Origin of the sequence: Streptomyces sp. CAU 1734 (assembly GCF_039888735.1) — a bacterium.
Taxonomy (GTDB): domain Bacteria; phylum Actinomycetota; class Actinomycetes; order Streptomycetales; family Streptomycetaceae; genus Streptomyces.
Window position 1 is genome coordinate 57672 of sequence record NZ_JBDQQP010000011.1, and the last position, 115343, is coordinate 173014.

The window sequence follows — 115343 nt, forward strand, 5'->3', positions numbered from 1 at the left end:
AGCGCGCCGACCGAGACGGGGACCACGAAGGACAGCCCCATCGAAGAGGCCCAGATCCTTCCGGACGCCTGCGGGGTGAGCCGCTCCTGGGGCCCGCCCTCGTCCTCCCCGCCGTCGCTCCCGGCACCGACATCGGCGAGCTGGGCCGCGTTCCGCGCGATCCGGGTCGCGGTGTCGCTGCTCTCCGGGCGCGGTCCGAGCATGCCCACGAGATAACGGTCCCGCGGCCCCGCCGACCGCGGCGGCAGGGTCTCCGTCCGCCCGTCCCACGGGCCGAGCAGATCACGTTGGATGTACGTCACCAGTTTGTCGCGCACGCCGTGGGAGCCGCCGGGGAGGAAGGTCTGGGGCACCTCCTTGAAGGGGTGCGGGACGACGGATGGCGAGGCGGGCTGGGACGGCATGGCGATCGGGGCCCTTTCGTGCGGCGGGAGCCGGTGGAGGGAGGCTACCGGGGGTGTGAGGTGAGACCGCTTCTCGGCCGGCGGGCCGTTCGCCGGCCGGGTTCACGAGGTGCGGGTGGGGTTGGCGGCGGAGGCAGGCGGGGCGGGGCATTGCCGGGAGGGTGCGGCGGTCGGCTCCCGGAGGAGGCGACGGGCACCTCTCAGAAGAGGGCGCCGGGTGGAACGAAGAGCCCGTCATCGAAGAGCGGTTCCTGTTCCGGCTCCGGTTCGGCTGATCGCCCTCGAACCGGACCCGGGGGCCGCGGCTCCGGATCGAGGACGATCAGCCGCGCGAGGATGTTCGGGTCCCCGTCCGTCATCGCGTTCAGCCCGGCCAGTGCCTTGGCCCGCATCGCCGTGCGCAGTTGGGGCGGCAGTACCACGCTGACCATCCGCAGCATCCGGTACGCCCCGCTCGCGTCCCGTACCAGGAACCCGAGCTGCGCGCGCCCGGTGCGCGCCAGTACCAGCAGTTCGCAGAGCTGGTGGGCGTCGTCCTCGTCGTACCTGAACCGCATGATCAGGTTGTTCGCGTCCGGATCCTCCGGCGGGAACCCGACCAGCAGGTCGTGCGGGTCCTCCAGGGTCCGGTGTCCGATCCGCACTCGTCCGTCCTGCTTGAACCGCATCGCCGCGGCGGACTCCAGTCCGGCCTCGGCGGTGTAGAGCCACCACGGCTGCGACCCCACCGTCACGGTCCAGCCGAGCTGCCCGGACCCGGAACGGGCCTCCGCGATCCTGCCCATCCACTCCGGGACGATCGCACGCGGCCGCTCGGCGGGCTTGAGCGGCGCGAAATCCTCCTCGGTGAAGACGGCCGTCGACAACGCGGGGTGGCCCGGCGCGCACCAGATGTCAGTGAATGCCCGCAGAAATGACTCGCAGCGGGCGTCCTCGGCCGAACCGAGATCCAGATGGGCCCTCTCCAGCGGAGTGAGTCCCGGAATGAACTCCTCCGCGAGGTGCCGCCCGTACTCCCGTCCGAGGTGGAGAATCGCCTCCGCCGCCGTGCGCAGATCGGGCGGGAAGTCGCCCCGGCCATTCGCCAGGTTGCCCTCCATCACCGTGGCCAGTGACTCGGCCAGCACCCGCTCCCGGTGGACGAGAAGGAGATGCGGCACGGCGCCGAGTTCGGCGGCGCACTCGTCGGCGTACGCTTCGATCTCCTCGTCGAGCCCGTCCCAGTTGGCCAGCATGGTCCGCGCGAAGTCGGCCTCCCGCCCGTCGGTGCGCGCCTCCAGGAAGGCGAGGAACCCCTCGAAAGCGTCGTGGTCCGGTGTGGCGGGGGCCATCAGCCCGCGCCGCCAGATGTCGTCGCTGTCCAGCGACCACCGCTCCCGCAGCTCCCGATGGATCCGTGACCACCCCGCCTCCTCGGCTCGGGTCCAAGCCCAGTGCGCCAGCAGCCCTTCCCCGGCCGGCTCCCGCCACCAGGCGTTCAACAGAGGGAGGGTCGGCTCCCGCAGGGCGAGCCAGAGTGCTTCCACCTCACTGACCCGCTCGGGCGCGTGATGGCCATGCGCTCCGGCCAGCCGGACGAGGTCCCCGGCGACATCGGCGATCTCCTGCCGCTCCATGTCGGCCTGTGCCACCCGGGCGATCACCGTGGCGGCGACGAGATCGCGCGGCCCGAGGTCGTCCGGAATGGCCGAGTCGATCTCCGGTGCGAGCTCACGGAGCAGCCGCGCGAGGTCGCGGGCTACGCCGGCGAACCAGGCGCGGCGCTCCGTGTGGAAATCGCTGGTGTTCCCCCAGTTGGTCATGAGGCAACTCTATGTGCGTGAACTAAGTTCACACAAGTGTTGGTGGTGTGTGGGTACTCGCCTGTGTCACGGCTCGCGCCATGGTCTCCGGCCCGGTGTCCGCCATGGCGTGCGGGATCGCACCGTCGACCTCCGCCCAGACCGTCTTGGTGTGACGGTCACGGGTCTCGTACCCCCAGCGGCTGGCGAACGCGTTCACCAATACCAGTCCGCGCCCGCCCGTGGCGTCGCCACCCGGCAGCCCGCCCCCGGGATCCGGCGGCAGCCGGTCGGGCCGCGTGTCCGTGATCTCCACCCGGGTCCGGTCCGCGAAGTGGGTCAGCCGGAGCGCGAAATCCCGCCCGGGGCTTCGGCCGTGAGTGATGGCGTTCGCGGCGAGCTCGGCGGTGATCCCGACCAGTGCGACGGTGACGTGATGGGTGCGCGGCACGCCCCACGCCCCGAGCTGCTGCGCGACGAGACGGCGGGCGAGGTGGGCGCCGTGGAGGGTGGAACCGAGCTGCACGCGGAAGTGCCGTGCCGGGGCGGTGGGGGAGTGGGGGAGCGCCAAGGGCGCGAGGATGCCAAGAGGGGAGGGAATGTCCGACTTCATTCGGCAAAGGTCGTGTCTCGTAAGCCTGTTGACCAGGTCGCGCGGACGTACGGGAGCGGCTTGTACGAGTTGGGGTCGCGTTTGTACGGGTCGCCTCCCGTGACCGCGACGCGGGCCCCGCGTTCACCTGTCACCACGGAAACCGTACATGGGCACGAGGAGATGTGGACACATGAGCGAGGAACAACAGGCGGATGCCCGCCCGGACGCGACGGCACCCCAGCCCAGGAAGCGCCCGCCGCAGGAGGACTACCCGGTGATCTGGGTCGCGTACGGCCGCCTGCTCCGGCTCTTCCGCCGCAAACGCGGACTGACGCAGCAGGCGCTGGCGGAAGCGATCGAGTACTCGTCCGAGCAGGTGGCGTCGATCGAGCAGGGGAGGCGGCCCGCGAAGGTCTCCTTCACGGAGGCGGCCGAGCGGGTCCTGGAGGCGGGGAGTGTGCTGGTGGAGCTCCAGGAGGAGGTGGACCGGGCGAAACTGCCCAAGTTCTTCCAGGATTTCGCGCTGATCGAGACGGAGGCGGTCAGCAGGTTCTCGTACGACCCGCTGTTGGTGCCGGGTCTGTTGCAGACCGAGGCGTACACCAGGGCACTCTTCTCCTCACACTGCCCTCAGCTGGACGAGGAGACGATCGACATGCTCGCGGAGGCGAGGATCAATCGCCAGAAGCTGCTGACGCGTACGCCGATTGTGCAGTTCTCCTTCATCATCAACGAAGCGGTGCTCCTCAACTCCATCGGAGGTGCCGAGGTGATGCGAGAACAGCTCACGCACCTGCTCGACATCGCCCGGCTGCGCAATGTCGAGCTCCAGGTGATGCCCGCCGCTTCGGGCTACCACCCCGGGCTCAATGGGGGCTTCGTCCTCCTCGAAACTCTGGAACACCAGCACATCGGCTACATCGAATCCCAGGAGAACGGCATAGTGATCAGCGACCCCGCCAAGGTCAGCGCCCTCGGTCTTCGGTATGGCAAGCTGCGATCGCAGGCCCTCAACGTCGAAGAGTCTGCGCGTCTCATCGAGCGCCTTCTGGGAGCAGCATGAACACGGAGCAGGCCACGGAACTCGACGCAACACTGAAGTGGTTCAAGAGCAGCTACAGCGGTTCGGGCGGTGGTGACTGCGTTGAGGTGGCCGCCAACGCCGGGACGATTCACATACGGGACTCGAAGGCCCGGGACGGCGGCATGGTGACCCTCTCGTCCCGGTCGTGGGCGGCCTTCCTGACCCACGCCGGGATGCACCGGACCGGCTGACCGCCGCCCCGCTCAGGCCGGCCGCACCAGCCGGGGCGGCAGCTCGCGCGGCGGATTCGCATACGCCGCGTGAGCCCGCTCCTGCTCCCGAACCCAGATCGCCCTGAGCTCGTCGCCGGACTCCGGAACGGCGAGACCCACTCCCGAGAGCACATCCCTGAAGCACGCGACCGGTCCGCCGTCGGAGCCGGTCACCAGCGCGGACAGCAGCGGCACATCGGCGCCGGCGTTGTCATCCACGGAGATGAGCAGTCGGAGCAGGGCAGCCTCCGGTCTCGTCGGCCCGCCCTCAAGGTCCAGATGAGAGATTGTGGTCCCCCGTGCCGCGACCTGTATCAACTCGCGCGTGACCCGGTCCCACGGCGTACTGAACGCGGGGATCTGCGTGCTCGGGGTCTTCCGATGTCGTACTGGCTTCAGCACCTCCGGCCTTGCGGAGGCTTGTTCAGGTGACCTTCGGCCCACTTCCTTCCGCTGCTCCTCAAATCGGGACAGGATTTCAATGGAGGCGATTTCCGTATGGGCCGCCGACAAAGCCTCCTTGAGGGAGCTGATCTGGTCACGCCGCACTTTTTCCTTGCCCTGATCGGCCTCCTTGTGCGCGCTCAGGCCGGCGAGCCATGCCTCAGCGGCCACCGCTGCTTTGTTGGCGCGTTTGCGTATGGACCCCTTGAGGCCGCGAGGAAGCGCCCGAATCTCTCCGATGAGGGCTTCCACTTCCGGGTCCTGTTTCCTCTTGAAGCCGTTGGTTACCCGGCGGACGGTTGCCGGCTGAACAACCGGCCTGACGTTCGCGCGCGGGGGCGCGACCCGCTTCGGCGGCGGGGCGAATTGTTTGGGCAGTTCGAGCCGGGGCGGCATGGCGCGAGCCGGAGTGGCGTAAGCGGCGAAGGCGCGCTCCGTCTCCGCTTCGGCCCATTCCCCGATCATGGTCGATGTCGCGGCGTAGGGAACACCGAGCTGTCGGAGGATTTCCTGGAGGTAGGGGAGCGGATGACCGCTTCCTTGTGCCCGGACCAATGCCGAGAGCACAGGCGTGTATGGGGAGAGCGGCCGGTCCACGGCCAGCAGGAGCGTGATCCGGTCCTCACGTGTGAGCAGCGCCTGATCCCAGCGGATCTTCCGTGCCAGTGCCGCCCATGTCGTGGTGGATCGCGATCGGGCGGAGGCGGCAAGGGCATCGCGCAGGTCGGCCACCAGGTCGGCCTTGGTCCGGGGGCGCGGCGGAGGTGTGTACGCCGCAGGGCTGGACGCGGTGACCGGTGCGACGGTCACCGGCTGGGGAGTCTCCTGCCGAGGAGGTTCCACGGGCTGGCGGGGTACGAGCACGGGTGTAGGGGCGGGAGCCTCAACCGGCTTCATGGGCGGGGGAGTCCACAGCCCGGTGCGCTGTGCCTCGTGGACATTGAGCCTGACATAGCGGCCGGCCTCGATGGCCCATCGTCTGCCGTCGTGCGTGACCAGCATGCGCGCGGAGTCGGGAACACGGTAGACATGGTCGGCGGGCGGTGGATCGGTGTCCCCGGGAAGGGATATCAGAGCCCGGACGATTGGGCTGTCCACCGGCTTCACCTCGGCCACCAGGAGATGACGGCCCTCGGCGGCGAAGGGTGAGCCGGCCGGAGTTCCGGCCTCGGGGACGGGTGCGAAAGCCAGCCCGCCCTGAAGCGGGAAGGAAGGCAGGTTGGGCCGGTGCTGCGAGACGCGGATTGTCTCGACATGCGGGGTCGTCAGGCCATCCGGGGTCAGCTCGCACTCTTCGAGCGGCGTCCACGAGATTGTCCGGTCGTGCGCCTCGGCACCGATGTGAACCCGCCGCTCACCGCCGACCGTCTCGCACCGTACGCGGAGACAGAAGCCGTGACGCCCCACGAGTTCACGGGTGACAGGGGTCTCGGGCCCGAAGACCCAGTCCAGGTCATCCACGTCCTCGGTCATCAGCTCGTCCGCCGCGCGCTTCCAGGAGCGGTAGTCGAGCCCGCCCAGCTGGAAACGAAGCCGTCGGCGGGCACCCGGCAGATGCACATCCACGGCGTCCCCGGGCCCGGTACCGAGATTCCGGGTCTTGACCTTGCCGCGCACCTTCTGTTTCCCGAGCAGGTTCAGTACCCCGCGTTTGATGAACAGGTGGTCCGCACTGGACTCACCGGTGGCGGTCCGGTAGCAGGTGGGTGCGTTCGGGTGGTGGGCGAAGTGGCAGACCTTGTTGGTGTACCGACGATCACTCAGCTCACCGCCGCAGCCGCCGAGTTCGATGCCGCACCAGTAGGAATAGTTCGGGTGCTTCTTGCGCCACCGGTCCAGCTCGACGGCGTCCATGGGAAGGATGACCGGGTGGTCGGAATTCTTGTGGCCGATGACACCGGTCTGCACAAGCCGGTGATCGAATCCGAACGACGACAATGCAACCTCACGGTGAGGGTACGGCGGCGCGGGGCACGCCTGGTTCTGTCGATTGCGTTTCTCTCCGGGCCGATGGTGCGGATCCCCATCGGCCCGGTTCACAGCTGTTGTGCCGAGTGGGCACAGGTCGATTCAGAAGAGGCTGTCTTCGGGGCGGGTCCCGTCGTCCTCGAAGTCGACCACGGCTGACTTCCTTGCCTGCGCGGCCTGCTCGGCCTTCTTGCGCTTGGCATTGGCGGAGGGCGCCGGCATGTCCGGGTGCTTCTGCGGCTTCTTGTGCAGCCCCAGGAACACCTCATCGGCATACGCCTGGTGATTGAGCTGCCGAAGCCGGTCGATGATCTCAGTGCGGGCGAGGAGCCCGATCGTGTACCGCGTTCCTTGGTCTGTCTCGTGGAACCCGTGGTCCAGCGGGAAGGTCTCATGAGTGGGATCGGCGGGCGGCGTCGCCCCGGTCTCGTCCAGGAGATCGCGCCAGCCGTACGCCTCGATGGTGGCCTTGTCGATCTCCACGTGGATTTTGCGGAGTTCGATGATGTCGGGGTCTTGGCAGGCGGGGTCGTGGACGAGGTTGTAGGTGGCGGTGAGGCCGATGTTCCGGCGGATCATGAGCTCTCGGCGGAACTCATGGAGCTGATTGCCGGAGTTGCGGAGGCGATCGCTGAGTGAGGGGCGAACCAGAGTGTCAAAGACGTCGCTGGGGGTATAGCGAAGGTCGCCCTTCATAGTGGAAGCACGGTTAATGGACCACCAATAGTGAGAGGCGCTGCTCAACAATGAGAGAAGTGCCAGGTCGTCTGAGGCGAAGATGACTGTTGCTTCGCTGAAGACTTGATCTGTCGAGACCATGACGGGCATGACGACTTTGCTCACGCGTGTTAGGATGATGCACTTTTGAAGTGATTTAAGTGCTCCAATCATCGCGGGGCGCTTTTCGGCATACTGCCACCAGTAGTCGCGGTATACCTTGCGGTTATTTGCATCCCTTTCGGGCTTTACTTCGAGGAGGAGCTTCTCGTAAGCCTTCTTGTATCTCTTGGCTTCCGACTCCTCCCAGTTGAAGAAATTAATCACCCATCGATCGGTTCCGTGTTTCGGATGATTGTTGATGTCTTGGCCGTTCAGGTACGGGAAGAGGACGTTCTTGTAAGTGGAATTTTCGGCGATCCAGGAGTGTGCCTCGTTAGCGGAGAGTGTAAATCCAAGGCCGAGGACATAGGAGCCGACGTAAGAAAGGCGGGAGTTACCTTCCAGGGGTGCCCCCCAAGAGGTCTCCCGGGTGGCCGGATTAAGTGATGTTGAGATTCCATTGGGGGCTCTGGAGCCGTCCAGGGTTCTGATAGCTTCATGGCTTATGCGCTTTTTGCTGGTCCATGCCGCGCAGTACTCCAGAACCGCCGACCGCGACGGCCAAGGCGCACTCTTGATCGCCCTCCGAATCGTTACCCCCGCTGCCTCCAGCTGATCCAGCCCCACCTCGCGCGTATCCCCCTGCGCCAGCGTGTTCGTCGCGATCAGCCCCGTCTGTCCACCCCCGTTCAGCAGCCCATGCGCCCGCAGCTCGAAGTACGCCACCAAGTCCGCACTGCCCCGCTTCCCGCCCGCGAGGTAATCCACCATGTACTCGCGATACGCCTCGCCCATCGCCCCGGTCAGTTTCTGTCCACCCAGGAACGGCGGATTCCCAATCACCGCATCAAACCCGCCCCGCCCCGCGAACACCTCCGGAAACTCCAGCGGCCAGTGCACTGGCACCCGCCGCATCCCGCCCCCCGGCAGCTCACTCGCCAGCCACTCACGCGCCTGAACCCGCGCCCCCTCCACCACATCCACCCCGGAGTCGGCCACCACCCCCCGCGCAACCTTCGCCGCCACCGGGAACAGGTCGCGCACCCGCTCCCCGCCCTCCTCCTCGTACCAGGGCACCCGCCCCGACGCGCACGTCGCCAGCGCCGCGCCCGCCACAAGATCCCCCACCAGACGCAGCTTCGCCGTCTTCTCCCGCACCTCGCGCAGCAGCTCGCGCTTCCGGGCCAGCTCCTCCGACCCGTCGCCGTGGATGTCGGTAATCCGGCGCCGCAGCGCCACCACCTCACCCACCAGCGAATCCGTGTCCGCCTCCGCGCCCAGCAGGTCGCCCTTGCCCACGTCCAGGTGGACCGCCTGCAACTGTTCCATCGAGGTGACGCCCAGCAGCGAGTCACCCGCCACCAGACGGTCGTCCAGAAACGTGAACGGCCGGTGCGGGTCCATCGAGACCAGCCACAGTGACAGCTTGGCCATCTCCACGGCCATGGGGTTGATGTCCACCCCGTACAGACAGTGCTCGATGATCTGCCGGCGGGCCTCTATCACCAGCGGGTCCGACTCCGCGTCCACCGCCGTCACCGAGTCCGCCGAGCGGCCCGCGCGGAACGCCACCGCGTCCTCGCGTTCCTCTCTCACCCATGCCTCGATCAGACGGTCCGCCAGATAGCGGCAGGCCGCGACGAGGAAGGCCGCCGAGCCCATCGCGATGTCCGCGACCTTCAGGTCCAGGATCTCCGCCCCTGCCTTCGGCTCCCAGGCTGACTCGTCGGCGGTCTGGAGCGGGCCCACCCGGTAGACCAGCGGCTGGAGGGCGTGCAGGACGACCTCCTCCGCCAGTGAGCGCGGTGTGTAGTGGGTGCCGGTGTTCTTCCGCAGCGAGGACTCGGTGACGTACAGGGCTCCGGACGCGATCACCACCGGCAGATCGCGCAGATCCCGCCGCAGCAACCCGAAGAACGGCACCAGGCGTTCGGTCAGCTCCGGGTTGCGGCATGCGGCCTGGAGGAGCCTTCGCGCCTCCGTGGCCTCCTCCGCCTTCGGCGGGGCGAGCAGCTTCTCCAGCCGGGCCGCGCTCGCGGGCGGCTTCGGCTCCTTCCAGGTCTCGAAGATCTTCTTCGCCAGGGTCTTGACGTTCCCGGACGAGGCGGCGGCGAGCGATTCCAGCTCGCGCAGCGGAACCTCGTGCTCCATGCCGGCCGGGCCGATCAGACCCACCATGGGCTCGGTGGCGCGCTCGCCGTCGTACGAGAGCAGGCCCTCGTACACGTAACCGATCTGCTCGACGTCCAGGGCGCGGAAGCTGAGCGTGCGGATCTCGCGCTGCTTCCCGGTGCCGACGCGTACCTCCTGCACCGACTGGAGCATGTGCAGCACGGTGCGGTCGTCGATCGGCAGCAGCGGGGCCGTCGACTCCAGCCAGGGGTAGGTGTCCGGGTCGAAGATCGAGCCGTCGTAGGCGGGCAGCTCGAAGTCGGGGTGCTTCACACCGCCGTGCACCGCGTGGAAGAGCGCGATCAGCCGGTGCCAGGAGGCCGTGGTGTGCTCCAGGGCCGATTCGCCCTCGGCGTCCGCGCGGGACTTGAGCTCGGCGCGCAGGAAGCGGGCCGAGTACGAGGTGGCGTACACCTCGTTGTCGGCCGGGAGCAGGCCGCGTTCCTCGGCGAAGAGGAGGAAGACGACACGCATCATCACCGCGACCGCGCCCCGGTACACCTCGCCCGCCCCGACGCCGTCGGCGCGCAGGCCCGGGGCGCCGTTCTCCATGGTGCGGGCGTCGGCCCGGCCGATCGCGTCCACCAGGAGTTCGACGGCCTGCCGGACCTGGACACCGAGGGCGTCGGTGACCTCGTCGCCCGCGTCCAGGCTCTTCCGCAGCAGGCCGACGAGAGTCTCCGCCTCCGGGTACTCGAAGAAACGGCGGCGGCGCAGCAGGGAGACGAAGGCCCGGACCACGGTGCGCTCGGCCGCCTCGTTCCAGCCGATGGTGTCGAGGACGGCCGTGGTGGTGACCCCGCCGACGGGTGCCCAGACCAGGCACCACCAGCGGCCGTCGGTGAGCAGGCCGAGGGGGATGTGGTGGTGGCGCAGCAGCCGGGCGAGCCGGTCGGCGGGGCTCGCCGACCAGTCGTCGCCGTGCTGGGGGCGGGCGGTGGGCACGGTGCCGCTGGGCAGGGTCATCCCGAGGACGCGCACCCGCTTGGCGGCCGAGGCGGTGTCCGGTTCCGTCGCGAGGTCCGCGCCGGGCTCGGTGAGGGCGAAGTCGGCGTGCAGCCGGGCGCCGTGCTCGGGGACATCCAGGGTGAAGCGGTCCAGGACCGGATCCGGTACGTCAGCGTCGTCACCGGCCCGCAGGGCGAGCGCGTCGCCCCACTCCAGGAGCGAGCGCAGCACATACGCCACCCACTCGTCCCGGCCGGCCGTCGTGTCGATCCGCCAGTCCGCGTGCCGGGCGCGCAGCCGGGCCCGCTCGTCCCGGTCGAGGGCGTCGAGCTGGGGCCAGGTGTCCAGCAGGACCGGCAGGGTGAGGAACGGGCCGGAGACCTCCGTGAGGTCCAGCCATTCCTGGTGCCGGGAGCGGCCGTCGAGTGCCTGGGCCCGTGCGGCGGCGAGGCCGCGCGAGGCGGCGGGGCGAGGGCTCATCGGCGGGCTTCCTTTGCGGGGATCACGAAGACGACTGCGACGGGGAAGAGGTGGGAACGCGGCTCACGGTAGCGGGCGGCGATGGCGGCGAGCTCCCGCTCGCGCTCGTCCGCGAGGGAGGTGAGCCGGGTCTTCCAGCGCTCGCGGTCCTCCTCGTACTGCCGCTGCTCGGTGGTGGTCACCTCGCGGGTGCCGAAGAGCGCGATCTGCTCATTGGCCTCCTCGCCCTCCCGCTTGAGCTTGGCGCGCAGGCCGGCCTCGAAGCGGTCCAGAGTGGCCCGGATACGGTCCTCCTCCTCGGCGCGCCGGTTGTCGAGGGCCGTCTCCAGCGAGGCGCGGCGCTCCCGGGCACGGGCGGTGAGGGAGTCGTACAGCGGTCCGTTCAGCCGGGGCCAGGCGGCGGTGAGCTCCTGCCGCAGCACGGGTGCCGCCTCGATGCCGTCGGTGAGGGCGCTGCCGAGGGCGGCGCCCTGGGCTCGCACGGACTCCCAGCGGCGGAAGCGGCCGGTGTCGCCGAACCAGCCGCCCGCGTACAGGATCTCCTCGTGCAGCCGGGTGCCGTCGGCCCCGACCAGGACGTACCGCGCGTAGGCGGAGACGAGGGTGGTCGTCAGCGCCGGATCGTCGCTGACGACGGCGGCGACCCGGTGCAGGCCGACGCTGTCGGAGTTCCACACCGCCGCCGTCAGCAGGCGGGTGGAGAGGGCGACCAGCGGGTGCTTCAGATGGGCCAGGACGACATCGTCCCGGCCCCGGGCGGCGATCTGCGCGTCGAAGGTGACCGGGCGCTGCTCGGTGGGGCGCAGCCGGTGGGCGAGCCCCCGGGTGGCCCGCTCCCAGGTGCCGGAGAGCGGCGGGACCGTGTACAGGCCGCCGTCGAAGTCCTCGCTGTGGTGACGGGTGAGCGGCTGCTGGTGGTCTAGGGCGAGCGCGGTGTCGACCACACGCTTGATGTTGGCGGGTGTCAGACCGAGGGTGTCGACGGTGTCCTGGTACTGGTCGGCGAGGCGCTTGGCCTGGGCGGTGACGTTCTGCTCGGCGGCGATCTCACCGCTGCCGGCCGGGCGGCCCGGAACGGGCCGCGGCTTGGCCGTGTCGATGTCGACGGGGGTGAGGTCGCCGGTCATCCGGCGCTGCACCGCTTCGGCGATGACGGCGTTGACCGAGCCGAGGTCCGCCTCCATCCGGGCCACTTTTTGGGCGACCCGGGAGAGGAATTCCAGGTCGGCCTCGTAGGAACCAGCCTTCGCCTGCTGCCAGCCCGAGCCGATGAAGTGGGTGATCTCCGGGTCGTGGCGCTGGCCCCAGCGGTCCACCCGGCCGATGCGCTGCTCCAGCTTGTTGGGGTTGAAGGGGATGTCGTAGTTGATCAGCTGGTGGCAGTGGTTCTGGAGGTCGATGCCCTCGCTGGCCGCGTCGGTGGCGAGCAGGATCCGCACCGTGCCCTCGGCGGACGCCGGGTCGGCCTGGAAGCCGAGGCGGATCTCCTCGCGATCCTCGGCGCTCAGTCCGCCGTGCAGTACCCGCACCCGGCCGTCGTCGGTGAGCCCGTGCTGCTGGAGCAGGGTGTGCAGCCACTTCTGGGTGTCGCGGTACTCGGTGAAGATCACCACCCGCTCGTTGGACCAGTGCCGGTCGGCACGGCAGATCGCGATCACCTTCGTGATCAGGGCCTCGGCCTTGGAGTCGGCGGCGGCCTCGTGGGTGAGGGCCCAGCGTTCCATCCGGCGCAGCAGATCCAGCTCCTCGCCGTCCTCCTGCGGGGTGAGGCTGGTGGACCGGGTGAGGGCGGTGTCCTCGGCCTCGGTCATGCCCTCGTCGTCGAGCTCGGCGACCAGGTCGGGGAAGTCCTCCATCCACTCCGGCACATCGTCGGCCGCCGAGCGGGGGCGGTTCCCGGTGTCGTCCAGATGGGAGAGATAGACCTGCACCGTGTGGAGGAAGGCCGCCGGGGACGAGAACAGCCGCTTCTTCAGCAGCAGGGTCACCAGGTCGGCCGCCCGCCGCCCGCCGCGTGCCTTCGGGGCCATTCGCCGCTTGCGCAGATCGGCGAAGGAGCCGAGCAGGCCGTGCACCTCCCGCTCGGCGTCCGTGTACTCGACGGAGAGCTGGAGGGTCCTGCGGGTGCGGAAGCGCGGGGTGCCGTCCGGGTTGGTGACGTTGACCTTCAGCCGGCGCACCACCGTCTCGTCCCGGGACTGCTTGTCGGGTTCGACCCCGCGGGCGAACCGCTGGTTGTCGATGAGTTCGAGCAGGGCGGTGTACGACTCCGGGTAGCCGTTGTGCGGGGTGGCGGAGAGGAAGAGCCGGTGCTCGAAGTGCGGCACGAGGCGCCGGATCAGTTTGGTCTGCTGGGAGTCGACCGCGTAGACCTGCTTGGGGGCGGCGGGTGCCACATGGTGCGCTTCGTCCAGGACGAGCAGATCGAAGAAGCGGCGCGCGCCCCCGCCGTCCTCCCGGGTCTCGGCACCGGCCGGAACGACCTCGTCCAGCAGGCGCTGGGCCTTGGGCCCGCGCAGCCACGGCAGGGACACGATGGTGAGCGGGTGGACCCGGAAGGGATTGGCCGCGGTGCCGTGGGTGCGGCGCAGGCGGGCGCAGTGCTCGGAGTCGACGATGGTGAAGTCGAGGCCGAACTTGTCGTGGAGCTCGTCGCGCCACTTCAGGGTCAGACCGGCCGGACAGACCACCATGACCCGGTGTGCCCGGCCCCGGAGCAGCAGCTCCTGGACGACCAGGCCGGCCTCGATGGTCTTTCCCAGGCCGACGTCGTCGGCGAGCAGCAGATTGACGCGGGGGGCGCCGACGGCGCGGGACACCGGTTCGAGCTGGTAGGGCTCGACGGCGACCCCGGAGCGGAAGGGCGCCTGGAGGTTCTTCACATCGGCGGAGGCGACCGCCGACCAGCGGATCGCGTCGAGGAAGGCGGCGAGGCGGGAGGGGGCGTCGAAGTGGCCGGTGGAGGCATCGGGCAGGGAACCCCGGTCCAGGACCCTGCGCCCCGGCTCGACCTCCCAGATCACCGAGAGGGTGTCCCCGAAGCGTCCGTCAGCCACGGACTGGAGGTGGACGAGTGTCGCGGCGCGCACCCCCGGCGCGGCCGGCGCGGGGTCGACACCGGCGACCACCCAGCTCTGTCCGCGCACCTCGACCAGCTCACCCTCCCCGGGAAGCCGGTCCGCCCTGTCCGTCCCACTGACCTGCTGGGCCGCCTGCGTCATTCTGTCGCCTCTCTCCATGACCGGGCCATGCCCTCGCATACGGTCCCGACCCTACGCAATCCGGGACGCGAAACGAGGAGCCGCCATGGATGAGAGGGTAACAAGGAAATCTTGCTGTGAACATAGTTCACGGAGTACTGATTGGGGTGTCGGGGTGCGGGCTGTGGCTGCCCGCCGGTCGGCCTACGCGGAGCGGAGCAGGCCCTCCAGCCGCGTCAGCAGCCGCCCGGCCCGCAGGTGCCGTTCATCCGTGGCGGGCAGCACCCGCTCCTGATCGGAACGGAGGGAGACCAGCTGGTCGTGGGCGGTGCGTGCGTGACCGCCGCGCGCGGTGAGCACGGCGATCTCGTACCGGGTGTCGAAGACCGCGCCGTCGGCGGGCCCGAGGACATGACTCTGCACCCGGAGCAGTCCCTCGAACTCGTGGAGTGCCTCCTTGGTGCGGCCCAGTCCGGACAGACATCGGGCCGCCCCCGCGCGGCAGACCAGGACATCCCGGTCGGTCGCCGGACGGCGCCTGCGCAGAGCGCCGCCGAGCTCGAACCAGCCGTCGTACGCGACGGTGAGATTCTCGGCGGCAAAGAGCAGCTCGCACCGGGCGAGCCGCAAGGGCAGCAGGTTGGGGTCGTCGAGCGGACGGCGGTCTCCGCGCAGCGGCTCCTCCAGGAGCGCGAGGGCGCCCGAGGGATCCCCGGCATCGGCCAGCCGCCGGGCCTCCAGCACCAGTTCCACGGCGCGCCGGCCGGCGTCGTTCTCCGCCGGACCCGCCGCGGGCCGGCCGGTTCGGGAGGCCCCGGGCGGCGCGGTCCGCGAACCGGCCCCGCCCGTGGACGGAACGGCCGGAGCCGCCGGCGGCCCGATCCATTCTCCGGCCGCCTCCTGCACCTCTCGTGCGGTGGGGCGGTCGGCGGGCTCCTTGGCGAGCATCCGCGTGATCAGATCGGTGAGGCCGGGCGGAAGGCCGGCGCGGTGCTTCGAGACCGGTTCGGGCACTTCCTGCATGTGCCGGTAGACCAGGTGGAAAGGGATGGCGCCCGGCTGTGCCTCGAAGGGCGCCCTCCCGGTCAGGATCTCGTACAGCACACAGCCGAAGGCGTACATGTCACTCAGGGCGGTCACGGCCCTGCCCGCGGCCTGCTCGGGCGAGATGAACCCCGGGGTGCCGGGCATCTCTCCCGTCCGGGTGAGCGGCGGCTCGTCCGGGTCCGGTTCCAGCGCGGTGGCGATGCCGAAGTCGAGCACCTTCACCAGCCCGTTGGGGGTGAGCATCAGATTCGACGGTTTGAGGTCGCGGTGGACGACGCCGATCCGGTGCGCATGCGCCAGTACATCGGCCGTCTGCGCCGCCACCGTGGCGGCCAGCGGGACGGGGAAGGGGCCGGACCGCTTCAGCCGGTCGGCCAGGGTCAGACCGTGGATCCGCTCCATGGCGATGAACAGGGTGTCACCGTCGTGCCGCCCGGTCTCGTGAACCGCCGGTACACCCGGGTGTCCTATACGGGCGGTCAGTACGGCCTCCCGTTCGAAGCGCTGCTCCAGACGCCGAGTGCTCCGGCCCGCCGAACGCAGCAGTTTCACCGCGACCTCGCGGTTGAGCTGGAGGTCCGTCGCGGACCAGACCTCGGCCATGCCGCCCCTGCCGAGGAGGCCGGTCAGCTCGTACCGCTGCTGGATTACCTGTCCCACGCTCTCCCCCGACGATCCGATCGGTCAGCTCTGCCCCTGTGCGCCGAGGCGCCGCCCACCTCTCCACCCATGAGCGGTGAGACGATCACACGGTGAACTCTCATGCCCAGCAGGGGCCCTGGGGGAGTACGAAAGGCCGTCGCGGGTCCTCGGCACCGAAGGCGCGAGGCCCGCTGGACCCGGCCGCGGAACCGGGCAGCCACGGCCGGAGGGCGTCGTACACCTCTGCCGCCGACCCCGGCCGGGCCCCGGGGGCCTTGGCCAGCAGGGCGGACAGCAGCGCCTGGAGCTCGGCGGGCACCTCGATCCCCAGCTCGGCGAGGGGTGGTGGTGCACCGTCCAGATGGCCCCTGATCACGGCCAGTGGCTGATCCGCACGGAGCGGCGGGAACGGCGGCACACCGGAGAGCAGATGGTGCAGAAGGCAGCCCACGCTGTAGAGATCGCTCCGCCCGTCCGGGGCCGGATGTCCGGTGATCAGCTCCGGTGAGGCGTACAGCAGATTCCCCACCTGCCCACCGGTCGACGTCAGCCGGGGACCGTCGTCCGACATCAGCTTCACCAGGCCGAAGTCGAGAATCTTCACCACCCCGTCCCGCCGGATCATGATGTTCTCCGGCTTGAGGTCGCGATGGATCAGCCCTGCCGCGTGCGCCGCCGCGAGCCCCGAACTGATCTGCGCGGCCACGGCGACCGCCGAGGCGGTGTCGAGGCGTTCCCGTTCGGCCAGCACGGTGCCGAGGGTCGCGCCCTCGACCAGCTGCATCACGAGCCAGTGGAGCTCACCGGTGATGTCCGCGTCATGGACCGTGGCCACATTCGCGCTGTCCAGCGCGGCGGCGGCGCGCGCCTCGCGCTCGAAACGCCGCTGGAATCGCTCCCGGCCCTCCGCGTCGGCCGCGCTGTCCAGTGCGATGGTCTTGACCGCCACGGGGCGCCGCAGATGAAGATCGAGACCCTGCCAGACGCGCCCCATGCTGCCCCGGCCGAGCGCGTGGTCGAGCCGGTAGCGGTCCTTCAGGACCGTGCCTTCACGGACGGCGTGCATGGCCACTCCTCCCGGTCCCGGCGGGCCCCATACGTGTGGGGTGATGGTACGCGGACACCCGGGCGGGGCACGCGGCAGAGGGCTGTGAACAAAGTCAACATGCGTTAGCCTGGCCCCGGAAATGGGAAGGTGCGAGGGGGCGCCGGCTCGCCCGCTTCCGCAAGCCGACACCCTGGTTCCGCCCAGCCGACGTCTCTGGAGAGCTGATGACCTCGCCCCCCGCCGTACCGGTGACCCTGGCCGAGATCGCCCGGCTCGCGGGAGTCGGGCGGGCCGCAGTGAGCAACTGGCGCCGCCGTCACGACACTTTCCCCTCGCGGATCAGCGGCACCGACAACAACCCTCACTTCTCCCTCGCGGACATCGAGCGGTGGCTCAGGGAGAACAGGAAGCTGGGGAAGGCCACCGGCCGCGAATGGCTCTGGCCCCGCTTCGAGGCCCTGGGCGACCGTGACGAGACCGGCCTGGCCATCGCCGCAGTGGGACGGCTGCTCGCCGGGGAGCCGGGCGATTCCGGTGGGCCCGCCGACCCGGAGCCGGAGCCGGGTCCGGTGCGGGACGCCGTGGAACTGGGGCGGCGCGAGGGAGCGTCCGAGGTCCTCACCTTCCTGCTCCGGCGCTGGCTGGACACCCACGTACGCCAGATCAGCACCACCCCCGAGCCGCTCGCCGACCTCATGGCCCAACTCGCCCTCGGAGTGCGCGACGCCTCCGCCGCCGAGTACCGCGGCGAACCCGTCACGGTGCTCGATCCCGCATGCGGCGCGGGTCATCTGCTGGCCGCCGCCGCCACGGCCGTCCCTGCCGCGCTGAGCCGTCCCGCCGCCCTCCTCGGCTGTGACCGTGATCCGGTGCTCACCGCGCTCACCGACGCCCGGCTCGGGCTGCTTCCGGGCTCCGGACCGCAGGCGCCCGCGCCCGTGATCGCGCCGGGCGACTCCCTCCGAGCGGATCCCCTCATCGGTACCCAGGCCGACATGGTGCTCTGCAATCCGCCCTCCAACGAACGCGACTGGGGATACGAGGACCTCGCCACGGACGCCCGCTGGGCGTACGGCATGCCGGCCCGCACCGAACCCGAGCTCGCCTGGGCGCAGCACTGCCTCGCCCGGCTCCGCCCCGGCGGCGCCGCCGTCCTGCTGCTGCCGCCGACTGTGGCCGCCCGCAAGGCCGGCCGGAGAATCCGCGGATCGCTGCTGCGCACGGGTGCCCTGCGGGCCGTGGTGGCGCTCCCGCCCGGATCCGCCGCGCCGCACAGTGTCTCCCTGCACCTGTGGGTACTGCGGCGGCCCGCCCCGGGCGAGAACGGCCAAGGGCCCGGAGAGCTTCTGCTCGTTGACGCCGCCGCGCGATTTCCCCGGTCCGCAGCCCGGGAGACCGGGCCCGAATGGGGCGAACTCGCCTCCTTCGTGCGCTCCGTCGTCGACGGCGCGGCCGGTGGGGGAACAGCGGCGGAGGAGGCCGCCGGCGCCGAGTGGTCCGCGGTCGTCCCGGTCATCGATCTCCTCGACGACGAGGTCGATCTCACCCCCGGCCGTCACACCACTCCTGCTCCGGGACACGCCGGATCCCGGCTGACGGATTCCTGGAACGAGGTCGGTGACCTCCTCGACGGCCTGCGGGCCGAGAGCGCCGGGCTGGCCTCGCTCGAGCTCACCGGCGACACGGCGGACCTGCCGACCGCCACCGTCGGCGAACTCGCCCGGGCCGGGGCGCTCACCCTCCGCTCCGGCCGGCACTCGGCCGAGGAGCTCCCACCGGAGCCCCGGCACCCGGGGATCCCGCTGCTGACCCTCTCCGATCTGCTGATGGACGGATCCCCCGGCGGGTGGGCGCACCCACACGACGCCGTCGTCGTGGAATCCGGGGACGTGGTGGTTGTCGGTGTTTCCAGGGAGTTCTCGGCGTGGGTCCACGACGGCCCGCCGATGGCGGTGGGCCCGCAGATCCACGCCCTCCGGGTCGACCCGGACGTACTCGACCCCTGGTTCCTCGCGGGGTCGCTCAAGGCGCCGGCCAACGCCCGCCACGCCGGTACGCATGCATCGAGTTCCTCCCGGATCGACGTGCGCCGGCTCCATGTGCGCCGCCTCGCGCTGCCGGAGCAGCAGCGGTACAGCGAGGCGTTCCGGCGCCTGGCCGAGTTCGAACGCCTGGCCACGCGACTGGGCACCCTCGCCCGGGAACTGGAACAGGGCCTCGGCGACGAACTCGCGGCGGGCCGCCTGGTGTAGCGCGTACGCCCGAACGTTCCGAGGGGCTTCTCCCGCTGGGACATTCGGTCCGCTGTGGGGCCTCACACCTGCCCGGGCGTTGCCCCGGAATCCGGTCCGCCGAGCAGCTCGGAGACACGGTCGGCCGCCTCGCGGAGCTCCGTCTCCACCTGCGTGGCGTACGGCTCGGGCAGCGCCGCGGCCGTGTAACCGGCCTCGGTGATCGCGTTGATGGCCGCCCCGGTGTCGCCGCCGGCCTCCAGCCGGCACCGCGCGGCACGCAGCCGGAACACTGCCCGGTCGGCCCGCTCCGGGGGATCGTCCCCGCGCACGAGCTTGTCCGCGATGTCGTCGTAGCGCCGCGCGGCGGCGTCGAAGTCGCCCGAGAGCCAGAGGCCGCCGGCGGTGAGCTCCCAGACCTGCCGCACCAGCCGCTTGCTCCCCCACTCCTCCCGAACACGGTGCACGAGGCCGGCGAGTTCGCTCACGGCGTCCCCGGGCTCGCCCTCCTCCAGCTCCCGCTGGGCCGCCGAGCAGAGCAGCTGGACCGCGTCCGGGTCCAGCCAGCCGGCGTCCTCGTCGTCCCCGGTCTCCCCGGCCGGTTTTTGCTGGGGATTGGGGTCCGGGGCCGTGTACTCCGCAGGCAGCCGGAAGGGGCGGGTGGGGTCGTGGGGGAGCCACGGCCGGGGCTCGGGGTCGCCGGGCCGGGGAGTGAACCCGCCCAGGACCTCGAGGATCTCCCGCATGGTCGGGCGCCGCCCGGGCTTCTTGGCGAGTCCCCGGAGCACCAGCTCGTCCAGGGCATCGGGAATCCCCGCTGCGAGGTCGCTCGGCCGCAGCGGCATCGTGCGCAGATGCTGGCGCTCCACCTTGCCGTCCCGGTCATTGGTGATGAACGGGGGCTTTCCGGTGAGGAGCTCGTAGAACACGCAGGAGAAGGAGTAGACATCCGTGGCCGCCGCGACATCCTCCCCCCGGATCTGTTCCGGTGCCTGATACCCCGGTGTGCCGAGGGTGGAGCCCGGCTGAGTGAGAGTGGACTCGATGCCGAGCTGCTTGGCGATGCCGAAGTCGATGAGGAACACCACGCCGGCCTCGGAGATCATCAGATTCTCCGGCTTCAGATCCCGGTGTACCACCTTCTGTTCATGCGCGTGGACGAAGGCGGCGGCGATCTGCGCGGCGGCCGACACGGCGACGGAGGGCGTGAGCGGTGTGTGCCTCTTGAGGAAGGTGCGCAGGTTGGTCCCCACCACGTGGTGCATCACCAGGTAGGGAACTCCGCCATGTGTTCCGAAGGCGTACTGCTCGGGAATGTTGGGGTGTCGCAGGAAGGCGAGGAGCCCCGCCTCACGAATGAACCTGAGGTGTCGGTGCCGCAGTTCCTCCTCCTGCTCCCGGGTGTCGAGCTGGCGCAGGTCCTCGGTGTCCAGACGCAGAAATTTCACCGCGACCTGACGGCCCGTCTTCCGGTCGTGGGCCCGCCAGACCTGGGCCATTCCTCCCTTGCCGATCAGATCGACGAGTTCGTGGCGGCCGTCGATCAACTCCCCCGCCCGAACGTCCTCCCAGCCCGCTTCCACCCTCTGCGCCCCTCCGTCGTCTGCCCAAGTGCTCTGCCGGGGGCAGCGTAGCGTGTATCGGATACGAGCGAGATCAAGTGGCGACTCAGTTCACAGTCTGTGTCATGCTGTTTGGGTGCTTCGGCGGCCCGTGCTCTTCGGCCCGCCCTGTCCGTGCCGCCCTGATCAGGGGGAATCATGGAGAATCCACTCGAAACCGCCGGCTTGAGCTGGCTGTTCAAGGTCAGTTCCACCCGCGCCCGGCCCGACCCCGACGCCTGCCCGACCCGACTGCGCGCCCTCGTTCAGCCGCCGATCGGCCCGCCTCGCGCGCATGTCTCCGGCGCTCCGGGCACCCAGCACCCCGTCCCGCTGGAGGACTTCGGCTTCGGGCCTCTCTTTGCCGCGCTGGATCTATGGGAGCACAAGCGCTGGCACCCCGGCCGCGTAGTCGAGGAATTGCGCCAGACCCGTGGCGCGTTTCGTGGGCGCCGTGCGCCCGCGCACCCCTCTCTCATGGCGTGGACCGTTCAGGCATTCGAGCGGTACGTCGCCGCCCGCGCCCGCGAGCAGCGCACGGCCCTCGCCGCCGGTCTGCCCCTCACCGCCGCCGTCGAGCTCGACTGGACTGTGCGCACCGCGCGGTGGGAGCAGCCGGACAGCCGGGGCGCGCGGCAGTACGAGCACCGAACCTGGGGACGGCAGTACGCCTCCGCCGACGGCACGGTAAGAGATCTGTGGATCCCGTCCTTCGGCCGTGCGAAGACCGACCGCCCGGCGGCGGAGAAGGCAGCGATTGCCCAGGTCGTCGCGGAAGGCATGCCCGCTCCTCGGCGCCGCCGCCGCATGCCCCCGCCCGCGACCCCCCTGCGGAACCCCACACCGCCGGAGCTGGTGCGGGTCTTCGACTTCGGCTGTGCGGACGGCAGCGTCACCCCCCTGCTCGACTGGGGACCGGACGCCGTGCGCGCACTGTTCAGCAGGGACGCCGCACCCGCCTTCATCGCCGCCGCCACCGGCACGGGCGTACGTCCCGGGGCCGACTGCGTCGGCTGCGAGACCATCGCCCACTGCGCGGCACCGCCGCGCACCCCGCAGTTGTGGGGGCCGCCCCGTGCCGCTCCGCCGCCCCGCCCCCGGCGCCGCTCCGTCTCCGCCTGGGATCTGCGCTTGCACGGCGAGTGCCCCGCCCAGTACCACCTCGTGCGGCATCTGCGGCTCAACGACCTGACCCCCGAGAGCGAAGGCGCACGTCGTGGGCGCGTGGTGGACGCCGTGCTGAACGCGCGGCACACCCGGCCTCTCCCGGGCAGCTGCCGGGAACTCCCTCCCGCATACGCGAGTGTGCTGCCCCCCGCGCAGCCGCTGGAACAGGGCCCGGCCCGAAGCGCCCTGCGAATGCTGGACGAACACCGGGCGCTCTGCCCGCTGGACGGGCTCGAACCGTCCGAGCGGGTGCTGACACAGCACCGGGTCACCGCTTACATCCCCGAGCTGGACGTGGTTGTCCTCGCCGTGCCGGACCTGCTGCACACTCGTCGCGGACGGTGGATCTGGCGGGAGACCAAGACCGCCGCCGCGCCCCTGTGGGAAGGCCGTCCGCTGCTGCGGCAGTTCCCCCAGCTCGCCCTCGCCGTCCTGCTCTTCGACAAGCGAGCCGTCGGTGACGGGCCCCGGCGCGGCCGGATCGAGCTGGAACATCTGCGGGAGGGCGCGGGGGAGAGCCGCCTCGAAGCCGTCGACCCCGGCCGCCCCGCCACGGTGGCCGAGGCCCGTGAGGTGATCGCGGATCTGGCCGAACCCCTGCTCCGGGACACCGCGTACGAACCGCGCACCGGCCGCCACTGCCACAGCTGCCAGGTGCGCACCTGGTGCGGGCCCGGCACCGCGCACATCAGGGACACCACAGACACCGCGCCCGCCGCCGACCCGCCGCCGGACCCGGTTCGCGATCCGGCACCGGTGCGGAAGGACGTCGCGTGAACGGCCACACCGGAACGGCCCCGGACTGGTCGGCCAACCCCGATGTGGTCCTGCTCCGCGACGTCGCCACGGCCGTCGTACGGCTGGACGAAGTCGCCGAACTGGACTCCTTCGCTCTGCCCTATCCCCCCGCGGCACAGCGCGCCCTGGACCGGCTGGTCCTCGCCTGCCTGCGCGGCGGAGCACGACCCCCCGCAGGGGTGCCGGAGATGCTCCACTGGTGCCGCACCCGCCCCCTGAGACGCTGGCCCCTCGACGATCTGCCGCTGGACCTCTTCGACCGGAACAACCGTCTCATCGACCCGGACTCCGGGAAACCGACGCAGCTCTGCGGCGAGCTGGAGGTCAAGGGAGCCGGGACCAGCACCGGCCGCCAGTATGTCGAGCGGGTGATCGGCGAGGCCATGAACGCCTGCCGCGCGGCGAGCTCGCCCCAGTCGTACACGGCCTTCCGCCGGCTGCTGGTCACCCGCCCTGTCCTGACCGAGGCGGAGTGGCCCGACATCAGCACCGACCTCTACCTCGACCCGGTCCAGTTCCTCGTCGACGAGATCTACGCACCCGTCCCGGGCGGCCACGGACAGGACGGCGTGAGCGTCGCCTGCGCACGGTGTCTCACCCTCCTCACCCCCCTCGTCGGGGGCGGCTGGTGGTGTGAACGCGACCGCTGCCGGCACCTGGGTCCCCCGCCCCCCGGACGGCGGCTGCCCGTCGACGAGGTGGGGGAAATCCGGCAGCTCCGTCGCCCGCTGCGGCAGTTCGTCACCGGCCCCGGCCACGCCGAGGTGGAGCTGGAGGGGAAACTGCGCGCCCTCGGCCTCGCCGTCGAGATGTGGCCCGGCTTCGACGCGTACGACCTGAGGGTCACCTTTCCCGACGGCCACATCTGGGCGATCGACGTGAAGGACTGGACCCACCCCGGTTTCCTGGGCCGGGCCGCCACCGTCGTACGGGCCGAGCCGCCCTACGACGAGGCGTGCTGGGCCGTACCGCACTTCCGGATCCGTGAGCGCGCCGACTACTTGTTGACCTTCGCCCGGGAACGTCCCGCGCACGCCGCCGGGCTCCGCCTGCTCAGCGATGAACAGGTGGCCGGGGCCGCCCGGAAGCGCCTGCGCGGCGAGCGCGGCCCCGGTGCGCGTATCGCACCGGAGAACCCCAATGGGAAGGGAGCCGACCGTGCGTGACCGCAGCGACTGGTACCAGCGGCTGGCCAAGGACCTGAAGCCCTGGCCCCAGGAATTCCGTTCCGTCAAGCCCGCCCTGCTCTGCCAGGTCGAACTGGGCCTGCGGCTGCTGGAGACCCTGGGCCCCGGCCGGGCGGCGGACGGGGTCTGGGTGCTCCTCGGGGGCTACCCCTTCGCCTCCACCGCCGGACTGGTGAACACCCCCGGCGACCAGCTCGCCCTGATGGCGGCCCGCCACCTCCTGTGGCCCATGCGGCGACGGCGCCTGTGGCAGCAGAGCCTGGAGAGCTACCGCCGGCTTCCCGAGGAGCTTCGCGGCTACCGCGTACCGGACGGCGGCGGACCAGCTCGCCGGGTCGCCCCGCCGGTGGCCGCGCACCGCTTCGGTGTCTACGACACCGCGCTCGGCCGGATCCCGGACTTCGCGAAGAAGCCGCTTCCCCAGGCCGGGGAGGGCAGCCACCGCTTCAAGGAGCAGCGCCGGTACTCCGCTGTCACCGTCCCTGCGGAGTTCGTGCTTCCGCCCGCGCGGGGGCACGATCTCGCCGCTCCGCGCCCCGGCGGCCCCCTTGAGGTCCCCCTCGCCGAACTGGACGAGGCCGCGGCGTGGATGGACGCGGAGGAACAACGCCTCGGCAGGCGTCCCGGCCAGTGGCGGGAGCGGCTGGCCCGGCTCGAACTCGACGTCCGCACGGCCGACGGAACGGAGTTCGAGCGGGCCGAGGCCCTCCCACTGGACGGACTGACGCACCTGGTGGGCATGGTCGGAGCCGGGAAGTCCACCCTCATGACCGTGCTCGCGGTCTGGGCACAGCGGCGGAAACTGCGCATCACCCTGGTGGTCGGTGATGTCGCCGAACAGCTCAGCCTTACCCAGCTCCTCCAGGGGCTGGGGCTGCCGGCGGCGATCGTCCAGGGCGGCACCACCCGGCCCAAGCACACCCAGCGCCTGCACCGGCGGCTCGCCGCGCGTGGGGAGCGCTCCCTGCTCGACCACACCGACGGGGCCTTCGCCCACCTGAGCACCGCCTGTCCCCTCGACGGGCTGCGCGCCCTGGAGACCGCCGAGCCGCTCCGCTTCACCGACGCGCCCTGCGGTTCGCTGCATCCGGTGGACCGGCCCGCCGACGACCCCGATCAGCGCGAGGACGGGCGGGCACACACCGCCCGGGTCATCGAGGAGCTGCGGCGCGCGCGAGGGGCCCGCCCGGACGGCGGGCCCGCCGGTTCCACCGGCCCCGAGCCGGGCGAGACCGGAGACACGGAGCCCACGGGGAACCCGCACGCCTGCCCGCTGTGGAGCGCCTGCCCCCGGCACTCCTCCTCCCGCGAGCTCGTGGAGGCCCTCATCTGGGTCGCCAACCCGTCCAGCCTGGTCCAGACAGCCGTACCGCGTCAGCTCAACGCCGAGCGCCTGCGGTATCTGGAACTCGCCTGCCTGCGCAGCGACATCGTCGTCGTGGACGAGGCGGATCGCGTCCAGATGCAGCTGGACCAGATGTTCGCGCCCACGGCGACACTGGTCACCACGGGTTTCTCGGAATCCTGGCTCGACCGGCTCCAGACCCACGAGATCGCCGAACTCTCCCGGCAGGGCCGGCTGCAACTCTCCGATCAGGATGTCGAACGCTGGTCCGCCGCCCTTGATGTCGTGGGCTCCGCCGCCGATCGCCTCTACGCCATGCTCATCGGCGTTGACGGCCCTGCCCTGCGCGCCTGGGCACAGATCGACTACTTCAGCCCCTGGACCCTTCAGGAACGACTGCTCAACGCCTGGTATCCGCTCCGGGACCGGACCGCCGAGGAGGACGAGACGGCGGACGAGACCGATGTCTACGACGACGAGGAGGCCCTGCACGAATCCTCCGAGACGCCCTCCGCCCCGTCGGACACCCCCTGGGCCGTCCACCGGGACCGGCTCACCGAGGTCTTCGACACCTTCCGCGACGACCCCCTCGGCGATCGCGGGCCGTACGGCAACCTCGCCGACGATCTGGCGAGGCTGGCCCACGACGTTCTGCACACACTTGACGAGAAGCGGACTCGCGGGCGGGTGCGCGCCCTGCTCGACACCCTGCTCGACGGCGCACCGAAGCCCGGCGAACGTCCCCCGCTTCGCGGCGCTGCGCCCTGCAAGGACACCGAATTCGGCGAGGAGTGGCTCGACCGCAATGCGGAACGGCTGGAGTTCACCCTGATCCTCGCCGCCCTGCATCAGCGGCTCGACCGGGTGACCTTCCTGTGGCCTCAGGTGGAGGCCGCCCTGCGGCTCGATCCCGGAGAACACGAGCTGACCAGACGACCGCCCCTGGACTACGCGCCCTTGCTGCCCGAGTCCCCCATGGGCAATGTCCTCGGCTTCCAATTCCTCCTCGACGAGCGCGACGGCCCGGAGGGACGGCGCACGGGCACCCTCCGCTTCTTCCGGTGCGCGGGGGTGGGCCGTGAACTCCTGCTCTCCCTGCCCCGGCTGGGCGCCGACCCCGATCGCGGGACAGGCGGCCCGAACGTTCTGCTCATGTCCGGCACGAGCTGGGCGGGAACCTCCACCCGGGCCCATGTGGTCGCGCCCGTCCGGGCTGTGCTCAAGCCACAGCCGGACGCACTGCGCTCGATCGGTGAGACCGTCTTCCGTACCGAGTTCATGTACGACCCGGCAGGACAACCCATCCGGATCTCCGGGCAGAAGGCGGAGAACCGCGACAGTGCACTGCGCATGCTCGTGGAAAAGCTGGCGCGGCCCCACCGGGACCGCACCCTCAGCCCGCTCCAGTACGAACTGGCCCAGATCCCCGACCCGCGCCGCAGGCGAGCCCTGCTGCTCGTCGGCAGCTACCGCGAGGCGGCGGTGGTGGCCGAGGTGCTGTCGGAGATGTCCGCCTGGCGGGACCGGGTCCGCGTGCTCGCCGCCGACGACGCCGCACTGGAGGCATCCCTCGCCTCGGAGGCGCCTGCCGGGGGCTCCACGACGGCGCCCGCGGTGCGCCGCGGCGACCTCGCCGCCTTCGCCGACGACCACCGTGCCCAGATCCTGATCGCGCCCCTGCTCGCGGTCGAACGCGGGCACAACATCCTCACCGTTCCCCAGCTGCCCGGAGAGGAACGGGTGGCCGCTTTCGGCACGGTGCTCTTCCTCGTCCGCCCCCACCCCCGCCCGGACGACCTCTTCCTCTCCGTCTTCGCGGTCAACGACTGGGCGACGCGCTTCACCCGGAACCACCCCGGCCTGGCCGAGGGCACCTTCGCCGAACTCGTCGGCGACGGAACCGATCTCGACGGAGCGGGCAGCGCCTTCCGCACGGCCGCGCGCGGGGTGTGGCGCCGTCTGCTCTCCCGCCCCTATGTCTACTCCAGGCTCTCCGAACCGGAGCAGGAGTCCTTCGCGTGGGACCAGCTGGTCACCCTCTGGCAGGTCATCGGCCGTCTGGTCCGCGGTGGGGTTCCGGCCCGGGTCGTCTTCGTCGACGCCGCCTTCGCCCCCCGGCTCGCGGCGGCGGGGGCCGACGCGTCCGCCGTCCGCCGCCCGCGCCGGCCGAGCGATCCCGGGCTGCTGGTCCGCCTGCGTGACGTCCTGGCCCCCTACTTCACCGAGGACCCCGGAGTCTGTGCCGATCCCGCCGATCCGTCCTTGGTCAGGCTGCTCTACCGGCCGCTGTACGACGCCCTCTGCGGGATCGGGTCCGCACCGGACAGCGGGCCCTGATCCGCACCGCCGGTCCGCCGGAACCCGCCCCCGGCGGCCCCGACGCGCCGCCGTCCGGACCGTGGCGCGCGGCCATCCGCCCACCACCGCACAGACCATCAGGAGTTATGCCGTGTACCGAGAGATCCGCAGATCCGCCTACCACCTCGCCGACCCCGCGGCCCCCTGGACGGAGGACTACCGGGCCCTCCGCTTCCCGGAACACTGGCAGGGCGCGCTCTTGGCGCTCCACAACCACGGCCGCCCGGAGGACGAGTGGCGGCGGACCCTGCCCACCCGGAACCTCGACACGGCGCTGCAGACACTCGCGCCCGAGGTGATCGTGCGCCCGCGCGCCCGCCCGCCCGTCGGTGAGGGCCCGATGCCGCCCGAGGACTTCTGGATGTACCTGCCCGCGGACGCGCCCGACCCCTTGCCCGGCCGGGCGGGCACCCAGGTGCTCAACGCCTGGCTCCGCACCCTCGTGCCCCGGCGGTCCGAGCACGATCCACAGCTGCGTGCGCTCCTGCTGGAGTGCGGTGACGAGCTGGCGGGAACCCCACTGAGCTGGGAGGACGTACCGGGTGTGGACCTCCTCGGCACGCCTTGCACCGACGGTGGGACGGCCGCGCCGGAACCCCGTCAGTTCCAGCTCGCCACCGACGCGCTCGCCCGCCGCATCCGATGCCTCGATCCCTATCCCTTCGAAGGGGGCGAACTGCGCTTCCGGGCCTTGCCCCGCGGCCCCCGAGACCAAGGGGCGGAGCTCATGTCGCAACCCCTGAGCCGCCCCATCAAGCGCAAGGAGTGGTGGTTCTCGATCACCCTCAACATTTCGCTGCACACCACCCCCTTCGACCTGCGGCCCCGGCTGCACCTGCACTGGGGCGTACGCCGCTGGGCCACCCACACCAGGTCGGACACCGGGCGGCTGCCACTGCCGTACGGCCAGTCCACCACGGTCCATCTCCGACCCAAGATCCCCTGGCTGACCGGGGTGCCGGCGACCGAACGCGGCGCCCTGGCACGGCTGCGCCGCGACCGTGCCTCAGGCGGTTTCACCTGGGCAGAGAACGATCCCGCCGGCATTCTGAGCCGGCTCAGTGTGGCCGGACGGTTCCCGGACCCCGACCGGCTCCTCACCGCCCCGGCCGACTGGATCGGCGACGGCCCCGGTGTCCGGGCCGCCGTCGTCCACAGCAACGAGATGGGCGGGCACGAGGTCGGCCCCGGACTCATGCCCCATCAGCGATCCCAGCTCACCGCCTGGGCGGAGGCGGCGCTCCCCGAGAGTGTGATCCGTCTGCCCGACCTGGTGCGCGGCCGGGGCAAGGGCATCGGAGCCCCGGCCAATCGGCGCCCTAAGCCAGTGGGCGAACCGGCGAAGAAGGCTGAGGAAGCACGCGCCGCACTGGCCCGCCGCTGCGCGCTCGCGATCCTCGCCGACCGCACCGGCCTCACCTCGGAACCGGATGCCGAGCGGGCGCGTGTGACCGTCCGGCTGCTCTGGCGCACGGCGGAACTGCGCCGTCACGCGATCCGGGAGTTCGCCAGGACACTGGGTCTCGACGGCGACGGCGGGGCGCACGCCCTGCCGGACCAGATCTTCGACGACGCCCGTCCGGGCCGCCCTGCGGTCCTCGAATGGCACACCCCCGAGCTGGTGGTGCGGCTGCGGTGCCTCCCGCTCACCGACGGGCTCGGGGACCGGCTCGCCCTCGACCCCACCGTCAACCGCAAGGGGGAGCGAGTGGCCCGCGCCCTGACCGTACGCCGCCGGGACCTGAGCGGCTGGCTCCGCACGGACGGTGCCGACCCGGACCGTCCCGGCCTCGCCTTGGTCGAGATCGCTCACCGCAGCACCTTCCGGGAGGCCGACACCGACCCCAAGTTCGCCAATCGCCTGGGATGCGCCGACGCGGGAGTGCTGACCCAGTTCGTCGTCACGCCGTCCACGGAACGGCGGATCGCCAATGCTGACACCGTCGAGCACCGGGCCCACCAGGCATGGCTGGACGGCTTCCGCCAGCTCGGTCTCCGTGTCCTGCCCGAACACACTCTCGGCGGTGATCTCCCCGACGGTCTTCGGTACGCGGCTCTCTGGATGGTCAAGCGGCGCAAGGACGGTCCCACCCGGCTGGCCAGGCACCTGCCGGTCGCGGTGCTCGTCACTCCGCTCCCCGAAGGCGGCGGACTCTGCGCCGTCCGCGGATGGGACGACGACACCCGCACCTGGATCCCCTACCCGCATTTCCTGCTGGGGCTGGTGAAGAAGGCGGAGATCGACCCGTCCGCCCCGGACGGGCCCGTTCCCGACGCGCCCGGCTCCGGCGGGACAGCCGACGAGGCGCCGCGCATCACCGCGCAGGCGCGACGGACCAATCTCTCCGAGCAGCGCAAGGACACCGCGCGCTTCCTCCAGCGCATGCTGCACTCCCTCCGCCACCACCCGACCGTACTTCTCACCCATGCGCAGAACAGCAGGTCACACTGGCCCTGGCTGCAGGACGGGCAGGTCGAGCGGGACACCATCAGAGTGGGTCACGCCCCGCCGGGCGGCATTGACGACGAGCTCCGCCTGGTCCGGGTGCGCGGGCGGGGCAGCCGTGAGACGGCTCAGTGGTGGGGTCTGGCCGAGCCCGGCAAGCCGCACGGCCAGCCGGCTGGCTTCTGGGCGGTTCCCTCGCCTGCAGGTGAACGCCGCGACCCCGATGAGCGGGTGTTCCACAGCACCACGGAGCGCCCCGGGACCTTCGCGATCTCGCCGGCACTCGACCGGCTCGCCGCACGGGTCAACGCCGCGGGAAACCTCACCTCCCAGGCGGGCACCGGAGCCTGGAATCCGACGCTGGTCGAGATCGCGGTGCTCGGCTGCCACGTGGAGCGGGATGCCGAGTTGTCGTCACCTTCCGTGCTCGACGAGCCCGAGGCCATCGCCCTCGCGACGCACCAGCTGCGCATGGCCCCCGACTACCCGGTCGCCCTCTCTCTCCCGCTTCCCCTGCACCTCGCCGAACTTGCTCAGGCGTATGTCCTTCCCACCGTCACGGCGGGGGAGCCGGAGACGGCGGATGCGGAGACCGCGCCGGAGCCTCTGGACGAGAGGGCCGAAAGCCCTGTGGACGACCCGGACCCGGATATTGCAGGCATCCCCGGCCCGGCCGTATCCGGGTCCGGGGCGCACGACCGGCCGGCACTGCTCTGATTCAGGTCGATGCGGTCCAGCGCCACCCGCGGCCTGCCGGGGCGGGCCGGGAACTCTCCCGACCCGCCCCGACCAAGGCCACTCACGCCCCGCCCCCGCCCGGTTCGGCCTCACCGTTCCGGACGAAGACGGCCCGCCCTACTCGAATTCGGAGAACAGGGCCGACTCACGGGCGAGTTCGGCCGCCGGCCGGACCGGCTTCCAGACCCGGCCGTGCCATGAGGTCGAAGCCGCGCCGGGGATCCGGCGGGCATCGTGCCGCCGGGAGGAGACCGTTCCCCGGGCGCAGCGCCTCGGTGCCGCCCGGCCGGCCCGGTGTTCGATGTGAGTTCGATTCATTTACTTTCCCCTTGTCTTGAGTTTCCGCTGCTCAATCACCGGTGAGCCTTTCTCCTGTATTCGACATCAGCCGAAATGTTCGAACGACTCGACCGGTGAATCCCTGTTCCGCCGTCGTGGCCGGGGTGGAGTGATCGAAGAGTGGCAGACCGAGTCCGGCGCGGCCAAGTTTCCTGCGTTAGTCGAACGTTAACAACCCGTCATCGGGCCATGTCATGCTTTCCGTCTCAGCGTTTGCGGGTCCGCTGCAGACGGAGAAGAGAGTGAGGAAACATGGAGTTTCGGTTACTGGGTCCGGTGACGGTCCTCCGGAACGGCCGGGCCGTGAGCATGAGATCGCGCAAGGTCTCCGAACTGCTCGCTGTACTCTTGGTTTCCGCGGGGCATCGCGCTTCTCACGCCGAGATCATGCGATATCTGTGGCCGGGTGAACCTTCGAACCAGAATCGAATTCGGCAGAACTTTCATCAGCTTCGGCTGTCCGTGCCGGAGATTTGCCGCGAGAGCAATGAGCGAGGGTTCTGCCGGATTCACATCCTGCCGCGCAGCCTCGATCACCTGCGCTTCCGTGAATTGCTGCGAGCCGCGGACGAGACACGTGACTCCTCGGTACGGCTGGGGTATCTCCGTGACGCGCTCGGCGAGTGGCTGGGGCGTCCGTTCGAAGGAATGCCGGGAGCCGCGTTCGAGCGGAAGCGACATGACCTCACGGAAGAGCTGCAAGAGGCCACCATCGCCTGTGTCCTGGCGGAACTGGAGTGCGCTCAGCCACGGGCGGCGCTCGACCGGGCCGACTCCGGACTGAACCGCTGGCCGACAAACGCGGAGTTGCTCGAACTCAAGGTGCGCGCACTCCGTGCACTCGGCAGACAGGACGAGATCCCGCCGCTCCTGACCGACTGGGAGCGGGAATGCGGGCGCCCCACCGCTCATCTACTGCTCGCGGACACCGTGTGGGAGTGCGCCGAGGGGAGTTCCGCCCCCCTCCGGGTGGCGGCCCCTCCGAGGCCACGCCAGCTTCCCCTCGGGCCGGTCGGACTGGTGGGACGCCGGGGCCAGCGAGCCCGGATGACGGAGGTCCTTCTGGGGCGTGTCCGCGGACGGTCCCGGCTGGCCGCGATCTCAGGAATGCCCGGCATCGGGAAAACCGCGCTCGCCGTCGAGGTCGCGGTGGCGCTCGATCAGTACTTCGCCGACGGCATCCTCCACGTCGACCTCGGCGGGGTCGCCCCCGCAGGTCTGCTGCGCCACGAGCACGTGCTCGCCCGGCTGCTGAACGACCTCGGCGTGCGCCCCGCGACGCCGACCCTGGACGGGATGGTGGCCGCGTACCGCACCGCGCTCGCGGACCGCGCGGTCCTGCTGATCCTGGACAACGCGCTGGACGAGGAGCACGTCCGTCCACTGCTCCCCCCGGCCGGACCCAGCGCGGCCGTTGTCACCGGCCGTCGTCATCTGGACGGCCTGGAGATTCGGTGGAGCGGCGAGCTCATTGCTCTCGAACCACTGGACCGGGCCGACGCCACCGAACTCCTGCGCATGCGGCTCGGTGACGACCGCATGCGCACGGCCGCTCCCTTCCTCGCCGACATCGTGGAGCACTGTTCGGGACTCCCGCTGGCCCTCGGCATCATGGCCGCGAGGATCACGCGACGTTCCGCGAGGGCGATGTCGGACATGGTCCGTGAGCTCCGGACGGAGAGCACCCGGCTGCGCTCACTCGACCTGGGTTCCGAGGATCTGAGCGTCCGCCTCTCGCTCGACGCGTCCCATCGGCAGCTCTCCGCACCGGCGTCGCGACTGCTCCGCAGGCTGGCGATCCATCCGGGCCCGACGATCAGCTACCCGGCGCTGCGGGCCATCGATCCCGAGGACGAGACCCATGCGAGTGAAGCCACCGACGAGCTGCGGCGGATGAGCCTGCTGGCCGAGCCCGTACAGGAGCGCTACGCCCTGCACGATTTGGTCCGGGTCCATGCCGAGGCGCTGGCCGACGAGTGGACAGCGGCCGAGCGGATCCGTGTGGTGAAACGCGTACTGCACTTCCTGCTCCAGCACGCCCGGGCCTGCGATCGCCGGCTGGAGCCGGGGCGCCGGCTGCCGATCGAGGGGCCCGGCGCCCTCAGGGTCACGGTCCCGGCCGACGCGGCGGGGGCGATGAAGTGGTTCGAGACGGAGTACTCGACCCTGACCGCCGCCGTCGGACTGGCCCAGCGCCACGGCCTCGACCGCTACACCTGGTTGCTGTCGATGACCCTTGTGACCTTCCAGTGGCGGTCCGACCGCCATCCGGACGCCCTCGCCGGCCTTGCCCGTGCCCTTCCGGCGGCGAAGCGGGAGTCAGGCCCGGCCGATGTCGCCATGGTGCACCGGATGCTCGCGGGCACGCACCGGGCCGCCGGACATGTCCAGGACGCTGTGCGGGAGTTGAACAGCGCGGTACGGATCAGCGACGACGACGGCGACATCCTGGGAGCGGCTCTGGGGCGCCACGCCCTCGGGGTGCTGCTCAGGGAGAGCGGTGCTCCCGGAGACGCGCTGAAGCACTTCGACGCCGCCCTGTCGGCGTTCGAGGAACTCGACGACGTCCTCGGCCAAGGGGCCGTTCTGAACGGCATGGGCAGCGCGCGGTACGACCTTGGACACCATGACGAGGCGGCGGAGCACTGCCTGCGGTCTCTGACCCTGCTGGAGGGCACGGGTGACGTCAACGGGCAGGCCCATGCGCGCTTCAGCCTGGGCCGCATCCGGATGGCACGGGCGGATCCGGAGAGCGCGGTCGCCGAGTTGGTGCGTGCCCGCGTGCTGTACCGGTCACTGACCTATGGGAGCAGGGAGGCCAGGACACTCGTCTGGCTCGCGAAGGCGCTCCGCGCCGCTGGACGGGTCACCGAGTCGGCTGAGGCGATGGGGCAGGCCCGATCCGTACTGAGGCGGGTGGGCGAGACGGACATCGACGTTGCTCTGGACCGGCTCGCCCACCTTCCCTGACCGGCTCCGGTCCCCGACGGACGCACGATCCGGTCGGCTCCCGTCTCTTCCCCCCCGGTCGTCCGATCGAAATGCCCGGGTGCCAGGACTTCTTGCCGGCACCGCACGGAGGCAACCTCGTGATCAGTTCCGCTGATCGCGGGGTCTGCCCCCTGCCGTGAAGCTCCCAGACAGGGACTCCAACTCGCACACACGGCTCCCTCCGGAACACGTTCCCGCGCCACGATTCACTCGAAGCGGACATCTCCACTCGCGGCGGACATCCGGCTTCGATCGGTGAGCTGTGTTGTCTGTCGCCCGGGTTATCCCAGCAGATGGGCGTTCACCGAGCTCGCCTGCTCCGCCAGAGCCGGGAGTTCGACCACGGCGACACCCTGGGCCACGAGAATCTCCACACCGATGCAGTCGGCCACGAGCAGGTTCGGCTCGCGCCACGCGATGACCACGCGGGGGACCGACGAGAGGAGGATCAGCTGGGTGCAGGTCAGCGGGCGGGACTTGCGCTCGGAGCAGGGCTCCAGGGTGCTGTAGAGCGTGGCGTCGGCCAGGCGGGGGTCGTCCACCGGGAGCTTGGCCAGGGCCGATTCCTCCGCGTGGACGTGGGCGTCGGTCTCGCGGGAATAGCCGCGGGCCAGTTCCTCGCCGTCGGCTCCCACGATGATGGCGCCGACCGAGAATGCGCCCTCGGCCGGCGGACACGCGCGGGAGAGCGCGATGGCCCGCTCCATCCAGGTCACGTCATCGGCGTGCGTCACCCGGATCCCTCCTGCTTGGGCAGGTAGCGGAGAAGAACCACATCGCCGATCGTGGTGGATTCGGCGAGGCGCATTCGGCGGGTGGCTCCGCCGGGGTAGGCGGCCGGGTTGAGGAAACGAGGGGCGCCCGGGTCGCCGACGATCAGAGGGGCGATGGCGAGGTGGATCTCGTCGGCCAAGCCCTGGGAGAGGAAAGCGGTGTGGATCTGTCCGCCGCCCTCCACCATCAGCCGCTCTATGCCGCGGGCTCCGAGGTCGTCCAGCAGAGCACCGAAGTCGATGGCCGGGCCCGTGGAGACGACGTCCGCGAGACCGGCCAGCCGCTCGCGGAGCTTCCGCTCACCGGCATCAGTCGTGTAGGCGAGCTTCTCCCCCCCGTGGTGCCAGAACTTCAGGCCGGCGTCCAGGTCACCGCTTGCCGAGACGGTGACCTTCAGCGGGTAGGCGGGCTTTCCGGCCGCCACTCGCGCCGCGCGCCGCTCGTCTCTGTTCACCAGCAGCCGCGGGTTGTCCGATCGCATCGTGCCGGCGCCGATCAGGATGGCGTCGGACTCGGCACGCACTTGGTCGACCCGGTCGAAGTCCTCGCTGTTGCTGAGCAGAAGCCGGGTGGTGCTGGTGTCATCGATGTAGCTGTCCACGGAGGTGGCCACGCTGAGCAGGACGTGCGGGCGGGGCATTAGGGGTCTCCTTCAGTTGCTGGTTGGGAGGGAGCCTTCTCAGGTCTGGCGCAGGACAGCTTCGGTAAGAGCATTCCTGAAGTCGGTCACGCCAGGGACCGCCGGCCACCGGCCGAGTGCGCCATCGAGCCGGGCCAGCTCCCGTGAGATGCGGTCGGATCCGGTCTCCTTCGCGACAGCCAGGGCCTGAAGCCCCACGGAGGCCGCCTGCTCGGCCTCGCCCGCGAGGGCGAGGGAAACAGCTTCCCGCCCCAAGTAGACCCCGCGGTCGCGGTGGTAGCCGGCGGGCAGTCGGCTGATGGCGTCCCGGAAGCCCTCTGCCGCTCCGTGGTGGTCCCCGAGCGCGGCGAGGCTGTGCGCCCGCTGGACATCTATGTACGCGCTGTCGAGCCAGACACCCCACGGCGAGCCGGGATCCGGGTCCAATCCGGCGAGCAACTCCCGTGCGTGCTCGTACGCCCGCTGGGCCATGAACCGGTCATTCCGCAGGGCGTGACCGTGGGCCCCGTACGTGGCGGCCACCGCGGCCAGACGGCTCCTCGGCGCGGCTCGGTCCTCCGCCGCCTCGGCCACGTCCACCGCCTCGATTGGATCGTTCATGTCGCCGGCGAGCTGGCTGCGGCGAGCCAGGATGTATGTGGTCAGTTCGTCGTCGCCTGCCATGTGAGAAGCCTCCAGAGCCTCCCGCATCCAGTGCTGTGCGGCCCGAAAGTCCCCGAGGTCCTGATAGAGCCAGCCGCATAGTTCCGAATACTGGGTCTGCAATTGCAGCAGCTTTCGGCGGTCGGTTCCGCGGCGATCCGCGCGCAGTTCCTTGATGGCCGCGATCTGCTGCTGAACCGTCGGTATCACCCGCTGGGGGCCGAACAGGTTGTCATTGTCGATCAGCACTCGTCGGGTTGCCCGGAGAAGTTCGATGGGGTCGGCTCCGGAGGCGATGAGATCGGATCGTGTGGCAGGGCTCGCGGCTGCCGAGAGGTCGGAGGTCGCGGCGACGGCGGCACCGGCACCAAGCGCACCGATCAGAGCCCTTCGGGACAGGGACACGAAGACGATCCTTCCGTCATCGGAACGTACGGGGATGGACATCCCCTCCTCCGACGGTGCCTGAATGTCCGCTTCCTCTGCCAGGGCCGCAGGGTCGTTGGCCACATGGGGGCCTCGTTTGGCCACATCGGTGGGGAGGGCCTCCGGGCCCACCCCTTCGAGGATCGATGCGTGGAGCCGTACGAGCGCGCCGCTCGCGCCGAGCGAGTCGTCGTACGCCCGGACCAAGTCGGCCGATGCGGCCTGACCGCCGCGCTCGACGCGGGCCATGTAGCTGGTGTTGAAGAGGATCGATCGGCTGAGCTTGCCCAGCGATAAGCCTTGCTGTGTGCGCCGCGCCCGCATTTCGGCGCCGAGGTAGTGCTGAGGGCTTGCATGCGGTGTCAGATCGTTCGGTCGCTGCCCCACACGTCCCCCTCGCACGGCCCGCCCGGCCGTCTTCCGGCGGCTGCTCGGCGGATCTGTCGGTCACCGACGGCCCGGCCGCAAGGGATGCGGAGGGACTCGGGACAGCCTAGCGACGCGGGTCGGGGCCCTCCATTCGATTCGAACGGCAGAGCTCCGGCGGACGTGAGCCATGGGCCGCACTATCCTGCCGATCATGCGACAAGCAGCGGGACGATTAGGGCTGTTGGCGTTCCTGATGGTCACAGCCGGGTGCGGCGGTCGGCAGACGACGACCACGACGGGGGACGTGACCACGACGGTGGTCCAGGACAGTCAGTGGGTCACGGCTGCCATCTCCGCCGGAGCTGTTCTCATCGGTTCGGCCGCGGCGGCCTGGATCACTCACTACTTCACTGGACGGACCGAGACGACGAGGCAGCAGCACGCCGACATGCAAGAGGCGGCGATGCGCGAGCACGAGGTCAAGCTGACGCACGAGCAGCGCATTCGAGAGCAGGTGATCGCCACTTCCACGACGATCTCGAAGATGCTCCAGGACTTCCGGGTGAAGATCGGTGAGGCCACGGAGGCCGAGGACACGTTGTCCGCCACGCTCCGTTACGACGAGTGCTCCGCCGTCGTCCGCCGCCATCATGACGACGCCCTGCCCGTCATCGAGGTCATGCCGGATCCGGAGCTCCGGCAGCGAGCCAACGCGGTCTTCGAGGCATACGGGGAGTGGGCGGAAGGTACTGCCGAGGCGTTGTCGAATCTCACGAGGCGCCCTGATGCCAGTGGGCTTGATGGGACTCGTGAGCAGTACTACGAGAGGGCGCGACAGGTGATCAGGGACGTTTCCGTCTGATTGTGGCCCACGCCCTGTCACGCGGGATCGGTGGGTGACAACGATGAAGACCCGAACCCACATGAAACTGGGTTCGGGTCTTCATTTCCGGCACTTCAGCAGATCGGTGCCTCAATTGCACTGACCGGGCTGGAGTGCCCCCGGCAGGATTCGAACCTGCGCACACGGCTCCGGAGGCCGTTGCTCTATCCCCTGAGCTACGGGGGCGAACTGTCTCCGCCGGACTGTTCCCCTGCGCGGTGACGGGTAGAACACTACCAGCTCCGCAAGGGTGCCCGTGAACGCCTTTCGGCGCCCCCGGCCGGCCGCTTCGATCAAGGTCCGGTCAGGGTTCGATCAAGGGCAGCGGCAGGTCAGAGCCCCGGGGGAGCGAGGGCCGGAGTCCGGCCCGGTGTTCGGGAGGGCAACCCGTTCGGGGGGTTGTGCCGCCCGCACGGGGTGGAAGTGGGCAAAACCCGGACGCAGCCCCGCCCAACGACCTACTCTCGAGTTGTGTCAGGCGCGTCCGGCCGTGTGCTCGTTGTCGATGACAACCGAGTCATCCGGCAATTGATCAGGGTCAACCTTGAGCTGGAGGGCTACGAGGTCGTGACCGCGGCTGATGGTGCCGAGTGCCTGGAGGTGGTCCAGCACGTCCGGCCCGATCTGGTCACCCTCGATGTGGTCATGCCCAGGCTCGACGGGCTCCGCACCGCCGCGCGGCTCCGGGATGATCCGGCCACCAGTCATCTGCCGATAGCGATCATCAGCGCATGCACGCAGTACGAGCTCGACAGCGGCATCGCCGCCGGGGTCGACGCCTTTCTCGCCAAGCCCTTCGAGCCCAGTGAGCTGGTCCGGCTCGTGCATCAGCTGATGCACCGGGAGGGGCCGCCGTCCCTGGACGGCAGGCACGGGGCCGGGCGCGCCGGCAGCACGCGGAGTTGACCGCATGGCGAAACCGGTTCGCGGAAGGCCCCCCTCTCTCCCCTAGGCTTGTCCCGTGACCCCCGCCGAGCTCTCCCGTACCGTGCTGCACGCCGTGTGCCGCGCGGTCGAGGACGGCGTTCTCGACGTGGCCGTGCCGGAGAGTGCCGCGGTGGAGCGGACCAGGCCCGGAGGGGCCGGTGATTACGCCAGCAATATCGCCCTCCGCCTCGCCGGGCCCGCGGGGCAGCCCGCGCGGGCGGTGGCCGAGCGGCTCAGGGAGCGCATCGGCTCCGACCCCGCCATCGCCTCCGTCGAGATCACCGGGCCCGGGTTCCTCAATTTCACCCTCGACAGCGGGGCGCGGCAGGAGCTGGTGCTGCGGGTGCTGGCGCGGGGGCAGCGGTACGGATACCGCGAGCCCGCGGTGCCCGAGTCGCGCGCGCGGGTCTGGGGGGACGCCGTCGCCCGGCTCCGGATGAGCCAGGGGGAGAGCGCGGCACCCCGCCCCGGCGACCCCCGGCCCGTCGAGCCGGCGGAGCGGCCGGAGGAGTACGGGCGGCTCGGCGCCGACGCCGTCCGTTGGGCCTTTCTCTCCGCCGCCGCGCACGACCGGCCCCGCCCGGGGGAGCTGCTGCTCCGCCAGCACGAGAGCAATCCTCTCTTCACCGTCCGGTACGCCCACGCCCGCACCCGGGCACTCACCCGGGACGCCGCCCGGCTCGGCTTCACCGGGCAGGCCGGGTCCGCCGCCGGGACCGGGCTCACCGGCCTGCTCGCGGAGTACCCGGAGACCCTCGCCTCCGCCGCCCGGCTCGGCGCGCCCGACCGGGTCGCGCGCCGGCTGGAGGCCATCGCCGAAGCGCTGCTCGCCGGCCGCCACACCGTGCTGCCCGCCGGGGACGAGAAACCCTCGGCCGCCCACCGTTCCCGGCTCGCGACCGCCGAAGCCGCCGGGGCGGTGCTCGCCGGCGGCCTGTCCCTGCTCGGCATCAGCGCACCCGAACATCTGTGAATCCGTGAGAGAGACACCATGAGCCGTTCCGCACACCCCGCCGGGCCCCGTTACGCCGATGTCCTGCCCGAGGGGCACTACTCCGGCCCGCCCACCGACCTCAACACCCTCGACCCCAAGGTCTGGGCCCGCACCGTCGGACGGAACACCGACGGCGTCGCCACCGTCGGCGGCCTCGAAGTCACCCGGCTGGCCGAGGAGTTCGGGACCCCCGCGTACATTCTGGACGAGGACGACTTCCGGGCCCGCTGCCGCGCCTGGGCCGAGGCGTTCGGGGCGGACGCCGATGTGTTCTACGCCGGGAAGGCGTTTCTGAGCCGGGCCGTGGTGCGCTGGCTCCACGAGGAGGGGCTCAATCTCGACGTCTGCTCCGGCGGCGAGCTGGCCACCGCGCTCGACGCCGGGATGCCCGCGGACCGGATCGCCTTCCACGGCAACAACAAGTCGCCCGAGGAGATCGAGCGCGCCATCCGGGCCGGCGTCGGGCGGATCGTGCTCGACTCCTTCCAGGAGATCGTCCGCGTCGCCCACACCGCCCGTGAGCTGGGCGTACGCCAGCGGGTGCAGATCCGGGTGACGGTCGGCGTCGAAGCCCACACCCATGAATTCATCGCCACCGCCCACGAGGACCAGAAGTTCGGCATCCCGCTGGCCGGCGGGCAGGCCGCCGAGGCCGTGCGGCGGGCGCTGGCGCTCGACTCGCTGGAGCTGATCGGGATCCACTCCCACATCGGCTCGCAGATCTTCGACACCTCCGGCTTCGAGGTCGCCGCCCACCGGGTGATCGGGCTGCTGAGGCAGATCCGCGACGAGCACGGCGTGGAGCTCCCCGAGATCGACCTCGGCGGCGGCCTCGGCATCGCCTACACCCCCGCCGACGACCCCCGCGAGCCGCACCACATCGCCAAGGCGCTGCACGAGATCGTCACCCGCGAGTGCGAGAGCGCCGGCCTGCGCACCCCCCGGATCTCCGTCGAACCGGGCCGCGCCATCGTCGGGCCGACCGCCTTCACGCTGTACGAGGTCGGCACCATCAAGCCGCTCGACGGACTGCGCACCTATGTCAGCGTGGACGGCGGCATGTCCGACAACATCCGCACCGCGCTCTACGACGCCGAGTACAGCGTCGCCCTGGTCTCCCGCACCTCCGACGCCGAGCCGATGCTCTCCCGGGTGGTCGGCAAGCACTGCGAGAGCGGCGACATCGTCGTGCGCGACGCCTTCCTCCCCGCCGACCTCGCACCCGGTGACCTGATCGCCGTACCCGCGACCGGCGCGTACTGCCGGTCCATGGCCAGCAACTACAACCACGCGCTCCGGCCCCCGGTCGTCGCCGTGGCCGACGGGGCCGCCCGGGTGATCGTCCGAAGGGAGACGGAGGAAGATCTCCTGCGCCTCGATGTCGGCTGATTGAGATAGATGTCTCGTATCGCGGACGGGGGATAGAAACTCTCGTCCGGTAGGTGAGACTGGTCCCACCGTAGATGTGATGAAGGAGCGAGGTCGGATGATGCGTACGCGTCCGCTGAAGGTGGCGCTGCTGGGCTGTGGAGTGGTCGGCTCAGAGGTGGCGCGCATCATGACGACGCACGCCGACGACCTCGCCGCCCGGATCGGCGCCCCCGTGGAGCTCGCGGGGGTCGCCGTCCGGCGCCCCTCCAAGGTGCGTGAGGGCATCGACCCCGCACTGGTCACCACCGACGCCACCTCGCTCGTCACACGCGGCGACATCGACGTCGTCATCGAGGTCATCGGCGGCATCGAGCCCGCCCGCACCCTCATCACCACCGCCTTCGAGCACGGCGCCTCCGTGGTCTCCGCCAACAAGGCGCTGCTCGCCGAGGACGGCACCACCCTCTACGCCGCCGCCGAGCGGCACGGCCGCGACCTCTACTTCGAGGCCGCCGTCGCCGGCGCCATCCCCCTGATCAGGCCGCTGCGCGAGTCCCTCGCCGGCGACAAGGTCAACCGGGTCCTCGGCATCGTCAACGGCACCACCAACTTCATCCTCGACAAGATGGACAGCTCCGGCGCCGGATACTCCGAGGCGCTGGACGAGGCCACCGCGCTCGGTTACGCCGAGGCCGACCCGACCGCCGATGTCGAGGGCTTCGACGCCGCCGCCAAGGCCGCCATCCTCGCCGGGATCGCCTTCCACACCCGGGTCCGCCTGGACGATGTCCACCGCGAGGGCCTCACCGAGGTCACCGCCGCCGACATCGCCTCCGCCAAACGCATGGGCTGTACCGTCAAGCTCCTCGCCATCTGCGAGCGCGCCCTCGACGGCAAGTCCGTCACCGCGCGGGTGCACCCCGCGATGATCCCGCTCAGCCACCCGCTCGCCTCCGTCCGCGAGGCGTACAACGCCGTCTTCGTCGAGGCCGAGGCCGCCGGGCAGCTGATGTTCTACGGCCCCGGCGCCGGCGGCGCGCCCACCGCCTCCGCGGTCCTCGGCGACCTCGTCGCGGTCTGCCGCAACAAGCTCGCCCAGTCCACCGGGCCGGGGGAGTCCGCCTACACCCAGCTGCCCGTGAGCCCCATGGGCGACGTGGTGACGCGGTACCACATCAGCCTCGACGTGGCCGACAAGCCGGGCGTCCTCGCCCAGGTCGCGACGGTCTTCGCCGAGCACGGGGTGTCGATCGACACCGTCCGCCAGCAGGGTAAGGACGGCGAGGCATCGCTCGTCGTCGTCACCCACCGCGCGCCCGACGCCGCCCTCTCCGGGACCGTCGAGGCGCTGCGCAAGCTCGACACCGTGCGCGGTGTCGCCAGCATCATGCGTGTCGAAGGAGAGTAAGGGAGCCATGACGACCAACGGCCTCCAGCAGGGGACCCATCAGTGGCGGGGCATCATCGAGGAGTACCGGGACCGGCTCCCGGTGACGGACACGACGCCGGTCGTCACCCTCGGTGAGGGCGGTACGCCGCTCGTGAAGGCGCAGGTTCTCTCCGAGCGCACCGGCTGCGAGGTGTACCTCAAGGTCGAGGGCGCCAATCCCACCGGTTCCTTCAAGGACCGCGGCATGACCATGGCGATCACCCGCGCCAAGGAGGAGGGCGCCCAGGCGGTGATCTGCGCCTCCACCGGCAACACCTCCGCCTCCGCCGCCGCCTACGCGGTGCGGGCCGGCATGGTCTGCGCCGTCCTGGTGCCGCAGGGCAAGATCGCGCTGGGCAAGATGGGCCAGGCGCTGGTCTACGGCTCGAAGATCCTCCAGGTCGACGGCAATTTCGACGACTGCCTCAACCTGGCCCGGAGCCTCTCCGAGAACTACCCGGTCGCCCTGGTCAACTCGGTGAACCCGTACCGGATCGAGGGGCAGAAGACCGCCTCCTTCGAGATCGTGGACGCGCTCGGCGACGCCCCCGACATCCATGTGCTCCCGGTCGGCAACGCCGGGAACATCACGGCGTACTGGAAGGGTTACCGCGAGTACTCCGCGGACGGCCTCTCCACCCGCAACCCCCGGATGTGGGGCTTCCAGGCGTCCGGCTCCGCGCCGATCGTCCGCGGCGAGGTCGTCAAGGACCCGTCCACCATCGCCACCGCCATCCGGATCGGCAACCCGGCCTCCTGGCAGCAGGCGCTGGCCGCCCGCGACGACTCCGGCGGCCTCATCGACGAGGTGACGGACCGTGAGATCCTGCGCGCCTACCGGCTGTTGGCCTCGCAGGAGGGCGTCTTCGTCGAGCCCGCCTCCGCCGCTTCCGTCGCCGGTCTGCTGAAGTCCGCCGAGGCCGGAAAGGTCGACCCGGGCCAGCGCATCGTCTGCACGGTGACCGGAAACGGCCTCAAGGATCCGGACTGGGCCGTCGCGGGCGCGCCGCAGCCCGTCACCGTACCCGTCGACGCGGCCTCGGCCGCCGAGCGGCTGGGTCTCGCGTAGCACCCGGCGCCCCCGCCGCGCCCCGGCATCCCCGGGCGCGGCAGGGGCGATCCGCGCACCGCGGGTCCGTGCCCGTACCGCCGCGCCGCCCTACCCCGGCGAAAACCGCGGCAAGCAGGGCGACCGCGCATGTAGAGGCACAGGAGGCTTGCGACACGCATCGTGCGCCTCCCGTGCGCCCTATGTCGCCGCAGAACCTTCCTTCGATAGGCTGTACTGAAATCCGCCACGCCGCATTTGCGAGCGGTACAGCCGCTTTCACGGCCTCGGTGTTCATTCCGCTCGAATTCCGCCGCCGGCACCACCACCCCCCGCAGCCAGAACAAGGAGAGTCATCGAGCGATGGCCGGTCCAGCCTTCCGCGCCGCCGCCGTCCGAGTGCGCGTGCCCGCCACCAGTGCCAACCTCGGCCCGGGTTTCGACGCCCTCGGGCTGTCCCTGGGGCTCTACGACGATGTCGTGGTCCGGGTCGCGGACTCCGGTCTGCACATCGACATCGCCGGAGAGGGCGCCGACAACCTCCCCCGCGATGAGAACCACCTGCTCGTACGCTCCCTGCGCACCGCGTTCGACCTGCTCGGCGGACAGCCGCGCGGCCTTGAGGTCGTCTGTGCCAACCGCATTCCGCACGGGCGCGGCCTCGGCTCGTCGTCCGCCGCCATCTGCGCGGGCATCCTCGCCGCCCGCGCGGTGACGATAGGAGGGGACGCCCGGCTCGACGAGACCGCGCTGCTGGAGCTCGCCACCGAGATCGAGGGCCACCCCGACAATGTCGCGGCCTGTCTCCTCGGCGGCTTCACCCTCGCCTGGAGTGACGGAGGAGCGGCGCGCGCCATCAGGATGGAGCCGTCCGCCGCCGTCGTCCCGGTGGTGTTCGTACCCGAGAAACCGGTGCTCACCGAGACGGCCCGCGGACTCCTCCCGCGTACCGTCCCGCATGTGGACGCCGCCGCGAACGCCGGTCGCTCAGCCCTGCTGGTAGAGGCTCTGACCAGGCGTCCCGAGCTGTTGCTGCCCGCCACGGAGGACCGGCTCCACCAGGAGTACCGCGCCCCGGCGATGCCGCAGAGCGTCGACCTTGTCAACCGATTGCGCGCGGACGGCGTCCCTGCTGTTGTCTCCGGTGCGGGCCCGACGGTGCTCGCCCTGACCGACGAGAGCGCGGCCGACAAGGTCGCGCGCCTGGCCGGTGAGGGATGGGCCGCCAACCGCCTCACCATCGACACGGCGGGAGCCAGTGTGCTGCCGCTCGCCCCGGCCGGAGCCGGGTCCGGCGGCGCCGGCGAGCCGGCCGTCCGCTGACGGCGGCACCCGGAGAGCGCGGGCCCGGGGGCGGCGCCGGCGCGGTGCCGGAAGGCGCGGCGGAGTACGGGGAGAGCACCGCACGGCCCGGTCCGCCGGGGCGTGCGGGGATGTCGCGGAAGCGCGGGGGTGCTGCCGCGGCGGCGCGTGGACGCACAGATGTGCGGAAACGCGCGGCGAACGCGCCGGGGTACGCCGATTCCCCGGCCGGCCGTGGCCATCAGACAGACGCGGAGGTCGCCGATGCGCACCGGGACGAAACACCTGGTCGGGGGCGCGTTCCCGGAGGGTCCCAACCCTTCCGGACCGTGGAAAGCTGCTGGTCAGCGCCTTTCGGGGGTACGGTGAAGGTAGGGCCCGCCGGCGCGCGGCGCACGGCGCGGAACCACCGGCGCGCACGGATGGACGCGTTGCACGGATGGACGAGTACCACGGATACGAGGGTGGGCGGCCGGTACGGTCACGGCCGGGCGGCGCGGGTGTGGCCACGGCCGCCGGTACGCGCTGAACAGGGCACACAGGCGATTCAGGGGAATCAGGGGATGCCGTGATACGCAGGAATGTGTGGGTGATACCCGGTGCCGCGGGTGTGGCGCGGGGCGATTCACCACGGTTCACCGTCATTCGCCGGGACACGAGATTGCCGGTGGCGGAGAGGGGGAATGTTTGTTGGAGCCGGTAGTGTTAACCTCAAGTCTGCAACCGATGCCTTTGTGGCTCGGAGCTTCGTGTCCCCATTCGGGACCGCTAATTCTTCCGGGAGCCTCCCCAACTGCCTGAGCAGCCTGCCTGAGCAGTTTCGAGCACGCTCCGGAACCGGCACGACACCTCCCGCTCCCGCACACGAGTGGGCCGAGCAGGGGGACCTCGGGCCGGACTTGCATGTATCTCTGACTCTCCGCCGTACCACTCCCGGCGGGGACCACCGCCCCGGCACGGTCCACACAGAGGGACCGCCGTCGGACAGCACAACCGGTCGCCGAGCCAGAAGGCCGACGTCCGCTCCAGGGAAGGACCCTTCGTGAGCGACACCACCGATCTGATGGGCGTGAGCGCCGACAACACTGTCGACACCTCCGCGCCCGCCGCAGGTGCTGCCTCCGGCACCACCCCACGGCGCCGCCGTTCCGGCACCGGCCTTGAGGGCATGGTCCTGGCCGAGCTGCAGCAGGTCGCGTCCGGCCTCGGCATCAGGGGCACCGCGCGTATGCGCAAGAGCCAGCTGATCGAGGTCATCAAGGAGGCGCAGGCCGGCAGCGGTGCCACCGCCAAGGCCGCGGACTCCGCGCCCAAGGCGTCGGAGGCCGAGACCAAGCCGAAGCGCCGCGCCGCCAAGGCGCGCACGGGTGCCGCGGCCGCCGCCGAGACCGCGCCCGCCGCGGCCGAGAAGGCCGCGACCCAGCAGCAGATCGACATTCCCGGCCAGCCGGCCAGCGACGACCAGCCGGCCGTCGAGCGCCGCCGCCGCCGGGCCACCGCGCAGGCCGGCAGCCCCGAGGTCCAGGCCGAGGCCAGGACCGAGACGGCCGTCGAGGCCAAGGCCGAGTCGCACTCCGACGCCAAGGCCGAGGCCGCCACCGCCGTGTCCGCGCAGGACGGCGAGGGCCGCCGTGAGCGCGGCCAGCGTTCCGAGCGCGGCGACCGTGCCGAGCGCGGTGACCGCGGTGACCGCCGGGACCGTCAGCGCGACCGCCGCGGCGGCAAGAGCGACGACCAGCAGCAGGGCGGCCAGAGCAGCCGTCAGCAGGGCGGCGGCGGTGGCCAGCAGCAGCGCGGCCAGAGCGTCAGCGCCCAGCAGCAGCAGGACGACGACGACTTCGAGGGCGGCCGGCGCGGCCGGCGCGGCCGTTACCGCGACCGCCGCGGGCGCCGCGGCCGTGACGAGTTCACGCCCGAGCCGCAGGTTTCCGACGACGATGTGCTGATCCCCGTCGCGGGCATCCTCGACATCCTCGACAACTACGCCTTCATCCGCACCTCGGGCTACCTCCCGGGCCCCAACGACGTCTATGTCTCCCTCGCCCAGGTCCGCAAGAACGGCCTGCGCAAGGGCGACCACGTCACCGGCGCGGTCCGCCAGCCCAAGGAGGGCGAGCGCCGCGAGAAGTTCAACGCCCTGGTGCGGCTGGACTCGGCGAACGGCATGGCGGCCGAATCGGGCCGCGGTCGCCCGGAGTTCAACAAGCTCACCCCGCTCTACCCGCAGGACCGGCTCCGCCTGGAGACCGACCCGGGCGTGCTGACCACCCGGATCATCGACCTGGTGTCGCCGATCGGCAAGGGCCAGCGCGGTCTGATCGTGGCCCCGCCGAAGACCGGCAAGACCATGATCCTCCAGGCCATCGCCAACGCGATCACGGTCAACAGCCCCGAGTGCCATCTGATGGTCGTCCTCGTCGACGAGCGTCCGGAAGAGGTCACCGACATGCAGCGGTCGGTGAAGGGCGAGGTCATCTCCTCCACCTTCGACCGCCCGGCCGAGGACCACACCACCGTCGCCGAACTCGCCATCGAGCGCGCCAAGCGCCTGGTGGAGCTGGGTCACGACGTGGTCGTCCTGCTGGACTCCATCACCCGTCTGGGCCGTGCGTACAACCTCGCGGCCCCCGCCTCCGGACGCATCCTGTCCGGTGGTGTCGACTCGACCGCGCTCTACCCGCCGAAGCGGTTCTTCGGCGCGGCGCGCAACATCGAGGACGGCGGCTCGCTGACCATCCTGGCCACCGCGCTGGTCGACACCGGCTCGCGCATGGACGAGGTGATCTTCGAGGAGTTCAAGGGCACCGGCAACATGGAGCTCAAGCTCGACCGGAAGCTCTCCGACAAGCGCATCTTCCCGGCGGTGGACGTGGACGCGTCCAGCACCCGCAAGGAGGAGATCCTGCTCGGCGCCGATGAGCTCGCCATCGTCTGGAAGCTGCGCCGGGTGCTGCACGCGCTCGACCAGCAGCAGGCGATCGAGCTCCTGCTGGACAAGATGAAGCAGACGAAGTCGAACGCCGAGTTCCTGCTCCAGATCCAGAAGACCACCCCGTCGTCCGGCGGCAACCACGACTGACGGTCGGTCAGTATCACCGAGTGGTAGGCCGTACCCGTACGGCTGAAGCAGGTCAGGAGACCGCCCCGGCACCCCAGAGGTGACGGGGCGGTCTCTTTTTGTACGAATTCTGTACGGGGCACGTATCCGGCTGGTCAACCGGGACAAGGGGCACATACGATCGGCGGATCCGGGTGGGGTTGCCAGGGGGGATTCCTGGGGGGATTCACGCGGCGCCCAAGGAGAGGCGGCTCGTACGCCTCGGTCCACGGCCCCGCGCTCATGTTCTTCGCGCCCCGCCAGTTCATCCCGGCGGGGCGTCAGCGTGCCGCCGGTTTCACACCGAGGTGGTTTACCGAGTGCACCAAGGCACCCGTGGTGGTCGGCCCATGAGCCGCATGCGACGCGAGATACCCGCCGTCGCCACCGTGCTGGCCCTCGCCGGCACGGCCCTGCTGACCGGCGGCGCACACGCCGCGGACGGCAACGGCGCCGGCGGCGCGGGCAACTCCCCGCAGCCCACCGTGCAGCAGGAGCTGAGCAAGCGCCTGTTCGACCTTCTCAAGTCCCAGAAGCAGACCGGCAAGGACTCCGCTCCGGCGCAGTCCGCGCCGGGGAACAAGCCCGGGTCCCCGAGCGCCCGCATCATCGGCGGCAAGACGGTCCCGATCACCTCCGCGCCGTGGATGGCCCAGCTCTACTACGAGGACAGCTTCGGCGACGTCTACTCGTGCGGCGGCGCCGTGGTCTCGCCCACGAAGATCGCCACCGCCGCCCACTGCGTCAAGGGCTACGAGTGGGTGACGACCGGCGTGGTCGTCACCGGAGCCGCCCGCGTCCCGACCTTCACCGGCCGGTACGACGAGCAGGGCTACCCGATCCTGAACTACTACGGCGGCCAGCCCACCTCCGTCGACCGTACGTGGATCCACCCCAAGTACGACTCGAAGATCTACAACAACGACGTCTCCGTGCTCACCCTGACCACACCGGTCAAGGCCAAGCCGCTGCCGGTGCTGAAATCCACCGACACCGGTCTCTACAAGACCGGCACCAGCGGCAAGACCTACGGCTGGGGCCGCACCAGCACCGCTCACTGGAACGGCTCCGTCCTGCTGAAGGTCGCGAGCGCGAACGCCGTCTCCGACACCAACTGCCGCAACGCGTACGGATCGTCGTACTTCAAGGCCGGCACCATGTACTGCGCCGGCGCCGCGCCCACCGGCAAGGACAGCACCTCCGAGACCACCTGCCACGGTGACTCCGGCGGCCCGCTGGTGGCCGGCGGCAAGCTGGTCGGCATCGTCTCCTGGGGCGACCCGAACTGTGTCCGCAAGGGCAAGTACGGCGTCTTCACCAAGGTCAGCGCCTTCCAGTCGGCGATCCGCGCCCAGATCCACGACGCCAACCGGAACACCGACCGCTACGCCGACCTGATGGGCGTCAGCGGCGGGGTGCTCCACGGCTGGATCTCCAACGGCAAGAAGATCACCCGTCACTACGACGACGGCGCCTTCCCCGAGGCCAATCTGCTCATCCAGACCGACCTCAACCGGGACGACCGCAGCGACCTGGTCTACCGCACCCCCGCCGGAGAGGTGTACTGGAAGTACTCCGCCACGGCCGCGCCCAGGCTCCTCTTCTCCGGCTGGCGCGCCCAGGCCCAGATCCTCGCCCCCGGTGACCTCACCGGCGACGAGCTCCCGGACCTGATGAACGTCGACCACCGCGGCTACGCCTATGTCCACGCGGGCAAGGGCAACGGCACCTTCGCGACCGGCGTCTACATCGGCAAGGGCTGGAACGCCTTCACCATGATCCGCGGCCGCGGTGACTTCACCGGCGACGGCAAGCCCGATGTGCTGGCCCGCAAGGCCGACGGCAAGGTGACCCTCTACAAGGGCACCGGCGACGCCAAGAAGCCCCTGGCCACCGGCCCGCTGGCGGCCACCGTCACCAGCGCGGACGCCATGGTCACCTCCGGTGACGTGACGGGTGACGGATTCCCGGACGTCTTCGTCCGCGACACCGCCGGCAAGCTCTGGCTCCACCCGGGCACCGGCAGCGCGACCAAGCCCCTCGGCACCCGGATCGCGTACGGCTCCGGCTTCCAGACCTACAGCCTCCTGGGCTGACGGACACGGCGAAGCCGCAGACGTCCTGTGCCCCACCGCGCCCCGCGCGGTGGGGCACAGCCCTTTCCCCGCCGGTGTGCTCCCCGGCACCCTCGGGTATTTTTCTCAGGTTGCTCTCAGTCGCCCGTGCAACCCTTTCCGGCACCGAGCGGTCTTCCCACTGGCGGAGCAACAATTGACAGAGCGGACCCACCGCGTCCGGAAGCTCCGCCGGGGGGTGGCGGAACAGCGGACGGCGAAACCGAGGAGACCATGGGCGAGCAGGGCAGTACCGGAGGCCGCCGGCGCGGCGGTGGCGGCGGACGGCGGCGCAAGGCCCCGTCCACGGGCCGCAAGGCGGGTACCGTCGCCGTCTGGTCCCTGGCCGGTGTGCTCCTGGTGGGCGGCTCCGGGCTCGGATACGTCTATCTCAAGCTCAACGGCAACCTCGACGGCGTCGACATCAACGCCCAGCTCGGCACCGACCGGCCCAAGGACGTCGACAACGGCTCCGTGGACATCCTCGTACTCGGATCCGACTCCCGCTCCGGCGCCAATGCCCGCTACGGCGGTGACGAGGGCGGCGCCCGTGCGGACACCGCGATGATCGTCCACCTCTACGAGGGCCGGAAGAAGGCGTCCGTGGTCTCCATACCCCGGGACACCCTCATAGACCGCCCGCAGTGCGCCGACCGCGACGGCAGGACCGTCCAGGGCCAGTCCCGCGCCATGTTCAACACGGCGTACGAGGTCGGCGGCCCGGCCTGCGCCGTCAAGACGGTGGAACGGATGTCCGGCATCCGGATGGACCACTACATCGAGGTCGACTTCACCGGCTTCAAGAAGGTCATCGACGAACTGGGCGGGGTGGACATCACCACCACCAAGCCCATCAAGGACCCGGACAGCCATCTCGATCTGCCGCCCGGCGCGCACACCCTCAACGGCGAGCAGGCCCTCGGCCTCGTACGCACCCGCAAGAGCGTCGGCGACGGCAGCGACCTCGGCCGCATCCAGCTCCAGCAGGCTTTCATGAAGGCCTTCATCAGCAAGGTGAAGGACGTGGGGGCGCTCAGCAGCCCCAAGCGGATGCTGGACATCGCCGACACCGCCACCAAGGCCATCACCCCGGATTCCGAGCTGGACTCCGTCACCGAGCTGATGGGCTTCGCCCAGGGGGTCAAGGGCCTCGGCCCCGAGGATGTCCAGATGGTCACCATGCCGGTCGAGTACGACCCGGTGAACCCGAACAGGGTCATCCCCCTGAAGGCACCCGCCGAGCAGGTGTGGAACGCCCTCCGGCTGGACCGGCCCATTCCGGCCGCCGCGCTCAAGGACTCCGCGGGCGACAAGGGCGAGGTGGAGTCGGTCGTCAGCAGCGGGAAGACGCCCGCCGCCGGCACCGCCACCCCCTGACCCCTTCGTACGTCAGTACGAATATGGGCCCCCGGCCCCCTGAACCGCCATGCCGGGGGGCCCGCGACACGCCCGGGAATACCCGCGGCCCCACCCCGGTTTTGGGAGATACGGCCGGTCCTGGCAGACTGGTACGTCGGCCCCGGTTCACGTACAGGTATCCCGCTCGTACGACCCGGAGCCCTCCCGAAACTAGGAGAAACCCTTGAAGCGCGACATTCACCCCGAGTACGTCGAGACGCAGGTCAGCTGCACCTGTGGCGCGTCGTTCACCACTCGCAGCACCATCGACAGCGGCACCATCCGTGCCGAGGTCTGCTCCGAGTGCCACCCGTTCTACACGGGCAAGCAGAAGATCCTCGACACCGGTGGCCGCGTGGCCCGCTTCGAGGCGCGCTTCGGCAAGGCTGCCGCCGCCGCCAAGAAGTAGCGAGATCCAGCGCCGGTCCCCGGCCGCCCCGCCCGGGCGGTCGGGACCGGTGTTTTTGTCGCCGGGAGGGTGCCGCCGTGTCGCGGCCCCGGACCCGCGGCCCGCACACCCGGAGAAATCCGCCAGGGCACACCGCCGTCCCGCAGAATCTGCTTTCACACCCAGGAGCCCCCGATGTTCGAGGCGGTCGAGGACCTGATCGGCGAGCACGCCGATCTGGAGAAGAAACTCGCCGACCCTTCCGTTCACGCGGATCAGGCGAACGCGCGCAAGCTCAACAAGCGCTACGCAGAGCTGACCCCGATCGTCGGCACCTACCGCTCCTGGAAGCAGACCGGCGAGGACATCGAGACCGCGCGTGAGCTGGGTGCGGACGACCCCGACTTCGCCGCCGAGGTCAAGGTGTTGGAGAAGCAGCGCGACGAGCTGACCGAGAAGCTGCGGCTCCTCCTCGTCCCGCGCGACCCCAGCGACGACAAGGACGTCATCCTGGAGGTCAAGGCGGGCGCGGGCGGCGACGAATCCGCCCTCTTCGCCGGCGACCTGCTGCGGATGTATCTGCGCTACGCCGAGCGGGTCGGCTGGAAGACCGAGATCATCGACGCCACCGAGTCCGAGCTCGGCGGCTACAAGGACGTCCAGGTCGCCGTCAAGACCAAGGGCGGCCAGGGCGCCACCGAGCCCGGCCAGGGCGTCTGGGCACGGCTGAAGTACGAGGGCGGGGTGCACCGCGTCCAGCGGGTCCCCGCCACCGAGTCCCAGGGCCGGATCCACACCTCCGCCGCCGGTGTCCTCGTGACCCCCGAGGCCGAGGAGATCGATGTGGAGGTCAACCCCAACGACCTCCGGATCGACGTCTACCGCTCCTCCGGCCCCGGCGGCCAGTCCGTCAACACCACCGACTCCGCCGTGCGCATCACCCACCTGCCCACCGGTGTCGTCGCCTCCTGCCAGAACGAGAAGAGCCAGCTCCAGAACAAGGAGCAGGCCCTGCGCATCCTGCGCTCCCGGCTCCTCGCCGCGGCCCAGGAGGAAGCCGAGAAGAACGCCGCGGACGCGCGCCGCAGCCAGGTCCGCACCGTCGACCGCTCCGAGAAGATCCGTACCTACAACTTCCCGGAGAACCGCATCTCCGACCACCGCGTCGGATTCAAGTCGTACAACTTGGACCAGGTGCTCGACGGTGACCTCGACGCCGTGATCCAGGCATGTGTCGACGCGGACTCCGCCGCCAAGCTCGCCGCCGCGCAGTGAGCGGCCGCTCCCAGTAGGACCGCAGAAAACAATGCCCGGCGCGGGGCACCGCGCGGGCCGGAATCTTCGTACGAACGGGTGGAGGACCAGTGAACCTGCTGCTTGCCGAGGTGGCCCAGGCCACCCAGCGGCTGGCCGACGCCGGCGTGCCGTCACCGCGCTTCGACGCGGAGGAACTGGCCGCCTTCGTCCACGGGGTGAAGCGGGGAGCGCTGCACACCGTCAAGGACGCCGACTTCGACGCCCGCTACTGGGAGACCATCGCCCGCCGCGAGGCCCGCGAACCCCTCCAGCACATCACCGGACGCGCGTTCTTCCGCTATCTGGAGCTCCATGTCGGCCCCGGTGTCTTCGTCCCCCGCCCCGAGACCGAATCGGTCGTCGGCTGGGCCATAGACGCCGTGCGCGCCATGGACGTGGTCGAACCCCTGATCGTCGACCTCTGTACGGGATCGGGGGCCATCGCCCTCGCCATGGCCCAGGAGGTCCCGCGCTCCCGGGTGCACGCCGTCGAGCTCTCCGACGACGCCCTCGGCTGGGCCCGCAAGAACGCCGAGGGGTCCAGGGTCACCATCCACCAGGGCAACGCCCTCACCGCCCTCCCCGAGCTCAACGGCCAGGTCGACCTGGTCATCTCCAACCCGCCGTACATCCCGCTCACCGAGTGGGAGTACGTGGCCCCCGAGGCCCGCGACCACGATCCCGAGATGGCGCTCTTCTCCGGCGAGGACGGCCTCGACACCATCCGCGGCATCGAGCGCACCGCCCACCGGCTGCTCCGCCCGGGCGGCCTCGTCGTCATCGAGCATGCCGACACCCAGGGCGGCCAGGTCCCGTGGATCTTCAACGAGGAATCCGGCTGGGTGGACGCCGCCGACCACCCGGATCTCAACAAGCGCCCGCGCTTCGCCACCGCCCGCAAGGCGACGCCGTGACGACGGCCGGCGAGAGCGTGACCACGACAGGCGACGCCGCCGTGAGGACGACGGGCGACGCCGTGACGACGACCGTGTACGTGTACGAGGAGGCTCACTGATGGCTCGGCGATACGACTGCAACGACGCGAGCGAGCGCGAGACCGGCCTGCGCGAGGCCAAGAACGCCATCCGCCGCGGCGAACTCGTCGTGCTGCCCACCGACACCGTGTACGGGATCGGCGCGGACGCCTTCAGCGCGGACGCGGTCGCCGACCTCCTCGCGGCCAAGGGACGGGGCCGCAATATGCCCACCCCCGTCCTCATCGGCTCCCCGAACACCCTGCACGGCCTGGTCACCGACTTCTCCGAGGACGCCTGGGAGCTGGTCGACGCCTTCTGGCCCGGTGCGCTCACCCTCGTCGCCAAACACCAGCCGTCCCTCCAGTGGGACCTCGGCGACACCCGCAGCACGGTCGCGATCCGGATGCCGCTGCACCCCGTCGCCATCGAGCTGCTGACCGAGACCGGTCCGATGGCGGTCTCCTCCGCCAACCTCACCGGCCACCCGGCGCCCGAGGACTGCGACGCGGCGCAGAACATGCTCGGCGACTCCGTCTCCGTCTATCTCGACGGCGGCCCCACGCCCGGCATCGTGCCCTCCTCGATCGTCGACGTCACCGGCAGGGTCCCCGTCCTGCTGCGGGCCGGCGCCCTCGACGCGGAAGAGCTGCGCAAAGTCGTACCCGACCTCGAGGTGGCCCCTTGATCGCCCCTGGGGGGCTTGGCATAGGCGCTGCCGACACCGGCGACACGTTCAGGATCCTCCACGTCAGCACCGGCAATGTCTGCCGCTCGCCCATCACCGAGCGGCTGACCCGGCATGCCCTCAGCGACCGCCTGGGCGACCTGGTCGCCCGCGGCCTGATCGTGGAGAGCGCGGGCACCTGGGGGCACGAGGGCGCGCCCATGGAGGCCAACGCGGAGATCGTCCTCGCCGACTTCGGCGCGGACGCGACCGGCTTCGTCGGCCGTGAACTGCTCGACGAGCACGTCATCCGGGCCGACCTCGTCCTCACCGCCACCCGCGACCACCGGGCCCAGGTCATCTCCATGGGCCACTCCGCCGGCCTGCGCACCTTCACCCTGAAGGAGTTCACCCGCCTGGTCCGCGCGATCGACCCGGCGACCCTGCCGGACCCGCGCGACGAGGGCGTGGTCGAACGCGCCCGCGCCCTGGTCCGCGCGGCGGCGGCGCTCCGCGGCTGGCTGCTGGCACCGACCCCCGACGCGGACGAGGTCCACGACCCGTACGGCGCCCCGATCACCTTCTTCCGCTCGATCGGCGACGAGATCAACCAGGCACTGGACCCGGTGGTCACCGCGCTGACGGGCATGCCGCCGGACCCGGTCAGAACCAGCCCGTCCGGCGTCTGAGAAGAGCGGAACCCGGCCCCTTTGGCGTTCGGGCAGCGGGGTCGGCGAGAGCCGGCCTTTCCCTGAGGTGACGAGGCCCCCGAGAACCGGCCCCTCCGGCGTTCGGGCAGCGCGGTCCGGAGCGGAGCCCCGGCAGACGGCCCGCGCCCCGCTCACCGCGCGCCCCCGCACCCCCCGGCCTACATTGGAGGGGCCCAGCACCCCGCGCCGCACGGAGCGCCGTCATGCCCGTCAGCACCGCACCAGGCCACCCCGCCCCCACCGCCCCGCCCCGCCACCCCGGCGAGGACGCCGTGCTGCGGCAGGACCCCCAGATCGCCGAGGTCATCCGGGGCGAGCGGGACCGCCGGAGCCGTACGCTCCAGCTCATCGCCGCCGAGAACTTCGCCTCCCCCGCCGTGCTCGCCGCCCTCGGCTCCCCGCTCGCCGACAAATACGCCGAGGGCTACCCCGGCGCCCGCCACCACGGCGGCTGCGAGTTCGCCGACGCCGCCGAGCGCATCGCCCGGGAGCGCGCCACCGCCCTCTTCGGCGCCGCGCACGCCAATGTCCAGCCGCACTCCGGCTCCTCCGCCGTACTGGCCGCCTACGCGGCCCTGCTGCGCCCCGGTGACACCGTGCTGGCCATGGGCCTCCCCTTCGGCGGCCATCTCACCCACGGCTCGCCCGCGAACTTCTCCGGCCGCTGGTTCGACTTCGTGGGGTACGGGGTCGACCCCGACACCGGCCTGATCGACTACGCCCAGGTCCGCGCCCTCGCCCGCGAGCGCCGTCCCAAGGCGATCGTCTGCGGGTCGATCTCCTATCCGCGCCATCCGGACTACGCCGCCTTCCGGGAGATCGCGGACGAGGCCGGCGCCCATCTGATCGTGGACGCGGCCCACCCCATGGGACTGATCGCCGGCGGCGCGGCGCCCAGCCCGGTCCCGTACGCCGACGTGGTGTGCGCCACCACCCACAAGGTGCTCCGCGGGCCGCGCGGCGGCATGATCCTCTGCGGTGCCGGGCTGGCCGAGCGCATCGACCGGGCGGTCTTCCCGTTCAGCCAGGGCGGCGCGCAGATGAATGTGATCGCGGCGAAGGCGGTCGCGTTCGGCGAGGCCGCGACCCCGGCCTTCACCGCCTACGCCCATCAGGTCGTCGCCAATGCCCGGGTGCTGGCGGGCACCCTGGAGGCGGAGGGCTTCGAGGTTCTCACCGGCGGCACCGACACCCATCTGATCACCGCGGATCCCGCCCCGCTGGGGGTCGACGGCCACACCGCCCGCGGCCGGCTCGCGGCGGCCGGGCTGGTGCTCGACACCTGCGCGCTGCCGTACGGGGACGCCCGCGGCATCCGGCTCGGCACCGCCGCGCTGACCACTCAGGGCATGGGGGAGCAGGAGATGGCGAGGATCGCCGCGCTCTTCGCTGTGGCCATCCGAGAAGATCGGGCGGAACGGGAGAAAGGGAGCGGGGCGGCGAGGGTGCGTGCGGAAGTGGCGGAACTTGCGGGTAGATTTCCGCCGTATCAGGGGTAGCCGGAATCAGGTGTGCAACCGTCTGCGGCACCCGTAAGTCCACAACCATGTGGGCACCACGATTAGTGTGTGGGGCTGAGATGGCCAGCGATTCCTGTGGGGCAGCCCGTGCGTGATTACCTGCTGACGCTCTGTGTGACGGCGGCGGTGACCTATCTCCTCACCGGTCCGGTGCGGAAGTTCGCCATCGCGACCGGAGCCATGCCGGAGATCCGGGCGCGTGATGTGCACCGGGAACCGACACCGAGGCTCGGCGGCATCGCCATGTTCTTCGGGCTCTGCGCCGGCCTGCTGGTCGCCGACCATCTGCAGAACCTGGACAGCGCCTTCGCCTCGTCCAACGAGACGCGCGCGCTGCTCTCCGGTGCCGCGCTGATCTGGATCATCGGCGTCCTGGACGACAAGTTCGAGATCGACGCCCTGGTCAAACTCGGCGGGCAGATGATCGCCGCCGGTGTGATGGTGATGCAGGGTCTGACCATTCTGTGGATCCCGGTCCCCGGGGTCGGGATGGTCTCGCTCACCGATGAGCAGGGCACCCTGCTGACCGTCGCCCTGGTGGTCATCACCATCAACGCGGTGAACTTCGTGGACGGCCTGGACGGCCTGGCCGCCGGCATGGTCTGCATCGCGGCGGCGGCGTTCTTCCTCTACTCCTACCGCTTCTGGTACAGCTACACGATCGAGGCGGCGGCCCCCGCGACGCTCTTCACGGCGATTCTGATGGGCATGTGCCTGGGCTTTCTGCCGCACAACATGCACCCGGCGCGGATCTTCATGGGCGACTCCGGCTCGATGCTGATCGGACTGGTGCTCGCGGCCTCCGCGATCTCGGTGACCGGCCAGGTCGACATGGATGTCGTGAAGGTGTTCGCGGACGGCGACCGCGGGGCCACCCACTCGGCGCTGCCGGTCTTCATCCCGCTGCTGCTGCCGCTGACGATCATCGCCATCCCGCTGGCCGACCTGGTGCTGGCGATCGTCCGCCGCACCTGGCGGGGCAAGTCGCCGTTCGCGGCCGACCGGGGACATCTGCACCACCGGCTGCTGGAGATCGGCCACTCGCACAGCCGTGCGGTGCTGATCATGTACTTCTGGTCCGCGCTGATCGCCTTCGGTGTCGTCGGGTACTCCATCCACTCGGCCTCGCTCTGGATCGTGATGGTGATCGTGGCGCTGAGCGCCATCGGTCTGATCCTGCTGCTGCTGCCCCGGTTCTCGCCGAGGGCGCCGCACTGGGCCGAGTCCTTCGTGCCGCCGCGCTACCGGCGCCGTTCCTTCCGTACGCGCGGAGCCGCGCCGGGGGACCCGGCGGCCGATCCCTCGGCAGCCCCGGAGGACGGCCCGGAGGACGCCCCCGGGGCTCCCGGAGCGGGCGGAGGCGCACGGATGCCGGAGCCGTCCCGAAACGGCGGGAGCGGCGAGGAGAGCGCCGGGGAGGGCGACGGCGGAGGCCCCGAGCGGGCTCCCGTTCCGGCCGGCGTCAACGGCGCGACCGCGATCGGCGCCCGTTCGCGGCTCTCCCCCCGGCGGAAAGCCGGCACTCGCGGCTGACATTTTCCCGGTCTGTGTCCAATAGCACACGGGGTGCTATCGAACCGGTGCCCAGACAGGCACATTCACCCCCATGTGTGACAGTAGGCACACACCCGAGTAAAGACCTCTTCAAATAGTTTGTGATACCGTTCACGAGAACCGGCGACAGAGCCGAAAGACCGTAGTGCGACGGTCTGTTGGCCCCGAGGACCCGACTCGGATCCGGATTACGCTCGTCCATGACGACACACCACTGCCATTCCCCCAGGAAGCGGAGCTGCCGCCATGCCGTCCAACGACGCCCGCACATTCCTTCACATCGCCCTGCCCACCGCTGCCGCCGGCGTTGTCGCCACCGCGGTCGCGACCGTGGCCGTCGGTGGGAAGGGAGCGCTCGGCGCGGTTATCGGCACGCTGCTGGTCATCGCCTTCATGGGAATGGGCCTGCTGGTTCTCCAGCGGACGGCCAAATCTCTCCCGCACCTGTTCCAGGCCATGGGGCTGATGCTCTACATGACGCAGCTGCTGCTGCTCTTCATGGTCATGGCCTTCCTCAAGGGCACCACCGCGTTCGACTTCAAGGCATTCGCCTTCTCGCTCCTCGCGGCGACGATCGTCTGGGTCGCGGCTCAGGCGCGTTACTACATGAAGGCCAAGATCATGTACGTCGAACCCGAGTCTTCCCGCGGCGTCAGCGCGGAGAAGACGGGCTCGGCCTCGTGAAAGGTAGGGCCGGTATAAGGAGCCTTTCGCGATCCTGCTATCGTCCGGTGCCAACTGCGGCACAGCGGGCGCGGGCATCTGAGCTGACGCCTGCTCATTCGCGAGGCTCCATGCCCGCCAGCCGCCCTCACATCCGATACACCAGTCCAGTGCCGAACCGCGGCTGCGCGCCGCGCCGACACAACGAGGTTGCCGTACCTATGCGCCACGCTGAAGGAGCCCGCGGTGAGTGCTGACCCCCAGATGCTCGCCTTCGACCCTGATTGCCAGCTCTTTTCTGGGTGCGGGTTCCCAGCTCCGGGCCTGCACACCTTCCTCTACGAGCCGATCTTCACGGTGAGCGGCTTCGAGTTCACCAAGCCGATGCTGCTGGCACTGATCAGCTCGATCCTGGTCGTTGCCTTCTTCTGGGCCGCTTTCGCCAAGCCGAAGCTGGTTCCGGGCAAGGTTCAGATGATCGGTGAGGCGGGGTACGACTTCGTTCGCCGCGGCATCGTTTACGAGATCATCGGCAAGAAGGACGGCGAGAAGTACGTCCCGCTGATGGTGTCGCTGTTCTTCTTCATCTGGCTGATGAACCTCTGGTCGATCATTCCGCTCGCCCAGTTCCCGGTGACATCGCTCATCGCGTTCCCGGCGGGTCTCGCCCTCATCGTGTACGTCCTCTGGGTCGGCCTGACCTTCAAGACGCACGGATTCGTCGGCGGCTGGAAGAACATCACCGGCTATGACAAGTCGCTCGGCCCGATTCTTCCGCTCGTGGTCGTGCTGGAGTTCTTCTCCAATCTGCTCATCCGCCCGTTCACGCACGCGGTCCGGCTCTTCGCGAACATGTTCGCCGGCCACCTGCTGATCGTGATGTTCAGCCTCGCCACCTACTACCTGATGAGCGGCATCGGCTTCGCCTACGCCGGCACGTCCTTCGTGCTGGTCATGGTGATGATCGTCTTCGAGCTCTTCATCCAGGCCGTCCAGGCGTACGTCTTCGTCCTGCTGGCCTCCAGCTACATCCAGGGCGCGCTCGCCAAGCACCACTGAGCCGAGCCTCACCCCACCCCACCCCAGACGTCCGGTGGCCAACCCCCACCGGGTCCTTGAAAGAGAAGGAAGAACCGGCATGTCCGCTCTCCAGACCCTTGCCGCCGTCGAAGGAAACGTCGCCTCCATCGGCTACGGTCTCGCCGCCATCGGCCCCGGCGTCGGCGTCGGCATCATCTTCGGTAACGGCACCCAGGCCCTCGCCCGTCAGCCCGAAGCGGCCGGCCTGATCCGTACCAACCAGATCATGGGTTTCGCCTTCTGTGAGGCGCTCGCCCTCATCGGCATCGTCATGGGCTTCGTCTACTAAGACGCCGCCCGGACAGCCCAACTTTTCACGGAAGGCACTGATGTGATCGCTCAGTTCAATCTTGCGGCAGCAGGGGCGGAGCAGCCGCCGCTCATCCCGCATCTCGACGAGCTCATCATCGGCCTGATCGCGTTCGCCATCGTCTTCTTCTTCCTGGCGAAGAAGCTCCTCCCGAACATCAACAAGGTTCTGGAAGAGCGCCGGGAAGCCATCGAGGGCGGCATCGAGAAGGCCGACGCGGCGAAGACCGAGGCCGAGAGCGTCCTTGAGCAGTACAAGGCGCAGCTCGCCGAGGCCCGCCACGAGGCCGCCCGGCTCCGCCAGGAGGCGACCGAGCAGGGCACCGCGATCATCCAGGAGATGAAGGCGGAAGGTCAGCGCCAGCGCGAGGAGATCGTCGCGGCTGGGCACGCCCAGATCGCGGCCGACCGCAAGGCCGCTGCCGCCGCGCTCCGTCAGGACGTGGGCAAGCTCGCGACCGACCTGGCCGGCAAGCTCGTCGGCGAGTCCCTCGAGGACAGCGCCCGGCAGAGCCGCACGATCGACCGCTTCCTGGACGAGCTCGAGGACAGCGCTTCGAACGCCGAGGCCGCACGATGAATGGAGCGAGCCGCGAGGCACTGGCAGCCGCACGCGAGGCTCTCGACGCGCTGACGGACAACACGTCCGTCGACGCGGCGAAGCTCGCCGAGGAGCTGGCCGCCGTCACCGCTCTGCTCGACCGCGAGGTCTCGCTGCGTCGGGTCCTGACCGACCCGGCGCAGGCCGGTGAGGCCAAGGCCGAGCTGGCGGGGCGCCTGCTGAGCGGCCAGGTCGGCGACGAAACCGCCGCACTGGTCTCCGGCGCCGTGCGCTCCCGCTGGTCGCGGTCCCGCGATCTGGTCGACGGCCTTGAGGAACTGGCGACCATCGCCGACCTCACCGCCGCCCAGAGGACGGGCACCCTGGACAGCGTCGAGGACGAGGTGTTCCGGTTCGGCCGGATCGTCCAGTCCAACAAGGACCTGCGGACCGCGCTGACCGACAAGTCGGCCAACCGCGCCGCCAAGGCCGAGCTGCTCCGCAGCCTGCTGGGCGGCAAGGCGACCCCGGTCACCGAGCGCCTGGTCGTCCGTCTCGTCACCGCGCCCCGGGGACGTAGCCTGGAACAGGGAATCGACTCCCTCTCCAAGCTCGCCGCGGCTCGCCGGGAGCGGATGGTCGCGGTCGTGACCTCCGCCGTCCCCCTCACCGACGGACAGAAGCAGCGCCTCGGCGCCGCCCTGGCCTCGATGTACGGACGTCGGATGCACCTGAACCTCGACGTGGACCCCGCGGTCCTCGGCGGGATCTCGGTGCGGGTCGGCGATGAGCTCATCGACGGCACTGTCGCGGAGCGCCTCAGCGAGGCGACCCGCCGCATGGCCGGCTGACAAGCCACACGGCAGGCAGGCCCGAACCGCCACCCGGCGGGACGGCGCCCGCCGCCATCAACTGAACAACGGCAGTAGACGTACGAGCGGCCCGGTTGGGCCGTGCAGAGATTGCAGAAGATTTCCTGGGGGTCGGCCCCCAGACCCCCAGTAAGAAACTTCGGGCCCAACAAGGAGAGCAGGGAACCCAGATGGCGGAGCTCACGATCCGGCCGGAGGAGATCCGGGACGCGCTGGAGAACTTTGTCCAGTCGTACAAGCCGGACGCGGCCTCGCGCGAGGAGGTCGGTACGGTCAGCGTGGCCGGCGACGGTATCGCCAAGATCGAGGGTCTTCCCTCGGCCATGGCGAACGAGCTGCTGAAGTTCGAGGACGGCACCCTTGGTCTCGCCCTCAACCTCGAGGAGCGCGAGATCGGTGCGGTCGTCCTCGGCGAGTTCAGCGGAATCGAAGAGGGCCAGCCGGTCACCCGCACCGGCGAGGTCCTGTCCGTCGCCGTAGGCGAGGGCTACCTGGGTCGCGTCGTCGACCCGCTCGGCAACCCGATCGACGGCCTCGGCGAGATCGAGACCGAGGGACGCCGCGCCCTCGAACTGCAGGCCCCCGGCGTCATGGTCCGCAAGTCGGTCCACGAGCCCATGCAGACCGGCTACAAGGCCGTCGACGCGATGGTGCCGATCGGCCGCGGCCAGCGTCAGCTGATCATCGGTGACCGTCAGACCGGCAAGACCGCCCTGGCCGTCGACACCATCATCAACCAGCGCGACAACTGGCGCTCGGGCGACGTGAACAAGCAGGTTCGCTGCATCTACGTCGCCATCGGCCAGAAGGGCTCCACCATCGCGTCCGTGCGCGGTGCGCTGGAGGAGGCCGGCGCGCTGGAGTACACGACCATCGTCGCCGCCCCGGCGTCCGACCCGGCCGGCTTCAAGTACCTGGCGCCGTACACCGGCTCGGCCATCGGCCAGCACTGGATGTACCAGGGCAAGCACGTCCTGATCATCTTCGACGACCTGTCGAAGCAGGCCGACGCCTACCGCGCCGTGTCGCTGCTGCTGCGCCGCCCGCCGGGCCGTGAGGCGTACCCCGGCGACGTCTTCTACCTGCACTCGCGTCTGCTGGAGCGCTGCGCCAAGCTCTCCGACGACATGGGCGCCGGTTCGATGACCGGTCTGCCGATCGTCGAGACCAAGGCCAACGACGTCTCGGCGTTCATCCCGACCAACGTCATCTCCATCACCGACGGCCAGTGCTTCCTGGAGTCCGACCTGTTCAACGCCGGTCAGCGCCCGGCCCTGAACGTCGGTATCTCGGTCTCCCGCGTCGGTGGCTCCGCCCAGCACAAGGCCATGCGCCAGGTGTCCGGCCGCCTCCGTGTGGACCTCGCCCAGTTCCGTGAGCTGGAGGCGTTCGCCGCCTTCGGTTCCGACCTGGACGCGGCCTCCAAGGCGCAGATGGAGCGCGGCAAGCGCATGGTCGAGCTGCTGAAGCAGGCTCAGTACCAGCCGATGCCGATCGAGGAGCAGGTCGTCTCCGTCTGGGCCGGCACCACCGGCAAGATGGACGACGTCCCGGTCGAGGACATCCGCCGCTTCGAGTCCGAGCTGCTGGAGCACCTGCGCCGCGAGCGCAAGGACCTGCTCACCGGTATCGCCGAGGGCGCGAAGATGTCGGACGACACCCTTCAGGCTGTCGGTGACGCGATCGCCGCCTTCAAGCGTCAGTTCGAGACCTCGGACGGCAAGCTTCTGGGCGAAGACGCTCCGGTCAGCACGAGCAAGTGACGACGGAAGGGACCTGACTCATGGGAGCCCAGCTCCGGGTCTACAAGCGTCGCATCAAATCCGTCACCGCGACCAAGAAGATCACCAAGGCGATGGAGATGATCGCCGCCTCGCGCATCGTCAAGGCGCAGCGCCAGGTGACGGCCTCCACTCCGTACGCGACCGAGCTCACCCGCGCGGTGACCGCGGTGGCGACCGGGTCGAACACCAAGCACCCGCTCACCACCGAGGTCGACTCGCCGGTGCGCGCCGCTGTCCTGCTCATCACGAGCGACCGCGGTCTCGCCGGCGGCTACTCGGCCAACGCCATCAAGGCGGCGGACCAGCTCACCGAGCGGCTCCGGGGCGAGGGCAAGGAGGTCGACACCTACATCGTCGGCCGCAAGGGTGTCTCGTACTACGGCTTCCGCGAGCGCAAGGTCGTGGACTCGTGGACCGGGTTCACCGACAACCCGACCTACGCGGACGCCAAGAAGGTCGCGGACCCGCTGATCGAGGCGGTCCAGAAGGACACGGCCGAGGGCGGCGTGGACGAGCTCCACATCGTCTTCACCGAGTTCATCTCGATGCTGACGCAGACGCCGGTGCAGACCCGGCTGCTGCCCCTCAGCCTCGAGAAGGCCGCGGAGGAGAGCGGGACCAAGGGCGAGATCCTGCCCCTGTTCGACTTCGAGCCGTCGGCGGAGGACGTCCTCGACGCCCTGCTGCCGCGGTACGTCGAGAGCCGTATCTACAACGCGCTGCTGCAGGCCGCCGCTTCCAAGCACGCGGCCACCCGCCGCGCGATGAAGTCGGCGACCGACAACGCCGGAGAGCTCATCAAGAGCCTCTCCCGGCTTGCCAACGCGGCCCGCCAGGCCGAAATCACCCAGGAAATCAGCGAGATCGTCGGTGGCGCCAGCGCCCTGGCCGACGCGACCGCGGGGAGTGACAAGTAATGACGACGACAGTTGAGACGGCCGTTGCCACGGGCCGCGTCGCCCGGGTCATCGGCCCGGTCGTCGACGTGGAATTCCCCGTCGACGCGATGCCGGAGATCTACAACGCGCTGACCGTGGAGGTGGCCGACCCGGCCGCCGACGGTGAGCTGAAGACCCTGACCCTCGAGGTCGCCCAGCACCTGGGCGAGGGCGTCATCCGCGCCATCTCGATGCAGCCCACCGACGGCCTGGTCCGCCAGGCCCCGGTGACCAACACCGGCAAGGGCATCACCGTCCCGGTCGGCGACTTCACCAAGGGCAAGGTTTTCAACACCCTCGGTGAGGTGCTCAACGTGCCCGAGGCGAACGCCGAGGTCACCGAGCGCTGGCCGATCCACCGCAAGGCCCCCAGCTTCGACCAGCTGGAGTCCAAGACGGAGATGTTCGAGACCGGCATCAAGGTCATCGACCTTCTCACCCCGTACGTCAAGGGTGGAAAGATCGGTCTGTTCGGTGGTGCCGGTGTCGGCAAGACCGTGCTGATCCAGGAGATGATCTACCGCGTCGCCAACAACCACGACGGTGTGTCGGTGTTCGCGGGCGTCGGTGAGCGCACCCGTGAGGGCAATGACCTCATCGACGAGATGAGCGAGTCGGGCGTCATCGACAAGACGGCGCTCGTCTTCGGCCAGATGGACGAGCCCCCGGGCACCCGTCTGCGCGTCGCCCTGGCCGGTCTGACCATGGCGGAGTACTTCCGCGATGTGCAGAAGCAGGACGTGCTCTTCTTCATCGACAACATCTTCCGCTACACCCAGGCCGGTTCCGAGGTGTCCACCCTGCTCGGCCGTATGCCCTCCGCGGTGGGTTACCAGCCGAACCTGGCGGACGAGATGGGTCTCCTCCAGGAGCGCATCACCTCGACCCGCGGTCACTCGATCACCTCGATGCAGGCGATCTACGTCCCCGCGGACGACCTGACCGACCCGGCCCCGGCCACCACCTTCGCCCACCTCGACGCGACGACGGTTCTCTCCCGTCCGATCTCCGAGAAGGGCATCTACCCGGCCGTGGACCCGCTGGACTCCACGTCCCGCATCCTGGACCCGCGCTACATCGCGCAGGAGCACTACGACGCCGCCACGCGCGTCAAGGGAATCCTGCAGAAGTACAAGGACCTCCAGGACATCATCGCGATCCTCGGTATCGACGAGCTGGGCGAGGAGGACAAGATCGCTGTCCACCGTGCCCGTCGCGTCGAGCGCTTCCTGTCCCAGAACACCCACGTCGCCAAGCAGTTCACCGGCGTGGACGGCTCGGACGTGCCGCTCGACGAGTCGATCGCCGCGTTCAACGCGATCTGCGACGGTGAGTACGACCACTTCCCCGAGCAGGCGTTCTTCATGTGCGGTGGCATTGAGGACCTCAAGGCCAACGCCAAGGAGCTGGGCGTTTCCTGAGTCCCCGGACTCGTCGCAGGGGGGCGGGCACGTTCCGCCCCCCTGCGTACGCCCCCCGGGAACACTCCCGGAAATCCCGGCCCCCACGGGCCGGAGCAGGGCCCCGGCGTTTCGGCGCCCGGCGCCCCATTAGACTTATGACCCAACACCCGGCATCTTCGCCGGGTGGTGACCCGAGGAGCCACCCTTGGCTGCTGAGCTGCATGTCGAGCTGGTCGCCGCCGACCGAAAGGTCTGGTCCGGCGAGGCCACCCTGGTCGTCGCGCGCACCACGTCCGGCGACATCGGCGTCATGCCCGGTCACCAGCCGCTGCTCGGTGTGCTGGAATCGGGCCCGGTGACCATCCGCACGAGCTCCCCCGAGGGAGTCGGCACGGTCGTCGTCGCTGTGCACGGCGGATTCATTTCCTTCGCCGACAACAAGCTGTCGCTGCTGGCGGAGATCGCCGAGCTGGCGGATGAAATCGATGCCCAGCGCGCCGAGCGCGCGCTGGAGCGTGCGAAGTCGGATTCGGACGCCGCCGCCGAGCGCCGTGCCGATGTACGACTGCGTGCGGTGGCGGTGCGCTAGCACCCCGCGAATGGTTTTCACCCTCAGCCGCGGCCCGGACTGGAATCCTCCAGACCGTGTCGCGGCTGAGGCGATGCGGGTGGTTGTGGGATTGCGGTTGGGTACTTCCAGTTCCAGGTCGATGCGAGGAGGTCGGAGGAGATGTTCCTCGCTGTGCTGGTGAGTGTCCTTTCCGTGATCGCGCTGATCGCGGTCGGACTCTTTGTCTTCGGTCTGCGCCGGCGGCTGATCCAGCGGTCCGGAGGCACCTTCGACTGCTCCCTCCGGTGGGGTGTCCCGGAGGAGCCCGACTACTCGGGCAAGGGCTGGGTCTACGGCGTGGCCCGCTACAGCGGCGACCGGATCATGTGGTTCCGGGTCTTCTCGTACGCTCCCCGGCCGCGCCGGACCCTGGAGCGCTCGGCGATCGAGGTCATCGCCCGGCGGGACCCGGAGGGCGAGGAGGAGCTGGCGCTGCTCTCGGACGCCGTGGTGCTGGGCTGTCTCCATCGCGGCACCCGGCTGGAGCTGGCGATGAGCGAGGACGCCCTGACGGGCTTCCTGGCCTGGCTGGAGGCCGCCCCGCCCGGCCAGCGGGTGAATGTGGCCTGAGCCCTCCCCGTACCGCCCCCGTGCCCTGTCAGGGCCCGGGGGTTTCGTGTGTCCGGGGGTGCCGGGGACGGGGTGGGCGTACCCGGCGGATCCGTCCCCGCGGTGCGCGGCGGGCCGGTCCGTACCGCCGGGCGGATCCGTCCCCGCGCGGGGCGGTGCGCGGGCGGGCGGCGGAGGCCGGGTGATCCGGGGGTCCGCGGGAGCGCCCGGACGGGTCCGTACCGCGATCCCCGGTCCCGTGCCCCGCCCCGCATCCCCCTCGGCGGCTCCCGGGGGCCCGTACGGCCGCGCGCGGCGCTCCGGAGGGTCCGGGCCCGGCGGCGGACATACGAAGGGGCCGGGGGATCGCCCCGGCCCCTTCTCCCTGCGGCCGGCTGTCAGAGCCCGGCGTTCATCACTTCTTCAGCTGCTACTGAAGACCGTTGTGCACCGCGGTGGCCAGTTCGCCGTTGGCGGTGTCACCACTGAACTCCCAGTAGAACGCGCCACCGAGGTTCTGGTTCTTGGCCCAGGTCATCTTGGAGCCGATGGTGGCCGGGGTGTCGTAGCCCCACCAGTTGTTGCCGCACTTGGCGTAGGCGGTGCCGCCGATGGTGCCGGTGGCCGGGCAGGTGTTCTTGAGGACCTTGTAGTCCTCGAAGCCCGGCTCATAGGTGCCGGTGGCCGCGCCGGTGGCCGTGCCGCCCGGAGTCGCCTGGGTCACGCCCGTCCAGCCGCGTCCGTAGAACCCGACGCCGAGGAGGAGCTTCTCCGCCGGAACACCCTTGGCCTTGAGCTTGTTGATCGCGTCGGCCGAGGTGAAGCCCTGCTGGGGGATGCCGGTGTACGAGGTCAGCGGGGAGTGCGGGGCCGTCGGGCCCTGCGCCGCCCAGGCGCCGAAGAAGTCGTACGTCATCACGTTGTACCAGTTGATGTACTGCGCGGCGCCGGCGTAGTCAGCCTTGTCGATCTTGCCATTGGCAGAGGCGTCCGCGGTGATGGCGGCGGTGAGCAGGTAGTTCGGGCCGACCTTGGCGCGGAACGCCTGCATCATGGTCTTGATGACGGCCGGGCCGCTGCTGTCGCAGGTGAGACCGCAGGCGTTCGGGTACTCCCAGTCCAGGTCGATGCCGTCGAAGACATCGGCCCAGCGCGGGTCCTCGACCAGGTTGTAGCAGGACTCGGCGAAGGCCGCCGGGTTCTGCATCGCCTGGGTGAAGCCACCGGACCAGGTCCAGCCGCCGAACGAGTACAGCACCTTGATGTGAGGGTACTTCTTCTTCAGCTCACGGAGCTGGTTGAAGCTGCCGCGCAGGGGCTGGTCCCAGGTGTCGGCGACACCGTCCACCGACTGGTCGGCGGTGTAGGCCTTCTCGTAGTCGGAGAAGCCGTCACCGATGGTGCAGCGGCCGTTCTGGACGTTGCCGAACGCGTAGTTGATGTGGGTGATCTTCGACGCGGTGCCGGAGGTGTCCAGGTTCTTCACGTGGTAGTTGCGTCCGTAGACGCCCCAGTTGGTGAAGTAGCCCATCTTGATCTTGGAGCCGGGACGGATGTCCTCGTCCGTGACCGTGAGCGCGGCGCTCTTCGGGCCGACCTGGTTGGCGCTGTCGCGGGCCTGGACCTCGAAGACGTAGGGCTGGTTCTTGACCAGTCCGGTGGCCTCGTAGGTGGTGGCCGGGGCGTTCACCGTGGCGACCTTGACGTTGTCGCGGAAGACGTCGTAGCTGTCGACGCGGACGTCGTCGGTGGCGGCGTCCCAGGTCAGCGTGGCCTTGCCGGCGCCGACGGTGGGGGCTGCGAGCCCGCCGGGAGCGCTCGGCGGCTGGTCGCCGGGCGGCTGGCCGTCACAGGACTTGTTGTTCAGCTTGCAGTTCGACGGAGCGCCGTTGCCGGTTCCGTTGAAGCCGAACGTGACGGTGGCGCCGGGGGGCAGCGAGTTGGCCCACGGCTTGTTCTTCGCCGTCCAGGTGTTGCCGGTGTTGGTCACATCGGCGTCCCAGGACGAGGTCACCCGGGTCCCGGTGGGGTAGTCCCAGCTGAGCGTCCAGCCGTTGATCGTGGTGGTGCCGGTGTTCTTGATGGTCCAGCTGGCGCCGAAGCCGCTGCCCCAGTCGGAGCCCTTGGCGTAGGTGGCCGTGGCCTGCTCGGCCGCCTGGGCGGGGGTGGCGAGGGCGACCAGCGCCGCCGCGGGCATGAGCATCGCGGTCACTGCCGCGACAATCTTCGACCGCAGGGAGAAGCGTGGTCTTTTCAGCGTGGGGGGTTCACTGAGACCGTGGGGTGGGGGTGTGGGCACAGGTGCTCCTTGAGAAGGTCCGGACAGTGGGGTGGGACCGTGCACTGCGCACTCTGCGTGGCTCGCCGCAGACTGTGTTGCGGTGAGAGTAGGAAGGTCTGGACCAATCGTCAATAGGTCCAGACCATAGGTGATGGATCTCGGCGGTGATCCGGCTCAGATCCCCAACTCCTGTGCCAGCACCGCCGCCTGGACCCGGCTGCGCAGGTCAAGCTTTCCGAGCAACCGGCTCACATGCGTTTTCACCGTGGCTTCAGCCATCTTCAAGCGCACCGCGATCTCCGCGTTCGACAGACCGTCGCCGAGACAGGAGAGAACCTCGCGCTCCCGGCGGGTCAGCACATCGAGAATGGCCGGATCCGGAGCATTGGGAGAGCGCACCGGGTGCGGAGTGGCGAATTCCGCGATCAGTCTGCGGGTGACCGCCGGAGCGATCAGACCCTCGCCCCGGGCCACCGTGCGCACCGCTTCCAGCAGATCCTTCGCCTCGGTGTTCTTCAGGAGGAATCCCGAGGCCCCCGCGCGGAGCGCCCCGAAGACGTACTCGTCCAGATCGAAAGTGGTCAGAACAAGGACATCCGCCAGCTTCTCCCGGACCACCTGCCGGGTCGCCGACACCCCGTCCAGCCGCGGCATCTGCACATCCATCAGCACCAGATCGGGCCGCAGCTCACGGGCGAGCCGCACCGCCTCCTCGCCGTCCGGGGCCTCCCCGATCACCTCGATGTCCGGCGCGCTGCGCAGGATCAGGACCAGCCCGGCCCGTACCGCGCGCTGATCCTCCGCCACCAGGACCCGGATCGGCGCGGGAGAGCCCGCCGGCTCCCCGGCCGCCCGCCCCCGGCCCGCCGGCTCCCCGGCCGTTCTTCCCCGGTCCGCCGCTTCCCCGGCCGCCCGCGTCCCGTCCATCCGTCCGGTCTCCGTCTCGCGCGTCATGGCGCCGGCTCCTCTCCCCGCGACCGCTGCTTCCTCTGCCTCATGCCGCGGACTCCGTCTCGTCCCGGACCGGCAGCTCCGCCGCCACCCGCCAGATCTTCTCCGGGCCGCCCGGCGGCCCCGCCTCCACACCCGCCGACACCCGGCCGTTCAGCAGCGCCACCCGCTCCCGGATCCCCGTCAGACCGGCCCCCGAGCCGGGTGCCCGCGGACCGGGACGGCTGCCGAAAACGCTGGTCACGGTCACCGTCAGCGGCTCGCCCGCGGTATGCGCGAGGGTGGTCCGCACCTCGCCGGGATCCGCGTGCTTGAGCGCGTTGGTGAGCGACTCCTGCACGATCCGGTACGCCGCCATCTCCACCGGCGCGGGCAGCGGCTGCCCGTCCCCGCGCCGGTCGTCCAGGGTGAAGACCAGCCCACTCCGGCCGCCGTTGGCGCCCGCCCGCGCGATCAGCGCGTCCAGCCCCTCGAGGGTGGGCGCGACGGCCGGCTCATGGTCGTCCGCGCCGTCCCGCAACAGCCCGATCAACCGTCGCATTTCGGCCAGTCCGGCGACGCTGTTCTCCCGGATGACCCCGAGCGCCTCCCGGGAGGTCTCCGGATTGCCGATCGACAGCGCCGCGGTCGAGTGAATGGCGATCGCCGACAGATGGTTCGCCACCATGTCGTGCAGCTCCCGCGCCATCCGCCCGCGCTCGGCCACCACCGCCTGCACCCGGTCCATCTCCGCCAGCAGCGCCGTCTGCTCGGCCCGCAGCCGGGCCGCCTCGGCGGCCTCCCGGTGATTCCGGGTGATGGCGCCGGTGAAGGCGGAACCTATGGTGACCGCCGCGATGATGACCCCCAGCAGCAGCACCTCCGCACTCTGGAAGTACACCAGCAGGGTGATGGTCGCGGCGATCGTGAAGAGCACCGAGACGACCACGATCCGGCGCGCCTGCGCGGCGGTGCCGTAGAACACCGCCGAATAGACCACATCGGTGAAGGCGATCATGGTGACGACACTGCCGGCCGTGAACTGATCGGCGGTCAGCGCGCAGGTGCCGATCAGCAGATTGGTCATCGGCAGCGAGCGCCGGAACATCTCCGAGACACAGATCGCGGCCAGCGGCACGAGCACGGTCCAGCCGGGCAGCGTGCCGCGGCCCGCGTTGGTGTGCAGACCGAGTGACCACAGCAGTACGCCGACCAGGAGCGCGGCCGTGCAGAGGAGCGCGTCGGAGCGATGGGGCCGGGGAAACGTCACCCTCCCATCAAACACGGCCGCCGGGCTCCCCGGCCTCCCCGGCGGGGCCGATCCCCGGAGCCGCGACTACATCGAAAGATGCACTGCGGCCCGGTTCCGTTTCGTCATCGGTGACGACGCGTGCGGGCCCGGCGGCCGGGAGGCTTGAAGGGTGGAAAGGAGAGGACCGTGATCGTCACCCTCATCATCATCTGTGAGATCGGCTTCTGGGTACTGCTGGCGGCCGGTCTCGCCACCCGGTACATCCTGAGGATGCCGCGCGCGGGTGCGGCGCTGCTGCTCTGCGAGCCGCTGCTGGAGATCATCCTGCTGGTCGTGACCGCGATGGACCTCAAGAACGGCGCGGAACCCAGCTGGAAGCACGGTCTGGCCGCGCTCTACATCGGCTACACCGCCGGCCACGGCCACCGCACCGTCAAGTGGCTCGACGGCCACGCCGCCCACCGTCTCGCCGGCGCCCCCCGCCCGCCGGCCCCGCCCCGCTACGGCATGGCCCGCGCCCGCCACGAGGCCCGGATCTGGTCCGGCACCCTGATCGGCGCCGCCGTCGCCTCCGGGCTGCTGCAACTGGCGATCTGGTACGTGGACGACGCGAGCCGCGTCGGTTCGCTGGAGAGCTGGATGTACCAGGCGTGGAAGATCACCGCCATCCACGGCGCCATCGCCCTGAGCTACTGGGTCTGGCCGAGGCGGGACCCGGGAGCCGGAACCCCGGCCGGGGACGGGCCGGTCCGGGTGGAGCGGCGCTGACCGGGTCCGTACCCGCTACCGCTCGCCGCCCGGCACCCACAGCACATCCCCGGTCTCCTTGTTCGCCGTCCGCGCGAGGATGAACAGCAGATCGGAGAGACGGTTGAGATAGGTCGCCGTCAGCGGGTTCATCGTCTCCCCGTGCGCCTCCAGCGCCGCCCAGGTGGAGCGTTCCGCCCGGCGGACCACCGTGCACGCCTGGTGGAGCAGGGCCGCGCCCGGGGTGCCGCCGGGAAGGATGAAGCTCCGGAGCTTCTCCAGATCCTCCAGGAAGCGGTCGCAGTCGGCCTCCAGCCGGTCGATGTAGAACTGCTCCACCCGCAGCGGCGGGTACTCGGGGTTCTCCACCACCGGCGTGCACAGGTCCGCGCCCACGTCGAAGAGGTCGTTCTGGATCCGGGTGACGACGGTGACGACCTCGTCCGCGAGCCGCCCCAGCGCGATCGCCGTGCCGAGGGCCGCGTTCGCCTCATTGGTGTCGGCGTACGCGGAGATCCGCAGATCGGTCTTGGCCGTCCGGCTCATGTCACCGAGCGCCGTCGTGCCCTGGTCTCCGGTACGGGTGTAGATGCGCGTGAGATTGACCATGCGTCCAGAGTAGTTACCCGCCCCTCACGCCGAGAGCCGGTGTGTCCGCTGTCACGGCGGGTCACCGGAGCCGATACGGTACGCAGCCGGGGCAGCCGCATGCGCGCCTCGCCCGGGGGCGGTCCGCCGGCCGCGGCGGGCACCCGCCCGGGGCCGGTGCGCCACGGGGCGGACCGGGCCGGTGTGATGTCCGCCGGACGGAGCGTGACGCGCATCTCTTCGCCGCCCTTTGTCCGCCCCGGGCCGCTAACCTCCGGGCCAGAGGCGAAATGTAAACAGTCGTTAAGGGGTGTCGAAGTGGCCGGGAAGCTCGCCGTCATCGGAGCCGGACTCATGGGTTCGGGAATCGCACAGGTCTCGGCCCAGGCCGGCTGGGACGTCGTTCTGCGCGATGTCACCGATGAGGCTCTGACCCGGGGCACCGACGGCATCAAGGCGTCCTGGGACAGATTCGTCGCCAAGGGCAGGCTCGAAGCGGCCGACGCCGACGCCGCGTTGGCCCGCATCACCACCACCACCGATCTGGACGCGGTCGCCGACGCCGACATCGTGGTCGAGGCGGTGTTCGAGAAGCTGGAGGTCAAGCACGAGATCTTCCGGGCGCTCGACAAGCTGGTGCGCGAGGACACGGTGCTCGCCTCCAACACCTCCGCCATCCCGATCACCAAGATCGCGGCGGTGACCGGACGGCCCGAGCGGGTGGTCGGCGCGCACTTCTTCTCACCCGTGCCCATGATGCAGCTGTGCGAGCTGGTGCGCGGGCACAAGACCAGCGACGAAACCCTCGCCACCACACGGGAGTTCGCCGAGTCCGTCGGCAAGACCTGCATCGTCGTCAACCGCGATGTCGCCGGATTCGTGACCACCCGGCTGATCTCGGCCCTGGTCGTCGAGGCGGCGAAGCTGTACGAATCGGGCGTCGCGTCCGCCGAGGACATCGACACCGCCTGCAAGCTGGGCTTCGGACACGCGATGGGTCCGCTCGCCACCGCCGACCTGACCGGGGTCGACATCCTGCTCCACGCCACCGGCAACATCTACACCGAGTCCCAGGACGAGAAGTTCGCCGCTCCGGAGCTGATGCGCCGGATGGTGGACGCCGGTGACATCGGCCGCAAGAGCGGGCAGGGCTTCTACACGTACTGAGCACGCACCACCGCACCCGTCCGCCGGGGGCAGCCGTCGCGGCGCGCCCGCGGCCGATCCGGCCACCGCACACTCCGGGACCGAACCGGCACCGCCGGTATCACCCTTCGGGGTGAATTCGGTATCGGTTCGCTTACAAGCAGCAACTGTGGCACCCGGCCGGGCGTCAGTTGAGGCAAGTAGGAGTAGGAGAAGGGGTGGTCGGGACGGGCGCCGGGCCGCTGGGCGGCCCATGGATCATTTCGCGGCCCGCGACACCGTCACCGGGCACGGACAGCATTTTCGGGGAGCGCATATGCACATCAGGGGCGACCACGTCGAGCTGGTTGTCGGGGGCCGCCTCGATGTCCGCAGCGCGGCGGACGCCCGTACGGTCCTGCACTCGGCGGTGGACGACGGGGACGGCGATCTGGTGCTCGACCTGACCGCCCTCGACTCCTGGGACGCCACCGGGCTCGGGGTCATCATGGGCGCCCACCGGAGGGCCGGCCGCTGTGGCCGCAGACTCGTCCTGCGCGGGGTGCCGCCGCAGATGCAGCGGCTGCTGGTCGCCACCCGGCTGCACCGCATCCTCGCGATCGAGGGCGGGCCGGCCGCCGAATCACTGCCCCGGGCCTGACATCCGGGCCCGGCGACCGGCCCGGCATCGGCGGCGAAGCGGGCGACGCGCACAATTCTCATGAAGCTGTGACCTCGTGGACAGGGCGGTACCCCGCCCGGTGAGGGATACCCTGCGGAGGTCTACGGTTCGTTCGGCTGCCGTGGTGCGGACCGCGCGGAGGAGCCCCGAGGGGCTCCGGCAAGCGCCTCCGCGGAACGGTCCGGCGGCAGGAGTACCGGACCGGAGCGGCAGCCGGGCGTGCGGGGATGCCGGGAGGGCCCCCGCACGTGCGTGCCGCCACGGGCTCCCCACCGCCCGGGCGGAGACGAACCTATGCGAAACGCATCTGGGGGCCTTGGACCATGGACCACGACAATTCCACCGAGAGCACGGGACGGCCGCGCCCGTCCCGCGACCTCGGCGCACCCGACCTCGCCCACTCCGCGCCGCCGCGCGCCCGCACCGCCCGCCTCGTCTCCGGCGGATATCTGCTCACCGTCAACCCGGTGGACGGCAGCGAGATCGAACTCGCGCCGCCCGGCGGCCCCGAGGAGGCCGGATTCCCCGGCCGGCCCGTCCGCCGCACCGCCGCCGAGCGGGCCGAGCACGCCCGCGCCGCCGGACCGCCGGCGCCCGCCGGCCCGGCCGTCCCCCGGACCCCCCTGCTGGAGCGCGACGGGGAACACGAGAACATCACCCGGCTGCTGGCCCGCGGGCGCTCCCTGCGGATCACCGGACCCCCGGGCTCCGGACGCACCGCCCTGCTCGACTCCGTCGCCGGGGAACTCACCGACCTCGCCCCCGACGGCGTCGTACGCCTCAACGGTCTCCACCGCACCCCGAACGAACTGCTCCACGAACTCTTCGCGGCCGTCCACCGCGCCCCCGGCCACCGCCCCGACCGGGACCAACTGCGCGCCCGGATCGCCGAGATCGGCGCGGTCGTCGTCATCGACGACCTCGAATTCGGCGCCTCGGCCCTCGCCGAACTCCTGGACGCCGCGCCCGAGTGCGCCTTTCTGCTGGCCGCCGCCACCGGCGTACCGGAACCGGCGCCGGAGTCGCAGCTGGAGGAGATCGTCCTCAAGGGGCTCAGCCGCCCCGCCTCGATGGAGCTGCTGCGCCGGACCGTGGACCGCGTGCTCGCCGAGGACGAGGAGAACTGGGCGGGCGACCTCTGGTTCGAGTCCGAGGGACTGCCGCTGCGATTCGTCCAGGCCGGCGCTCTGCTGCGGCAGTGCGACGAGCTCCGCGCGGCCATCAGCGAGGACCCCGGCGGCTTCGACGCCTTCGCGCCCCCGGAGGGCATCGACGGCACCGAGGTGCCCCTGCCCACCCTCGGCCAGGGTGCCGCCCCCGCCGCCCTGCTCGCCTCCCGGCTCGGTGACCGGGCCCGCAAGACCCTGCGCTTCGCCGTGGCCCTCGGCGGCGAAGTGCCCCACCAGGCCCATCTCCCCGCCCTCATCGGCGACACCCACGCGGACGCCGCGATCGGTGAACTGCTCGGCTGCGGACTGCTCGCCGCCGCCGGCGGGCGGTACCGGCTCGCCGCCGGGGTGCTGATCCAGCTCAAGGACAAGGGGTACGCCGATGACGCGGCGGCCCGGCTCCACACGGTCGCGCGGCACTACATCTGGTGGGCCGCGCACCCCTCGGTCACCCCCGAACGGGTCGCCGCCGAGGCGGACGCCATCGTCAACACCCTCACCGCGCTCGTCGCGAGCGGGGAGACCGGACACCCCGCCACCGCCGTGGAGCTCGCCCGCAGCGCCGCCCCCGCCTTCGCGGCCGGACTCCACTGGGGTGCCTGGGAGCGTGTCCTGCGGACCGGCTCGGAGGCCGCGCGAATAGCCGGGGAAGTCGCCGAGGAGGCGTACTTCCACCATGAGCTGGGGATCCTGGCGCTCTGCGCCGACAGCCCCGACCGGGCCCGCGCCGAACTGGAGGCGTCCATCGCCCTGCGCGGCGCGCTCTCCGACAAGCGCGGCACCGTGGCCGGCCGCCGGGCACTGGCACTCGTCGTCGACCGCGAGACCGGCCGCGCGCCGGAGACCGCCCCCGCCGTTCCCGTACCCCCGGACGCCGGCCTGTCCGGCGATGTCGCGGCGGCGCCCGATCTCCGCAAGCCGCCGGGGGAGCGGCACGAGCTGCCGCCCGGACCGAGGCTGCTCGCCCTGCCCGCCGGACCGGCGGCGGCGCCGGCCGTCCCCGAACCGGCCCGGGGCGCGCGGGAGACCTGGCCGACCGCGGTCGTCTCCGAGACCTTCACCGTGCATCCGCCGCGCCCGCCGGCCGCCGCACCGGACCGTCACCGCCGGCGGCCGTTCCTCCTCGCCACCCGCCGCAATCTGACCGCCGCGAGCGCCGGTGTGCTGCTCGCCGCCGTCCTGGGCACCGTGGTCACCCTCGGCGCCGCCTCCGAGCGCGAGGACCCGCCCGCCGAGCAGGTCCGCAACGGCCAGTCGGCGAACGAGGACGACAGCGGCGACGGGCTCACCGCGGAGCCGCCCGCCGGCGAACCGGACGGCCCGGACGGCTCCGGCGCGACCGGCGGCGGGGCCGCCGACGGGCCCGGCGAGCTCCCGGCCGCCTCCATGTCGGCCGGCCCGGGCACCGGCCCCACCGGTAGCCCGTCCGCGCCGGGCACCGGCCTCCCGTCGAGTCCCGGACACTCCGGCCCGCCCCCGACGACCCGGCCGCCGGGCACCCCCTCCACCGAGCCCACGTCCTCCGGCCCGCCGTCCGGCTCCCCGTCGTCGCCGAACCCCACCCCGACGACCACACCCCCCACGACCGCGCCGGCCACCCCGACGACCACACCGCCCACCACCGAACCGCCGCCGGTCACCCGGACCGGCGGGAGCTCACCGGCCGAGAGCGGCCCGCCGCCCCCGGACCCGGCACCCTAGTCACCCGCACCCGCACCCGCACCCGCACCCGAACGCGGTACGGCCCCGGGGATCATCCCCGGGGCCGTACCGCTGTGCCGTGTCCGGCTAGAACAGCCGCAGCTTGTCGTCCTCGATACCGCGCAGCGCGTTGTAGTCCAGCACCACACAGCCGATGCCCCGGTCGGTCGCCAGCACCCGCGCCTGCGGCTTGATCTCCTGCGCCGCGAAGAGGCCCTTCACGGGGGCGAGATGGGGATCCCGGTTCAGCAGATCCAGATAGCGGGTCAGCTGCTCCACACCGTCGATCTCGCCGCGCCGCTTGATCTCCACCGCGACGGTCGCGCCGTCCGAGTCCCGGCACAGAATGTCGACCGGACCGATCGCGGTCGGGTACTCGCGGCGGATCAGGCTGTATCCCTCACCCAGTGTCTCGATCCGGTCGGCCAGCAGCTCCTGGAGGTGCGCCTCGACGCCGTCCTTGATCAGGCCGGGGTCGACTCCGAGCTCATGGGACGAGTCGTGGAGGACCTCCTCCATGGTGATGATCAGCTTCTCGCCGGCCTTGTTGACGACCGTCCAGACACTGTCCTCACCCTCCTTGAGGGTGCAGGGCGGGGACATCCAGTTCAGTGGTTTGTACGCGCGGTCGTCCGCGTGGATGGACACGCTTCCGTCCGCCTTCACGAGGATCAGGCGGGGAGCTGAGGGAAGGTGGGCGGTGAGCCGGCCGGCGTAGTCCACGGAGCAGCGGGCGATGACAAGGCGCATGGTCGGCAACGCTACTCGACGCGGCACTCCCCGCGCGATTCCCCCTACGCACAGCCGCTGCGGCCCTCCACTGCGGCTGGCTGAGACTTCTCGGGTAGTCCGGCTTGTCACCCTTCGTTTCTGGCCGGTTGTCGGCCCGTTCTCCTGGTGTCGTCAGGGCGGCGCACTTACCGTGGATGCGGGAGGTCGCCGTTCGCGTACTCTGCGTCGTCGTGCGTCATGCGTATGACGCGTGCTCCGGCGTGCCTTCTTCCCTGCCCGTAAGGCCCCGGGCTCCGGGGTCGCGAGAGGAGAACCCATGTCGCTCGACGTCTCACCGGCGCTGTTGGAGCAGGCCGAGCGAGGCGAGGTCGATGAAGCGGATTTCGTCGACTGCGTCCGGACCTCCCTGCCCTTCGCATGGGAGATGATCAGTTCGCTGGTGGCACAGCTGAAGGTCGACGGCGGCGAGTTCGCCGACAACCAGACGCCGCCGCCGGATGAGCAGGCACGTGGTCAGCTGCTGCGCGCGCTCGCCAGTGACGCCATTCGCGGCGCGCTGCAGCGGCACTTCGGTGTGCGGCTGGCATTCCAGAACTGCCACCGCGTCGCGGTGTTCCCGCTGGACTCCGCCGTCGATGAGCGGCTCGCCCGCTTCACCTCCGCACGGGGCCAGCTCCTCAACCAGTCGCCGGAACTGCGCGACTGCTGATCACGTGTGCTGCCGCTCCGCGTCGCTTCGCGGAAGGCGCTCTCCGGGGCCGGGGCGGCAGCGAGGCAGCTCTCCGAGCGCGGTGCCGCGCCGGCGCCGGCCCGTACGCGCGGTGCCGCGCACGAGAACCGGCCTCTCCCGCGCGGGACCCTTTCCGCCCCGGCGGCCGGATCACCACCACCCCGCCCCGCCACCCCCCGGCCGGTCCACCGCCGCCGGTCCGGCCGCGCTCCGTCCGGCCGGGACCACCCGGCGGCGGCTCACGGACAGGGAGGGGTCACGTCAGCAGCGGGAGCACATCTTCCCCCAGGCGTCGTACGTTCGCCTCGGTCGTCGCCAGATCGCCGGAGCCCTCCGCGAGGAGCGCGAAACGTCTGATGCCGGTGCGCTCGGCGGTGGCCAGCAGCCGGTCCGCCGCCAGCCGTGCGGTGCCCACCGGATGGAGCCCGCAGAGGAATTCGGTGTACGCCACCGGGTCGCGCATCACCCGGACCCGGTTGTCGACCGTCATATGCGCGTCCAGACCCTGCTTGAGCCAGCCGGGCATCGCCTTCACCAGGATCTCGGTCGCCTCGGCGGCGCTCTCCGCGAGCTGGACCACACCGGCCGAGACATGGGCCGCGGCGGCGATCTCCTCCGGCGGCCGGCCGGCCTCCCGGGCGGATCGCCGCCAGAGGGCGACCATCTCGGCCTTCTCCTCGTCCCCGCAGTGCATGCCGAGCAGCATCGGCAGCCCGTGCGCGGCGGCCAGCCGGACGCTCTTCGGCGAGGTGCAGGCGACGACGACCTCGGGCCCCTGCGGCTCCCCGCCGATCAGCTCGTCGGGCCGGGGCACCACGGGCACCTCGCGGAAGGAGAACCGCGCCGAGGACGCCCCCACCGCCGTGCCGCGCAGCCAGCGCAGCAGCAGCTCCAGCGATTCGGGGAAGCCCGATTCATAGGCCGCCAGGCCCGCGCCGAAGACCTCCAGATCGACCCAGGGCCCACCCCGGCCCACCCCGAGCGAGAATCTTCCCCCGCTGGTCAGATGGAGCAGCGCGGCCTGTTCGCCCAGTGCCACCGGATGGACGGTCGGCAGCACGCTCACCGCCGTGCCGACCCGGATCCGCCGGGTGCGGCCGAGCAGCAGCGCGGCCAGGGTCACCGCCGACGGACAGACGCCGTACGGCACGAAATGATGCTCCGCCAGCCAGACCGACTCCAGCCCCGACTCCTCCGCCACCTCGGCGGAACGCACCGCGCGGTGCAGCGCCTCCCCCTGCCCCTGGCCCGGGAACTGAGCGGCCAGTACGAACGTACCCACGCGCATCGCGTGATGCCTCCTTGCGGCCGACGCGTCACTCCCCCTCGGCATTAACGTCTGACACGTGCCAAGGGCACGGCCCCGCATGAGTTTCTTGCGATTGTCCGCTAACTCCGCCCCATGGGGTCCTCGGTCCCACACTCCGGGTACGGGTACCCCCGGCGGCGGCCCGTAGGCTGGACCCGTTGAAAATGTCCCCGCGCGCCCCGTGAGGTGTCCCCGTGTCCCCGCGCCGCAACCGCCCCCAGGGCGGCGAGAAGTCCTCCGCCCCGTCCGGTGATCCGGGCGACCGGTACGGGGGATTCGGCAGTACCGAGTCCTGGCAGGGCGAGGAGTGGTCGGTACGCCATGTCGCCGGGGCGAGCTCGATGGGCAAGCGGTACCGCTGCCCCGGCTGCGACCAGGAGATCCCCTCCGGCGTCGCCCATGTGGTGGCCTGGCCCGAGCACGGGGGAGTGGAGGACCGGCGCCACTGGCACAAGGCGTGCTGGAACGCGAAGGACCGCCGCACCTCGCGGGTGCAACGGTCCCGTAACGCGCCGAAGTACTGAGCGCCGCTCGCGCGGGTGCCCTACACGTCGCGGGCGTTGAGCGAGGCGTACGCTCCGGCCATCGCCGCGGCGGTGACCCCGAGCATCACCCAGAGCGGGTCCCAGCCGGTGGGCCCGGACTGCGTCACCGCGGTGTCGTAGAAGACCCCGATCAGATTGGGGACCGAGTACTCCACCAGCGCGTTGCGGACGCCCTCCAGCCCGTCGGTGAACATGAAGAGCGAGAGCACCAGCGGCAGCAGCAGCACACCGATCATGACGGTGATGGAGCCCGCCGAGTGCCGGATCAGGGTGCCGACGGCGAGTGAGACCAGGCCGAGCAGGGCGAGGAAGAGGCTGACCCCGATCGTGGCCCGGAACCACTCGCCCGCCGTGGGCGCGGCGGTCCCGGCGTCGCCCACGATCGCGACCTGGAGCGCCGCCACGACCATGGTGACCACGCTGGAGAGAACGAAGACCAGCAGGAAGTAGACGATCGCCTTGGCGGTCAGCACCCGGGGGCGCGACGGGCAGGCGGTGAGGGTGGCCCGGATCATGCCGGTGCCGAACTCCGAGGTGATGGTGAGTACCCCGAGGGTGATCACACACATGCTGCTGAGCAGGACACCGAAGAAGCCGAGCGTCAGGATCGAGGCGCCGTCCATGCTCTCCTCGGTGCTGCTGGAGGCGGCGGTGACGATCACGGCGGTGAGCACACCCATGCCGACGAGGAGCAGGATCATCACCCCGAGGGTCCACATGGTGGAGCGCACGGAGCGGATCTTGGTCCACTCGGAGGCGAGGGCGTCGCCGAGGTGGGTCCGGCGGACCGGGATCGGCGAGACATAGGTGGCGGCGGGGGCGCCCGGCTGCGGCGAGGGGGTGGTCATCGGGCGTCCTCGGACTTGGTCGGGTCGGCCGCGGCGGGGGCGGCGGCGGGCGGAGCGGCGGGAACCGGGGGCTGTGCGGCGGGGACCGGCGGGGCGCCCGCGGGAGGCCCGGCCCAGGGATTGACCCCGGGCTGGGGCGGCGGCGGGGCGTACCAGCCCTGCTGCGGCACCTCGGCCGACGGCGCCGGCACCGGCGGCGGGGGCCCGAACCCGGGCTGCGGCGGCGGGACCAGCCCGGCCTTCCGGTCGTCCGTGGACCGGTAGTCCACCGCGCCCTGGGTCATCCGCATGTACGCCTCCTCCAGCGAGGCCTGGTGCGGGGAGAGCTCCCACAGCCGTACGTCCGAGGCATGCGCCAGATCGCTGATCCGCGGCAGCGGCAGGCCCATGATCCGCAGGGCGCCGTCGGGTTCCGGCATCACCCGCGCACCGGCCTCGCTCAGCGCGGCGGAGAACTTCTCGCGCGATCCCGGGTCGTCCTCCGATGTGCGCACCCGGGCGAAGTCCGCGGAGTTCGCCGAGATGAAGTCCTTGATGCTCATGTCGGCGAGCAGCCGGCCGCGGCCGATCACGATCAGATGGTCGGCGGTCAGCGCCATCTCGCTCATCAGATGCGAGGAGACGAAGACCGTGCGCCCCTCGGCCGCGAGCTGCTTCATCAGATTGCGGACCCAGAGGATGCCCTCCGGGTCGAGGCCGTTCACCGGCTCGTCGAAGAGGAGCACCTGGGGATCGCCGAGAAGGGCCGCCGCTATGCCCAGCCGCTGGCCCATGCCGAGCGAGAACCCCTTGGAGCGCTTCCCCGCGACGGCCTGGAGGCCGACGACGCCGAGCACCTCGTCCACCCGGCGGGCCGGGATGCCGGAGAGCTGCGCCAGCGAGAGGAGGTGATTGCGGGCGCTGCGCCCGCCGTGCACCGCCTTCGCGTCGAGCAGGGCGCCGACCTGGCGCGGTGCGTTCGGGGTCTGGCGGAAGGGGAAGCCGCCGACGGTCACCTGTCCCGAGGTCGGATTGTCCAGCCCGAGGATCATGCGCATCGTGGTCGACTTGCCCGCGCCGTTCGGCCCGAGGAATCCAGTGACGGAACCGGGTCTCACCTGGAAGGAAAGGTTGTCCACGGCTGTCTTCGCGCCATAGCGCTTGGTCAGGCCGACTGCCTCGATCATCTTCCAGCCCCATCGACTTTCAGGTCGTCCGGGCACACGCCAGCAGGCCGTACGCCCCCGTAAGAGATACGAGCTTAACGACCGCCCGGCAGTTCCGGCCATCCGGTAACGCTTGGGACACGATCGGATACGGGGTGCTCCCGGGGCGCCCGGGACGGGGTGGACGGCAGGGGCTCAGGCGTCCCGCTTCTTCAGTACCAGATACCCGCCGAGGACCGCCGCCGCCACCCACAGCAGCATGATCCCGAAGCCGCCCCACGGCCCGTACGGCGCCCTGGTCGCGCCCAGCGCCTCCGGCAGCACCTGCATGATCTTGGAGCCGGCCTGGTCGGGGAAGTAGTACGCCACCGTCTTCGCCTTCGGCACCGACGCCAGGATCTGCGACACCAGGAAGAAGAACGGCATCAGAATGCCGAGCGAGAGCATCGAGGACCGCAGCATGGTGGCCACCGCCATCGAGAACAGCGCGATCAGCCCCATGTAGAGGCCCGCGCCGATCACCGCCCGCAGCACATTCTGGTCGGTGATCGAGGTCCGCAGATCACCGAGGAGCGCCTGGCCCAGGAAGAAGGAGGCGAAGGCGGTCGCCAGCCCCACCGCCAGCGCCAGGACCGTGGCCACCGCCAGCTTGCTGAAGAGGAAGGCCGCCCGCTGCGGCACCGCGGCCAGCGAGGTGCGGATCATGCCGGAGCTGTACTCCGTGCCGACCACCAGCACCCCGAAGACCACCATCGCGAGCTGGCCGAGGACCATCCCCGAGAAGCTGGCGAAGGTCGGGTCGAAGGTGAACTTCTCGCGCTCGGAGAGATTGTCGTAGGTCGCGTTGAAGAGCGCGCAGAGTCCCGCGCTCATCCCGACCGTGACGACGAAAGCGCTCACCAGCGTCCAGGTCGTGGAGGACACCGAACGGATCTTGGTCCACTCCGACCGCAGGACCGCGGGTACCGACGCCATGGGATCAGGACCTCCCCTTCGCACTGCCGAAACTCTCGCCCCACCGGGGGCCGGGCGGCGGAATGCCCGGTTCTCCCGTGCCGTGCGCGTGGTACTCCACTGAACCCGCGGTCATCTGCATGAAGGCTTCCTCCAGCGAGGCGCGCTGCGCGCTCAGCTCGTGCAGCACGATCTGATGCCCGGCGGCCAGCTCGCCGAGCTGTTCCGTGGTCGCCCCGTCGAGCTCCAGCGTGCCGCCGCCCGCCTCGACGGGGGTGAGACCGGCGGCGTGCAGCACATCGAGCAGCCGTTCCCGCTGCGGGGAGCGCAGCCGTACATAGCTGCGCGAGTTCTGGTGGATGAAGGACGCCATCGAGGTGTCCGCGAGCAGCCTGCCCTGGCCGATCACGATCAGATGGTCGGCGGTGAGCGCCATCTCGCTCATCAGATGCGAGGAGACGAAGATCGTCCGCCCCTCCTGGGCGAGCTGCTTCATCAGATTGCGGATCCAGTGAATGCCCTCGGGATCGAGACCGTTCACCGGCTCGTCGAACATCAGGATCTCCGGATCGCCCAGCAGCGCGGAGGCGATGCCCAGCCGCTGGCCCATGCCCAGCGAGAACCCCTTCGACTTCTTCCCCGCCACCGCCGACAGCCCCACCACATCCAGCACCTCGGAGACCCGGGACTCCGGGATGCGGTTGGCCTGGGCGAGACAGAGCAGATTGTTGTACGCGCTCCGCCCGCCGTGCATGGCCTTGGCGTCGAGCAGCGCGCCGATGTACTTCAGCGGCTCCTGGAGCTCCCGGTAGTGCTTGCCGTCGATCCGCACACTGCCGGCGGTCGGATTGTCGAGATCGAGCATCATCCGCATCGTGGTCGACTTGCCCGCGCCGTTCGGCCCGAGGAATCCGGTCACCACACCCGGCCGGACCCGGAAGGAGAGACGGTCGACGGCGACCTTGGTGCCGAAGCGCTTGGTGAGACCCTCGAGCTCGATCATGCGGCCACGCTAAGGGCGCGCAAAGCCCCCCGCCACCGGAGCGGCAGGGGGCTTGGTGCAGTTGACGTACTGTCCGATGCGGCGGCGGACCGAACCGGGGGGAACCGGGCCGCCGGCCTCACTCGATGGTGTGCGGTTTCAGCGGGACTGCTGAGCCGGGACACCACGCGAGATCGGCTCGTCGTCCACCGGCGAACCGGCGGCGGCGACGGCCGCACCGGTCAGGGTGGCCAGCATCTCGCGGACATTGGTCAGCTGGGCGTTGATCGAGTCGCGGCGGTTGGTGAGCGCCGCCAGCTCGCGCTCCGACTCGCTGCGGATCCGGTCGGCCTTGGCATTGGCGTCCGCCACGATGTCCTCGGACTGGCGCTGCGCGGTCTCCACCGTCTGGCGGGCCCGGCGCTCCGCGTCCGTGCGCAGCTTCTCCGCCTCCAGGCGCAGCTGCTCCGCCCGGTGCTCGATCTCGGCGAGGCGCTTCTCCGCCTTGGCCTGACGCGACGCCAGGTCACGCTCGGACTGCTCGCGGCGCTTGGCCAGATTGGTCTCGAAGTCGGCGGCGGCCTGCGCGGCCTTGGCGCGGGTCTCCTCGAAGAGCGCGTCCGCCTCCTCGCGCTTGGACTGCGCGTCCTTCTGCGCCTCGGAACGCAGCTGGGTCGCGTCGCCCTGCGCCTTGTCGACGATCCGGGAACCCTCGTCCTCGGCCTTCGCCTTCCGCTCGGCGGCGAACGACTCGGCGTCGTTGCGCACCTGCTGGGCGGCGGACTCGGCCAGCTCGCGGTGCTGCTCGGCGGCGCGGCGGGCCTCCTCGCGCAGGTCCTTCGCCTCCTCCTCGGCGAGCCGGAGGATCTTCTCGACGCGCGCGCCGAGACCGGCGTACGAGGGCTCGGCGTCGGAGACCTGCGCCTGCGCGTTCTGCGTTTCGAGGTGCAGCTCCTCGATCCGCTTCTCCAGCGAGGTGATCCGGGTCAGTGCACTGTCACGGTCGGCGACGAGCTTGGTGATGCGGTCGTCCACCTGGCCGCGGTCGTAGCCACGCCGCACTAGCTCGAAGCCGAATGGGGAGGAAGTGTCGCTCATGAGGATCCTGTCGAATGAGACCGGTGAGGTGATAGAGGGAATCCTAGGGGCCCAAGCGGCGTGTCATCGAGCGGATACGGGTTTGATCTGGAGAATGTCCAGCCTTTTGAGTGTCAACTATCGGACGACTTACCGGCCGAACGGGTACCGCCGGCCGTCGCACCTGCCTTGACGCCGGTTCCGGAACCGCCCGCACCCTTGGTGTTCGTGCCGGGGGCCTCGAAGGACTCCAGCGCCTCCAGCACATCCTGGACCCGCGAGATCTCCGTCTGGATGTCCTCGCGCCGCCGGACCAGTACGTCCAACTCCCGCTTCCCGTCACCGACCAGACGCCGCGCCTCCTCCTCGGCCTCCGTCCGGATCTGCTCACCCTCGCGGATCAAACCGGCCTTCTTCGCCTCGGCCTCCTTGAGCAGGCCCTCCGCCTTCCGCACGGCGGCGATGCGCACCCCGGCGGCCTCCGAATTGGCGTCGGACAGCAGCTCCTTCGCCTTGGCCGCGGCCTCCTCGCGCTGCTCGGTCGCCGCCTTGATGAGCTGATCGACCCGCTCACCGGTGGTCCGCATCTGCTCGGCGCTCTCCCGGCGGGCGCGCTCGTGCAGCTCCTCGACCTCGCTCGTGACCCGGATCCGCAGCTCCTCGCCGCGCTCTCTTATGGCCGTCGAGTCCCGGCGCGCGCCGACCAGCAGCTCATCGGCGTCGGTACGGGCCCGCTCCACCAGCGAATTGCCCTCCACGGTCGCCTCCGCGACCAGCCGCTCGGCCTCCTGGCGGGCCGCGCCCACCATGGCGTCGGCCTGCTCCTCCGCCTCCAGGGCGGCGCGCAGTGCCTCCTCCTGGGCCCGGTTCACCAGCTGGTCGGCCTGCTCGGCGGCGTCCCGGCGGCGCTTCGCCGCCGCTTCCCTGGCCTCGTCCACCGTACGGTCGGCGGCGATCCGCGCCTCCGCGCGCACCCGCTCCGCCAGCGCGTCGGAGTCGGCCTTGGTCTGCCGGGACTCCAGCCGGATCCGCTCGGCCGCCTGCTGGGCCGCGCCCACCGTGTCGGCGGCCTCGGCCCGCAGCCGCTCCGCCTCGCCCGCGGCCTCGGCGATCAGCTGATCCGCCTGGGACGCCGCGTCGGCGCGCCGCTTGTCGGCCGCCTTGCGCGCCTCGTCCAGCGCGGACTGTGCCTCCGCGCGGATCCGGTCCGCCTCGCCGGCCGCCTCGCCGATGAGCCGGTCGGCCTGGGCCGCCGCCTCGGAGCGGATGCGGTTGGCGTCGTCCCGGGAGTCCGCCCGGGTGCGGGCGGCGTCCTGCTCGGCACCGGCGACGGCGTCCGACGCCTCGGTGCGCATCCGCTGGGCGTACTCGGCGGTGTCCGCGCGGACCCGGTCCGACTCGGCCAGCGCCTCCGTGCGCAGCCGCTCCGCCTCCGCGATCGTCTCGGTGCGGAGCCGGTCGGCCTCCGCGACGGTCTCGGTCCGCAGCCGGTCCATCTCGGTGACGGTCTCCGAGCGGAGCAGATCCGACTCGGTGATGGCGTCGGTGACGGTCCGTTCGGCGAGCGCGTTCGCCGCGTCGGTCTCCTCCTGGGCGCGCCGGCGCAGCGCGGCGGCGTCCTCGGCGGCCCGCTCCCGCTCGGCGTGCGCGTCGGTGCGGACCCGGTCGGACTCGTCCTGGGCCTCGGCCCGGGTGCGCTCGGCCGCGTGCTCGGCGGCGGACCGCAGCCCGGCGATCTCCTCCTCGGCCTGCTCGTGCAGCCCGGCCACCGAATCCCGCACCTGCTTGGCGGTCTGCTCGGCCGCGGCCACCAGCTCGGTCGCCCGCCGGTCCGCCTCGCCGACCAGCCGCAGCGCCTCGGCCTGTGCCTCCTCCACCCGGTTGCGGGCGGAGGCCAGCAGCTCCTCGCTCTGCTCCCGGGCGCGCTCGCGCTCCCGGTCCGCCTCGTCCCGCGCGGAGGCCAGGATCTGCTCGGCCTCCCGGCGCCGGCGCACCGACTCCTCCTGGGCTGCGGCGAGCGCCTCGGCGGCCTCGGCCCCCACCCGGTCGGCGGCGGCGGCGGCCTCGGCCCGCAGCCGGCCCGCGGTGTCCTGGGCCTCGTTCTTCAGCCGCTCGGCCTCGGAGGCGGCCTCACTGCGCAGCCGGACGGCGATGTTCTCGCCCTCCGCGCGGGCCGTGGAGGCATCCGCCGCGGCCTCGTTGCGCAGCCGGTCGGCCTCGTCCTCGGCCTGTGCCTGGAGCGTACGGATCCGGTCCGCGGCCTCGGTCCGCTGCCGCTCGGTCTCCTCGGCGGCCTCCCGGCGCATCCGCTCGACCGCGGAGCGCGCGTCGGCCAGGGTCTGCTCGGCGGTCGCCAGCCGCGACTCGGCCTCGCCCTGGATCCGGGCCAGCTCGCGGGCGGCCTCCTCCTGGCGGGCGGCGACCGTCCGCTCGGACTCCTCGCGGAGCTCGGCGGCGGCCCGGTCGGCGGCCTCGCGGACCTCCGCGGCCTGCTCCTCCGCCTCGGTGCGCATCCGCTCGGCCTCGGCGCGGGTGCGCTCCAGCGTCTCCTCGGCCTGCCGGCGCAGGGTGCCGGCCCGCTCGGCGGCCTCGGCGCGCATCCGCTCGCTGTCGCCGGTCGCGCCGGAGCGGAGCTCGTCGGCGTCGGTACGGGCCCGGGTCAGCAGCTCCTCGGCGGTGCCGGCGGCGGCCTCGATCTGCTGGACGGCCTCCCGGCGCGCCTCGCCGCGGATCCGCTCGCCCTCGGCGACCGCCTCGGCCCGCAGCTGCTCGGCCTCGCCGCGCAGCCGCCGGGCCTCCTCCTGGAGCTCGACCGTCTTGGCCCGGTACTCCTTGGTGTCGTCCTTGGCCGCGCCCTTGAGCTCGTCGGCCTGCTCGGCGGCCTCGCCGCGCAGCCGGTCCGCCTCGGCGTCGGCCTCGCGGCGGATCCGCTCGGCCTCCTCGCTCGCCTTGCGGGTGGTCTCCCGGGCGTCGTCGTCGGCCTTGGTCAGGATCTCCTCGGCGGCCCGCGCGGCCTTGGCCAGCTGGGCGGCGGAGTCCTCGGCCGCGAGCGTGCGGGCCTTCTCGGCGGCGGTCGCGACCTGCTTCTCCGCCTCCGTACGGGCATCGGCGAGCAGCTGCTCGGCCTCGGCCCTGACGGCCTCCGACTCGGTGGTGGCCTCCGCGACCAGCCGGGCGATCTCCGCCTTGGCCGTACGGGTGCGCTGTTCATTGTCCGACTCGGCGGAGGTGAGCTGCCGGGTGGCGGCGTCCCTGGCCTCGCCGAGGACCCGGTCGGCCTCGGCACGGGCCTCGCGCAGCCGCTCCTCGGCCTCCTGCATCCGGGCCTCGGCGGCCCGGCTCAGCTCACCGGCCTGCTGACGGGCCTGTTCCGATTCGGCGATGGTGGAGGAGCGGAGCTGCTCGGCGTGGCCGGCGGCCTCCTGCGCCTGGCTGGAGGCGGCGTTCAGCAGGCGCTCGGCGTCCTTGCGGGCGCGCAGCAGCAGCGCCTCGGCCTCGGTGCGGGCGGCCTCGGTCTCGCCGGCGACCCGGCGGCGGGCCTCGTCGGCGACGCGCTTGGCCTCGGCCCGGGCCTGGCCGATGGCCTGCTCGGCCTCGGTCCGCGACTCGTCGAGCAGCCGCCGGGCCTGGGACTCGCTGCGGGCGCGCAGCTGCTCGGCCCAGGCGACGTTCTCATTGACGTGCGCCTCGACGGTGTGGCGGCGCTCGGCCAGCTCCTGATCGAGCCGCTGGCGCCGCTGGTTGGCCTCCGCATGCAGTTCCGCCTGGAGCCGCGCCTGGTGTTCGGCGTGTTCCTGGAGGATGCGCTGTGTCTGGGCGCGGGCCTCGCGCAGTTCGCGCTCGGCGTCGGCGCGCATCTGGTCGCTCTGGACCTGGGCGTTACGGAGCAGCTGCTCGGCCTGATACCCGAGATCGGCGCTGTCGTACGCGGGTCGGGAGGCGAGGTTGCGGCGCGCCTCGTGAAGCTTGGCGCGCAATACCTCGACCTGGTAGCCGAGGTCCTCGGCGTGCTGGACGGCCTTCTCCCGCTCGGTCTTCAGCCGGTCCATCTCGGCTTCGAACCGCGAGAGGTGGTCGTCGTCAGCTCGGTGGCTCTCCTGGCGTTCGTAGCCCCGCACTGCGCGGTCCCATCCGTCCCCTGGTCGCAACTGACTCCACACAAGCACCGTTCGCGCGCGAACGGCCCCCCGGGGAATGGTGACAGATCAACATGAGAACGCGCGGCGCGGCCCCGACCCGGCCCCGGCCCGGAACTGCCCACTCTACCGGGCCGGGAAAGCTGAGGTCAGTGCTCCGTTGCGGAGGTGACGAGTTCGGTGAGGACGCCATGGCAGTCCTTGGGGTGCAGAAAGGTGATCCGCGACCCCATGGAGCCGGTCCTCGGCTCGTCGTAGAGGACGCGTACGCCCTTCTCCCGCACGGCCTGCGCGTCGCCGTCCACATCGGCCGTGCCGAAGGCGATGTGGTGGACGCCCTCACCATTCCTGGCCAGCCACTTCGCCACCGCGGAGTCCTCCCGGACCGGCTCCAGGAGCTGGATCCAGGAGGCCCCGCCGTCGGAGGTGCCGTTGATCCTGAGCATGGCCTCGCGCACGCCCTGCTCCTCGTTGACCTCGGTGTGGAAGACCTCGAACCCGTAGGTGGACCGGTAGAACTCGACAGTCGTGTCGAGATCGAAACAGGCGATTCCGATGTGGTCGATTCGCGTCAGCATCTCCCCAGTGGAGCGCCGGAGGCCCGGTTACGCAACGTGCGCGCGATCACACCGACAGGCCGGTGACCCCGGCGCGTACCGCTCAGTACATTTGAAGGTGAACCAGCGTTCACCCGCTCACTCCGCGGCCCCCGGGCCGGTAAGGGGATCGTGTCTCATGTCTGTCAGGACCGGTACCACCTCAGTGATCGTCGCGGGCGCCAGGACGCCCATGGGGCGGCTCCTGGGCTCGCTCAAGTCCTTCTCCGGCGCCGATCTGGGCGGGGTCGCCATCAGGGCCGCCCTGGACCGGGCCGGGATCGGTCCGGACCAGGTGCAGTACGTGATCATGGGGCAGGTGCTCACGGCCGGCGCGGGGCAGATCCCGGCCCGGCAGGCGGCCGTCGCCGCCGGGATCCTGATGGACGTGCCCGCGCTCACCGTCAACAAGGTCTGTCTCTCCGGTCTGAACGCCATCGCCCTGGCGGACCAGCTGATCCGCGCCGGTGAGTTCGATGTGATCGTCGCGGGCGGCCAGGAGTCGATGACCAACGCGCCGCATCTGCTGCCGAAGTCCCGCGAGGGCTTCAAGTACGGCGCCGTGCAGATGCTCGACGCCATGGCCCACGACGGGCTCACCGACCCCTTCGAGTCCATCGCCATGGGCGAGTCCACCGAGAAGCACAACACCCGGCTCGGCATCGGGCGCGCCGAACAGGACGAGATCGCCGCCCTCTCCCACCAGCGGGCCGCCGCCGCCCGGAAGAACGGCGTCTTCGACGCGGAGATCGCCCCGGTGGAGATCCCGCAGCGCAGGGGCGACGCGGTGGTGCTCGCCGAGGACGAGGGCATCCGCCCGGAGACCACCGCCGAGTCGCTGGGGCGGCTGCGGCCCGCCTTCGCCGAGGGCGGCACCATCACCGCCGGCACCTCCTCGCAGATCTCCGACGGCGCGGCGGCGGTCGTGGTGATGAGCCGGGCGAGGGCCGAGGAGCTGGGCCTGGAGTGGATCGCCGAGATCGGCGCGCACGGCAATGTCGCGGGTCCCGACAATTCGCTTCAGTCGCAGCCGTCCAACGCGATCGCCCATGCGCTGCGGAAGGAGGGCCTGACCGTCTCCGACCTCGATCTGATCGAGATCAACGAGGCTTTCGCGGCCGTCTCCGTGCAGTCAATGAAAGATCTTGGGGTGTCACCCGAAAGGGTGAATGTCAATGGCGGTGCCATTGCCCTCGGGCATCCGATCGGCATGTCCGGCGCCCGGATCGTGCTCCATCTCGCGCTGGAACTGAAGCGCCGCGGCGGCGGGGTGGGCGCCGCGGCCCTCTGCGGCGGCGGCGGTCAGGGCGACGCCCTGATCATCCGCGTCCCGGGGCGGTAGCCCGTCCCGCGGCGGGTCGGGTCCGGGGCGGCGCCCCGGTTACGGGAAGGGGCGGGTGGGGAGAAGGCGCCGGTACGGGCCCGCCCCCATCCGCCGGCCACACATCACACGAGGAGCACCCCATGGTGGACGTCCCCCAGCTGGTCGCCCAGGCGAGAGCCGGCCGCCCCCGCGCCGTCGCCCGGCTGATCTCCCTGGTCGAGGGGGCCTCCCCGCAGCTGCGCGAGGTCATGGCGGCGCTCGCCCCGCTCACCGGCGGCGCCTTCGTGGTGGGTCTGACCGGCTCGCCCGGCGTCGGCAAGTCCACCATCACCTCGGCGATGGTGACCGCGTACCGCGGAGCCGGGAAGCGGGTCGGCGTGCTGGCCGTCGACCCCTCGTCGCCGTTCTCGGGCGGGGCGCTGCTCGGGGACCGGGTGCGGATGTCGGATCACGCCTCCGACCCGGGTGTGTACATCCGCTCCATGGCCACCCGGGGGCATCTGGGGGGCCTCGCCTGGTCCGCCCCGCAGGCGATCCGGGTCCTCGACGCGGCCGGGTGCGAGGTGATCCTGGTGGAGACGGTCGGGGTGGGCCAGTCGGAGGTGGAGATCGCCGCGCAGGCGGACACCTCCGTGGTGCTGCTCGCGCCGGGCATGGGCGACGGAATCCAGGCCGCCAAGGCGGGCATTCTGGAGATCGGCGATGTCTATGTCGTCAACAAGGCCGACCGGGACGGCGCGGACGCCACCGCCCGGGAGCTGAACCACATGCTCGGTCTGGGGGAGTCGCGGGGGCCCGGTGACTGGCGTCCGCCGATCGTCAAGACGGTCGCCGCGCGGGGCGAGGGCGTCGGCGAGGTCGTCGATGCCCTGGACAAGCACCGCGCCTGGATGGAGGAGCGCGGTGTCCTGGCCGAACGCCGGATCCGCCGGGCCGCGCGGGAGGTGGAGACCATCGCGGTCACCGCGCTCCGCGAGCGCATCGGCGATCTGCACGGCGACCGCCGGCTCGGTGCTCTGGCGGAGCGGATCGTGTCGGGGGAGCTGGATCCCTACCGGGCGGCCGATGAGCTGGTCGCCGGGCTGACGGAGCGCTGAAGCCCCGTCCGCGCGGACGGGGGACGGCGGAACCCGGCCCGGCCGGGACACGGGGGATGGAGTACCGGCCGGGGCGGGGGCTTCGCGGCGGGCCGTGGACCGGCCCGTGTGGCGGAAGGATCAGTCGTCGTTCTTGTCGTCCCGGTCGTCCCGGTCATCGCGGTCGTTCTTGTCGTCCGCGTCGTCGCGGTCGTCGTCCCGGGAGTCGTTCCGGTCGCCGCGGTCGTCGTTCCGGTCGTCGGTGTCCGCCGACGGAGAGGTCCGGCCCGTCTGCGCGTCGACATGGATCTCGCGGACGTCGCCCTTGTCCGTACGGATCTCGATGTCCCAGTGACCGTCGTCGAACTCGACATCGGTCACCGTGCCGGGCGTGAACGCCAGCGCGGCCTTCGAGGCCTGCCCGGCGTTGATCTTGGCGGCGGCGAGGGCCTCGCCGTCGCGCTTGTCCTCGGCCCGGTCGTCCCCGTCGTCGTCCCCGTCGTCGGTGTCCGCGACGGACGCCGAGACCTTGCCCGACTGCGAGTCGACCCGCACCTCGTGGCCGGCGCCCTTGGCGTCCACCACCTCGATCTCCCACTGGCCCTTGCCGTCGTCGTCGCGGTCCACCGACACGACCGAGCCGGGGGTGCGCTCCAGCGCCGCGCCGACCGCTTCCTGTGCCGTGATCTTCGACGTGGGCGCCGAATCGTCCGCGGAGGCGGCGACGGCGGTGAAGGCACCGCCGCCGACGATCAGGGCTGTGACGGCTGCGGCGACGACGATCTTGCGCTTCATGAGGGGTTCCTCCCGGAGGGTTTCGGGTCTGTCGGCTTGCGTCGACAGGGACCAATCTCCTCCGGGCTTGCTGAACACAGCCTGAAGTCACCTGAAGCGATCTTCAGCTTCGGTTTGCGACTCTTGTGCACATGCGTTTGTTGATCGTGGAGGACGAGAAGCGGCTGGCACTCTCCCTCGCCAGGGGACTGACCGCCGAGGGGTACGCCGTGGATGTGGTCCACGACGGCCTCGAAGGGCTCCACATGGCCTCCGAGGGCTCCTATGACCTCGTCATTCTCGACATCATGCTCCCGGGCATGAACGGATACCGGGTCTGTGCCGCGCTGCGCGCGGCCGGGGACGAGGTCCCGATCCTGATGCTGACCGCCAAGGACGGCGAGTACGACGAGGCGGAGGGGCTCGACACCGGGGCCGACGACTATCTGACCAAGCCCTTCTCCTATGTGGTGCTGGTCGCCCGGGTGAAGGCGCTGCTGCGCCGCCGGGGCCGCGGCGGGGCGTCCCCCGTGCTCACCGTCGGCGATCTGCGGGTGGAGACCGCCGCCCGCCGGGTCTTCCGGGGGGACGAGGAGGCCGCGCTCACCGCGAAGGAGTTCGCCGTCCTGGAACAGCTGGCGGTCCGGGCCGGTGAGGTGGTCAGCAAGGCGCAGATCCTGGAGCACGTCTGGGACTTCGCCTATGACGGCGACCCGAACATCATCGAGGTCTATATCAGCGCACTCCGCCGTAAACTGGGCGCGCCCCGGATCCAGACCGTGCGCGGGGCCGGCTACCGGCTGGTGGCCGGACGATGAGATCCGTACGCGCCAGGGCCGCGCTCGGCGCCACCGTGGTCGTCGCGGTCGCGCTGATCGCCGCCGGTGTCTCCGTACTCCTTGTCCTGAAGACCTACCTGGACGAGGAGGCGACCGATCAGGCGAAGCTGACGGCCACCTCGGTCGCCGCCGACTACGCGGCCGGGCGCCGGCTCGCGCTGCCCGAGCCGGAGGACGGTGAGCCGCCCGTGCAGGTGGTGGACGGCCAGAGGCGGGTGATCGCCATCAGCGACGGAGTCCAGCAGATCACCGGCACCGGGTCCTCCGAGGTCACGGCCGTCCCCGAGCGGAAGCCGCCGCGCGGTGACGACGACGACCGGGACGACGAGGACGACGGCGCGGAGGACCGCAGGGTGTCGAGCGCCCCGGTGACCTACACCGAGGGCTCGGTGACCGCGGGCGGTGACACCGCGAAGTACAAATTCGCCGCCGTCCAGGTGCTGGAGGGCGACGAGACGGCCGCCACCGTGTACGCCGGCGCCCCGCTCGCCGTCGAGGAGGGCGCGGTGGAGCAGGTCCGGGACGGCATGCTGATCGGCCTTCCGGTGCTGCTGGTCGTCGTCGGCGGAGTGACCTGGCTGGTCACCCGGCATGCCCTGAAGCCGGTGGAGGGCATCCGCGCCGAGATGGCCGCCATCACGGCCTCGGAGGATCTCTCCCGGCGGGTCCCCGAGCCGGACTCCCGGGACGAGGTCGCCCGGCTCGCCCGCACCACCAATGAGACGCTGACCGCGCTGGAGGCGTCGGTCGAACGGCAGCGGCGCTTCGTCGCCGACGCCTCGCACGAGCTGCGCAGCCCGATCGCCTCGCTGCGGACCCAGCTGGAGGTGGGCGCCGCCCATCCGCAGCTGCTGGATGTGCCGGGCGCGGTCGCCGACACCGTACGGCTTCAGCAGCTCGCCGCCGATCTGCTGCTGCTGGCGCGGCTGGACGCGGGGGAGCGGCCGGGGCAGGCCCGGCTGGATCTCGGTGAGCTGGCCCGGGAGGAGGCGTCGCAGCGGACCGGTGACCGGGTCCCGGTCCGGGTGGTCGTGGACGCCGCGGAGGGGCCCGGCTTCGAGGTGGACGGCTCGCGTTCCCAGGTGGCGCGGGTGCTGGCCAATCTGCTCGACAACGCGCAGCGGCACGCCCGCGGCGAGGTCGTCGCCTCGGTGCGCCGGGAGCGCCGGGAGGTGGTGCTCTCGGTCGCCGACGACGGCGACGGGGTGCCGGAGGAGGAGCGGGAGCGGATCTTCGAGCGGTTCGTCCGGCTGGACGACGCCCGCACCCGGGACGAGGGCGGCGCCGGGCTCGGTCTGGCCATCGCCCGCGATGTGGCCGCGCGCCACGGCGGCGGTCTCACCGTCGGCGCGACACCGGCCGGCGGGGCGCTCTTCGAGCTGCGACTCCCCGCGGCACCCGCGGAGTGAGGGCGGGCGCCGCGGCGGGGCCGCGGGTCAGCTCTTGCCGCGGTGGCCGCGCAGATGATCGGCGACCGGGGCGAGGGAGGCGCGCAGATCGCCCAGCGCCTCCGGGGTCATGAGGTCGATGAAGTGCTTGCGCACGGAGGCCACATGGTGCGGGGCGACCCGGCGCATCGTCTCCATGCCCTGGTCGGTGAGGACCGCGTACAGACCGCGCCGGTCCGATTCGCAGTTCTCCCGGCGGACCAGTCCGGCGCTCTCCATGCGGGTGATCTGGTGCGAGAGCCGGCTCTTCGACTGGAGGGTGGCGGCGGCGAGGTCGCTCATCCGCAGCCGCAGATCCGCCGACTCCGACAGATTGACCAGGATCTCGTAGTCGTTGTTGGTCAGGCCGAACGGCTGGAGGTCCTTTTCGAGCTGGTGCATCAGCAGCCGGCTGACATCGAGATGGGCGCGCCAGGTGCACTGCTCGTCTTCGGTCAGCCAGCGAGTGGCCGTCTCGGTCTCCATAACAGAATTCTACCTAAGAAGTTGAAAGACGGACGAAGTCTGGGAGTGTGACGCACGGCACTCGCGGGGAGTGCCGGTGCGGTCCGCGCAGCGTACTGGTGGCGCGCTGGGGGTGCAGACGTTCGACGTCACACTCCGCAGACTACCGCTCACAGGCCGAAGCGGCGTTGGAGGTCTCCCAACTGGCCGGGCAGACGCGGACCGGAGCCGTGTTGACCCGCCGGACCGCCCGGCGCGCCATGACCGCCGGGCACCCCGGCCTGCGGCGGCGGCGCCCCGGTCGCCGTCTCGGCCAGTACCGCCTCGGTCGACTGGAGCAGTACGGTCCCGGCGCCCGCGAACTCGAACTGGTGCTCCTCGCCGGAGGCCCCGCCGATCCCGGTCAGCGCCCGCACCCCGCCCATCACCCCCGACATGTACCCGTGGTCGTAGTGGTGACAGGGGGAGGGGCAGTCCGCCCAGCCCACCAGCGCCTGCGGATCCACCCTGATCGGCGGCTCCATGAAGACCACCGGGCCGTTCGACGCGGCGACGAACCTGCCGGTGCCGAGCAGGGTCAGAAACCCCGGCACGATCGACTGCTTCAGCGCCAGTGACGGCTGGTAGGCCAGCAGATTGCCGGACCGGATCGTCAGATTCCCGTCGTCCAGGTCGAAGGAGTTCACATCGAACGCGCGGTCCGCGAGGAGCATCTTCCCGCTGCCCTCGGCCACCACCCAGTCACTGGCATGCAGCGGTGAGTGGAACGAGGTTCGGAGCAGCCGGTCGAGCCGTCCGTGCCCGATGCCGTTGAAGTCGATGCGCCCGTAATAGGCGATCATCTTCCCCTTCTGGAGGAACCACTGGCCGCCCTTCAATTCCACACAGAAGGTGTACGGGTTGACATTGTCATCACTCGGCAGGGTCATCGGATCGAAAACAACAGGAGAACTCACAGCTTTTCCTCCGAAGCCTGGACATACACCGCACCGCTGCCGCTGAGCTCCAGCTGGAACGCCTCACCGGAACCGCGCCCCACCATGTCGCGCCAGCCCAGCGCGGTGGAGAGCTTGTTCCGCACCTCGCCGTGGTGGGCCACATACGCCTGCGGGTCCACATGGACCGGGCGGCCGGGGGTGATCGGCAGTTCGATCACCCCGCCGTGCGCCATCACCGCGGCCGAGCCGTGGCCGCGCAGGGTGGTCGTGAAGAGCCCCTGTCCCGTCACCTGGCCGCGCACCATGCCCATGACCCCGCCCTGCGAGCCGAGGAACACCGTGCCCTGCTCCAGGCTTCCGTCGAAGGCCAGCAGCCGGTCCGCCTCCACATGGAGGGTGTCGCCGGTCAGGGCGATCACCTGGATGTGATGCCCGCCGTGGCCGAACAGCACGGTGCCATGGCCCTCCACCGTCATCAGCGGGGTCGCCTCACCGGCCACCCGGCGCCCGATCATCGACGCGAGCCCGCCCTGGCCGCCCTGGAGATTCGGGGTGAAGGACACCTCGCCCTGGTACGCGAGCATGGCGCCGCGCTGGCTGAACATCCGCTGCCCGGGGAGGATCGCGGCCTCGACCATCCGGGAATTGATCTCACGGAACGGCATCTCAGAGCTCCCCGCCGATCGTGTTGCGCTCGCTGGGCTGCACATAGACCAGCCCGTCGCCCTCGAAGCGGATCTGGAACGCCTCGCCGCCGCCCTCGCCCAGGAAGGAGCGGAAGGTCACCCCCGACTGGAAGTGCTGCTGAAGACCGCCCTGATGGGCGACATAGGCGCCGGGGTCCACCGAGAGCGGATACTGCGGGGTCACCCGCAGCGCCACGGCCGGGCCGTCCGACATGATCGCGACCTGGCCGCTGCCCTCGACCGTGGTGGTGAAGAGGCCGTGGCCGGTGGCACCGCCGCGCGCCCCGGTGAAGCTGGTCCCGGTGCGCAGCCCGCCGGCGGCGCAGAGCATATTGCTGGCCTCCACATGGAGCTTGTCGCCGAAGAGGCTGATGAGACTGATCTCGGACGCCCGGTCGGCGAACCAGCAGGTGCCCCGGCCCGTCACCTCCATCATGGTCATCTGCTCGCCGGTCAGCCGGCGGGTGACCATCCCGCGGATGCCCTCACCGCCGCCGGACAGCTTCTTGAAGGCCATCTGGCCGTCATAGGCGACCATCGACCCGTTCTTCGCCTTGACGGTGTCACCGGTCATGTCGACCGCGAGCACCTTGCTCCCCTGGAGCCGGAACGTTGCCACTCCACGACGTTAACCGGCGCCACCGACAGGAGGACAGGCTCACCGGGACCGGATGCGCACCCCGGACAAAGGGTTGGCAAAGAGAACTGGCAGAATGATGCCGCCCTTGTGAGCGCATTCACAAGATCGCCCCCGCACTGCACGAACCTCACCGCATTGAAGGTGCCTCCGTGGACATCAAGACCGCCTCGTCCCTCCACCGCCTCCGCCTGGTCTCCGCGCCGGAGGCCGTCTCCTTCATCCTGCTGATGATCGCCTCGGTGCTGAAGCGCACCACGGAGTTCAACGCGGTCCCCGCCCTCGGCATGATCCACGGCATCCTCTTCGTGATCTATGTGCTCTTCTGGCTCGACGCCTGGAACCGCACCAAGTGGTCCTTCGGAACCGCCGCGCTCTACTTCATCCTCTCCGTGCTGCCCTTCGGCGGCTTCGTCGCCGAGCGCAAGCTCAAGCGCGCGGCCGACGACGCGGTGATCGCCTCCCGCGCCCGCGCCGAGGGTGTCGTCAAGGCGTAGCCCGCACCGCCTTCCCCGTACCTCCCGTCCGCAGCCCGTCCAGCCCCCGGCCCGTCCGCCGGGACGGTGGACGGGCCGCGGCCGTCCGGCCCGGCATGCCGTGATGCCGGTGGTGCGGATGACATCAATGGGGCGGATGTGACGGACGGGGATGGGGTGGCCGGGGTGGGAGGGCCGATGGGTGAGACAGTGCTGACCGCCAAGTGACCACTGGGTAGGGTCGTGCCGTGCCGAAGCCGCTCAGCCTTCCTTTCGACCCCATCGCCCGCGCCGACGAGCTCTGGCAGCAGCGCTGGGGGCCCGTTCCCTCCATGACCGCGATCACCTCCATCATGCGCGCGCACCAGATCCTGCTCGCCGAGGTCGACGCCGTCGTCAAGCCGTACGGGCTGACCTTCGCCCGGTACGAGGCGCTGGTGCTGCTCACCTTCTCCAAGGCCGGCGAGCTGCCCATGTCCAAGATCGGCGAACGGCTGATGGTGCACCCGACCTCGGTCACCAACACCGTCGACCGGCTGGTCAGGTCCGGTCTGGTCGACAAGCGCCCCAACCCCAACGACGGGCGCGGCACCCTCGCCTCCATCACCGCGAAGGGGCGCGACGTGGTGGAGGCGGCCACCCGCGAGCTGATGGAGATGGAGTTCGGCCTCGGGGTGTACGACGCCGAGGAGTGCGCGGAGATCTTCGCCATGCTCCGCCCCCTGCGGGTCGCGGCCCGCGACTTCGAGGAGAGCTGAGCCCCGGGCGCGCGGGGCGGCGGGCGGGGCCGACCCGGCCGGGGAGCGTCCCGTACGCCCCGTTACGCTCGTAGCCATGAAACAGAACGTGCTCACCCGCTACCGGGTGATGGCGTACATCACCGCCGTCTGGCTGCTCGTCTTCACCGCCGCCATCGTCATGAAGTACGGCTTCGAAACCGGCGACACCATGATGATCTCGCAGATCCACGGTGTCCTCTTCATCGTCTATGTCGTCTTCGCCTTCGACCTGGGCTCCAAGGCGAAGTGGTCCTTCGGCAAGCTGCTCTGGGTGCTGGCCGCCGGCTGCATCCCGGTCGCCTCCTTCTTCGTGGAGCCGAGGATCTCCCGTGAGGCCCGCGCCCTGATCACGGACGGCGACAGCCGGCCCACCGCCGCCAAGGCGTGAGCTCCCGCCCCGGAGCCGGCCGGACCCGCCGGCTCCGGTGACCCGGCCCCGCGGGGGCCGGGGCCGTACACCGCCGCGCGGGCGCACCGCGGCCCCGATTTCCACCGGCGCGATCCCCGTTCGAGCGATCATCATGGACGGATAGTAGGACGTCCTAGTAAATTCGACGGTATGGACGCTGACGCGATCGAAGAGGGCCGCCGACGCTGGCAGGCCCGTTACGACGGGGCCCGCAAGCGGGACGCCGATTTCTCCACGCTCTCCGGGGATCAGGTCGAACCGGTCTACGGACCCCGCCCCGGCGACACCTATGAAGGCTTCGAGCGCATCGGCTGGCCCGGGGAGTACCCCTTCACCCGCGGTCTCCACCCGACCGGCTACCGGGGCCGCACCTGGACCATCCGCCAGTTCGCCGGCTTCGGGAACGCCGAGCAGACCAATGAGCGGTACAAGATGATCCTGGCCGCCGGCGGCGGCGGGCTCTCCGTCGCCTTCGACATGCCCACCCTCATGGGCCGGGACTCCGACGACCCCCGCGCCCTGGGCGAGGTCGGCCACTGCGGGGTCGCCATCGACTCCGCCGCCGACATGGAAGTCCTCTTCCAGGGCATTCCGCTCGGCGATGTCACCACCTCGATGACGATCAGCGGCCCCGCCGTACCGGTCTTCTGCATGTATCTGGTCGCCGCCGAGCGCCAGGGCGTCGACCCGGCCGTGCTCAACGGCACCCTCCAGACGGACATCTTCAAGGAGTACATCGCCCAGAAGGAGTGGCTCTTCCAGCCCGAGCCCCATCTGCGCCTGATCGGCGATCTGATGGAGCACTGCGCCCGCGACATCCCCGCGTACAAGCCGCTCTCGGTCTCCGGCTACCACATCCGCGAGGCCGGGTCGACGGCCGCGCAGGAGCTCGCGTACACCCTCGCCGACGGCTTCGGCTATGTGGAGCTCGGCCTCAGCCGGGGTCTGGAGGTGGACACCTTCGCCCCCGGCCTCTCCTTCTTCTTCGACGCGCATCTCGACTTCTTCGAGGAGATCGCGAAATTCCGGGCGGCCCGGCGGATCTGGGCCCGCTGGATGCGGGATGTGTACGGAGCCGGGACGGACAAGGCGCAGTGGCTCCGCTTCCACACCCAGACGGCGGGGGTCTCGCTGACCGCGCAGCAGCCGTACAACAATGTCGTCCGCACGGCGGTCGAGGCGCTCTCCGCGATCCTCGGCGGCACCAACTCCCTCCACACCAACGCCCTCGACGAGACCCTCGCCCTCCCGAGCGAACAGGCCGCCGAGATCGCGCTCCGCACCCAGCAGGTGCTCATGGAGGAGACCGGGGTCGCCAATGTCGCCGACCCGCTCGGCGGCTCCTGGTACGTGGAGCAGCTGACCGACCGGATCGAGGCCGAGGCGGAGCGGATCTTCGAGCGGATCAGGGAGCGCGGCCTCCGGGCGCACCCGGACGGCGAACACCCCATCGGCCCGATCACCTCCGGGATCCTGCGCGGGATCGAGGACGGCTGGTTCACGGGGGAGATCGCCGAGTCGGCCTTCCGCTACCAGCGGTCGCTGGAGAAGGGCGAGAAGCGGGTCGTCGGGGTCAATGTGCACCACGGCTCGGTCACCGGGGACCTGGAGATCCTGCGGGTCAGCCACGAGGTCGAGCGCGAGCAGGTCCGGGCGCTGGCGGAGCGCAGGGCGCACCGGGACGACGCCCGGGTGCGGGCCGCGCTGGAGGCGATGCTCGGCTCCGCGCGCGACGGCTCGAACATGATCGGGCCCATGCTGGACGCGGTGCGGGCGGAGGCCACGCTCGGGGAGATCTGCGGGGTGCTGCGGGAGGAGTGGGGTACGTACACGGAACCGCCGGGCTTCTGAGCCGGGGCGCTTCCGGGGCCGGGGCCGGGGCCTTCCGGGGCCCGGGAGCCGGCGGGAGTGCGAGCGGGGCGGTGCGGGCGGTGGGCGGGTCCCGGAAGCGGCCGGGATCCGGCCGGTACGGCCCGTGCTGTGACCCGGCTCACCGGATGGATCCCGCCTCGCGCCCGGCGCCCGGCCGCCGGGTGAAACCCCGTGCGGGCACCGGTCCGTACGGCCTCCGGCGCCCGCCGCCGGGTGCTGGGCGGGGCCCCGCGCCGACCCGATTCCGGCGCCTTCGCGGGCCGCGGTTTTCCCTGCGCCCGCGGAACGGGGAGGATGTACTCATGCAGCCTAGGAATATGTCCATGAGCGGCGTCGTCGACCTCGCCGCGGTGAAGGCGGCCGGAGAGGCCAGGGCGAAGGCCGAGCAGGCCCGCGCCGAGTCCGCGCGCACGGGGGGGCCCGGCGCCGTGCCCCCCGCCGATCTGGTGATCGATGTCGATGAAGCGGGCTTCGAGCGCGATGTGCTCCAGCGTTCGGCCGAAGTGCCGGTCGTCCTCGACTTCTGGGCCGAGTGGTGCCAGCCCTGCAAGCAGCTCGGTCCGCTGCTGGAGCGGCTGGCGGTGGAGTACAACGGCCGCTTCCTGCTGGCCAAGATCGATGTCGACGCCAACCAGATGCTGATGCAGCAGTTCGGGATCCAGGGGATTCCGGCCGTGTTCGCGGTGGTCGCCGGCCAGGCGCTGCCGCTCTTCCAGGGCGCCGCCCCCGAGCAGCAGATCCGGCAGACGCTGGACCAGCTGGTGCAGATCGCCGAGGAGCGCTTCGGCCTGACCGGGATCCCGGTCGACGCGGCGGAGGGCGGCCCCGAGGACGCCCCGGCCGAGGTCCCGGCGGGGCCGTACGACGCCCTGCTGGAGGCGGCCGTGCAGGCGCTGGACGCGGGTGACTTCGCCGGCGCCGTACAGGCGTACCGCAATGTCCTCACGGACGATCCCGGCAACACGGAGGCCAAGCTGGGACTGGCCCAGGCCGAACTGCTCCGCCGGGTCAAGGACATGGATCCGGCCCAGGTCCGCCGTGAGGCGGCGGAGAAGCCCGATGACGTCGAGGCACAGATCGCCGCGGCCGATTTGGATCTGGTCGGCGGCCATGTGGAGGACGCTTTCGGCCGTCTTGTGGAGGCGGTCCGCCGCACCGCGGGCGAGGAGCGGGACGCGGCACGCGTACGGCTGCTGAACCTCTTCGAGGTCATCGGTCCGGACGACCCCCGGGTCGGTGCGGCTCGTTCCGCGCTGGCGAGGGTACTGTTCTAGGCCAACTTCCGAAGTGCCCGTCAGACGTATGGATTTGACCGGGAATGTGGTGATGGGCGGCGGTGGCGCGAAGGGTGCGCCACCGCCGTTCTGGCCATTTGTCGATCGTGCATGATCGTTTTTTGCTGAAACTTGGCAATCGCGGGTACTGTTACTCGCAGTAAATCAACTGATTTCTTCTATCCGACTATGGCCCGCATTGCCCGTCCGTGTCGGTGTGTTTCACTGCACCCTGCGTGCCTGCCCGGCGCCGCCCGGACGAGGCGCGGTTATCGGCCCATTACTGGCCAGTAATGAACCCTCTTGTGCCAGGGCCCGGAATGCACCACGATCGGCCACGCTCGGTCCACTGACGCACCAGCCCGGCCTCCGGCCGTGCCGCCGACATGGGTCCCCACCGGGCCGGCCGGTGGCAGCAACTCCGGTCGCGGACAGGGGGGTTCCTGCCGGACGGCGGGGCCTGTCCGATTCCGGCCGTGCGTGACTCGTGCGACATGTCAGGCGCGGCCAGTGGTTGTCGCTCGGGGGTGATCGCCGGTGTTTCGGCCGCGGTGTGCGCCGGATCCGCGGGCGCTCCCCTTCCCGAGGACGTCGCGCTTCTCCCATCCCCGGACGGATCCAGGAGGTCCGGACGGGAGATGTACGTCCGAGAAGGAGGAAAGTCATGGAGTCCGAGACTCGTGGCGGAACCAGATGGAAGCGGTTCGCCCTGGTCATGGTGCCGAGCGTGGCGGCCACCGCCGCGATAGGCGTCGGTCTGGCCCAAGGGGCGCTGGCGGCGTCGTTCGCCGTGTCCGGCCAGGAGTTCAAGGTCAAGGCCGGATATCTGTACGGCGAGGGCTTCGCCCAGTACGGCGGGGTGGACCTCGGCTATGTGGACACAACGGGGGACGAGAAGGTCCACCGCGCGGTCGCGATCTCGTCCTTCCGCTACGCGGAGATCGAGGACATGTGCCAGTCGGTGGTCAGCCAGGTCCCGTTCGTCGGTGAGATCACGCTCCGGCTGAAGGCGGGCGGGGGTAGTGAACGCGTCAAGGCGGACAACCTCTACCTGGACATCAGCCAGCTCGACGCCAAGGCCGAGTTCACCAACATCGACATCGGTGTCGCGGCCAAGGAGACGGACCCGAGCCGCAAGGGCAAGGGGCCGGTCGTCAAGGACAAGGGCATCGCCAACGGGTTCGCACAGCAGGCCGAGGTGGCCAAGTTGTGGGACGTGGAGCAGAAGGCATGGGCGACCACCGCCGGCAGCTTCACCCTGAACGGTCTCAGCATGCGGCTGCTTCGCGGCAGCGGTGACGGGATCGAGTGCTTCTGACGGTGCCGCCGTCCGGGCGGGCGGGAAGTCCCCCCGACTCCCTGCCCGCCCGCCCAATTCTCCACCCAGCACGATCAGTTCCAGGGAGCTGTTTTCCATGAGCGCCGAATCCTTCGCCACGGGGCAGAACGAGCACTACCTCCGCGTCATCCGGCGTCGTTTCCGCACCTGGCGTGGGCAACGACCTTTCTGGGCGGGGCTGTTCACCATTCTCGGCGGTATTCCGATCGCCTATTTCCCCTATGCGATTCTCCAGGTCGGGAATCTGACGCTCGCCATGTCCACCACCGCCGGCGCGGGCGCCCTCATCATCGGCGTACTGCTGGTCACCCTGGGGCTGACGATGTGGTTCCACGCCATCGTCAGAGTCTTCGCGGGGGTCGCCTCCATTCTGCTGGCGCTGGTGTCGATTCCGATCGCCAATCTCGGCGGCTTCATCGTCGGCTTTCTCTTCGCGCTGATCGGCGGCGCCCTCTCGGTCTCCTGGGTCCCGGGGAAGCCGGCCGCGGACGACGGCTTCCCCCCGCCCGCCGGTGCGCAGCCGTGGGACGCGACCGGCACCGGGCACCCGGAGGCCGGCACCGGAGCCGACGGCGGGAGGACCAGTGCCGGGTGATGTCACACCGCCGGACCCGGACCGGGGGAGGGGGCGGTCCGGGAGGGGACGCCACGCCGCTCCGCGCAGGTCTTTGCTGACCAGGCTTCAGATACCCGCGAGCAAGGCGCTGGCCCTGGCGGCGATGCCGACCGCCGTCTTCGTGGGCATGGGGCTGGCGCCCCGGCCGGCGCTGGCGGAGGAGAAGGACATTCCGTTCGCCCCCGGGCCCTGTGTCACCCGCTCCGAGGAACCCGCCGATCCGTCCCCGTCCCCCGATCCCTCGCCCGATCCCTCTTCCGACCCGTCCGCGTCGCCGTCGCCGTCCCCGTCCGCCGGTGTCCCGGGCGGTCCGTCGGCCGATCCGCCGGGACGCACCCCGGCGGCTCCCTCCGGGGATCCTTCCGCCGGTCCCTCCGGTTCGCCCTCGGGGGACCCGACGGGCGGGAAGCCGGAGCCGTCCCCGTCGAAGAGCGGGAACCCGCTGGATCCTCTCGGCCTCGGTGCGGTGATCAAGGATCTGGTCACCGGCACCGGCGGATCCGCCGGCTCCCCGGCCGCACCGTCCCCGGCCGTACCATCCCCGGCCGGGCAGGACGCCGGCCCCGGGGCCGCGTCCGGGAAGCCGTCCGCGAAACCGTCCGGCACACCGTCCCCGAAGCCTCCGGGAAAGCCCGGAAAGACCGGAGAGCCCGGGAGGCCGGACGCCGAACCGGAACCGGAATCCGGGCGGACCGAGCAGGCGGAGAAGGCCGAGCGGGCCGAGAAGGAGATCCGGGAGGCGGCCGGGAAGGCGGGCGCCGAGGTGGCCGAGCTCCCCGAGGAGGCCAAGGGGCTCGACCCGAGGAAGGACCGCGACATCCCCGACGGCGCGAAGCCCCGCTTCCCCTGCCCGGTCCCGGACCCCGAGGCGCTCGCCGCGGCCGAGGAGGAGTCCGGCATCCCGCTTCTCGCGGACGACCCGTGGATCCTGGAGAGCTCCGTGCTGACCCTCCGCGGCCTCTCGTACCACGGCATCGTCGAGGTGCGGACGGGGAGCGGCACGGTCAAACCGGTGCTGAAGTTCACGGCGTCGAAGGTCGACATCGGGGATCTGCACCAGCTCGCGAAGGGCCCGCTGGGCACCACACTCCATGTGGAGGCGGCCAGGGGCTCGAATTCCACCATCAGCGACGGCACGGTGACGATGTACACCGAGGAGCTGAAGGGCAATCTCTTCGGTGTCTTCCCGGTCACCTTCAGCCCGAGGACCCCGCCGCCGCTCGACATCCCCGTGGCCGTCTTCACCGATGTGCGGGTGGTCCAGGCGGGGCAGTTCGGCGGCACACTCGCCATTCCGCGGATGCGGAACTACGTCACCGGTGCCGGCGCCGGCGGCTGACGGGCCCCGACGGCCGTCCGTATCCGTCCGTATCCGTCCGTATCCGTCCGTACGGGGGCGGCTCCGCCCGGGTCGTGCGAAAAAGGCCGGAAGCCCCGGTTCGACGAGGGAACCGGAACTCCGGCCGTGCGGCCGCCCGCCCCCGTGGGCGCGGTGAATCACGCGCGCCCTGCGGTGGTCGCCCCGGCCGCCGCCCGCCGCCGCCGAACGGTGCGGCGGCGGATGACGGCCGGAGTCGTGATACTGCCACCCGCCACTGACAACGGCGGCGCCGAGCCGGTCCCGGTCCGGGGTACCCCCGTGGCCCCGGACCGGGTCACCGGCTCAGCAGTACGCCTTCGCCGCCCGCTTGGCCGTGCCCTTGGCCGGCTTCTCGGTGCACTTCACCCCGCCCTCGGCGTTCACGTTCCAGCTCCGGGCCTTGCCGTGGCCGGTCTTCCCCCAGCCGGTGCCGCGCGCATTGCAGGTCTTCGCCGCGTAGTACCCCGACGCCCGCTTCACCCCGCTGAAGACCACATAGGTGCCCGGCTTGTTGAAGTTGACGGTGACCGACTCGCTCCGCGCCTTCGTCTTCTCGCCCGCCTTGGCGAGCGTGCCGGAGACATGGGCGTCGAGACTGGAGATGACCCAGCTCGCGGAGTACGAGGCGCCCGCGGTGATCTCCCGGCTGGAGGAGACCGAGGTCTGGTACGTCGCCGACTTGGTGAAGGTGCCCGTACCGTGCTGCGGGATGTTGATCTGGCGGGCGTGGGTGATCACCCAACTGTGCTTGCGGCTGGTCCACTTGGCGTGCTTGTACCCCGGCTCGCAGACGACCGGCGCCGCCGCGGCGCCGCTCACCGGGCCGGCCACGGCCAGGGTCGAGGCCGCGAGGCCGGAGGCCAGCAGAGCGGCGAGAATTCTTCTGTTCATGGTGTGTTTCCCCGTTCCGGCGAATATCGGTGGACACCGCGGGCCGGGTCCACCCGGCGTGCTCCGGTCCCGCCGCGGAAACGGACGGGACCGCACCGCCGGCCGCTCCGGGGGATGTCCCGGGGCCGGCGGTCTCCCGTGGACAGCATGGCGACACCGGCCGCCCGCTGTCGTTGGCGGTCCGTGCCCGGAAACTTGTGCCCGGGTGAACCGCCTACCGGACCCGCTGCCCCGGAAGGACCGGCACCACCGGTGCCCGCCCGGCGAGCGCCGTGTGGCGGTACTCCCTCGGCGGCATCCCGTACGCCGCGCGGAAGGCCCGGCTGAACTCGGCGGCCTGGGAGAAGCCCCAGCGGGCGGCGATCGCGTGGATGGGCACGGCCGTCAGGCCCGGGTCGGCCAGATCGGCGCGCGCCCGTTCCAGCCGGCTCCGCCGCACGAGGGCCGAGACGGTGACCCCCTCGGCCCGGAAGAGCCGGTGCAGATAGCCGGTGGAGATGTTGTGCGCGGCGGCGATGGTCCCCGGGCTCAGCTCCGGGTCCGGCAGCTGCTGCTGGATGAACGACTTGATCCGCAGCGTCAGCGCCCGCCGGTGCGTATGGGGCTGGAGTTCCCGGTCGGCCTCCAGGGCGTGGGCGAACATCGCCGCCACCAGATCCACCAGGACCAGGCCCAGCCGGGGCGCTTCCCGGGCCCGGAAGGACGCGGTGTCGTCGGCCAGTTGGCGGAGGAACTGCGCCAGCAGCGCCCCGACGCCCGACCGCGACGACATCGGGATGCCGATCGCCCGCTCGGCACGGGCCCGCGGCAGCGGCAGCAGGGCCTTCGGCACCTCGACGCCCACGGTGTGCAGGGTCTCCCGGCGGCTCCAGATCACACACGGACGGGAGGTGTCGTTGGTGTGGTACTCCCGGGCCCCCACATCGACCTCCTGCCGGTCCCGGCTGACCCCGCCGCTGCCCCGCAGGACAAGGGAGAGATGGTAGTTCTCGGGGTCGGACTGCCGGATCAGCCTCGCCGTGCGGTGAAAGGTGACCGGCTGGAAGAACGCGGGCCAGATCAGCGCGCCGCCGAGGTCGATGACCCGCTGCCGCGCCTGGAATCCGGCCGGGTGGGCGGTGCTCAGCCGCATGGGCGCGTGGGTGGCGCTCATCAGCTCGCACCAGTGGTCGAACCGGTCCTCCGGCGGCAGCTCCGCCGTGCTGAACACCACCTCCGGCAGCCCGCCCGGATCCGCGCCGGCCGGCGGCGGCCAGACCGGACCCCCGGCACCGTCCGCCTCCGCCGCCCCCGGCCGCCGTGCCGGAACGTTCCCTGCCATGCCGACTCCCTTTCGACTGGGTGGAGTGGAGCCGAGTCAACCGGACGGGCGCGGGGGAGGAAAGCCGGTTGGTGAACCCGGGCGGCGCGGAAGGGCGAAGCCGGTCCCGGGCGGCGCGGGAGAGGAAAGCCCGTCCGGGAAGAACCCGGGCGCAGCGGGAGGGCGGACCCGGTCCCGGCCGCCGCCGCCCCGGACGCGCTGGTGGGCCGCACCCCGGTCTCCGGGATACGGCCCACAATCCGCCGGCCGGGCCGTGTGTCACCCGGCGGGGCGCCGCGTCACCCGTCCCCGGGCGCCGCCGCGCGTCGCGCGAACTACGCCTGCTTGCCCAGGTGGTGCACCCGGACCATGTTGGTGGTGCCCGGCACACCGGGGGGCGAACCGGCCGTGATGATCATGGTGTCGCCCTCGTTGTAGCGCTGGAGCTTCAGCAGCTCCGCGTCGACCAGGTCCACCATCGCGTCCGTGTTGTTCACGTGCGGGACCACATAGGACTCCACGCCCCAGCTCAGCGTGAGCTGGTTGCGGGTCGACTCCTCCGTGGTGAAGGCGATGATCGGCTGACACGCGCGGTAGCGGGAGAGCCGGCGGGCCGTGTCACCGGACTTGGTGAAGGCCAGCAGCGCCTTGCCGTCCAGGAAGTCGGCGATCTCGCAGGCCGCGCGGGCGACCGCACCGCCCTGGGTGCGCGGCTTCTTGCCGGGGACCAGGGGCTGGAGGCCCTTGGCCATCAGCTCCTGCTCCGCGGCGACCACGATCTTCGACATCGTCTTGACGGTCTCGATCGGGTACGCGCCGACGGAGGACTCCGCCGACAGCATCACCGCGTCCGCGCCGTCCAGGATCGCGTTGGCGACATCGGACGCCTCGGCGCGGGTCGGCCGGGAGTTGGTGATCATCGACTCCATCATCTGGGTCGCCACGATGACCGGCTTGGCATTGCGGCGGCAGAGCTCGATCAGCCGCTTCTGCACCATGGGGACCTTCTCCAGCGGGTACTCCACCGCCAGGTCGCCGCGGGCCACCATCACACCGTCGAACGCCATCACGACGTCCTGCATGTTCGCGACCGCCTGCGGCTTCTCCACCTTGGCGATGACGGGGACACGGATGCCGACCTCGTCCATCACCTTGTGGACGTCCTTGACGTCGTTGGCGTCCCGGACGAAGGAGAGGGCCACCAGGTCGCAGCCCATCCGCAGGGAGAACTTGAGGTCCTCGATGTCCTTCTCGGAGAGGGCCGGGACGTTGACCGCCGCGCCGGGCAGGTTGATGCCCTTGTGGTCGGAGATCACACCGCCCTCGACGACGATCGTCTTCACCCGCGGGCCCTCGATCTCGACCACGCGCAGCTCGACATTGCCGTCGTTGATCAGGATCTGGTCGCCCTTGGACACATCGCCGGGCAGACCCTTGTAGGTGGTGCCGCAGATCGACTTGTCGCCCGCGACATCCTCGGTGGTGATGGTGAACTCGTCGCCGCGGATCAGCTCGACCGGTCCCTCGGCGAAGGTCTCCAGGCGGATCTTCGGACCCTGGAGGTCGGCGAGGACGCCCACCGCCCGGCCGGTGTCGGCCGACGCCTTGCGGAGCCGGTCGTACCGGCCCTCGTGCTCGGCGTGCGAGCCGTGGCTCATATTGAAACGGGCCACATTCATGCCGGCCTCGATGAGCGTTTTCAACTGCTCGTACGAGTCGACGGCGGGGCCCAGTGTGCAGACGATTTTGGAACGGCGCATAAGGCGGATCCTATCGGTTTGTTTCGACTCGGAATTTTCGGGCTGGTGGAATGTACAAATGGGCAGGGGTTAGCTCATTCGAGTGATTCACCGGCCACCAGTGCGAATGTCTGGCGGGCGATTTCCAGCTCCTCGTCGGTCGGCACCACGGCCACCGCGACCCGGGCGTACGGAGGCGACACGATCCGGGCCTCGTCCGAGCGCTCCGCGTTCAGCCCGGAGTCCAGGGCCAGGCCCAGCTCCTCCAGGCCCGCCACCGCGGCCTCCCGCACCGGCGCCGCGTTCTCGCCGACCCCGGCCGTGAACACCACGGCGTCCACCCGTCCCAGTACCGCGCAGTAGGCGCCGATGTACTTCTTCAGCCGGTGAATGTAGATGTCGAAGGCGAGCCGGGCCCGCTCGTCGCCCGCGTCGATCCGCCGGCGGATCTCCCGCATGTCGTTGTCGCCGCAGAGCCCGACCAGCCCGCTCCGCTTGTTGAGCAGCACATCCACATCGTCCGCCGACATCCCGGCGACCCGCATCAGATGGAAGGTCACCGCCGGGTCGATGTCACCGGAGCGCGTCCCCATGACCAGCCCCTCCAGCGGGGTGAGACCCATGGAGGTGTCCACGCACCGGCCGCCCGCGACCGCCGAGGCCGACGCGCCGTTGCCCAGGTGCAGCACGATGACATTGACGTCCTCCGGCGCCTTCCCCAGCAGCCGGGCCGTCTCCCTGGAGACATAGGCGTGCGAGGTCCCGTGGAAGCCGTACCGCCGGATCCGGTGCGCGTCCGCCGTCTCCACGTCGATGGCGTACCGCGCCGCGTACTCCGGCATCGTGGTGTGGAACGCCGTGTCGAAGACCGCCACCTGCGGCAGATCCGGCCGCAGCGCCCGTGCCGTGCGGATGCCGGTGATGTTCGCCGGATTGTGCAGCGGCGCCACCGGAACCAGCCGCTCGATCTCGGCCAGCACCTCGTCGTCGATCACCGTCGGCACGCTGAACCGCAGCCCGCCGTGGACCACCCGGTGACCGATCGCGGCCAGTTCGGGGGAGTCCAGGCCCAGACCGTCCAGGGACAGCTCCTCGGCCACCGCCGTCAGCGCCGCGCCGTGATCGGCGATCGGACCCGTCCGCTCCCGCTTGGCGGGGTCGGCGGCGGCCAGCGGGGTGTGCACCAGGCGTGACGTTTCCTCACCGATCCGCTCGACCAGCCCCACCGCCAGTCGCGCGCCGTCGCGCATGTCGAGCAGCTGGTACTTCACCGACGAGGAGCCGGAGTTGAGGACGAGGACGCGAGTGGCGGTCATGGGACCTTCTGTGATCGTGCGGAAACGGGACGGGATGGTGCTCACGGTCCGGCCGGGGCCGGTGTCACGTGTTCGGTTGTACGGGTTCGGCCGCCCGACGCGCCGGTACGGTGCGGCCGTGCCCGGGACGGTGTCGTCCGTACGGAGTCGGCGGTCATCCGGATGCAGTCATACCGGCTCCGCTGCGCCCGATACGCCGGCCTGTGCCTGTGCCTGTGCCTGAGCGCCGGGTGCGGCCTGCTCCGGCTGAGCCTGGATCGCGGTGATCGCGACCGTGTTCACGATGTCCGAGACCAGTGCCCCGCGCGACAGATCGTTCACCGGCTTGCGCAGCCCCTGGAGCACCGGCCCCACGGCCACCGCGCCCGCCGAGCGCTGGACCGCCTTGTAGGTGTTGTTGCCCGTGTTCAGGTCCGGGAAGATCAGCACCGTCGCCCGGCCCGCCACCTCCGAATCCGGCAGTTTGGTCGCCGCCACCGACGGCTCCACCGCCGCGTCGTACTGGATCGGGCCCTCGATCCGCAGCTCCGGCCGCTGGGCGCGGACCAGCTCCGTCGCCTCCCGCACCTTGTCGACATCGGCGCCCGAACCGGAGGTTCCGGTGGAGTACGAGAGCATCGCGATCCTCGGGTCCACCCCGAAACGCGCCGCCGTCGCCGCGCTCTGCACCGCGATGTCCGCGAGCTGCTCCGCGTTCGGGTCCGGGTTGACCGCGCAGTCCCCGTACACCAGCACCTTGTCCGCCAGGCACATGAAGAAGACCGAGGAGACGATCGAGGCGTCCGGCTTGGTCTTGATGATCTCGAAGGCGGGCCGGATCGTCGCCGCCGTGGAGTGCACGGAGCCCGAGACCATGCCGTCCGCGAACCCCTCCTGCACCATCAGCGTGCCGAAGTAGTTCACATCCGCCACCACGTCGTACGCCAGCTCCACCGACACGCCCTTGTGGGCGCGCAGCTGGGCGTATCGCTCGGCGAACGGCTGCCGCAGCTCCGAGGTGTTCGGGTCGATCAGCTGCGCGGCGGAGAGGTCGATGCCCAGATCGGCCGCCTTCCTGCGGATCAGCTCGGTGTCGCCCAACAGGGTCAGATCACAGACATCACGCCTGATCAGCACATCCGCCGCCCAGAGCACCCGCTCCTCGGCGCCCTCCGGCAGCACCACCCGGCGGCGGTCCGCGCGGGCCTGCTCCAGCAGCTCGTGCTCGAACATCATCGGGGTGACATGGCCGCTGCGGGCCACCGCCAGCCTCGCCGTCAGCTCGCCGGTGTCGACATGCCGTTCGAAGAGCCCGAGCGCCGTCTCCGCCTTGCGCGGGGTGGTGGCGTTCAGCTTCCCCTCCAGGCCGAAGAGCTCGGCCGCCGTGGGCCAGCTGTTGGTGGGCACCGAGATCACCGGGGTGCCGGGGGCGAGCCGTGACGCCAGGGTCAGGATCTCGTCACCCGGCCGCTCGTTCAGGGTGAGCAGCAGACCGGCGATCGGCGGCGTCCCCGCGGAGTGCGCGGCGAGCGCGCCCACCACCAGGTCGGCCCGGTCGCCGGGGGTCACCACCATGCAGCCCGGGGTCAGGGCCTTGAGGAAGTTCGGCAGCATCGCGCCGCCGAAGACGAAGTTCAGCGCGTCGCGCGCGAGCCCCGAATCGTCGCCCAGCAGCACCGTGCCGCCCAGTGCGTGGGTGATCTGGGCGACCGTCGGCGCGGCGAGCGCGGGCTCGTCGGGGAGTACGTAGCAGGGCACCGGGAGCCGGGCCGCCAGCCGCTCGGCGATCACCTGGCGCTCCTCGGCGGCGACCCGGTTCACCACCATGGCCAGCACCTCGGCGCCGAGCGCCGCGTACGCCCGGTAGGCGTTGCGGGTCTCGGCCCGTACGGACTCGGCGGTCTGGCCCCGGCCGCCGACCACCGGGATCAGCGAGGCGCCGAACTCGTTCGCCAGCCGGGCGTTGAGCGCCAGCTCGTCGGGGAGCTGGGTGGCGGCGAAGTCGGTGCCGAGGACGAGGACGACCTCGTACTCCCGGGCGACCCGGTGGAAGCGGTCGACCAGCCGGGAGACCAGCTCGTCCGTGCCCTTCTCGGCCTGGAGCGCGGCGGCCTCGTGGTAGTCCAGGCCGTACACCGACGCCGGGTCCTGGGTGAGCCGGTACCGGGCGCGCAGCAGCTCGAAGAGCCGGTCCGGGCCGTCGTGCACCAGCGGGCGGAACACGCCCACCCGGTCCACCTGGCGGGTGAGGAGCTCCATCACTCCCAGCTCCACGACCTGGCGGCCGTCGCCCCGCTCGATCCCGGTCACGTACACGCTGCGCGTCACGCGTGTTCTCCCGTCCGTACTCTCATGACTCTCATGGCTCTTCCGCGACGGGCCGCTCGTCCGCGGCCCCGGCCCGGTGCCGCTGTCCGCCGCCGCCGGTCCGCACCTGTCCGGTGCGCCGGTGACCATTCGTACAGCAGACCGTACAAAAAAACCGCAGCGTGGCGGCCTTTATCTCTTGACAATACCTCTGGCTATGGCTACAGCGCTTCGCGGGCGGGTGCCGGTTCCGGCACAGTGCCCGGACCGGGTCTTTCAGCGGTACTCCGGGCATCCACCCGCACCGGGAGGGCAGGCGCACATTGACCGTGAAACAATCGAGGCCGGGCTCACGTGCACCACTGACGAGCAGGAGACACAGCACGATGCGTATCGGAGTACTCACCGCAGGGGGCGACTGCCCCGGACTGAACGCAGTGATCCGGTCGGTCGTGCACCGGGCCCTGACCGGGCACGGCGACGAGGTGATCGGCTTCGAGGACGGCTTCAAGGGCCTTCTCGACGGTCATTACCGGCCGCTCGACCTCAATGCCGTCAGCGGCATCCTCGCCCGCGGCGGCACGATTCTCGGCTCCGCCCGGCTGGAGCGCAACCGCCTCCGCGAGGCCGCCGAGAACTGTGGCGAGATCCAGCGCCGGTACGGCATCGACGTC

The 115343-nt window shown here is 70.8% G+C and carries 90 protein-coding genes and 1 tRNA gene (2 of these 91 cut by a window edge); 54 read left to right on the forward strand and 37 right to left on the reverse strand.

What is annotated here, in order from left to right:
- The 3 genes from drmA to AAFN69_RS21730 form a co-directional block, all read right to left on the reverse strand.
- Positions 1-404, reverse strand: partial view of a DISARM system helicase DrmA gene (gene drmA / locus AAFN69_RS21720; protein ID WP_347730305.1) — the start only. 3451 nt of this gene lie to the left of the window's left edge; only the first 404 of its 3855 coding nucleotides appear in the window; it begins with the start codon at positions 402-404; its stop codon lies beyond the left edge, outside the window.
- A 200-nt stretch (positions 405-604) separates the two neighbouring features.
- Positions 605-2206, reverse strand: a complete 1602-nt coding sequence (locus tag AAFN69_RS21725; protein WP_347730306.1) for a hypothetical protein — start codon at positions 2204-2206, stop codon at positions 605-607.
- Positions 2207-2234: 28 nt separating this feature from the next.
- Entirely contained in the window at positions 2235-2798 is a 564-nt protein-coding gene (locus AAFN69_RS21730; RefSeq protein ID WP_347730307.1) for an ATP-binding protein, read from the reverse strand.
- A gap of 172 nt (positions 2799-2970) precedes the next feature.
- Between AAFN69_RS21730 and AAFN69_RS21735 the strand changes: the two genes are divergently transcribed.
- Both AAFN69_RS21735 and AAFN69_RS21740 read left to right on the forward strand, forming a co-directional pair.
- Positions 2971-3843 carry a DUF5753 domain-containing protein gene (locus AAFN69_RS21735; protein WP_347730308.1) on the forward strand — a complete coding sequence of 291 codons (873 nt, stop codon included), beginning with the start codon at positions 2971-2973 and terminating at the stop codon, positions 3841-3843.
- Positions 3840-4055 (forward strand): DUF397 domain-containing protein, encoded by a 216-nt coding sequence (locus AAFN69_RS21740; protein ID WP_347730309.1) that lies wholly within the window; start codon positions 3840-3842, stop codon positions 4053-4055. Before AAFN69_RS21735 ends, AAFN69_RS21740 begins: the two co-directional genes overlap by 4 nt.
- A 12-nt stretch (positions 4056-4067) precedes the next feature.
- On the opposite strand, the gene AAFN69_RS21745 is transcribed toward AAFN69_RS21740, so the two are convergent.
- The 5 genes from AAFN69_RS21745 to AAFN69_RS21765 form a co-directional block, all read right to left on the reverse strand.
- Positions 4068-6560, reverse strand: coding sequence for a hypothetical protein (locus tag AAFN69_RS21745; protein ID WP_347730310.1), 2493 nt, complete (start codon positions 6558-6560; stop codon positions 4068-4070).
- A 30-nt stretch (positions 6561-6590) separates the two neighbouring features.
- Positions 6591-10907 (reverse strand): type IIL restriction-modification enzyme MmeI, encoded by a 4317-nt coding sequence (locus tag AAFN69_RS21750; protein WP_347730311.1) that lies wholly within the window; start codon positions 10905-10907, stop codon positions 6591-6593.
- A complete protein-coding gene (gene drmD, locus AAFN69_RS21755) occupies positions 10904-14128 on the reverse strand; it encodes a DISARM system SNF2-like helicase DrmD (protein ID WP_347730312.1) in 3225 nt (1074 codons plus the stop codon). Before drmD ends, AAFN69_RS21750 begins: the two co-directional genes overlap by 4 nt.
- 183 nt (positions 14129-14311) lie before the next feature.
- Positions 14312-15814: a serine/threonine-protein kinase gene (locus AAFN69_RS21760; protein ID WP_347730313.1), complete on the reverse strand. Its 1503-nt coding sequence runs from the start codon at positions 15812-15814 to the stop codon at positions 14312-14314.
- Between the two features lie 100 nt (positions 15815-15914).
- A complete protein-coding gene (locus AAFN69_RS21765; protein ID WP_347730314.1) occupies positions 15915-16862 on the reverse strand; it encodes a serine/threonine-protein kinase in 948 nt (315 codons plus the stop codon).
- Between the two features lie 206 nt (positions 16863-17068).
- Here AAFN69_RS21765 and AAFN69_RS21770 point away from each other — a divergent pair, with 206 nt between their 5' ends.
- A complete protein-coding gene (locus tag AAFN69_RS21770; RefSeq protein WP_347730315.1) occupies positions 17069-19096 on the forward strand; it encodes an N-6 DNA methylase in 2028 nt (675 codons plus the stop codon).
- A 62-nt stretch (positions 19097-19158) separates the two neighbouring features.
- Here the strand turns inward: AAFN69_RS21770 and AAFN69_RS21775 are convergent, their stop codons facing one another.
- Complete coding sequence (locus tag AAFN69_RS21775; RefSeq protein WP_347730316.1) at positions 19159-20658, reverse strand: protein kinase; 1500 nt, start codon at positions 20656-20658, stop codon at positions 19159-19161.
- A gap of 177 nt (positions 20659-20835) precedes the next feature.
- On the opposite strand from AAFN69_RS21775, the gene AAFN69_RS21780 reads away from it, so the two are divergent.
- The 4 genes from AAFN69_RS21780 (at position 20836) to AAFN69_RS21795 (ending at position 30694) form a co-directional block, all read left to right on the forward strand.
- Positions 20836-22620, forward strand: a complete 1785-nt coding sequence (locus AAFN69_RS21780) for a PD-(D/E)XK nuclease family protein (RefSeq protein WP_347730317.1) — start codon at positions 20836-20838, stop codon at positions 22618-22620.
- A complete protein-coding gene (locus AAFN69_RS21785; RefSeq protein ID WP_347730318.1) occupies positions 22617-23807 on the forward strand; it encodes a hypothetical protein in 1191 nt (396 codons plus the stop codon). The genes AAFN69_RS21780 and AAFN69_RS21785 overlap by 4 nt, the downstream gene beginning before the upstream one ends.
- Entirely contained in the window at positions 23800-27510 is a 3711-nt protein-coding gene (locus AAFN69_RS21790) for a hypothetical protein (protein WP_347730319.1), read from the forward strand. The genes AAFN69_RS21785 and AAFN69_RS21790 overlap by 8 nt, the downstream gene beginning before the upstream one ends.
- A gap of 112 nt (positions 27511-27622) precedes the next feature.
- Positions 27623-30694 carry a DUF3962 domain-containing protein gene (locus AAFN69_RS21795; protein ID WP_347730320.1) on the forward strand — a complete coding sequence of 1024 codons (3072 nt, stop codon included), beginning with the start codon at positions 27623-27625 and terminating at the stop codon, positions 30692-30694.
- A gap of 138 nt (positions 30695-30832) precedes the next feature.
- Here AAFN69_RS21795 and AAFN69_RS21800 read toward each other — a convergent pair whose 3' ends face one another.
- A complete protein-coding gene (locus AAFN69_RS21800) occupies positions 30833-31033 on the reverse strand; it encodes a hypothetical protein (protein WP_347730321.1) in 201 nt (66 codons plus the stop codon).
- 483 nt (positions 31034-31516) lie between these two features.
- On the opposite strand from AAFN69_RS21800, the gene AAFN69_RS21805 reads away from it, so the two are divergent.
- Entirely contained in the window at positions 31517-34024 is a 2508-nt protein-coding gene (locus AAFN69_RS21805; protein WP_347730322.1) for a tetratricopeptide repeat protein, read from the forward strand.
- A 302-nt stretch (positions 34025-34326) separates the two neighbouring features.
- Here AAFN69_RS21805 and AAFN69_RS21810 read toward each other — a convergent pair whose 3' ends face one another.
- The 3 genes from AAFN69_RS21810 to AAFN69_RS21820 are packed head-to-tail and all read right to left on the reverse strand — an operon-like array spanning position 34327 to position 36914.
- On the reverse strand, positions 34327-34779 hold the full coding sequence (locus tag AAFN69_RS21810) for a deaminase (RefSeq protein ID WP_347730324.1): 453 nt from the start codon (positions 34777-34779) through the stop codon (positions 34327-34329).
- Positions 34776-35459 (reverse strand): dihydrofolate reductase family protein, encoded by a 684-nt coding sequence (locus AAFN69_RS21815; RefSeq protein ID WP_347730325.1) that lies wholly within the window; start codon positions 35457-35459, stop codon positions 34776-34778. Before AAFN69_RS21815 ends, AAFN69_RS21810 begins: the two co-directional genes overlap by 4 nt.
- Positions 35460-35498: 39 nt before the next feature.
- Positions 35499-36914 (reverse strand): helix-turn-helix transcriptional regulator, encoded by a 1416-nt coding sequence (locus AAFN69_RS21820; protein ID WP_347730326.1) that lies wholly within the window; start codon positions 36912-36914, stop codon positions 35499-35501.
- 193 nt (positions 36915-37107) lie between these two features.
- On the opposite strand from AAFN69_RS21820, the gene AAFN69_RS21825 reads away from it, so the two are divergent.
- Positions 37108-37758, forward strand: coding sequence for a hypothetical protein (locus AAFN69_RS21825; protein ID WP_347730327.1), 651 nt, complete (start codon positions 37108-37110; stop codon positions 37756-37758).
- A gap of 135 nt (positions 37759-37893) precedes the next feature.
- Here the strand turns inward: AAFN69_RS21825 and AAFN69_RS21830 are convergent.
- Positions 37894-37965 (reverse strand) — tRNA-Arg (locus tag AAFN69_RS21830).
- A 285-nt stretch (positions 37966-38250) separates the two neighbouring features.
- On the opposite strand from AAFN69_RS21830, the gene AAFN69_RS21835 reads away from it, so the two are divergent.
- The 26 genes from AAFN69_RS21835 to AAFN69_RS21960 all read left to right on the forward strand — a co-directional run bounded on the left by AAFN69_RS21835 (position 38251) and on the right by AAFN69_RS21960 (position 67338).
- Positions 38251-38685, forward strand: coding sequence for a response regulator (locus AAFN69_RS21835; protein WP_347730328.1), 435 nt, complete (start codon positions 38251-38253; stop codon positions 38683-38685).
- A gap of 55 nt (positions 38686-38740) precedes the next feature.
- Positions 38741-39679 (forward strand): ArgS-related anticodon-binding protein NrtL, encoded by a 939-nt coding sequence (gene nrtL, locus AAFN69_RS21840; RefSeq protein ID WP_347730329.1) that lies wholly within the window; start codon positions 38741-38743, stop codon positions 39677-39679.
- 18 nt (positions 39680-39697) lie between these two features.
- On the forward strand, positions 39698-41089 hold the full coding sequence (lysA, locus tag AAFN69_RS21845) for a diaminopimelate decarboxylase (protein ID WP_347730330.1): 1392 nt from the start codon (positions 39698-39700) through the stop codon (positions 41087-41089).
- Positions 41090-41189: 100 nt separating this feature from the next.
- On the forward strand, positions 41190-42479 hold the full coding sequence (locus AAFN69_RS21850) for a homoserine dehydrogenase (protein ID WP_347730513.1): 1290 nt from the start codon (positions 41190-41192) through the stop codon (positions 42477-42479).
- 7 nt (positions 42480-42486) lie between these two features.
- Positions 42487-43569: a threonine synthase gene (gene thrC / locus AAFN69_RS21855; protein ID WP_347730331.1), complete on the forward strand. Its 1083-nt coding sequence runs from the start codon at positions 42487-42489 to the stop codon at positions 43567-43569.
- Positions 43570-43911: 342 nt separating this feature from the next.
- Complete coding sequence (thrB, locus tag AAFN69_RS21860) at positions 43912-44871, forward strand: homoserine kinase (protein WP_347730332.1); 960 nt, start codon at positions 43912-43914, stop codon at positions 44869-44871.
- Between the two features lie 1021 nt (positions 44872-45892).
- Complete coding sequence (gene rho / locus AAFN69_RS21865) at positions 45893-47929, forward strand: transcription termination factor Rho (protein WP_347730333.1); 2037 nt, start codon at positions 45893-45895, stop codon at positions 47927-47929.
- A 368-nt stretch (positions 47930-48297) separates the two neighbouring features.
- A complete protein-coding gene (locus AAFN69_RS21870) occupies positions 48298-50043 on the forward strand; it encodes a trypsin-like serine protease (protein ID WP_347730334.1) in 1746 nt (581 codons plus the stop codon).
- Positions 50044-50295: 252 nt separating this feature from the next.
- Positions 50296-51438: an LCP family protein gene (locus tag AAFN69_RS21875; protein ID WP_347730335.1), complete on the forward strand. Its 1143-nt coding sequence runs from the start codon at positions 50296-50298 to the stop codon at positions 51436-51438.
- Positions 51439-51643: 205 nt separating this feature from the next.
- Complete coding sequence (gene rpmE / locus AAFN69_RS21880) at positions 51644-51868, forward strand: 50S ribosomal protein L31 (protein ID WP_250918244.1); 225 nt, start codon at positions 51644-51646, stop codon at positions 51866-51868.
- Between the two features lie 174 nt (positions 51869-52042).
- A complete protein-coding gene (gene prfA, locus AAFN69_RS21885; RefSeq protein WP_347730336.1) occupies positions 52043-53122 on the forward strand; it encodes a peptide chain release factor 1 in 1080 nt (359 codons plus the stop codon).
- Positions 53123-53211: 89 nt separating this feature from the next.
- Complete coding sequence (gene prmC / locus AAFN69_RS21890) at positions 53212-54057, forward strand: peptide chain release factor N(5)-glutamine methyltransferase (RefSeq protein WP_347730338.1); 846 nt, start codon at positions 53212-53214, stop codon at positions 54055-54057.
- A 100-nt stretch (positions 54058-54157) separates the two neighbouring features.
- Positions 54158-54805 carry an L-threonylcarbamoyladenylate synthase gene (locus tag AAFN69_RS21895; protein ID WP_347730340.1) on the forward strand — a complete coding sequence of 216 codons (648 nt, stop codon included), beginning with the start codon at positions 54158-54160 and terminating at the stop codon, positions 54803-54805.
- Positions 54802-55473 carry a protein-tyrosine-phosphatase gene (locus tag AAFN69_RS21900; RefSeq protein WP_347730341.1) on the forward strand — a complete coding sequence of 224 codons (672 nt, stop codon included), beginning with the start codon at positions 54802-54804 and terminating at the stop codon, positions 55471-55473. The genes AAFN69_RS21895 and AAFN69_RS21900 overlap by 4 nt, the downstream gene beginning before the upstream one ends.
- Before the next feature lie 224 nt (positions 55474-55697).
- Positions 55698-56993 (forward strand): serine hydroxymethyltransferase, encoded by a 1296-nt coding sequence (glyA, locus tag AAFN69_RS21905; RefSeq protein ID WP_347730342.1) that lies wholly within the window; start codon positions 55698-55700, stop codon positions 56991-56993.
- A 108-nt stretch (positions 56994-57101) separates the two neighbouring features.
- Positions 57102-58547: an MraY family glycosyltransferase gene (locus tag AAFN69_RS21910; RefSeq protein ID WP_347730343.1), complete on the forward strand. Its 1446-nt coding sequence runs from the start codon at positions 57102-57104 to the stop codon at positions 58545-58547.
- Between the two features lie 267 nt (positions 58548-58814).
- Complete coding sequence (locus tag AAFN69_RS21915; protein ID WP_347730344.1) at positions 58815-59252, forward strand: hypothetical protein; 438 nt, start codon at positions 58815-58817, stop codon at positions 59250-59252.
- 225 nt (positions 59253-59477) lie between these two features.
- Positions 59478-60290: a F0F1 ATP synthase subunit A gene (gene atpB, locus AAFN69_RS21920; protein WP_347730345.1), complete on the forward strand. Its 813-nt coding sequence runs from the start codon at positions 59478-59480 to the stop codon at positions 60288-60290.
- 79 nt (positions 60291-60369) lie between these two features.
- On the forward strand, positions 60370-60600 hold the full coding sequence (gene atpE, locus AAFN69_RS21925) for an ATP synthase F0 subunit C (protein WP_137993321.1): 231 nt from the start codon (positions 60370-60372) through the stop codon (positions 60598-60600).
- A 42-nt stretch (positions 60601-60642) separates the two neighbouring features.
- Positions 60643-61200, forward strand: coding sequence for a F0F1 ATP synthase subunit B (locus AAFN69_RS21930; RefSeq protein ID WP_347730346.1), 558 nt, complete (start codon positions 60643-60645; stop codon positions 61198-61200).
- Positions 61197-62012, forward strand: coding sequence for a F0F1 ATP synthase subunit delta (locus AAFN69_RS21935; protein ID WP_347730347.1), 816 nt, complete (start codon positions 61197-61199; stop codon positions 62010-62012). The genes AAFN69_RS21930 and AAFN69_RS21935 overlap by 4 nt, the downstream gene beginning before the upstream one ends.
- Before the next feature lie 191 nt (positions 62013-62203).
- Positions 62204-63796, forward strand: a complete 1593-nt coding sequence (atpA, locus tag AAFN69_RS21940) for a F0F1 ATP synthase subunit alpha (protein ID WP_347730348.1) — start codon at positions 62204-62206, stop codon at positions 63794-63796.
- Positions 63797-63816: 20 nt separating this feature from the next.
- Positions 63817-64734 carry a F0F1 ATP synthase subunit gamma gene (locus tag AAFN69_RS21945; RefSeq protein WP_347730349.1) on the forward strand — a complete coding sequence of 306 codons (918 nt, stop codon included), beginning with the start codon at positions 63817-63819 and terminating at the stop codon, positions 64732-64734.
- Complete coding sequence (gene atpD, locus AAFN69_RS21950) at positions 64734-66176, forward strand: F0F1 ATP synthase subunit beta (protein ID WP_347730350.1); 1443 nt, start codon at positions 64734-64736, stop codon at positions 66174-66176. The genes AAFN69_RS21945 and atpD overlap by 1 nt, the downstream gene beginning before the upstream one ends.
- A 187-nt stretch (positions 66177-66363) precedes the next feature.
- Positions 66364-66747 carry a F0F1 ATP synthase subunit epsilon gene (locus AAFN69_RS21955; RefSeq protein ID WP_347730351.1) on the forward strand — a complete coding sequence of 128 codons (384 nt, stop codon included), beginning with the start codon at positions 66364-66366 and terminating at the stop codon, positions 66745-66747.
- Between the two features lie 141 nt (positions 66748-66888).
- Positions 66889-67338, forward strand: coding sequence for a DUF2550 domain-containing protein (locus AAFN69_RS21960; protein ID WP_347730352.1), 450 nt, complete (start codon positions 66889-66891; stop codon positions 67336-67338).
- A 409-nt stretch (positions 67339-67747) separates the two neighbouring features.
- Here the strand turns inward: AAFN69_RS21960 and AAFN69_RS21965 are convergent, their stop codons facing one another.
- The 3 genes from AAFN69_RS21965 to AAFN69_RS21975 form a co-directional block, all read right to left on the reverse strand.
- On the reverse strand, positions 67748-69520 hold the full coding sequence (locus AAFN69_RS21965; RefSeq protein WP_347730515.1) for a glycoside hydrolase family 18 chitinase: 1773 nt from the start codon (positions 69518-69520) through the stop codon (positions 67748-67750).
- 252 nt (positions 69521-69772) lie between these two features.
- Positions 69773-70552 (reverse strand): response regulator transcription factor, encoded by a 780-nt coding sequence (locus AAFN69_RS21970; protein ID WP_347730353.1) that lies wholly within the window; start codon positions 70550-70552, stop codon positions 69773-69775.
- Between the two features lie 40 nt (positions 70553-70592).
- On the reverse strand, positions 70593-71798 hold the full coding sequence (locus tag AAFN69_RS21975) for a histidine kinase (protein ID WP_347730354.1): 1206 nt from the start codon (positions 71796-71798) through the stop codon (positions 70593-70595).
- 168 nt (positions 71799-71966) lie between these two features.
- On the opposite strand from AAFN69_RS21975, the gene AAFN69_RS21980 reads away from it, so the two are divergent.
- On the forward strand, positions 71967-72548 hold the full coding sequence (locus AAFN69_RS21980; RefSeq protein WP_347730355.1) for a hypothetical protein: 582 nt from the start codon (positions 71967-71969) through the stop codon (positions 72546-72548).
- A 15-nt stretch (positions 72549-72563) separates the two neighbouring features.
- On the opposite strand, the gene AAFN69_RS21985 is transcribed toward AAFN69_RS21980, so the two are convergent.
- Positions 72564-73136 (reverse strand): cob(I)yrinic acid a,c-diamide adenosyltransferase, encoded by a 573-nt coding sequence (locus AAFN69_RS21985; protein ID WP_347730356.1) that lies wholly within the window; start codon positions 73134-73136, stop codon positions 72564-72566.
- Positions 73137-73433: 297 nt separating this feature from the next.
- Between AAFN69_RS21985 and AAFN69_RS21990 the strand changes: the two genes are divergently transcribed.
- The 3 genes from AAFN69_RS21990 to AAFN69_RS22000 all read left to right on the forward strand — a co-directional run bounded on the left by AAFN69_RS21990 (position 73434) and on the right by AAFN69_RS22000 (position 77792).
- Positions 73434-74282 carry a 3-hydroxyacyl-CoA dehydrogenase family protein gene (locus AAFN69_RS21990; RefSeq protein ID WP_347730358.1) on the forward strand — a complete coding sequence of 283 codons (849 nt, stop codon included), beginning with the start codon at positions 73434-73436 and terminating at the stop codon, positions 74280-74282.
- Between the two features lie 295 nt (positions 74283-74577).
- Entirely contained in the window at positions 74578-74901 is a 324-nt protein-coding gene (locus AAFN69_RS21995) for an STAS domain-containing protein (RefSeq protein ID WP_347730359.1), read from the forward strand.
- Between the two features lie 344 nt (positions 74902-75245).
- Complete coding sequence (locus AAFN69_RS22000; RefSeq protein ID WP_347730360.1) at positions 75246-77792, forward strand: ATP-binding protein; 2547 nt, start codon at positions 75246-75248, stop codon at positions 77790-77792.
- Positions 77793-77879: 87 nt separating this feature from the next.
- On the opposite strand, the gene nucS is transcribed toward AAFN69_RS22000, so the two are convergent.
- Positions 77880-78542 (reverse strand): endonuclease NucS, encoded by a 663-nt coding sequence (nucS, locus tag AAFN69_RS22005; RefSeq protein ID WP_347730361.1) that lies wholly within the window; start codon positions 78540-78542, stop codon positions 77880-77882.
- A gap of 298 nt (positions 78543-78840) precedes the next feature.
- On the opposite strand from nucS, the gene AAFN69_RS22010 reads away from it, so the two are divergent.
- Positions 78841-79233 (forward strand): SCO5389 family protein, encoded by a 393-nt coding sequence (locus AAFN69_RS22010; protein WP_347730362.1) that lies wholly within the window; start codon positions 78841-78843, stop codon positions 79231-79233.
- A gap of 277 nt (positions 79234-79510) precedes the next feature.
- Here AAFN69_RS22010 and AAFN69_RS22015 read toward each other — a convergent pair whose 3' ends face one another.
- Positions 79511-80542 (reverse strand): LLM class flavin-dependent oxidoreductase, encoded by a 1032-nt coding sequence (locus tag AAFN69_RS22015; RefSeq protein WP_347730363.1) that lies wholly within the window; start codon positions 80540-80542, stop codon positions 79511-79513.
- Positions 80543-80757: 215 nt separating this feature from the next.
- Here AAFN69_RS22015 and AAFN69_RS22020 point away from each other — a divergent pair, with 215 nt between their 5' ends.
- Positions 80758-81087: an ATP/GTP-binding protein gene (locus tag AAFN69_RS22020; RefSeq protein WP_347730364.1), complete on the forward strand. Its 330-nt coding sequence runs from the start codon at positions 80758-80760 to the stop codon at positions 81085-81087.
- 20 nt (positions 81088-81107) lie between these two features.
- Here AAFN69_RS22020 and AAFN69_RS22025 read toward each other — a convergent pair whose 3' ends face one another.
- The 7 genes from AAFN69_RS22025 to mce all read right to left on the reverse strand — a co-directional run bounded on the left by AAFN69_RS22025 (position 81108) and on the right by mce (position 90828).
- Positions 81108-81956, reverse strand: coding sequence for an ABC transporter permease (locus AAFN69_RS22025; RefSeq protein ID WP_347730365.1), 849 nt, complete (start codon positions 81954-81956; stop codon positions 81108-81110).
- Positions 81953-83122, reverse strand: coding sequence for an ABC transporter ATP-binding protein (locus AAFN69_RS22030; RefSeq protein ID WP_347730367.1), 1170 nt, complete (start codon positions 83120-83122; stop codon positions 81953-81955). The genes AAFN69_RS22025 and AAFN69_RS22030 overlap by 4 nt, the downstream gene beginning before the upstream one ends.
- 174 nt (positions 83123-83296) lie before the next feature.
- Complete coding sequence (locus tag AAFN69_RS22035; RefSeq protein ID WP_347730368.1) at positions 83297-84076, reverse strand: ABC transporter permease; 780 nt, start codon at positions 84074-84076, stop codon at positions 83297-83299.
- A gap of 4 nt (positions 84077-84080) precedes the next feature.
- Positions 84081-85058, reverse strand: coding sequence for an ATP-binding cassette domain-containing protein (locus tag AAFN69_RS22040; RefSeq protein ID WP_347730369.1), 978 nt, complete (start codon positions 85056-85058; stop codon positions 84081-84083).
- Positions 85059-85196: 138 nt separating this feature from the next.
- Positions 85197-86135 carry a cellulose-binding protein gene (locus AAFN69_RS22045; protein WP_347730370.1) on the reverse strand — a complete coding sequence of 313 codons (939 nt, stop codon included), beginning with the start codon at positions 86133-86135 and terminating at the stop codon, positions 85197-85199.
- A 113-nt stretch (positions 86136-86248) separates the two neighbouring features.
- Positions 86249-90232 (reverse strand): polarized growth protein Scy, encoded by a 3984-nt coding sequence (gene scy, locus AAFN69_RS22050; protein ID WP_347730372.1) that lies wholly within the window; start codon positions 90230-90232, stop codon positions 86249-86251.
- A 167-nt stretch (positions 90233-90399) separates the two neighbouring features.
- Positions 90400-90828, reverse strand: coding sequence for a methylmalonyl-CoA epimerase (mce, locus tag AAFN69_RS22055; protein ID WP_347730373.1), 429 nt, complete (start codon positions 90826-90828; stop codon positions 90400-90402).
- Between the two features lie 157 nt (positions 90829-90985).
- Between mce and AAFN69_RS22060 the strand changes: the two genes are divergently transcribed.
- Together AAFN69_RS22060 and meaB are read left to right on the forward strand one after the other, a co-directional pair.
- Positions 90986-92188 (forward strand): acetyl-CoA C-acetyltransferase, encoded by a 1203-nt coding sequence (locus tag AAFN69_RS22060; RefSeq protein ID WP_347730374.1) that lies wholly within the window; start codon positions 90986-90988, stop codon positions 92186-92188.
- Between the two features lie 122 nt (positions 92189-92310).
- Positions 92311-93267: a methylmalonyl Co-A mutase-associated GTPase MeaB gene (gene meaB / locus AAFN69_RS22065; RefSeq protein ID WP_347730375.1), complete on the forward strand. Its 957-nt coding sequence runs from the start codon at positions 92311-92313 to the stop codon at positions 93265-93267.
- A 120-nt stretch (positions 93268-93387) separates the two neighbouring features.
- Here meaB and AAFN69_RS22070 read toward each other — a convergent pair whose 3' ends face one another.
- On the reverse strand, positions 93388-94041 hold the full coding sequence (locus tag AAFN69_RS22070) for a PepSY domain-containing protein (protein ID WP_347730376.1): 654 nt from the start codon (positions 94039-94041) through the stop codon (positions 93388-93390).
- A 131-nt stretch (positions 94042-94172) separates the two neighbouring features.
- Between AAFN69_RS22070 and AAFN69_RS22075 the strand changes: the two genes are divergently transcribed.
- Positions 94173-94838 (forward strand): response regulator transcription factor, encoded by a 666-nt coding sequence (locus AAFN69_RS22075; protein WP_347730377.1) that lies wholly within the window; start codon positions 94173-94175, stop codon positions 94836-94838.
- Positions 94835-96268: a HAMP domain-containing sensor histidine kinase gene (locus tag AAFN69_RS22080; RefSeq protein ID WP_347730378.1), complete on the forward strand. Its 1434-nt coding sequence runs from the start codon at positions 94835-94837 to the stop codon at positions 96266-96268. Before AAFN69_RS22075 ends, AAFN69_RS22080 begins: the two co-directional genes overlap by 4 nt.
- 27 nt (positions 96269-96295) lie before the next feature.
- Here the strand turns inward: AAFN69_RS22080 and AAFN69_RS22085 are convergent, their stop codons facing one another.
- The 4 genes from AAFN69_RS22085 to AAFN69_RS22100 form a co-directional block, all read right to left on the reverse strand.
- The gene (locus AAFN69_RS22085) at positions 96296-96772 is read right to left on the reverse strand and encodes a MarR family transcriptional regulator (RefSeq protein ID WP_347730379.1); all 477 of its coding nucleotides are present in this window, start codon (positions 96770-96772) and stop codon (positions 96296-96298) included.
- Positions 96773-96921: 149 nt separating this feature from the next.
- Positions 96922-97707: an AIM24 family protein gene (locus AAFN69_RS22090; protein ID WP_347730380.1), complete on the reverse strand. Its 786-nt coding sequence runs from the start codon at positions 97705-97707 to the stop codon at positions 96922-96924.
- Positions 97704-98354 carry an AIM24 family protein gene (locus AAFN69_RS22095; protein WP_347730381.1) on the reverse strand — a complete coding sequence of 217 codons (651 nt, stop codon included), beginning with the start codon at positions 98352-98354 and terminating at the stop codon, positions 97704-97706. The genes AAFN69_RS22090 and AAFN69_RS22095 overlap by 4 nt, the downstream gene beginning before the upstream one ends.
- 1 nt (position 98355) lies before the next feature.
- On the reverse strand, positions 98356-98949 hold the full coding sequence (locus tag AAFN69_RS22100; protein ID WP_347730516.1) for an AIM24 family protein: 594 nt from the start codon (positions 98947-98949) through the stop codon (positions 98356-98358).
- A gap of 215 nt (positions 98950-99164) precedes the next feature.
- On the opposite strand from AAFN69_RS22100, the gene AAFN69_RS22105 reads away from it, so the two are divergent.
- The 8 genes from AAFN69_RS22105 (at position 99165) to AAFN69_RS22140 (ending at position 107116) form a co-directional block, all read left to right on the forward strand.
- Entirely contained in the window at positions 99165-99509 is a 345-nt protein-coding gene (locus AAFN69_RS22105; RefSeq protein WP_347730382.1) for a DUF3817 domain-containing protein, read from the forward strand.
- 227 nt (positions 99510-99736) lie between these two features.
- A complete protein-coding gene (locus AAFN69_RS22110) occupies positions 99737-100246 on the forward strand; it encodes a MarR family transcriptional regulator (RefSeq protein WP_347730383.1) in 510 nt (169 codons plus the stop codon).
- A 76-nt stretch (positions 100247-100322) separates the two neighbouring features.
- Positions 100323-100655 (forward strand): DUF3817 domain-containing protein, encoded by a 333-nt coding sequence (locus tag AAFN69_RS22115; protein WP_347730384.1) that lies wholly within the window; start codon positions 100323-100325, stop codon positions 100653-100655.
- 171 nt (positions 100656-100826) lie between these two features.
- The gene (locus tag AAFN69_RS22120; RefSeq protein WP_347730385.1) at positions 100827-102527 is read left to right on the forward strand and encodes a methylmalonyl-CoA mutase family protein; all 1701 of its coding nucleotides are present in this window, start codon (positions 100827-100829) and stop codon (positions 102525-102527) included.
- Positions 102528-102850: 323 nt separating this feature from the next.
- On the forward strand, positions 102851-103822 hold the full coding sequence (locus tag AAFN69_RS22125) for a tetratricopeptide repeat protein (RefSeq protein WP_347730386.1): 972 nt from the start codon (positions 102851-102853) through the stop codon (positions 103820-103822).
- 664 nt (positions 103823-104486) lie between these two features.
- Positions 104487-105140 carry a DUF6230 family protein gene (locus tag AAFN69_RS22130; protein WP_347730387.1) on the forward strand — a complete coding sequence of 218 codons (654 nt, stop codon included), beginning with the start codon at positions 104487-104489 and terminating at the stop codon, positions 105138-105140.
- 97 nt (positions 105141-105237) lie between these two features.
- On the forward strand, positions 105238-105756 hold the full coding sequence (locus AAFN69_RS22135) for a DUF6114 domain-containing protein (RefSeq protein WP_347730388.1): 519 nt from the start codon (positions 105238-105240) through the stop codon (positions 105754-105756).
- Between the two features lie 73 nt (positions 105757-105829).
- Positions 105830-107116, forward strand: a complete 1287-nt coding sequence (locus tag AAFN69_RS22140) for a hypothetical protein (RefSeq protein WP_347730389.1) — start codon at positions 105830-105832, stop codon at positions 107114-107116.
- Between the two features lie 324 nt (positions 107117-107440).
- Here AAFN69_RS22140 and AAFN69_RS22145 read toward each other — a convergent pair whose 3' ends face one another.
- From AAFN69_RS22145 to pta, 5 genes are all read right to left on the reverse strand, one after another.
- Positions 107441-108028, reverse strand: coding sequence for a hypothetical protein (locus tag AAFN69_RS22145; protein ID WP_347730390.1), 588 nt, complete (start codon positions 108026-108028; stop codon positions 107441-107443).
- Positions 108029-108242: 214 nt separating this feature from the next.
- Complete coding sequence (locus AAFN69_RS22150) at positions 108243-109349, reverse strand: helix-turn-helix domain-containing protein (protein ID WP_347730392.1); 1107 nt, start codon at positions 109347-109349, stop codon at positions 108243-108245.
- Positions 109350-109663: 314 nt separating this feature from the next.
- Positions 109664-111088 (reverse strand): pyruvate kinase, encoded by a 1425-nt coding sequence (pyk, locus tag AAFN69_RS22155; protein WP_347730393.1) that lies wholly within the window; start codon positions 111086-111088, stop codon positions 109664-109666.
- A gap of 74 nt (positions 111089-111162) precedes the next feature.
- Positions 111163-112383 carry an acetate kinase gene (locus AAFN69_RS22160; RefSeq protein ID WP_347730394.1) on the reverse strand — a complete coding sequence of 407 codons (1221 nt, stop codon included), beginning with the start codon at positions 112381-112383 and terminating at the stop codon, positions 111163-111165.
- Between the two features lie 168 nt (positions 112384-112551).
- The gene (gene pta / locus AAFN69_RS22165; protein WP_347730395.1) at positions 112552-114690 is read right to left on the reverse strand and encodes a phosphate acetyltransferase; all 2139 of its coding nucleotides are present in this window, start codon (positions 114688-114690) and stop codon (positions 112552-112554) included.
- A gap of 365 nt (positions 114691-115055) precedes the next feature.
- Between pta and AAFN69_RS22170 the strand changes: the two genes are divergently transcribed.
- A protein-coding gene (locus tag AAFN69_RS22170) for an ATP-dependent 6-phosphofructokinase (RefSeq protein ID WP_347730396.1) crosses the window boundary here: on the forward strand, positions 115056-115343 show its 5' end (the start). The gene runs 738 nt beyond the window's last position; 288 of the gene's 1026 nt are visible here — the first part of the coding sequence; its start codon is at positions 115056-115058; its stop codon lies beyond the right edge, outside the window.

Bases quoted from the DNA above. Each gene is read 5' to 3' on its own strand.
- AAFN69_RS21725 (WP_347730306.1), bottom strand. From the start codon at position 2,206: ATGACCAACTGGGGGAACACCAGCGATTTCCACACGGAGCGCCGCGCC.
- AAFN69_RS21730 (WP_347730307.1), bottom strand. From the start codon at position 2,798: ATGAAGTCGGACATTCCCTCCCCTCTTGGCATCCTCGCGCCCTTGGCG.
- AAFN69_RS21735 (WP_347730308.1), top strand. From the start codon at position 2,971: ATGAGCGAGGAACAACAGGCGGATGCCCGCCCGGACGCGACGGCACCC.
- AAFN69_RS21740 (WP_347730309.1), top strand. From the start codon at position 3,840: ATGAACACGGAGCAGGCCACGGAACTCGACGCAACACTGAAGTGGTTC.
- AAFN69_RS21750 (WP_347730311.1), bottom strand. From the start codon at position 10,907: ATGAGCCCTCGCCCCGCCGCCTCGCGCGGCCTCGCCGCCGCACGGGCC.
- drmD (WP_347730312.1), bottom strand. From the start codon at position 14,128: ATGACGCAGGCGGCCCAGCAGGTCAGTGGGACGGACAGGGCGGACCGG.
- AAFN69_RS21765 (WP_347730314.1), bottom strand. From the start codon at position 16,862: ATGCACGCCGTCCGTGAAGGCACGGTCCTGAAGGACCGCTACCGGCTC.
- AAFN69_RS21770 (WP_347730315.1), top strand. From the start codon at position 17,069: ATGACCTCGCCCCCCGCCGTACCGGTGACCCTGGCCGAGATCGCCCGG.
- AAFN69_RS21780 (WP_347730317.1), top strand. From the start codon at position 20,836: ATGGAGAATCCACTCGAAACCGCCGGCTTGAGCTGGCTGTTCAAGGTC.
- AAFN69_RS21800 (WP_347730321.1), bottom strand. From the start codon at position 31,033: ATGAATCGAACTCACATCGAACACCGGGCCGGCCGGGCGGCACCGAGG.
- AAFN69_RS21815 (WP_347730325.1), bottom strand. From the start codon at position 35,459: ATGCCCCGCCCGCACGTCCTGCTCAGCGTGGCCACCTCCGTGGACAGC.
- AAFN69_RS21825 (WP_347730327.1), top strand. From the start codon at position 37,108: ATGCGACAAGCAGCGGGACGATTAGGGCTGTTGGCGTTCCTGATGGTC.
- lysA (WP_347730330.1), top strand. From the start codon at position 39,698: ATGAGCCGTTCCGCACACCCCGCCGGGCCCCGTTACGCCGATGTCCTG.
- AAFN69_RS21850 (WP_347730513.1), top strand. From the start codon at position 41,190: ATGCGTACGCGTCCGCTGAAGGTGGCGCTGCTGGGCTGTGGAGTGGTC.
- thrC (WP_347730331.1), top strand. From the start codon at position 42,487: ATGACGACCAACGGCCTCCAGCAGGGGACCCATCAGTGGCGGGGCATC.
- thrB (WP_347730332.1), top strand. From the start codon at position 43,912: ATGGCCGGTCCAGCCTTCCGCGCCGCCGCCGTCCGAGTGCGCGTGCCC.
- AAFN69_RS21870 (WP_347730334.1), top strand. From the start codon at position 48,298: ATGAGCCGCATGCGACGCGAGATACCCGCCGTCGCCACCGTGCTGGCC.
- AAFN69_RS21875 (WP_347730335.1), top strand. From the start codon at position 50,296: ATGGGCGAGCAGGGCAGTACCGGAGGCCGCCGGCGCGGCGGTGGCGGC.
- prfA (WP_347730336.1), top strand. From the start codon at position 52,043: ATGTTCGAGGCGGTCGAGGACCTGATCGGCGAGCACGCCGATCTGGAG.
- AAFN69_RS21895 (WP_347730340.1), top strand. From the start codon at position 54,158: ATGGCTCGGCGATACGACTGCAACGACGCGAGCGAGCGCGAGACCGGC.
- glyA (WP_347730342.1), top strand. From the start codon at position 55,698: ATGCCCGTCAGCACCGCACCAGGCCACCCCGCCCCCACCGCCCCGCCC.
- AAFN69_RS21915 (WP_347730344.1), top strand. From the start codon at position 58,815: ATGCCGTCCAACGACGCCCGCACATTCCTTCACATCGCCCTGCCCACC.
- atpE (WP_137993321.1), top strand. From the start codon at position 60,370: ATGTCCGCTCTCCAGACCCTTGCCGCCGTCGAAGGAAACGTCGCCTCC.
- AAFN69_RS21935 (WP_347730347.1), top strand. From the start codon at position 61,197: ATGAATGGAGCGAGCCGCGAGGCACTGGCAGCCGCACGCGAGGCTCTC.
- atpA (WP_347730348.1), top strand. From the start codon at position 62,204: ATGGCGGAGCTCACGATCCGGCCGGAGGAGATCCGGGACGCGCTGGAG.
- AAFN69_RS21945 (WP_347730349.1), top strand. From the start codon at position 63,817: ATGGGAGCCCAGCTCCGGGTCTACAAGCGTCGCATCAAATCCGTCACC.
- atpD (WP_347730350.1), top strand. From the start codon at position 64,734: ATGACGACGACAGTTGAGACGGCCGTTGCCACGGGCCGCGTCGCCCGG.
- AAFN69_RS21960 (WP_347730352.1), top strand. From the start codon at position 66,889: ATGTTCCTCGCTGTGCTGGTGAGTGTCCTTTCCGTGATCGCGCTGATC.
- AAFN69_RS21965 (WP_347730515.1), bottom strand. From the start codon at position 69,520: ATGCTCATGCCCGCGGCGGCGCTGGTCGCCCTCGCCACCCCCGCCCAG.
- AAFN69_RS21970 (WP_347730353.1), bottom strand. From the start codon at position 70,552: ATGACGCGCGAGACGGAGACCGGACGGATGGACGGGACGCGGGCGGCC.
- AAFN69_RS21985 (WP_347730356.1), bottom strand. From the start codon at position 73,136: ATGGTCAATCTCACGCGCATCTACACCCGTACCGGAGACCAGGGCACG.
- AAFN69_RS21995 (WP_347730359.1), top strand. From the start codon at position 74,578: ATGCACATCAGGGGCGACCACGTCGAGCTGGTTGTCGGGGGCCGCCTC.
- AAFN69_RS22000 (WP_347730360.1), top strand. From the start codon at position 75,246: ATGGACCACGACAATTCCACCGAGAGCACGGGACGGCCGCGCCCGTCC.
- nucS (WP_347730361.1), bottom strand. From the start codon at position 78,542: ATGCGCCTTGTCATCGCCCGCTGCTCCGTGGACTACGCCGGCCGGCTC.
- AAFN69_RS22010 (WP_347730362.1), top strand. From the start codon at position 78,841: ATGTCGCTCGACGTCTCACCGGCGCTGTTGGAGCAGGCCGAGCGAGGC.
- AAFN69_RS22015 (WP_347730363.1), bottom strand. From the start codon at position 80,542: ATGCGCGTGGGTACGTTCGTACTGGCCGCTCAGTTCCCGGGCCAGGGG.
- AAFN69_RS22025 (WP_347730365.1), bottom strand. From the start codon at position 81,956: ATGACCACCCCCTCGCCGCAGCCGGGCGCCCCCGCCGCCACCTATGTC.
- AAFN69_RS22030 (WP_347730367.1), bottom strand. From the start codon at position 83,122: ATGATCGAGGCAGTCGGCCTGACCAAGCGCTATGGCGCGAAGACAGCC.
- AAFN69_RS22035 (WP_347730368.1), bottom strand. From the start codon at position 84,076: ATGGCGTCGGTACCCGCGGTCCTGCGGTCGGAGTGGACCAAGATCCGT.
- AAFN69_RS22040 (WP_347730369.1), bottom strand. From the start codon at position 85,058: ATGATCGAGCTCGAGGGTCTCACCAAGCGCTTCGGCACCAAGGTCGCC.
- AAFN69_RS22045 (WP_347730370.1), bottom strand. From the start codon at position 86,135: ATGAGCGACACTTCCTCCCCATTCGGCTTCGAGCTAGTGCGGCGTGGC.
- mce (WP_347730373.1), bottom strand. From the start codon at position 90,828: ATGCTGACGCGAATCGACCACATCGGAATCGCCTGTTTCGATCTCGAC.
- AAFN69_RS22060 (WP_347730374.1), top strand. From the start codon at position 90,986: ATGTCTGTCAGGACCGGTACCACCTCAGTGATCGTCGCGGGCGCCAGG.
- meaB (WP_347730375.1), top strand. From the start codon at position 92,311: ATGGTGGACGTCCCCCAGCTGGTCGCCCAGGCGAGAGCCGGCCGCCCC.
- AAFN69_RS22070 (WP_347730376.1), bottom strand. From the start codon at position 94,041: ATGAAGCGCAAGATCGTCGTCGCCGCAGCCGTCACAGCCCTGATCGTC.
- AAFN69_RS22075 (WP_347730377.1), top strand. From the start codon at position 94,173: ATGCGTTTGTTGATCGTGGAGGACGAGAAGCGGCTGGCACTCTCCCTC.
- AAFN69_RS22080 (WP_347730378.1), top strand. From the start codon at position 94,835: ATGAGATCCGTACGCGCCAGGGCCGCGCTCGGCGCCACCGTGGTCGTC.
- AAFN69_RS22085 (WP_347730379.1), bottom strand. From the start codon at position 96,772: ATGGAGACCGAGACGGCCACTCGCTGGCTGACCGAAGACGAGCAGTGC.
- AAFN69_RS22095 (WP_347730381.1), bottom strand. From the start codon at position 98,354: ATGCCGTTCCGTGAGATCAATTCCCGGATGGTCGAGGCCGCGATCCTC.
- AAFN69_RS22100 (WP_347730516.1), bottom strand. From the start codon at position 98,949: ATGACCGGTGACACCGTCAAGGCGAAGAACGGGTCGATGGTCGCCTAT.
- AAFN69_RS22115 (WP_347730384.1), top strand. From the start codon at position 100,323: ATGAAACAGAACGTGCTCACCCGCTACCGGGTGATGGCGTACATCACC.
- AAFN69_RS22120 (WP_347730385.1), top strand. From the start codon at position 100,827: ATGGACGCTGACGCGATCGAAGAGGGCCGCCGACGCTGGCAGGCCCGT.
- AAFN69_RS22125 (WP_347730386.1), top strand. From the start codon at position 102,851: ATGCAGCCTAGGAATATGTCCATGAGCGGCGTCGTCGACCTCGCCGCG.
- AAFN69_RS22130 (WP_347730387.1), top strand. From the start codon at position 104,487: ATGGAGTCCGAGACTCGTGGCGGAACCAGATGGAAGCGGTTCGCCCTG.
- AAFN69_RS22135 (WP_347730388.1), top strand. From the start codon at position 105,238: ATGAGCGCCGAATCCTTCGCCACGGGGCAGAACGAGCACTACCTCCGC.
- AAFN69_RS22145 (WP_347730390.1), bottom strand. From the start codon at position 108,028: ATGAACAGAAGAATTCTCGCCGCTCTGCTGGCCTCCGGCCTCGCGGCC.
- AAFN69_RS22150 (WP_347730392.1), bottom strand. From the start codon at position 109,349: ATGGCAGGGAACGTTCCGGCACGGCGGCCGGGGGCGGCGGAGGCGGAC.
- pyk (WP_347730393.1), bottom strand. From the start codon at position 111,088: ATGCGCCGTTCCAAAATCGTCTGCACACTGGGCCCCGCCGTCGACTCG.
- AAFN69_RS22160 (WP_347730394.1), bottom strand. From the start codon at position 112,383: ATGACCGCCACTCGCGTCCTCGTCCTCAACTCCGGCTCCTCGTCGGTG.